We start from the raw sequence: 115343 nt of genomic DNA on the forward strand, positions 1-115343 counted from the left end.
TTCGGTCTTCTGACCGAAATAGGACAGTAACGCTGTCCTATTTCAGGTGCTCTATGCCAGAAACACCCCTACCCCGCAAGGCCATCATGCCAAATAATCACCACCTCATGAAGAAAAATTGCCTGCGCTTCCGGGTGCTTGAAATTAAATTACGGCGCTTCGACGCATTGTTTCCGTTCCTTTCAATTTCAGGAAAATCGGACATTTCAGCCAAATCCGGCGATTGATCGCCGATTTTTCTCCATTATGGTCCCTTCCGGCCCTCATTCGCACTGGAAACCGCATGATTTTCGCTTCCGACAACTGGGCAGGCGCTCATCCCGACATTGCAAGAAGCCTCGTGGACGCCGCCGGCGGCTTCGCTCCCGCCTATGGGACGAGCGACCTCGACAAGCGTGTGGAAAAGACGTTTTCCGAGATTTTCGAGCGCGACGTCGCCGTCTTCTTCGTCGGCACCGGCACGGCAGCCAATTCGCTGGCGCTCGCCAGTTTCAACCGGCCGGGCGGGCAGGTCTTCTGCCACCGCGAGGCGCATGTGAATGTCGACGAGTGCAACGCGCCGGAATTCTTCGCCACCGGCTCCAAGCTGGCCCCTATCGACGGCCCCGCGGGAAAATTCTCGCCGGAGGCCCTCGCCGCCGCCATCGGCCGCTTCCCACCGGATTTCGTGCATGGCGGCCAGCCGATGGCCGTCACCATCACCCAGGCGACGGAAGCCGGCACCGCCTATACGCTGGATGAAATTGCCGCCCTCTCAGCGGTGGCGAAAGAGGCCGGCCTGCCGCTGCACATGGACGGCGCACGCTTCGCAAACGCCCTCGTCCATCTCGGCGCGACACCGGCGGACATGACCTGGAAGCGCGGCGTCGACATCCTCTCCTTCGGCGGCACGAAAAACGGCTGCTGGTGCGCCGAGGCCCTCGTGCTCTTCGATCCGTCGAAGGCGCGGCAGATGCACTACCTGCGCAAGCGCTCCGCCCAGCTCTTCTCCAAGTCCCGCTTCATCGCCGCCCAGTTCGATGCCTATTTCCGGGACGGTCTCTGGCTCGACCTCGCCCGCCATTCCAACGCCATGGCGAGCCGCCTCGCCGAAGGCTTCGCCGCTTCCGGCAAGGCCCGCCTCGCCTGGCCGACCGGCTCGAACGAACTCTTCGCCATACTGCCCGACGCGGCCTTGAAGGCCCTCCGGGAAAAGGGCGCCACCTTCTACGACTGGCACCCCGGCCCCGACCTTCAGGCAACGATGCAAGATGATGAAACGCTGATCCGCCTCGTCACCAGCTTCGCCACGACGCAAGCGGATGTGGACGCCTTCCTTTCGGCGCTTTGACACAACAAAAAAGGCGGCGCCTTGCGGCACCGCCCCCTTCATTCCCGAACGAAACGCTTAGTTGGTCTGCGCTTCGATCTGCTTGGCTTCGCGCCCGATGGCGGCGATCTCGATACGGCGGGGCTTCGCGGCTTCCGGAATCTCGCGAAGAAGATCGATGTGAAGCAGACCGTTCTTCAGCGAAGCGGCGCGCACTTCCACATGATCGGCGAGCTGGAAGCGGCGCTCGAAGGCGCGCTTGGCAATGCCGCGGTAGAGATACTGGCTTTCCTCGGACGCTTCGTCCTTCTTCTCGCCCTTGACCGTCAGCGCATGTTCGCGCGCTTCGATGGACAGTTCGCTTTCGTCGAAACCGGCAACCGCCATGGTGATGCGATAGGTATTTTCGCCGGTGCGCTCGATATTGTAGGGCGGATAGCTCTGGGCCTGGTCAGGCTGGCCGAGGCTGTCGAGCATGGTGAAGAGACGGTCGAAGCCGACGGTGGAACGATAAAGGGGGGAGAAATCGACGTGACGCATGGTGTCCTCCTTCAGAGCAACGGTTGCGATCTTTCAAAGAGCGGCCCCTGATTTCAAAAGGAGCGGCCCGGTTCATCCGGCCTCCGCCCCTTTCTGGCGACGGCAGCCTCGACGGACCCTTGCGGCGCCCGTGACGATGAGATGGGAACGCCATTTGGGCGGTTCAAGCCCGCGCGGCCGAGAAAAATTCCGACATGAACGACAAATGAACGGCCGCTTCGGACAGCGTTCAGCTTGGCCTTGCTAGAACCGCGACATCGGAAGCAACAACTTTCGACGACCGGGGTGCAACGTCCCTTCCGCCACGGTCAAACTGCGCCGGACTGCATGTGAGCCACCCCCGTGCCGCATGCATCCGGCTTTTTTCTTTGACGGCTCCAATGGGAGCGCCTATCCATCGAACATCACCTGTGAGACCGCGCTGTCCGATGGATTCCATCCTCTACGCCACCCCCGACAATCCCGTTCCGGAAAACCATTTCGCCGGCTTCCTGGAAGGCAGCGGCGGCGTGAAGATCCGCTACGCCGTGTTCCGCTCCAGCGAGCGCGAGGCCAAGGGCACGGTGGTGCTGCTGCAGGGCCGCAGCGAGTGCATCGAGAAATATTACGAGACGATCAACGACCTGACGGCACGGGGCCTGTGGGTGGCGACCTTCGACTGGCGCGGGCAGGCCGGCTCCGGCCGCCTGCTGACGGCAAGCCATGCCGGCCATGTCTCCCGCTTTGCCGATTACGAGGCCGACCTTTCTCTCTTTCTCGAAAAGATCGTGCTGCCCGACGCACGCCTGCCCTTCTTCATCGTCGCCCACTCGACGGGCGCGCTCGTCGCCCTCTCGCAGGCGCCGTTCCTGGAGAACCGCATCGAACGCATGGTGCTGGCGGCGCCCTTCGTCGCCCTCGGCGGCCAGTCGATGAGCCAGCGCCGCATCGCCATCATCGCGCGCCTCGCCTCGATGACCGGCCTTGGCAACCGCACCTTCCGCAGGAGCGAGCCGTCCTTCGACTTCGCCAGCAATGTCGTCAGTTCCGACGCGCGCCGCTTCGCCCGCAACGCCGCCATCTATGCGGCGCATCCCGAGCTTTCCATCGGCTGGCCGAGCGCGCGCTGGCTGAACGAGACGCTTCGCGCCATGGCCCGCGTGACGCATCAGGATCACCTGACGCGCATCCGCATTCCCACGCTGCTGCTCTGCCCGACAGCGGATGTGCTGGTGCCGCGCAAGGCCATCGGCGATCTTGCCCGCATCTTCCGCGCTGCCCGCCTCATCGAGATCGACGGCGCGCGCCATGAGCTTTTCCAGGAAGCCGACCGCTACCGCGCGCAGGCGATGGCGGCCATCGACGCCTTCATTCCGGGCAGCGACGCCGAGGACACCGGCCTCGGCGCATAAGCATTCCCGAAGAGCCGCGCGGCTCAGGCCCGGAGCAGCGCCATCGCCTCGTCATAGACCTTGCGGCTGCCGGCCGCGATGATCTCGCCGCCCATTTCCGCCGGCCCGCCGTCCCAGGCGGTGATGATGCCGCCCGCCTGCTCGATGACCGGGATGAGGCCGCCGACATCGTAGGGCTTCAGCCCGCATTCGACGACGAGGTCGACATGGCCGGCCGCCAGCAGCGCATAGGCGTAGCAATCGACGCCGTAGCGGAAGAGCCGCACCTTGTCCTGCACCGCCTCGAAGCGGGTCTTGCGGCTCTCGGTGAAGAGATGCGGCGACGTCGTGAACATGATGGCGTCCGACAGGCCGTTGCACGGCCGCGTCGACAGCACCTTGCCGCCATCCGGCCCGGCATAGCGGGACACATTGCCGTCGGCGAAATAGCGCTCACCCGTGAAGGGCTGGTCGACGAGGCCCATGACGGCCTCGCCGTTGCGGTAAAGGCCGATCAGCGTGCCCCAGACCGGAACGCCGGAGATGAAGGCGCGCGTGCCGTCGATCGGGTCGATCACCCAGACATATTCTCGGTCGAGGCCGACCGAGCCGTGCTCTTCGCCAAGAATGCCGTGTTCGGGGAAATGCCGCTCGATCAGCACGCGGATCGCCGCTTCCGCCGCCCGGTCGCCTTCCGTTACCGGATCGAAGCCGCCGGCCTCCTTGTTGACGACGTCGGCGCCGACGCGGAAGCGCGGCAAGGTTTCCTTCCTCGCCGCATCGGCAAGGAGGTCGAAGAAGGCGCGGTCAGGCAGCATGGCAATCTCTCGGAGGGGTTTTCATCGAAGCCCCTCATACTGCATCGCCGGCCAAAACGGAACCGGATTGAGGGGACTGCCGCGCCGGGAAGCCCCGGACGGACCGCAAATTCATCTCGCACATGCGCTTGACAATTGTGCGATGCAATATTACCTTTTCCTCACAGTCACCTGTGACTGTAAATACCCTCCGTGGGTGTTTCCTCCCTAGACTTGACCGCGCCGCAAGCGCGGTTTTTTTTGACGGGGAGACGGCCTATTCGGCGGCGAGCGCCCGGTCGGCGGCGTATTCTTCCACATAGTCGGAAAAATCCTGCAGGAAGGCGGAAATCGCCGTCTGCATCACCGCGAAATCGGGCCGCTTCACCAGCGTCGCCTCATCGATGTAAAGGCCGCGATTCACCTCGATCTGCAGGGCATGCAGCCCCTTGGCCGGCCGGCCGTAATGCTCGGTGATGAAGCCGCCCGCATAAGGCTTGTTGCGCACGACGGAAAAGCCCATGTCCTCCAGCAGCCGCATGGCGACGCGCGAAAGCTCGCCGGAGGCGCTGGTGCCGTAGCGGTCGCCAATGATGAAATCCGGCCGGATGCCACTCCCCGAAACCCGGATATTGCCCGGCATGGAATGGCAATCGACGAGCACCGCCAGGCCGAAGGCGACATGGGTGCGCACGACAAGCTGGCGCAGGCGCGCATGATAGGGCTTGTAGACCGTCTCGATCCGCTCCAGCGCCGCCTCGACGGGAAGGCGGTGGCGGTAGATTTCCATGTTTTCCGCAACGACGCGCGGAATGGTGCCAAGTCCGCCGGCGACACGAATCGAGCCGATATTGGCGAAGGACGGCAACGGACCGTCGAACATGCGCGGGTCGAGTTCGTAAGGCTCGCGGTTCACATCGAGCCAGGCGCGCGGGAAATGCGCAACCAGCATGGGCGCGCCGAGCGCCGGGGCGACGGAGAAGAGTTCGTCCACATAATGGTCTTCCGACCGGCGGATGCCGAGCGCGTCGAGACGGGAGCCGTCGAGGAAGCCCTGTGGATAACGGCGCCCGCTATGGGGCGAATTGAAGACGAGGGGCACGCTCTGCGAAACCGGCTCCAGCACTTCGAAGTCGCTGTTTTCGCTTGAAGCCTCCGCCATCGCCGTCCTTTACCATGCCTGAAAGTCATTGCGCCTTTCATGTTGCCAGCGGGTTTGGCGCGTGTCCATACTCAGATAAGGAGGGATCGGGGCTTGCCCTCTCCCATTCACCGGATATTTACCGGGATACGCTCTTGTAACAGAACCGCCCGTCCGCGGGCAGACACCCTTCAGCAACGGTTTGCGAATTCCATGACACCCAAGATTCTCCTCGCCGAAGACGACAACGACATGCGCCGCTTCCTGGTGAAGGCGCTCGAAAAGGCGGGCTACCAGGTGCTGTCCTACGACAATGGCGCCAGTGCCTACGACCGGCTTCGCGAAGAACCCTTCTCGCTTCTCCTCACCGACATCGTCATGCCGGAAATGGACGGCATCGAGCTGGCGCGCCGCGCCACCGAGCTCGACCCGGACCTGAAGGTGATGTTCATCACCGGCTTCGCCGCCGTGGCGCTCAACCCGGATTCCAAGGCCCCGAAGGACGCAAAGGTCCTCTCCAAGCCGTTCCACCTGCGCGATCTCGTGGAAGAGGTCAACAAGATGCTGGCCGCCTAAGGCCCGGAAAAGACCGCGAAATCGGCGCGCAAAAAAAGCTGAAAAAGCCTATTGACGCCGCCGGATGTTTTGTGGTCTATGCCCCTCATCGAACGGGCGTGTAGCTCAGCGGGAGAGCACTACGTTGACATCGTAGGGGTCACAGGTTCAATCCCTGTCACGCCCACCATTCGATCCTCAAAGGCCTTTCGGGAAACCGCAAGGCCTTTTGCATTTCCGGGCCGGTCGCCCGCTTACTCCTCCTCCCATATTTCAAGTTTCGGCTCGCCGGTGAGCGCACGCGCCCTGGCAAGGTAGGCCGCCGCGGCGGCGTGATCGCCGAGACGGCGCGCACTTCGGGCAATGGTGATGGCCGGCAGCGGGAAGCCTCGGGCGGAGCACCAGTCGAGCGCCAGCCTAGACACCGCGATGCCACGCTCATAGGCGCCGGCGTCATACAGGGCCGCGCCGAGACCGCTGTTGATCCAATGGTCGATATCGGCGCCGGAAAGATGGGCGTCCGCATGGTCGGATGCGGCCTGCCAGTATGCGACCGCCTCGCCATGCCGTCCGTCCGCCCCGGCCTCTATCCCTTGCCGTGCAAAAGCCAGCGCTTCGGCCTCGCGCGGATTTTCCGTTTGTTTTTCGGACATTGGCCCCTCCCCGGAGCGATTTTCCGGCCTCGCGGACGGTCTTGCGGAAATACACATATGCCGGCGAGGAAACAGTTGACGGCAGCGGGTGTTTTGCGCTCATATGATGTCAGGTACAAGCCGCTCTTTTGGGCTGAGGCCGCTGCCAAGACCGTGAAAAGGCAGAGGAATCCGGCAAGGAGACGGCTGGCGGCGATGTCTCCCCCTCGCACGATTACCCCAAGAATACGTAAAGTGTTTATCGCCTGGCTATGCTTGCAGCGCTCTACCGCAGTGCGAAGGATGGCGCACCCCGTTGGAGGACGGGAACAGGTAAGGTCGACGTGATGGGAGGAGTATCCATGAGCGACATATCCAGTACACATCCGGTGGACGAGAAGCTGCCGGTCGGCAGGCTCGCGACGCTGGGCATTCAGCACGTGCTCGTCATGTATGGCGGCGCCGTGGCGGTGCCGCTGATCGTCGGCCGCGCCCTGCAGCTCAGCCCGCAGGATGTCGCATTCCTGATTTCCGCCGACCTCTTCGTCTGCGGCCTCGTCACCATCATCCAGTCGCTCGGCGTCACCCGCCATGTCGGCATCCGCCTGCCCGTCATGATGGGCGTGACCTTCGCTTCCGTCGGCCCGATGGTCTCCATGGCCACCATGGCGCCCGGACCGGAAGGCGCGCGCATGATCTTCGGCGCCATCATAGGCGCCGGCTTCGTCGCCTTCCTGCTCGCGCCGATCATGGGGCGGCTCCTGCGCTTCTTCCCGCCCGTCGTGACCGGCACCATCATCCTCGTCATCGGCGTGTCGCTGATGCGCGTCGGCATCAACTGGACCTTCGGCAACCCCTTCGGCCCGACGGCGCCCAAGGTAATCGACCCGGCCCATACCGCATGGCTGACGCAGATGAAGGAGCTTGCCGCAAGCGGCGGCCCGGCCGTCCCGCAGGGCCTTGCCCTCGCGCCGACCGTCTCCAACCCGATCTATGCCGAGCCGATCCACATCGCCCTTTCGGCGCTGGTCCTCGTCTCCATCCTGCTCATCGCGCGCTACGGCCGCGGCCTGATCAGCAACATCGCCGTCCTGAGCGGCGTCATCATCGGCTGCCTTGCCGCCTCGATCCTCGGCCTGATGCATTTCGACCGCGTGGCCGATGCCGGCTGGTTCGCCGTCGTCACGCCGCTGCGCTTCGGCATGCCCATCTTCAACCCGATCCTCATCGCCACCATGACGCTTGTCATGATCGTCGTGATGATCGAATCGACCGGCATGTTCCTCGCCCTCGGTGAAATCACCGAAAAGCCGATCGGCCAGCAGCAGCTCACCTCGGGCCTGCGCGTCGATGGCATCGGCACGATGATCGGCGGCCTGTTCAACACCTTCCCCTATACCAGCTTCTCGCAGAATGTCGGTCTCGTCGGCGTCACCGGCGTCAAGAGCCGCTATGTCTGCGTCGCGGCCGGCGTCATCATGATCGTCCTCGGCCTCATCCCGAAGATGGGCGCGCTGGTGGAAGCCGTACCGACCTTCGTTCTCGGCGGCGCGGGCCTCGTGATGTTCGGCATGGTCGCCGCGACGGGTGTGCGCATCCTCGCCACGGTCGACTTCAAGGCCTCGCGCAACAACCTCTTCGTGGTTGCCGTGTCGATCGGCTTCGGCCTCATCCCACTGCTGGCGCCGAACTACCTGATGTGGATGCCGCATGCGATCCACCCGATCATCGAATCGGGCATCGTGCTCGCCTCCATCGCGGCCGTGATCCTCAACGCCTTCTTCAACGGCGTCAGCTACGATCACGCCTCCGCCGTGGACGCCACCCGCATGGCCGACAGCCACTAACCGCAGGCTTCAGCCTTCCGAAAACAAGAAAGCCGGCCCGTTCACCACGGGCCGGCTTTTTACGTGAGCGCCTGCCGGCCACGCCGCCCGGCGGAACGCGAAATGAAAAGCCCGGCGCGAAGCCGGGCTTTCCAGGGACGATCGATGCGGCGCATCACCACTCGGCGACGCTGCCGTCCTCGTGACGCCAGACGGGGTTGCGCCAGCGGTGGCCTTCCTTGGCCCGTTCGATGACATATTGCTCGTCCACTTCCACGCCGAGGCCCGGTCCCTGCGGGATCGAGACGAAGCCGTCCGCGTAGTGGAACACCTCCTTGTTGGAAATGTAGTCGAGGATGTCGTTGGACTTGTTGTAGTGGATGCCGAGGCTCTGCTCCTGGATGAAGGCATTGTAGGAGACGGCGTCGACCTGAAGGCAGGCGGCGAGCGCGATCGGACCCAGCGGGCAATGCGGCGCGAGCGCCACGTCGTAGGCCTCGGCCATCGCCGCGATCTTGCGGCATTCCGTGATGCCGCCGGCATGCGAAAGGTCGGGCTGCAGGATATCGACATAACCATCCGCCAGCACCGACTTGAAATCCCAGCGCGAATAGAGCCGCTCGCCAAGCGCGATCGGCGTGGAGCAATGGTTGGCGATCTCCTTCAGCGCCTCGCGGTTCTCCGACAGCACCGGCTCCTCGATGAACAGGAGATTGTAGGGCTGAAGCTCCCTGGCCAGCACCTTGGCCATCGGCCGATGCACGCGGCCGTGGAAATCGACACCGATGCCGATATGCGGGCCGATGGCCTCGCGGATCGTCGCGATGGTCTCGACCGCCTTTTCCACCTTCTCCCAGGTGTCGACGATCTGCATCTCCTCGCAGCCGTTGAGCTTGATCGCCTTGAAACCGCGGGCGACGACCTCGCGGGCATTGTTGGCGACGTCGGAGGGGCGGTCGCCGCCGATCCAGCTATAGACCTTGATCCTGTCGCGCACCTGCCCGCCGAGCAGGGCATGGACCGGCTGGCCATAGGCCTTGCCCTTGATGTCCCAGAGCGCCTGATCGATGCCGGCGAGCGCCGACATGTGGATGCCGCCGCCGCGATAGAAGCCGGCGCGGTACATGACCTGCCAATGGTCCTCGATCAGCAGCGGGTCCTTGCCGACGAGATAGTCGGAAAGCTCGTGTACCGCCGCCTCCACGGTCAGCGCGCGGCCCTCCACAACCGGCTCGCCCCAGCCGACGATGCCCTCGTCCGTCTCCACCTTCAGGAAAAGCCACCGGGGCGGCACGATATAGGTCGTCAGCTTCGTGATCTTCATGGATTCCATCCCTCGTCGGTTCGTATGGATAGCGGGCAGAGGCCCGCGAAAGTCGTCAGTCCCCGCGCGCACCGTCCATCAGGGCGGAAAGGTCGCGGGCGGCAAGATCGAGAATATTGCGCGAGCAGGCCTCCGCCCGCGCGCCGTCGCGCAGGCGCAGCGCGTCGACCAGCTCGCGGTGAACATCCAGCGCCTCGCCCCGCCGCGCGGCCGCGCGGTTGGAAGCGTGCAGCGCATAGGACAGCGCCGCATGGATGATGGAGGAGAACTGGTGGAAGACCTTGTTGTGGCTCGCCCTCAGCAACGTCTCATGGAAGCGGGCATCGGCGGCGGTGAAGGCTTCGAGGTCCCCTTCCGTCTCGCGCATCTCGTCGCAGGCCCGCTCCAGATCGGCGATCTCCTGCGCCGTCGCGCGCGAGGCCGCGAGGAAGGCGGCGGCCGGCTCCACGGTGCGGCGCGCTTCGAGGATCGAGCCGAGCAGCTCGCTCGACAGCACCTCCGGCCCCATCCATTCGAGGATCTGCGCGTCGAGCACGTTCCATTCCGACCTGTCGCAGACCAGCGTGCCGACACGCGGCCGGCCGCGCACCAGACCATTGGTCTCCAGCACCTTCAGGGATTCGCGGATGACGGTGCGACTGACACCGTAGGTCTCGCAGAGATCGCTTTCGCGCGGCAGCACCGCGCCGGGAGGAAAACGCCCGCCGCAGATATCCGCCCCGATGGCGGCCGTCACGTTATGGCGCACGCGCGGACGGCGCGACGACGGGCGCTGCACCGGCCTCCTTGCCTTGTCCGTCACTCCGCTTCTCCCGCAGTCGCCTCAAATCATCGTACAATTGATAAGTAATAATATGACAAATCAGCAGCGAAGACCATGCCGTTCTCCTGTCCTCGCGCAGATAATTCCAAATATTGACTTTTGCCGGCAAAGTGCATAATGCGCCGACCCATTCGAGGAGCCGCCATGCTTGCCGATCTGCCCGCCGTGCTTGTCCTCAACCCGAAAGACAATGTCGGGGTCGTGCCCGCCAATGTCGATGCCGGCCGCGCGCTGGTGCATGGCGTCACCGCCGGCGAGCGCATTCCGCGCGGGCACAAGGTCGCGCTCGCGCCTATCGCGGAAGGCGCGCCCGTTCTGAAATACGGCCAGATCATCGGCTATGCGACGCGGGCGATCCGCCCCGGCGAGCACGTGCATCTGCAGAACCTCGCCATTCTCGACGTCGCGCTGAAACACGAATTCTGCATCGACAACGCCCCGCCCGTCATGGTGCCGCAGGCCATGCGCCGCACCTTCGAGGGCTACGACCGCGGCAACGGCCGCATCGGCACCCGCAACTATATCGGCATCCTCTCCACCGTGAACTGTTCCGCCACCGTCTCGCGCTACGTGGCCGAGCACTATGCGCGAAAATTCCGCGAGACCGGCCACGACAATATCGACGGCGTGGTAGCGCTGACCTATGGCGGCGGCTGCGCGCTGAACCTCAAGTCCGAGGGTGGGCGCATCCTCACCCGCACCTTCAAGGGCTATGCCCGCAATCCCAATTTCGGCGGCATCCTGATGATCGGCCTCGGCTGCGAGACCTTCCAATACGGCCCGCTCGTCGAGGAAGCCGGGCTGGAGGAAGGAAAAACCTTCCGCACCATGATGATCCAGAACCACGGCGGCACGCGCAAGACCATCGAGGCGGCCTGCGAGATGATCGACGACATGCTGCCCGATGTCGGCCGCATCCGCCGCACCGTGCTGCCGCTCTCCGGCATCAAGCTGGCGCTCGAATGCGGCGGCTCGGACGGCTATTCCGGCATTTCCGCCAACCCCGCCCTCGGCATCGCCTCCGACCTTTTGGTCAAGGAGGGTGCGACGACGGTGCTGTCCGAAACGCCGGAAATCTACGGTGCGGAACACCTCCTCACCCGCCGCGCCGCCCGGCCGGAGGTGGCGGAAAAGCTGCTGTCGCGCATCGACTGGTGGCGGGACTATACGGCGCGGAACGACGCCGAACTCAACAACAACCCCTCGTACGGCAACAAGGCCGGCGGGCTGACGACCATTCTCGAAAAGTCGCTCGGCGCGGTCGCCAAGGGCGGCTCCATGCCGCTCAACGCCGTCTATGAATATGCCGAGGAGGTGACGGAGCCAGGCTTCGTCTTCATGGATACGCCCGGCTACGACCCCGCCGCCGTGACCGGCCAGATCGCCGGCGGCTGCAATCTCGTCGCCTTCACCACCGGCCGCGGCTCGGTCTCCGGCTACAAGCCGGCCCCCTGCATCAAGATCGCCACCAACACCCCCATGTACGAGCACATCCGAGAGGACATGGATATCAATTGCGGCACCATCGTCGACGGCACGGAAACCATCGAAGAGGCCGGCCGCCGTATCTTCGAATTCGTCATCGAGACCGCTTCCGGCCGCAGGACGGCGAGCGAAGCCTTCGACTACGGCGACAACGAATTCGTGCCCTGGCAGGTCGGCGCGATCACCTGATCAGCGCGTGTGCATGACGATATTGACGAGCGTGCCGGCCGGATCGCGCACGAAAAAGCGGCGCACACCCCATGGCTCGTCCACCGGCCCGTATTCGACGGGATAGCCACCTCGCACGACGGCCGCATGAGCCGCCTCCACATCGTCCACCTCGACGGAAAGGCCGGGGACCGGCGTGCCGGACCCGCCTTCCGACGCAAAGCTCACCTGCAGCGGCATGGTGCCGTCGCCGCCATAGGTCGCGATCCAGCCGTGATCCATCAGCAGATCGAGCCCCAGCACGTCCTTGTAGAAACGGCCGACGGCCGCCGGATCGGCCGTCTCGATATTGGCGACGATGCGCTTGACCTTCATGGAGCCTCCTCACCGCGCAACGGGGGTCGCATAGGCCGGCATATCCGGCCGGTGCGCGTCCCGCAGTTCCGCGACGCGCCCGATAACCTTGGGCAGGGATACGGCGATATGGTGGCGCAGCGTCTCCGCCGCCCGCGCGGCATCGTCCACGTCGAGCGCGCGGAAGACGGCCAGATGCTCGGCGATGAACGGCTCGTCGGCGGGCATGCGGTGCGAAACGCCGATAATGTGCTTGCTGACATTGAGCATGAAGCGCGCGCGCCGCAGCGCGATCAACAGTTCCCGGTTCGGGCAGTAGCCGAGGCAGGTGATGTGCAGGTCCGTTTCGAGACCGTCCATCGCCTCTACGGAAAGGACGGGATAGACGGCCAGCGCCTCCTCCAGCCGCTCCGTCATCGCCCGGCGCTCGACGGGCGGAATGAAGGGCGCGGCCTGCGTCAGCGCGATCGGCTCCAGCGCGACGCGGATATCGTGCAGATCGCGCATGCGCTCGGCATCGAGCGGCACCAGCGTCCAGCGCATGCGCTCGTCCTTCTCGACGATGCCGAGCGCTTCGAGCCGGGTCAGCGCATCGCGCGCCACCTGCCGGCCGACGCCGCGGGCGCGCGCCAGTTCCACCTCGTTGATCCGGTAGCGGCCGAAGACGGACAGATGCACCATCTCCCGTTCAAGGCTCTCATAGATCGCTTCCCAGGCCGGCGCCTTGCGCAGGCCCGGCGCTTCCTCACCGAAGCCCAGCATCTCCGCCGTCAGCGCCACGCGCTTCGGCCCGCCGCGCCCCTGCCCCACGAGAAAACCCCGTCCGTCGAACCGGCGGATCGTCCCCGCCGCTTCGAGAAGGGCGAAAGCCTGGCGGACGGGTGTGCGGGTGGAGGCGAAGAGGCCCGCCACCGGCCCTTCGAGCAGCAAGGCGCCCTTCGGCAGCCGGCCCGCGGCGATCGCGTCCGCCAGCACGTCGCGGATGCGCAGGTAGAGCGGTCCGTTGTCGGGCGCGCCCTCCTCCGCCAAAATCTGTCCCCGGTCGATCATGGCGCGGACAATCGCATGAATGCACCCTGCCGACAACGGTCACGACCGCTCCGCACGGGCGGCAAGGAAATTGCGTCGCACCGCCAAAAAATCTCCATTCCTTTCGTGACGCGCGGGGCGTTTTGCGTTAGGGAACCTTGCTGAGGCTCGCAATCCGGCTCTTCGAGGCCCATATGCGAGCCGCGTCCATCTCGAGGAATTGACCATGCCCGCATATCGCTCCCGAACCACCACCCACGGCCGCAACATGGCCGGTGCCCGCGGCCTCTGGCGCGCGACCGGCATGAAGGACTCGGACTTCGGAAAGCCGATTATTGCCGTGGTGAACTCCTTCACCCAGTTCGTGCCCGGCCACGTGCACCTGAAGGACCTCGGCCAGCTCGTCGCGCGCGAGATCGAGGCTGCCGGCGGCGTCGCCAAGGAATTCAACACGATCGCCGTCGACGACGGCATCGCCATGGGCCATGACGGCATGCTCTATTCGCTGCCGAGCCGCGAAATCATCGCCGACAGCGTCGAATACATGGTCAACGCGCACTGCGCCGACGCCATGGTCTGCATCTCGAACTGCGACAAGATCACCCCCGGCATGCTGAATGCCGCCATGCGCCTCAATATCCCCGCCGTCTTCGTTTCCGGCGGCCCGATGGAGGCCGGCAAGGTCGTGCTGCACGGCAAGACCCACGCGCTCGACCTCATCGACGCCATGGTCGCGGCCGCCGACGACAAGATTTCCGACGAGGACGTCAAGGTCATCGAGCGCTCCGCCTGCCCGACCTGCGGCTCCTGCTCCGGCATGTTCACGGCCAATTCGATGAACTGTCTGACCGAGGCCCTCGGCCTGTCGCTGCCGGGCAACGGCTCGACGCTGGCCACCCACGCCGACCGCAAGCGCCTCTTCGTGGAGGCCGGCCACCTGATCGTCGATCTCGCCCGCCGCTACTACGAGCAGGAAGACGAAAGCGTGCTGCCGCGCTCGGTCGCTAACAAGCGCGCCTTCGAAAACGCCATGTCGCTCGACATCGCCATGGGCGGCTCGACCAACACGGTTCTCCATATCCTCGCGGCGGCCTATGAAGGCGGCATCGATTTCGGCATGGACGATATCGACCGCCTGTCGCGCCGCGTGCCCTGCCTTTCCAAGGTCGCGCCGGCCAAGGCCGACGTTCACATGGAAGACGTCCACCGCGCCGGCGGCATCATGCGCATCCTCGGCGAACTCGAGCGCGGCGGCCTCATCCACCGCGACACACCGACCGTGCATGCCGAAACGCTCGGCCACGCCATCGACCGCTGGGACATCACCCGCACCAGCAGCGAGACCGTGCGCACCTTCTTCCGCGCCGCACCGGGCGGCATCCCGACCCAGGTCGCCTTCAGCCAGGAAGCCCGCTGGGACGAACTGGACACGGACGGCGAAAAGGGCGTCATCCGCTCGGTCGAGCATCCCTTCTCAAAGGATGGCGGCCTTGCCGTGCTCTCCGGCAACATCGCGCTCGACGGCTGCATCGTGAAGACCGCCGGCGTCGATGAATCGATCCTGAAGTTCTCCGGCCCGGCCGTCGTCTATGAAAGCCAAGATGCGGCGGTGAAGGGCATTCTCGGCAACGAGGTGAAGGCCGGCGACGTCGTCGTCATCCTCTACGAAGGCCCGAAGGGTGGCCCCGGCATGCAGGAAATGCTCTATCCGACGAGCTACCTGAAGTCGAAGGGCCTCGGCAAGGCTTGCGCGCTCATCACCGACGGCCGCTTCTCCGGCGGCACATCGGGCCTGTCCATCGGCCACGTCTCGCCGGAAGCGGCGCAGGGCGGCGCCATCGGCCTCGTGCGCCAGGGCGACCGGATCGAGATCGACATCCCGAACCGCACCATCAACCTTGCGATTTCGCAAGAGGAATTCGCCGCCCGCCGCGCCGAGCAGGACAAGCTCGGCTGGAAGCCGGGCGCGCCGCGCAAGCGCAACGTCACGACGGCGCTGAAGGCCTATGCCGCCTTCGCCGCCAGCGCCGACAAGGGCGCCGTGCGCATCCTGCCGGAATAAGCAATTACCGGGCGCGAGAGGTTTTCCCGCGCCCGGCCCTTCCTAGAGGTGGCGCGTCACTTCCGGCGTGTTCCACCAGGCATTGTTCCGCCCGTCGAAATACTGGATGGGCAGTTCCGCCAGTTCGCTCTGCTCGATATTGTCGAGGCAAGCGACGTTGATCGAAACATATTCCCCGCCGATCTCCTCCACATAGCCGGTCCCGAAGGCCGAGATGCCGCACGTCTTGCAGAAGCGGTGGTGCCCGCTCATCGTGTTGAACTGGTAATCGCCAAGGTCCGCCTCGTCGCATTGCAGGCGGAAGGCGGCCGGCTTGATCTGCGCACCCCAGTAGCGCTTCTTCGAGCAGATCGAGCAATTGCACCGGCCCGTGCCGGCGGAAAGGTCGATATCGGCCTCGTAGCGGATTTTCCCGCAATGGCAGCTTCCCTTGTAGGTCTTCAGCATCTCATTCTCCTCGCTTGCGCCCGACGGCCAAAAATGACAATGTGTTGTCAAATTCACCCTTGCAGAATGACAGCATGTTGTCAATATGAGCTCCAACCGTACCCCCGCCGGCGATGCCTTCGCCACCTTCGCCATTTCCGTCCTGCGCCTTGCCGGCCATCTCCAGAATGCCGGGGACGCCCTTGCCAGACCCGCCGGCCAGACCAGCGCCCGCTGGCAGGTGCTCGCCGCCGCCGACCATGCGCCGATGTCCGTCGCCGATGCCGGCCGGGCGCTCGGCATGACCCGGCAGGGCGTGCAGCGCGTGGCCGATCTCCTCGAAAAGGACGGCCTCATTGCCTATGCCGACAACCCCGCCCATCAGCGCGCCAAGCTCATGGTGCTGACAGAGGACGGAAAGGCGGCGCTCGAAACGATCAAGGGCCGGCAGGCCGTCTGGGCCGATGCGCTTGGCGCGGCGCTGGGAGAAAAAGAGATCGCGAAGGCAACCCAGACCGTCATTGCCGCGTTACAGGCCGTCGTGAAACAATCCGTGCCGGAGGCGTAAACCGCGCCACGCTTTGACACGGGCAATAAATGTTGATACCAACTTATTTGTCGAAAGCCCGTGAAGGAGGAGTTCCGAGCATGAGACCGAACCACGAAATCGTATCCCGGCAGGAATGGCTGAACGCCCGCAAAGCGCTGCTGTCGCTGGAAAAAGAAGAAACGAAACTGCGCGACAAGGTTCGCGCCGAGCGCCTCGCCCTACCCTGGGTCAGGGTCGAGAAGGCCTATGCATTCGACACACCGCAGGGCCGCAAGACGCTGGCGGACCTGTTCGACGGCCGAAGCCAGCTCATCGTCTACCATTTCATGTACGGGCCAGACTGGGAGGCCGGCTGCCCCGGCTGCTCCTTCATGGCGGACCATATCGACGGCATGCTGCCGCATCTCAACAACCACGACGTCACGATGATCGCCGTTTCCCGCGCGCCGCTGGAAAAGCTGGCGGCCTACGGCAAGCGCATGGGCTGGGCGTTCCCCTGGGTCTCGTCCTTCGGCAGCGATTTCAATTTCGACTATCACGTCTCCTTCACGAAGGAGGAACTGGCCAACGGCAAGGTCATGTACAATTACCGTGAGACCGATGCCGCCGACGCGCATGACGAACTGCCCGGCCTCAGCGCCTTCTTCAAGGACGAGGACGGCGCCGTCTACCATACCTATTCCGACTATGCCCGCGGCGGCGAGGAGGCGCTTGGAACGCTGATGATCCTCGACCGCGCGCCGAAGGGCCGCAACGAGACCGGCACGCTCAGCTTCGTCAGGCGCAAGGACGAATATGCCGACGCGCCGAAGACGCAATCCTGCTGCGATTGAGCCACCCGCACAACAAGAGGAAAGACCAATGCACAAAGACTATGGCAAGTTCTGCTGGTACGAGCTGATCACCCCGGACGTGCCCGCCGCGGCGCGTTTCTATGGATCGGTGGTCGGCTGGTCCACGCGCGATTCCGGCATGCCGGGCATGAATTACACCCTCGCCTATGCCGGCGAACGCCAGGTCGCCGGCCTCATGGAGACCCCGGCCGAGGCGAAAGGCATGCCGCCGCTGTGGATGGGCTACATCTTCACCGACAAGATCGAGGAAACGCTGAAGGACATCACCGCAAACGGCGGCAAGATCCACCGCCAGCCGCAGGATATTCCCGGCGTCGGCCGCTTCGCCATCGCCGCCGATCCGCATGGCGCTGTCTTCTCGCTCTTCACCACCGAGGACGAAAGCCCCGGGCAGCCGGGCATGATGACGCCCGGCCATATCGGCTGGCACGAGCTGATGGCCGGAAAGCTCGACGAGGCCTGGACCTTCTATGAGAAGACCTTCGGCTGGACGAAGGGCATGGCCGTCGACATGTCGGAGAATGACATGGGCGTCTACCAGACCTTCGGCGTGCGCGGCGGCGACATGATCGGCGGCATGATGACCAATCCGCCGGCCTCCCCCGCCCCGCCCTTCTGGGGCTACTATTTCGTGGTCGAAGGCCTCGACGCAGCCGCAAAACGCGTGACGGACGGCGGCGGGCAGGTCGTGATGGGGCCGATGGAGGTTCCCGGCGGCGCCTGGATCGTCAACTGCACCGATCCACAGGGCGCCTTCTTCTCGCTGGTCGCCATGAGCCGCTGATCGGCACGGGCAAGCAAGGCAGGCGGGGCGCGTCATTCCCGCTTGCAATCTCCCTTCGCCTTGCACACACTCCCCTCGATGACGGCGCGAGACCGTCACCGAGGGGAACAGAGAGCGCATGTCGATCAAGGCCGGTATCTACCACCTTACGCACTACAAATACGACAACCCGGTCCGTCTCGGACCCCAGATCATCCGGCTGAAACCGGCGGCGCATTCCAAGACCAAGGTGATCAGCCATTCGCTGAAGGTCTCGCCCGAAAACCATTTCGTGAACCTCCAGCAGGACCCCTACGGCAACTACCTCGCCCGCTACGTCTTCCCCGATCCGGTGACGGAACTGAAGATCGAGGTCGATCTCGTCGCCGACATGACGGTCTACAATCCCTTCGATTTCTTCGTGGAGGAAGAGGCCGAGCACTGGCCCTTCGATTATCCGGCCGATCTCGTCGAGGACCTGAAAATCTACCGCACGCCCGAGCCGCTGACGCCGGCGCTCGAAGCATTCATGAAGACCGTCGATCGCTCGCGCCAGCGCACGGTGGACATGGTGGTTGGCCTTAACGCGCGGCTCCAGCAGGAAATCGGCTACGTCATCCGCATGGAACCCGGCGTGCAATCGCCGGAAGAGACGCTGAGCATCGCCCGCGGTTCCTGCCGCGATTCAAGCTGGCTGCTCGTGCAGATCCTGCGTAATCTCGGCCTCGCCGCCCGCTTCGTCTCCGGCTATCTCATCCAGTTGACGCCCGACCTCAAGGCGCTCGACGGCCCCTCCGGCACGGAGGTGGATTTCACCGACCTCCATGCCTGGTGCGAGGTCTACATCCCCGGTGCCGGCTGGATCGGTCTCGACCCGACCTCGGGCCTTTTGACCGGCGAAAGCCACATCCCGCTCGCCGCAACGCCGCATTACCGCAACGCCGCCCCGATCAGCGGCGGCTATTTCGGCGAGGCGAATACCGAATTCGACTTCGCCATGACGGTGACACGCGTCGCCGAGCATCCGCGCATCACGAAACCCTTCTCCGACGAAAGCTGGGAGGCGCTGAACGCGCTCGGCCGCGAGGTGGACGGCGTGCTCGCCGCCAATGACGTGCGCCTCACCATGGGCGGCGAGCCGACCTTCGTCTCCATCGACGATTTCGAATCCGCCGAATGGAACACCGCCGCCGTCGGCCCCACCAAGCGCGAGAAGGCCGACACGCTCATCCGCCGCCTGCGGGAAAAATTCGCGCCCGGCGGCTTCCTGCACTACGGGCAGGGCAAGTGGTATCCCGGCGAAAGCCTGCCGCGCTGGACCTTCTCGCTCTACTGGCGGCGCGACGGCAAGCCAATCTGGCAGAACCCGGACCTCATTGCCGAGGAAAGCGCGCCGCGCCCCGTCACCGATGACGATGCCGGCCGCCTGCTCACCGCCATTGCCGGCGAACTCGACATTCCGCCCGAAAACGTGGTGCCCGCCTTCGAGGACCCAGCCGAATGGCTGGTCAAGGAAGCGAACCTTCCCAACAACGTGGACCCCTCCAACTCGAAGCTGGAGGACGCCGAGGAGCGCAGCCGCATCGCCCGCGTCTTCGAGCGCGGCCTCACCCGCCCGACCGGCTACGTGCTGCCCGTTCAGGCGTGGAATTCCCGCGCCAGCGGCCGCCGCTGGTCGAGCGAGAAGTGGCAGACCCGCCGCGGCCGCCTCTTCCTCGTGCCCGGCGACAGCCCCGTCGGCTACCGCCTGCCGCTGAATTCGCTGCCCTGGCTCTCGCCCGCCGTCTATCCCTACATAAACCCGATGGACCCCACCATCGAACGCGACGAACTGCCTGATTACGCGGAGGATGCAGGCCGCCCGCTGCAGGCCGCGCATTTCCAGCCCTTCGAGGGCCAGCAGCCGCAGATGCCGCAATCCACCGACGAAATCGGCGGCTATGTGCGCACCGCCATCTCGGTCGAGCCGCGCGACGGCCGGCTCTGCGTCTTCATGCCGCCCACCGTCAGCGTCGAGGAGTATCTCGACCTCATCGCCTCGGCCGAGCGCGCCGCCGCCGCCCTCGGCCTGCCGGTCCATATCGAGGGCTACGCCCCGCCGCATGACGAACGCCTCAACGTGATCCGCGTCGCGCCCGATCCCGGCGTCATCGAAGTCAACATCCACCCGGCCTCCACCTGGGACGACTGCGTCGACATCACCACGGCGATCTACGAGGAAGCCCGCCAGTCCCGTCTCGGCGCGGACAAGTTCATGATCGACGGCCGCCACACCGGCACCGGCGGCGGCAACCATGTGGTCGTCGGCGGCGCGAATCCGAACGACAGCCCGTTCCTGCGCCGTCCCGACCTCCTGAAGAGCCTCGTGCTGCACTGGCAGCGCCACCCCTCGCTCTCCTACCTTTTTTCGGGCCTCTTCATCGGCCCGACCAGTCAGGCCCCGCGCATCGACGAGGCGCGCCACGATTCACTCTACGAGCTGGAAATCGCGCTCTCGCAGGTGCCGCCGCCGGGCGAGGGCCAGCCGCCGCTGCCCTGGCTCGTCGACCGCCTGTTCCGCAACCTCCTGACGGACGTCACCGGCAACACGCACCGCTCGGAAATCTGCATCGACAAGCTCTTCTCGCCGGATGGCCCGACCGGCCGCCTCGGCCTCGTCGAATTCCGCGGCTTCGAGATGCCGCCGAATGCCCGCATGAGCCTTGCCCAGCAGCTCCTCATCCGCGCCCTCATCGCCCGCTTCTGGCAGAACCCGGCGCAGGGCGGCTTCGTGCGCTGGGGCACCACACTGCACGACCGCTTCATGCTGCCGCATTATGTCTGGCAGGATTTTCTCGATGTCCTCGCCGACCTCAAGGCGAACGGCTTCGAACTGCGCCCGGAATGGTTTTCCGCCCAGCTCGAATTCCGCTTCCCCTTCTGCGGCGAGGTAGAATACGAGGGCGCGAACCTCGAACTGCGGCAGGCGCTGGAGCCCTGGCATGTCATGGGCGAACAGGGCGCGATCGGCGGCACGGTGCGTTATGTCGACTCATCCGTCGAGCGCCTGCAGGTGAAGCTGGAAACGGCCAATCCCGAGCGCTACGCCGTCGCCTGCAACGGCAGGCCCATGCCGCTGCGCTCCACGGGCGCCAAGGGCGTCTCGGTCGCCGGCGTGCGCTTCAAGGCATGGCAGCCCGCCTCGGGCCTCCATCCGGTGCTGCCCGTCAACACACCGCTTACTTTCGACATTTATGATACATGGTCGAGAAGAGCCATCGGAGGCTGCATTTACCACGTTGCCCATCCCGGCGGACGCAACTATGACACCTTCCCGGTAAACGGCAACGAGGCCGAGGCGCGCCGGCTGGCGCGGTTCGAGCCCTGGGGGCACAGGGCGGGCGGCTATACGCTGTGGCCGGAAACACCGCCGGCGGAATTCCCGCTGACGCTGGACCTGCGCCGGCCGCCCGGTATCTGAAGCAATTCCGGCAAAAGTGCGCAGCGGTTTTGCATCCGCAATTGCGCGAAACAAAGAGCTGGAGCATTTTCGCGATTCGAAGAGACGCGGACATGCCGCAGCTCCCAGGAGACATGGATTGAAGACCACGACTGCGGAAGCGGAGCGCATCGAGGCCGAGGCGGCGGACGCCTCCGCACGCGCCTATGCGCCCCTTCCCGGCATTGCCGACGAGATGGTCGATACGCAAGGCGCGGTGCGCCCCGTCTGGCGTCCCCTCCTCTCGGCGCTCGAGCGCATGGACGAAACAGACCTTGCCGGACGCTTCGCCCGCGCCGACCGCTACCTGCGCGATGCCGGCGTCTTCTACCGCGCCTATGGCAAGGAGGCGGGAACGGACCGCGCCTGGCCGCTCTCGCACATCCCCGTCCTCATCGACGAGGCGGAATGGGAGCACCTGTCGCGCGGCCTCGTCCAGCGCGCCGAGCTGCTGGAAGCCGTCGTCGCGGATATCTACGGCCGGAACGAGCTGGTCGCGAACGGTCTCCTGCCCCCTGCCCTCGTCGCCTCCAATGACGAATTCCTGCGCCCGCTCGTCGGTGTGCAGCCGGACGGCAAGCATTTCCTGCATTTCGTCTCCTTCGAGATCGGCCGCGGGCCGGACGGCAAGTGGTGGGTGCTTTCCGACCGTACGCAGGCTCCCTCCGGCGCGGGCTTCGCGCTGGAGAACCGCGTGGCGACGACCCGCGCCTTTTCCGACGTCTTCGCCGAAACCCATGTGCATCGCCTCGCCGGCTTCTTCGGCGCTTTCCGCAACACACTGCAGGCCGGCAAAGTGGCCGAGGAGCGCATCGCCGTCCTGACGCCCGGCCTTGCCAACGAAACCTATTTCGAACACGCCTATATCGCCCGCTATCTTGGCTTCATGCTGCTGGAGGGCGAGGACCTGACCGTCGTTGACGGCAAGGTCATGGTGCGCACGGTCGCGGGCCTCAAGCCCATCGGCGTGCTCTGGCGCCGCCTCGACGCCGCCTTTGCCGATCCGCTCGAGCTGAACCAGAACTCCCATATCGGCACGCCCGGGATGGTCGAGGCGCTGCGCTCCGGCTCCGTCACCTTCGTCAACGCGCTCGGCGCGGGCATCGTCGAGACACGCGCCTTCCTCGCCTTCCTGCCGAATATCTGCCGGCACCTGCTCGGCGAGGAGCAGCGCCTTCCCTCCATCGCGACCTGGTGGTGCGGGCAGAAGGACGAGCGCGAGCACGTCACGGCCAATATCGAGCGCATGGTCATCGGCCCGGCCTATTCCACGCGGCCCTTCTTCGACGACAATGCCCAGTCCGTGCTCGGCTCCAGCCTGCGCGACACCGCAAAACAGTCCATCGCCGAATGGCTGGCGAGCGACGGCGCCAAGCTCGTCGGGCAGGAAGCCGTCACGCTCTCCACCACGCCCGCTTTCGTCGGCGGCAAGCTGGTGCCGCGGCCGATGTCGCTGCGCGTCTTCGCCGCCCGCACGCGCGACGGCTGGCAGATCATGCCGGGCGGCTTCGCCCGCATCGGCGCCGGCGACAATGTCGCGGCCATCGCCATGCAGGAAGGCGGCTCGGCGGCCGACGTGTGGATCGTCAGCCGCAAGCCCGTCGAGCGCACCTCGCTGCTGCCGCCGGAGGAAGATTTTACCCGCAACATGCCCGGCAGCCTGCCGAGCCGCGCGGCCGACAACCTCTTCTGGCTCGGCCGCTATATCGAGCGGGCGGAAGGGGCGCTGCGCATCCTGCGCGCCTGGCACAGCCGCTACGCCGAATATGCCGATCCCGAACAGCCGCTGCTGAAGGACGTCAGCACCTATCTCGACGCACTCGACATCGACACCTCCGAGGCCGTGCCGACAAGCCTCATCCGCAACATCGACAGCGCCGTCTTCTCCGCCAGCAATATCCGCGACCGCTTCTCGCCGGACGGCTGGCTGGCGCTCAACGACCTGTCGAAGACCGCCCGCCGCTTCCATGTCAGCATCGAGCCGGGCGACGACGCGACCCGCGCCATGACGGTGCTGCTGCGCAAGCTCGCGGGCTTCGCCGGCCTTGTGCACGAAAACATGTACCGCTTCACCGGCTGGCGGTTCCTCTCCATCGGCCGTTACCTCGAACGCGGCCTGCACATGACGCGCCTGCTCGGCCACATGTCCGGCGAGGATGCGCCCGACGGCGCGCTCGACATGCTGCTGGAAATCGGCGACAGCGTGATGACCCATCGCCGCCGCTACAATGTGGCGACCGCGCGCCTGACCGTCACCGACCTTCTGGCGCTCGACGCGCTCAATCCCCGCTCGATCCTCTACCAGCTCAACGAGATCAAGAACGAGATCGAGCAATTGCCGAATGCCTATTCGAACGGCCAGATGTCGCCCTTCTACCGCGAGGCCATGCGCCTTCACGCGGGGCTGGCGGTGATGACGCCGGAGACGATGACGGACGCCGTCTACAAGCGCCTCGAGACGGAGATGGAAAAGCTCTCCGACATTCTCGCGCAAACCTATCTGAGCTGAGCGAGGGGGAGGCGCCGAACCATGCTCTACGACGTCAACCTCCATATCAGCTATCTCTATGACACGCCGGTTTCCGGCGGCCGGCATATCGTGCGCGTGCTACCGCTCTCCATCGAGGGCCGCCAGCGCCTCGTCGCCGGCACGGTCGGCGTCGCCCCCGATCCCGGCGAGCGGGTCGACCATCACGATTTCTTCGAAAATCCGATGAGCGCGATCCTCTTCCGCAGCCAGCACGAGCGGCTCGATATCCGCATGCAGGCCCGCGTGCAGGTCGATGCGCCCGAGACGACCGCCGACCTCTCGCCCTGCGTTGCCGAACTGCCGGAGGATATCGCCGGCTACTGGTCGCTCGACGCCGGTTCGCCGCACCATTACACCGGCCCGAGCCCGCGGCTGAAGGAATGCCCGGAAATCGCCGAATATGCCCGCGCCATCGCCAAGCCCGGCATGACGGTCCGCGCCATCGCGACGGCGCTCTGCGCCCGCATCCACAAGGATTTCACCTACGATCCCAAGGCGACCAGCGTGGACACGACCCCGCGCGAGGCCTTCAAGCTGAAGAAGGGCGTCTGCCAGGACTTTTCCCATGTGATGATCGTGGCGCTACGCAGCCTCGGCATTCCGGCCGGCTATGTCAGCGGGTTCCTGCGCACCATTCCCCCGCCGGGCAAGGAGCGGCTGGAAGGCGCGGACGCCATGCATGCCTGGGTGCGCTACTGGGGCGGGCGGGTGAACGGCTGGATGGAACTCGACCCGACCAACGACATCCCCGCCGGCACCGACCATATCGTCGTCGCCTATGGCCGCGACTATGCCGATGTCGCCCCCGTCATCGGCGTGCTGAAGGGCTACGGCCAGCACCAGACGAGCCAGGCTGTCGATGTCATTCCGGTGCGGCCGGCACCGTGAATTCCCGTTTGGAAACAGCGGGAAAGCGCGTGTTTTCGGGATGCATGCAATTTTACGAAAACTATACCACGCCGCCGAACCGTTGAATAACACTTCGCTGGTAGCCTTCAGCCACATTATGACGATGGTGGGTGAAGCCTCATGACGAAGATGGCAGAAAAATCGACGCTCGTATCGCGCTTGCTGCGCGACCGCTCGGGCAATTTCGCGATGGTGACCGCCGTCGTCATCCCGGTCATCCTCATGGCCGCCGGCGTCGCGATAGACCTCACCAAGACGGTCCTTGCGAAAGCCGAGCTGCAGGATGCGTCCGACGCCGCCGTTCTCGCCGCCGCGGCGGCGCTGGCGAACGACGGCAAATCCATCGACGAAGCCAGGATCATCGCCCAGGAGCTTTTCACGCTGCAGATGAGCGGGGCGTCCTCCATCGTCAAGGAAGGCGACGCGACGCTGGTCGACACCGCCCCCGTGATCAACATTACGGAAACGGCGATCGGGAGCACCGGCAAGTCGTACAAGGTGGAAATAGACGCCAGTTATTCCGTAAAATACAACGTCCTCACGCGGCAGCTCCTCGGCCACCAGAACGGCACGCTGGAGACGACGAGCATCGCGGAAAGCGGCACGGCCGACTCGAAGAGCGCCTTCTCCATGTATTTCGTGCTCGACAAATCCGGGTCCATGGGCGAAGAAACGAAAAGCACCACGTCCTATCCCTGCCCTACCAAGAAGAAGCCGGACAAGGTCTGCTCGAAGAACCTGACGCGTATCGAGTCGCTGAAGCTTGCGACCGCCAGCCTTCTCACCCAGATCGATATCGCCGACCCCACGGCGACCTATGTGCGTACCGGCGCGGTTTCCTATAACAGCGCGGCCCAGAAAGCGAAGCCTCTCGACTGGGGCACAACAGGCGTTCTCGACTACGTCAACGCCCTGACGGCCGACGGCAACACGAACTCGGCCCCGGCCTTCAAGATCGCCTATGACAGCCTGATGCTCGATACGGAGGCGCAGGCTCACAAGGATAAGCAGGGCAACGGGCAGGTTCCCGCGAAATACATCGTCTTCATGACCGACGGTGACAACAACCAGAGCAACGCGGACAAGGTGACGCTGGAATATTGCGACCTTGCGCGTACCAAGAAGATCGAAGTCTATACGATCGCCTTCATGGCGCCGAGCCGCGGCCAGGCCCTGCTCAGCGCCTGCGCCACCACGCAGAGCCACTACTTCCTCGCAGAGAGCACGGCGGACCTCCTCGCCGCCTTCAAGAGCATCGGCCAGCAGACCTCGAAGACAATCGCCCGCGTCACGAAATAATCCGGGCCGTCCCGATCAGCGAAAGCCAGCCCGCCGCGCTCCCGCGCGGCGGGTTTTTCTACGTCCCGCCACCCGTTTCAGATATGCCGAAAATGCATGCGCCCTTTCTTGAAAAGGCATATTGCAAGCGCTTCGGATAGATGCATAAATTGATTTAAACGTGCTTTTCGCCAAGGCGGAGGCAGGCAATGCGAAGGGAAAAAGCTCACCGATGACGAACCGGGCAACCACCAACGACCTCGCTCCAGCCCCCCGTTCATCGGATAGAGAACAGCTTGCGACAGAGCTTCTGGAACGTCTCAAATATCGTATCGGCAAGGACCCGAAGGTCGCCAAGCCTCATGACTGGCTGACGGCGGCGATCCTCGTCGCGCGCGACCGTGTCACCGACAAGTGGATGGACTCCACGCGCCGCACCTATTCCACCGGCGCCAAGCGCGTCTACTATCTGTCGCTGGAATTCCTCATCGGCCGCCTGATGCGTGACGCGATGACGAATATCGGCATTCTCGACGAGATGCGCCACGCGCTCACCTCGCTCGGCGTCGATCTGGACGTCATCGCGGAACTGGAGCCGGACGCCGCGCTCGGCAATGGCGGTCTCGGCCGCCTCGCCGCCTGTTTCATGGAAAGCATGGCGACGGTGGACGTGCCGGCCTATGGCTACGGCATCCGCTACGTACACGGCCTCTTCCGCCAGCAGATGGCGGACGGCTGGCAGGTCGAGCTGCCCGAAACCTGGCTCGCCCACGGCAATCCTTGGGAATTCGAGCGTCGCGAAAGCTCTTACGAGATCGGCTTCGGCGGCGCCGTCGAGACGATCAATATCGGCGAGGACAAGCAGCGCTTCGTCTGGAAGCCGGCCGAGCGCGTCATCGCCACGGCCTATGACACGCCGGCCGTCGGCTGGCGCGCCAAGCGCGTCAACACGCTGCGCCTGTGGGCCGCCAACCCCATCGACCCGATCCTGCTCGACGCATTCAATGCCGGCGACCATATCGGCGCTCTTCGCGAGAGCAACAAGGCGGAAAGCCTGACGCGCGTGCTCTACCCGGCCGATGCCACGCCCGCCGGTCAGGAACTGCGCCTGCGCCAGGAGTTCTTCTTCTGCTCCGCCTCGCTGCAGGACATCCTGCGCCGCCACCTCCAGCAGTATCCGGACTTCACGTCGCTGCCGGATGCCGTCGCCATCCAGCTCAACGATACCCACCCCGCCGTCTCCGTCGCCGAACTGGTGCGCCTCCTGACGGACGTGCATGGTCTCGACTTCGACATCGCCTGGGATATCGCCCGCCGCACCTTCTCCTACACCAACCACACGCTGCTGCCGGAAGCGCTGGAAAGCTGGCCCGTCCCGCTGTTCGAACGCCTGCTGCCGCGCCACATGCAGATCGTCTACGCGGTCAACGCCAGGATCCTGCTGGAAGCGCGCAAGGACCACGGTCTCGACGACCAGCGCGTCCGCAACATCTCGCTGATCGAGGAGAGCGGCGAACGCCGCGTGCGCATGGGCAACCTCGCCTTCGTCGGCTCGCATTCGATCAACGGCGTGTCGGCCTTGCATACCGAGCTGATGAAGGAAACGGTCTTTGCCGACCTTCACAAGCTCTATCCCGACCGCATCAACAACAAGACCAACGGCATCACCCCGCGCCGCTGGCTGATGCAATGCAACCCCGGCCTGTTCGAGCTGATCCGCGAGTCCATCGGCGACGCCTTCGTCGACGACGCCGAGGCGCTGCCGGCGCTGGACGCCTTCGCCGACAACCGGGATTTCCAGGAACGCTTCGCCGCGATCAAGCGCGAGAACAAGAACCGGCTTTCCAATCTGGTCGGCAGCCGCATGGGCGTGCGCATCGATCCCGCCGCGATGTTCGACATCCAGATCAAGCGCATCCACGAATACAAGCGCCAGCTTCTCAACATCATCGAGGCCGTCGCCCTCTACGACCAGATCCGCTCGCATCCCGAGCTGGACTGGGTCCCGCGTGTAAAGCTCTTCGCGGGCAAGGCGGCGCCGAGCTACCACAATGCCAAGCTGATCATCAAACTCGCCAACGACGTGGCCAAGGTGATCAACAACGACCCGGCCGTGCGCGGCCTGCTGAAGGTCGTCTTTGTGCCGAACTACAATGTCTCGCTCGCCGAGATCATGGTGCCGGCCGCCGACCTGTCCGAGCAGATTTCCACCGCCGGCATGGAAGCCTCCGGCACCGGCAACATGAAGTTCGCGTTGAACGGCGCGCTGACCATCGGCACGCTCGACGGCGCGAATGTCGAGATGCGCGATCATGTCGGCGAGGAGAACATCGTCATCTTCGGCATGACGGCCGAGGAAGTGGCGAAGGTTCGCGCCGAGGGACACAATCCCCGCGCCATCATCGAGCAGTCCCGCGAGTTGTCGCAAGCCCTTCAGGCAATCGCCTCCGGCGTCTTCTCACCCGACGACCGCAACCGCTTCGCCGGCCTCGTCGACGGCATCTACAATCACGACTGGTTCATGGTCGCCGCCGATTTCGACGCCTATGCGAAAGCCCAGCGCGAAGTCGACGCCATCTGGACCGACAAGACGTCCTGGTATTCCAAGACCATCAGGAACACCGCCCGCATGGGCTGGTTCTCCTCCGACCGAACCATTCGCCAATACGCCAAGGACATCTGGAGAGCCTGATGACCGCACCGCCAAACAAGAGCACGACGGAAACCCAGTCAAATCTCTTGGCAGAGCTTCTGGCGAAGGCGGACATCGACGCGATCCTGGAAAGCCGGCACTGGGATCCCTTTGCCGTGCTCGGCCTGCACGCAGCCGGCGACAAGTATGTCGCCCGCTGCTTCCTGCCGGGCGCGGCCGAGGTGACGGCCGAAACGCTTGCCGGCAAGGAGATCGGCGCACTGAAACAACTCCACCCGGACGGCATTTTCGCCGGCGAGGTGGCCCTGAAAAAGCTTCAGCCGATCCGCTACCGCGCCCGTAACGAGGGCGGCGAATGGGTGGTGATCGATCCCTACAGCTTCGGCCCCGTGCTCGGGCCGATGGACGACTACTATATCCGCGAAGGTTCGCACCTGCGCCTCTTCGACAAGATGGGCGCTCACCCGATGACGCTCGACGGCATCGACGGCTTCCACTTCGCCGTCTGGGCGCCGAATGCCAAGCGCGTCTCCGTCGTCGGCAATTTCAACGAATGGGACGGCCGGCGCAACGCCATGCGCCTTCGCCGCGACACCGGCATCTGGGAAATCTTCCTGCCCGGCATCACCCCGGGCCATGCCTATAAATACGAGATCGTCGGCATCAACGGCGAGGTGCTGCCGCTGAAGGCCGACCCCTTCGCCCGCCGCTCGGAACTGCGCCCCAACAACGCCTCGATGACGACCGGCCCGATCGCCCAGAAGTGGGAGGACGAGGCGCATCTGGCCCATTGGGCAGGCACCGACGCCCGCCGCCAGCCGATCTCCATCTACGAAGTACACGCCGCCTCCTGGCAGCGCCATTCCGATGGCGGCATGCTGACATGGGACGAACTGGCCGACCGCCTCATCCCCTACTGCGTCGACATGGGCTTCACCCATATCGAGTTCCTGCCGATCTCCGAATATCCCTTCGATCCGTCCTGGGGCTACCAGACGACCGGCCTCTATTCGCCCACCGCCCGCTTCGGCGAGCCGGAAGGTTTCGCCCGCTTCGTCAACGGCTGCCACAAGGTCGGCATCGGCGTCATCCTCGACTGGGTGCCGGCGCATTTCCCGACCGACGCCCACGGCCTCGGCAAGTTCGACGGCACCGCGCTCTACGAGCATGAGGACCCGCGTCAGGGCTTCCACCCGGACTGGAACACGGCGATCTACAATTTCGGCCGCGCGGAAGTCCTCTCCTACCTCATCAACAACGCGCTCTACTGGGCGGAAAAGTTCCATCTCGACGGTCTGCGCGTCGATGCCGTCGCCTCGATGCTCTACCTCGACTATTCGCGCAAACACGGCGAATGGGTGCCGAACGAATATGGCGGCAACGAGAATCTGGAGGCGGTGCGCTTCCTGCAATCCATGAACAGCCACGTCTATGCCGGCCATCCCGGCATCCTGACGATCGCGGAGGAATCCACCTCCTGGCCGAAGGTCTCCCATCCCGTGCATGAGGGCGGGCTTGGCTTCGGCTTCAAGTGGAACATGGGCTTCATGCACGACACGCTGCAATATCTGTCGCGCGAGCCGGTGCATCGCAAGTTCCACCACAACGACATGACCTTCGGCCTGCTCTATGCCTTCACGGAGAACTTCGTGCTGCCGCTCAGCCACGACGAGGTGGTGCATGGCAAGGGTTCGCTGATCGCCAAGATGACAGGCGACGACTGGCAGAAATTCGCCAACCTGCGTGCCTATTACGGCTTCATGTGGGGCTATCCCGGCAAGAAGCTGCTCTTCATGGGCCAGGAATTCGCCCAGTGGCAGGAGTGGAGCGAGGCGCGCTCGCTCGACTGGAACCTGCTCGAATATCCGCTGCACGAGGGCATGCGCCGCCTTGTGCGCGATCTCAACGGCACCTATCGCTACAAGGCGGCGCTGCATGCACGCGACTGCGAGGGCGACGGCTTCGAATGGCTGATCGCCGACGACCGGGAGAACTCGGTCTTCGCCTGGCTGCGCAAGGCCCCCGGCGAAAAGCCGATTGCCGTCATCACCAACTTCACCCCCGTCCTGCGCGAGGGCTACGGAGTGCCGCTGCCGGTGGAGGGCCGGTGGCGGGAAATCCTCAACACCGACGCCGAAATCTACGGCGGCTCGGGCAAGGGGAACGGCGGGGCCGTCGAGGCCCGCAAGCATGACAATGGAAGGATCGCAGCCGACATCACGCTGCCGCCGCTGGCGACGGTGATGCTCGAACTGGATGCATGAAGCGCAATTCCGGCAAGGCGTGCTGCGGAATTGCACAAAGAACAGGGATAATCGGGAGGACACCATGGAGCAGAAGCGCAATCAACCCCTCGCCCGCGATGCGATGGCCTATGTTCTGGCAGGGGGACGCGGCAGCCGCCTCAAGGAGCTGACCGACCGGCGCGCCAAGCCCGCCGTGCATTTCGGCGGCAAGGCGCGCATCATCGATTTCGCGCTCTCCAATGCGCTGAACTCCGGTATCCGACGCATCGGCGTCGCCACCCAGTACAAGGCCCATTCGCTGATCCGCCACATGCAGCGCGGCTGGAACTTCTTCCGTCCCGAGCGTAACGAGAGCTTCGATATCCTGCCCGCCTCCCAGCGCGTCTCCGAGACCCAGTGGTACGAAGGCACGGCCGACGCCGTCTACCAGAATATCGACATCATCGAGGATTACGGCGTCGAATACATGGTCATCCTGGCCGGCGACCATATCTATAAGATGGACTACGAGCTGATGCTTCAGCAGCACGTGGATTCCGGCGCGCAGGTCACCATCGGCTGCCTCGAAGTGCCGCGCATGGAAGCGACCGGGTTCGGCGTCATGCATGTCGACGAGAAGGACCAGATCATCGCCTTCGTGGAAAAGCCGGCCGATCCGCCGGGCATTCCCGGCAATCCGGAAATGGCGCTCGCCTCCATGGGCATCTACGTCTTCCACACGAAGTTCCTGATGGACCTGCTGCGCCGCGACGCCGCCGACCCGACCTCCAGCCGCGACTTCGGCAAGGACATCATCCCCTATATCGTGCAGCACGGCAAAGCCGTCGCCCACCGCTTCACCGCCTCCTGCGTGCGCTCGGACTTCGAGCGCGAGGCCTACTGGCGCGACGTCGGCACCATCGACGCCTATTGGCAGGCCAATATCGACCTGACCGACGTCACCCCGGAACTCGACATCTACGACGGCTCCTGGCCGATCTGGACCTTCGCCGAGATCAAGCCGCCGGCGAAATTCGTGCATGACGACGAGAACCGCCGCGGCTCGGCGACCTCCTCGCTGATTTCCGGCGACTGCATCATCTCCGGCGCCTCGCTGAACCGCAGCCTGCTGTTCACCGGCGTGCGCGCCAATTCCTATTCCCGCCTCGAAGGGGCCGTCATCCTGCCGAACGTGATGATCGGCCGGCATGCGCAACTCAGGAATGTCGTCATCGACAGCCGGGTCGTCATCCCGGAGGGCCTCGTCGTCGGCGAGGACCCGGAACTCGATGCCAAGCGCTTCCGCCGCTCGGAGAACGGCATATGCCTCATCACGCAGCCGATGATCGACAAGCTGGAGCTATAGCCGCGACATGAAAATCCTTTCGGTGGCATCCGAAGTATTCCCGCTCATCAAGACGGGAGGCCTCGCCGACGTCGCCGGCGCATTGCCGCTCGCGCTCGCCGGACATGGCATGCACATGCGCACGCTCATGCCCGGCTATCCGGCGGTCATGCAGCGGCTGGCGAAGACCGAGGTGGTCGCGACCTTCGACGACCTGCTCGGCGAGCCGGCCCGCATCCTCGCGGCAAAGCACGAGGGCCTCGATATCCTCGTGCTCGACGCACCGGGTTTCTTCGACCGCCCGGGCGGTCCCTACACGGATGCGACCGCCAAGGATTTTCCCGACAACTGGCGGCGCTTCGCCGCCCTTTCGCTGGCCGGCGCGGAAATCGCCCGCGGCCTGCTTTTCGGCTGGCGGCCGGATATCGTCCACGCCCATGACTGGCAGGCGGCAATGACGGCCGTCTACATGCGCTATACCGGCCTCCAGAACATTCCGACCGTGATCACCGTGCACAACCTCGCCTTCCAGGGCCAGTTCGGCCCGGAGATATTCCCCGAGCTCGGCCTGCCGCCGGAGGCGTTCTCCGTCGACGGGCTGGAATATTACGGCGATGTCGGCTTCCTCAAGGGTGGCCTGCGCACGGCCTGGTCGATCACCACGGTCAGTCCCACCTACGCCCAGGAGATCACGACCCCGGAATACGGCATGGGTCTCGAAGGCCTCATCAATGCCCGCGTCGCCGACCTCGACGGCATCGTCAACGGCATCGACACCGCCGTCTGGAACCCCGAGACCGACCCGCATATCGCCCGCCCTTTCGCCGCCGGCTCGCTGAAGAAACGCGCCGTCAACCGACAGGCCCTCGTCGAGCGTTTCAACCTCGATGACGACGACGGCCCGATCTTCTGCATCGTCAGCCGCCTCACCTGGCAGAAGGGCATCGACATCATCGCCGAAGTCGCCGACTGGATCGTGCAGCAGGGCGGCAAGCTCGCCGTGCTCGGCTCCGGCGATCAGGGCCTCGAAGGCGCGCTGCTCGCCGCAGCCTCCCGCCATCGCGGTCGCATCGGCATCGTCATCGGCTATAACGAGCCGCTGTCGCACCTCATGCAGGCCGGCAGCGACGCCATCCTCATTCCGTCGCGCTTCGAGCCCTGCGGCCTCACTCAGCTCTACGGCCTGCGCTACGGCTGCATTCCCGTCGTCGCGCGCACCGGCGGCCTTGCCGATACCGTCATCGACGCCAACGAGGCCGCCCTTTCCGCCCGCGTCGCCACGGGCTTCCAGTTCACCCCCATCAATGCCGATGGCCTGCGCCAGGCGCTGCGCCGGGCCTTCAAGGCCTACGCCGAACCGAAAGTCTGGGCGCGCATCCAGAACCAGGGCATGAAATCGGACGTTTCCTGGGAAAACAGCGCCGCGCGCTATGCCGACCTCTATTCCAGCCTTCTTGCGAAAGTCTAAGCCATGACCATCAAGACCGTCCCGACCACGCCCTATAGCGACCAGAAGCCCGGCACGTCCGGCCTGCGCAAGAAGGTCCCCGTCTTCCAGCAGAAGAACTACGCGGAGAATTTCATCCAGTCGATCTTCGACAGTCTGGAGGGTTTCGAGGGCCAGACGCTGGTGATCGGCGGCGACGGCCGCTTCTACAACCGCGAGGTCATCCAGCTCGCCATCAAGATGGCCGCCGCCAACGGCTTCGGCCGCGTGCTGGTCGGGCGCGGCGGCATCCTGTCCACCCCCGCCGCCTCCAACGTCATCCGCAAGAACAAGGCCTTCGGTGGCATCGTGCTTTCCGCCAGCCACAATCCGGGCGGCCCGACCGAAGACTTCGGCATCAAGTACAATATCGGCAATGGCGGCCCGGCCCCTGAGAAGATCACCGACGCCATCTTCGCCCGCACCAAGTCCATCGACAGCTACAAGATCGCCGATGCCGCCGACGTCAATCTCGACCTCGAAGGCACGCATGAGATCGAGGGCATGACCGTGACGGTCATCGACCCCGTCGCCGATTATGCCGAGCTGATGGAACAGCTCTTCGATTTTCCCGCCATCCGCAAGCTGATCGCCGGCGGCTTCCGCATCGTCTTCGACGCCATGAGCGCCGTCACCGGCCCCTATGCCAAGGAAATCCTCGAAAACCGCCTCGGCGCGGCCAAGGGCTCGGTCCTCAACTTCATGCCGCTGCCCGATTTCGGCGGCCACCACCCGGACCCGAACCTCGTCCACGCCCGCGCCCTCTACGAGACCATGATGGCTGCGGATGCGCCGGACTTCGGCGCGGCCTCGGACGGCGACGGCGACCGCAACCTCATCATCGGCAAGGGCATCTTCGTCACGCCCTCCGACAGCCTCGCCATGCTCGCCGCCAACGCCCATCTCGCCCCCGGCTACGCCAAGGGCCTCGCCGGCATCGCCCGCTCCATGCCGACCTCCGGCGCGGCCGACCGCGTGGCGGCAAAGCTCGGCATCGGCATCTACGAGACGCCGACCGGCTGGAAGTTCTTCGGCAACCTGCTCGACGCGGGTCTTGCCACGATCTGCGGCGAGGAAAGCGCCGGCACCGGCTCCAACCATGTGCGTGAGAAGGACGGCCTCTGGGCGGTCCTCCTCTGGCTCAACATCCTCGCCGTACGCAAGGAAAGCGTGCTCGCCATCGTCGAGCAGCACTGGGCGACCTACGGCCGCAACTACTATTCCCGCCACGACTACGAGGAAGTCGACACGGATGCCGCAAACGGCCTGATGGCCAACCTGCGCGACCAGCTCGCCACCCTCCCCGGCAAGACCTTCGGCGCGCTGACCGTCGAGACATCGGACGACTTCGCCTATAACGACCCGGTCGACCACTCCGTCAGCAAGAACCAGGGCATCCGCATTCTCTTCGTCGGCGGCTCGCGCGTCGTCTTCCGTCTCTCCGGCACCGGCACCTCGGGCGCGACGCTGCGCGTCTATATCGAGCGCTTCGAACCCGACGCCGCCCGCCACGGCATCGACACACAGGAGGCGCTGGCCGATCTCATCGCCGTCGCCGACCAGATCGCCGGCATCAAGGCCCGCACCGGCCGCAACGAGCCGACGGTGATCACGTAACATGACCGTCACCGCCCCCTCCTTCGCACCGGGCGCCACGCTCTCCGGGGACGGGGTGGAATTCGCGGTCTATTCGCGCGATGCCGCCCGCGTCCAGCTCTGCCTGTTCGACAGCGCGGGCGACAAGGAACTCGCCCGCCTCGCCATGGGGCGGGACGAGACCGGCTTCCACCGCGTCTTCGTCGAGGGCGCGGCCGCCGGCACGCGCTACGGCTTCCGCGCCGATGGCGTCTATTCGCCCGACCACGGCCTCTGGTTCGATCCGGCAAAGCTGCTGGTCGATCCCTATGCGAAGGAACTCGACCGCCGCTTCGTGCATGACGGCCGGCTGGCGCTCTTCGGGGCGGAGACGGCGGACATCGCGCCGAAGGCCATCGTCACCCGCGACAATCCGGTCGAGGTGAAGCCCCCGCTTTTCCGCCCCGGCGGCTTCGTCTACGAAGTGGCCGTGCGCGCCTTCACCATGCTGCATCCCGACGTGCCGGAGAAAATGCGCGGCACCGTCGGCGCGCTTGCCCATCCCGCCTTGCTTGCCCACCTCAAGCGCCTCGGCGTCGATGCGGTGGAGCTGATGCCGATCACCGCCTGGATCGACGAACGCCACCTGCCGCCGCTCGGCCTGTTCAATAGCTGGGGCTACAATCCCATCGCCCTGATGGCGCTCGACCCGCGCCTCGTGCCCGGCGGCTGGAGGGAATTGGCCGATACGGTCGCGGCGCTGCGCGCCGAAGGCATCGGCACCATCCTCGACCTCGTCTTCAACCATTCCGGCGAGAGCGACCGCCACGGCGCGACGCTCTCCATGCGCGGCCTCGACAACCTCACCTATTATCGCCATGTGCCGGGCCAGCCGGGCGAACTGATCAACGACACCGGCTGCGGCAACACGATAGCCGGTGAGCATCCCGTCGTGCGCCAGCTCGTGCTCGACAGCCTGCGCCATTTCGTGCGCCATGCCGGCGTCGACGGCTTCCGCTTCGACCTCGCCACCATTCTCGGCCGCGAGGCGGACGGCTTTTCCGCCCGCGCCGCCCTGCTTTCGGAAATCTGCGCGGACCCGCTCCTGAAGGACCGCGTGCTGATCGCCGAACCGTGGGACATCGGCCCCGGCGGCTACCAGCTCGGCAATTTCCCAAAACCCTTCCTCGAATGGAACGACCGCTTCCGCGACGACGCCCGCATGTTCTGGCGCGGCGACAGCCACAGGCTGGGCAGCTTCGTCACCGCCTTCGCCGGCTCGGCGGACATCTTTTCCCGGAACGGCGGCACCGAAACCCGCACCGTCAATTTCCTCGCCGCCCATGACGGCTTCACGCTGGCCGACCTCGTCTCCCATACCGTCAAGCACAACGGCGCGAACGGCGAGGACAACCGCGACGGCCACAACGAGAACCATTCCTGGAACAACGGGGCGGAAGGCGCGACGACCGACGGCGCCGTGCTTGTCGCCCGCAGAGCGGATATCAAGGCGCTGCTCGCGAGCCTCTTCCTCTCCCGCGGCACGATCATGCTGACGGCCGGCGACGAGGGCGGGCGCAGCCAGCAAGGCAACAACAACGCCTATTGCCAGGACAACGCCATTACCTGGATGCATTGGGACCGGCTGGACGACGGCCTGATCGAGCATACGGCCATGCTCTCGGCGATCCGCAAGCGCTTCCCGGCGCTCGGGGAAACGGCCTTCCTCAGCGGCGCGGGCGATGTCGAATGGCTGACGCTCGCCGGCACGCCGATGACGGTCGCGGACTGGGAAGCGCCTTTTGCCGGCACGCTGTTGGCGCTGCTCGTCACGCCGGACCTCCAGCAGAAACGCAGCGTCCGCCTTGCTATTGCCCTTAATCGCACGCATGGCGAACAGGCGCTCGCCCTGCCCGCGCCGGAAACGCGGGAATGGGTGAGCCTCCTGACCGCCAACCACCCGGCGACCGGACTGCTGCGGGCGCGCTCGGTCGAGATTTTTGTCGAAAGCCACTGAAGTTCACTGCCCGGACAGGCGGCCTTTCTAGAAGAGGCCTGACTCGTTCCATGGAAAACCGGATGCCAGCCACTGTTCATTTGAAAGATATTGCTGCAAGCGTCGGATCGGAACTCGGCGTCTCGCGCTGGTTCACCGTCGACCAGACGATGATCGACCGCTTCGCCGACGCGACTGAAGACCACCAGTTCATCCACACCGACCCCGAGCGCGCGGCGGCCGAAACGCCCTTCGGCGGCACCATCGCCCACGGCTTCCTCACGCTCTCGCTGCTCTCGGCAATGAATTACGATTGCATTCCGCGAATCGTCGAGCAGACGATGGGCATCAATTACGGGTTCGACAAGGTCCGCTTCATCACGCCGGTCAAGAGCGGCGCGCGCGTGCGCGGCCGCTTCGTGCTCGATGAAGCCCGCTTTCGTGGCGCGGGCATGCTGACGGTCCGCTACAATGTCACGGTCGAGATCGAGGACGAGCGCAAGCCGGCGCTGACGGCCGAATGGACCACCATCATCCAGTTCGACCCGAAGGATCGGCCGGAGGACGTGTGAGGGTCCGCCTCGCCAGTCAGGAGGACATGACGGCGCTGGCCGCCTGCGACTTCTCCTTCCTCGTCACGAGGGAGGCCGTGCCGCCCTTCGAAGGCGAATGGCTGGCCCATGCCCGCCCCGTCGAACCCTACCCCAAAAGCTACGGCTTCGACGCGGCCGAATTCGCCTCCTGTCTGCAGGACGCAAACAAGGCGCTGTTCGTCATCATCGGAGACGAAACGCCGGTCGGTTACATCGCGCTTTCAACGGGCTGGAACAATCTCGCCTTTGTCGACGACCTCGCCGTCGATGCCGAATGGCGCGGCACGGGCGCTGCCCAGCGCCTGATGCAGCAGGCAATCCAGTGGGCGCGGGAAAAGGACCTGCCCGGCCTGCGGCTCGAAACCCAGACGAACAATGTCGCCGCCTGCCGCTTCTATCTGCGCCAGGGCTTCGTGCTGGGCGGCCACGACCGGCACCTGTACGAAGGGCTGTCCCCCGGCACGCGGGAGACAGCCCTGTTCTTCTACCGTCTGCTCTGAAGGATCAGAGACCGGCGTCTTCCGCGCCTTCCACCAGAAGGCCGAAGGCATAGGGCGAGAACGAGCGCCAGCACTCGACCCGATAGTCCTCCTCACCCGAGCGGAACAGCACGATCTCGATCTTGCCGAGCACCGTGCGCGCCGCAGCGCCGACCGGGAAGACCGCATTGCCGAGATCGAGCGGGCAGCCGCTGGCGATCGCCCCGGCCGCATCCGGGCCGGAGACGATGATCGCAGTGTTGCGGTGGGAAACGTCCGTCGCCGAATGCAGCGCGGAAACGCCGGAGGCGATGCCCATCAGGTCCGCGCCGTTCTCGTCGATCAGCAGCCATTCGTCCGGGCCGAGCCAGAGCGCGTGGCGGCCGCTGACGGAGGCCGAGGTTTTCGGCCGGCGCGGCAATTCGAGGCCGAAGGCGAGCGACAGCGTGCCGATGGCATCCTCGCCGGCACGCAGCGAAAGGCGGGTTGCGGGCGCGGCGGGCGTGACGCGCGCGCCGGCGGAGCCGCCATGGTGACGGCCGAGCGGCGCCTTGCGAAGAGCTTGATCAGCCATTGAGGCGTCCTCCTTCCTTGTCGATAAACACCATGTCGCTGACCTCGACCGCGATGGTGCGGTCGGGCATCGGCACGTAGAGCGTCTGGCCCATGCGGGCCTGACCGCCGGCGACGAGCGCCATGGCGATCGACCGGCCGCAATTTTCCGACCAGTAGGACGAGGTGACATGGCCGAGCATGGTCATCGGCTTCGGCTGGTTCGGATCGGCGACGATCTGCGCGCCCTCCTCCAGCACCACCTTCGGATCCTTCGTCAGAAGGCCGACGAGCTGCTTGCGGCCCTCCTTCACGAGATCCGGGCGCTTGAGGCCGCGGATGCCCACGAAGTCCGCCTTCTTCTTGGAGACGGCCCAGCTGAGGCTCGCATCGTGCGGCGTGACCGTGCCGTCCGTGTCCTGCCCGACGATGATATAGCCTTTCTCGGCGCGCAGCACGTGCATGGTTTCCGTGCCGTAGGCGCAGGCGCCGAGCGGTTCGGCCCGCGCCCAGATGGCTTCCCATACGGCCTGGCCGTAGTCGGCCGGCACGTTGACTTCGTAGCCCGCCTCACCCGTGAAGGACATGCGGAACAGCCGGGTCGGCACGCCGCAGATCTTGCCCTCGCGCACGCTCATATGCGGGAAGGCCTCGTTGGAGATGTCGATGCCTTCGACCAGCGGCTCGAGGATTTCGCGCGCCTTCGGCCCCTGCACGGCGATGACCGCCCACTGTTCCGTGGTCGAGGTCAGCCAGACCTTGAGATGCGGGAATTCCGTCTGGAGATAGTCTTCCATGTGGTGCATGACGCGCGGCGCGCCGCCCGTCGTGGTGGTGACATGGAAGCGGTCCTCCGCCAGACGCCCGACGACGCCGTCGTCATAGACGAAGCCGTCCTCGCGCAGCATGATGCCGTAGCGGCAGCGACCGGGCTTCAGCGTATCCCAGGCGTTGGTATACATGAGGTTCATGAACTCGCCCGCATCCGGGCCGACGACCTCGATCTTGCCGAGCGTCGAGGCATCGAACAGGCCGGCGGCGTTACGCACCGTGCGGCACTCGCGGTTGACCGCGTCATGCATGGTCTCGCCGGAGCGCGGATAGTACCAGGCGCGCTTCCAGTTGCCGACATCCTCGAAGACCGCGCCATGCGCTTCTTCCCAGGCATGGATCGGCGTCTTGCGCGCCGGGTCGAACAGGTCACCGCGCGAATGGCTGATCAGTGCGCCGAAGGTGACGGGCGTATAGGGCGCGCGGAAGGTCGTGAGACCGATCTTCGGGATCTCGCGGTTCAGCACTTCCGAGGCGATGGCAAGGCCATGGATGTTGGACAGCTTGCCCTGGTCCGTCGCCATGCCGTTGGTGGTGAAGCGCTTGATATGCTCGATGGAGTGCATGCCCTCGCGCACGGCAAGGCGGATATCCTTGGCGCAGACATCGTTCTGGAAGTCGACGAAGGCCTTGACGGTCGTATCGACGCCGGCCCCCTCGCCCGCACCGGCCATGCCGCCGGTCCATTCGAAGGCGTTCTCGCCGGAAAGCTCGACCTTGCCGCCGCCCTCGTTGCCGGTGGCGCGCGCCATCAGCTCGCCGGCCGCCAGCGATTCTTCAATGGTCGCCTGAAGGCCGTCCGTGCCGTTGCACGAGCCGACCGAAAGGCAATCCTGCGCATAGGCGCCCGGCAGGAAGCGGCCGGAGGCGGCGTCATAGGCCACCTTGCCGCGCGACTGCGAGAAGAGGTGGACGGACGGCGTCCAACCTGCCGACATCAGCAGCGCATCGACCGGGATCGACCGCGCCGAGCCGCCGCCGTTGCGGGCGACCGACATGGAGGAGACGCGCAGCTTGCCCTTGGTGTCGACGACGGAATGGCCGGTGAGCACCTCGATGCCGAGCTTGCGGGCCTCGGCCAGAACCGCCTCGCCGGGCTTCTCGCGATTGTCCACGATGGCGGCGATGGTGACGCCGGCGCGCTTCAGGTCGAAGGCGGCCTCATAGGCGGAATCGCTCGCCGTGTAGACGCCGACCTTGCGGCCGACGGCGACGCCGAAATGGTTGAGATAGGTGCGCGCCGCCGAGGCCAGCATGATGCCGGGCCGGTCGTTGTTGGCGAACACCATATGCCGCTCGATGGAGCCGGTGGCGAGGATGACGCGCTTGGCGCGGACCTGCCACAGACGCTCGCGCGGCAGCTTCTTGTCGGGACGGGCAAGATGATCCGTCACACGCTCCACGAGGCCGACGAAATTGTGGTTGTAGTAGCCGAAGGCCGTCGTGCGGGTAAGAACGGTGACGTTCTCCATCGCCTTCAGCTTGGCGGTCGCAGCCTGCGCCCATTCATAGCCGTTCTGGCCATCGATCTTCACCGAAATGTCGTAATGCAGCGCGCCGCCGACTTCCGGCTGCTCGTCGACGAGCATGACGCGCGCGCCCGCCTCAGCGGCGGCAAGCGCGGCCGAAAGGCCTGCAACGCCAGCACCCGCGACCAGCACGTCGCAATAGGCGTAGCGGTTGGCGTAGTGGTCCGGGTCCTCTTCCGTCGGCGCGACGCCAAGGCCGGCAGCCTTGCGGATGAAGGGCTCGTAGAGCTTTTCCCAGGCCGCCTTCGGCCACATGAAGGTCTTGTAGTAGAAGCCGGCCGCGAAGAACGGCGACAGCAGGTTGTTGACGCCGCCGATATCGAAGGCGAGCGAGGGCCAGCGGTTCTGCGACGACACCTTCATGCCGTCGAAGACCTCCTGCACCGGCGCGCGCACGTTCGGCTGGCGGCGGGCGGCATCGCGCGACACGTCGATCAGCGCGTTCGGCTCTTCGGGGCCAGCGGAAAGAATGCCGCGCGGACGATGATACTTGAACGAGCGGCCGACGAGATGCACGCCGTTGGCGAGCAGCGCGGAGGCGACGGTGTCGCCTTCCAGCGCATCGAACGTCTTTCCGTCGAAGGTGAAACGCGCCGTCTTGGCGGGCGTCAGGCGGCCCTGGCCGGCAATGCGATTGGCGCCGCTCATTTCGCGGTTCCTTCCGTGGTCTCGTTGGTTGCGGCGGCAGGCGCGGCGCCCGGAATATCGGGCTTCGGCTCACCTGCCTTGTAGCTCATGAAGAACTTGTCGCTCACCGTGTCGCGCGCCGCATTGAAGAAGCGGCCGCAGCCATGGATATGGCGCCAGCGTTCGAAGATCAGGCCCTTCGGGTTATCGCGCAGGAAGAAGTAGTCCTGGAATTCCTCGTCGGTGATATCGGCGATGTTGGTCGGCCGGGCGATGTGCGCATCGCCGCCGTGGCGGAATTCGAGCTCCGAGCGCTCTTCCTCGCAGTAGGGGCAGTAGATCAGCAGCATGGTTCAACTCTTCTCGTCAGGCTCGATATAGAGACCAAAGGCTTTTATATTTCGGTGCATCACGCGCTCGCGCCTTCGACGCCAGCCTTGTGACAAATAACCACCAGTTTCCTTCTCCGGCTCGGCAGCATAATCATCGCGATATCCGGCCGTGTCGTGCATTGGGTGCTTCAGGATGAGCGTTCCAGCCCAAGGCAGGACGCCTCCGAAAACCAGCGAAACGAATGCCACGAGCGGGAAAACTCCAACCAATATCCCCGCAATCTCAGAGCCCGTGTGCTTATGCAGTTGCTCGGCAGCCAGTGCGAGAAGGACCGCACCAGCGCCTCCAAGAAAAAAAAGCTTGTTCGCCCTTCTGGTCATCGGCTTCCACTCAGTGCGCCACGGCCGCCGCCGCTGCCTCGTCGATGAGGCGGCCGGTGCGGAAGCGGTCGAGCGTCAGGCCGGCGGCCAGCTTGTGCGGCTCGCCCCGCGCGATGAGATGGGCGAAGAGATGCGCCGAACCCGGCGTCGCCTTGAAGCCGCCGGTGCCCCAGCCGCAATTGACGAAGAGGTTGGGAACCGGCGTCACGCCCTGGATCGCCGAGCGGTCCGGCGTGTTGTCGGTGATGCCGCCCCACTGGCGCATCATCTTGACGCGGCGGAACATCGGGAAGAGTTCGCAGATGGCGTCGAGCGTATGCGTGATGATCTGCAGGCCGCCGGTCTGGGAGTAGGAATTGTACTGGTCCGTACCCGCGCCGATGACCAGCTCGCCCTTGTCCGACTGCGAGATATAGGCATGAACCGAGTTGGACATGACCACGCAGGGGAAGATCGGCTTCATCGGCTCGGAAACCAGCGCCTGCAGCGGCACGGAATGCAGCGGCAGCTTCACATCGGCCATGGACATGATGACCGAGTTGTGGCCGGAGGCCGAAACCGCGATCTTCTTGGCGCCGATGAAGCCCTTGGAGGTTTCCACGCCCGTCACCGCGCCGTCCGGCCCGCGGCGGATGCCCTTGACCTCGCAGTTCTGGATGACGTGTAGGCCGCGATCGGACGCAGCGCGCGCATAGCCCCAGGCGACGGCGTCGTGGCGGGCAGTGCCGCCGCGGCGCTGGAGGGCCGCGCCGTTGATCGGGTAGCGGGCGGAGGCCGAGATATCGAGAACCGGCACGAAGTCCTTGGCCTGCTGCGGCGTCAGCCATTCGTTGTCGATGCCGTGCAGACGGTTGGCATGGACGTGACGCTGGAAGGACTGCTTGTCGTGGATGTTGTGCGACAGCATCATCACGCCGCGCGGCGAGTACATGACATTGTAGTTGAGGTCCTGGCTGAGGCCCTCCCAGAGCTTCAGCGAGTGCTCGTAGATATCCATGCTCTCGTCATAGAGATAGTTCGAGCGGATGATGGTCGTGTTACGGCCGGTATTGCCGCCGCCGAGCCAGCCCTTCTCGATCACGGCGACATTGGTGATACCGTGTTCCTTGGCGAGATAATAGGCAGCGCCGAGGCCATGGCCGCCGCCGCCGACGATGATCACGTCATATTCCTTGCGCGGCTCGGGCGAGGTCCACTGAGCCTCCCATCCCTTATGGCCACGCATCGCCTCGCGGGCGACGGCGAAAACCGAATATTTGCGCATAACCCAGGTCCTCGATGTCTCGCCGGCCACGCCGGCTGTTTCCTGTTGCAATAGAAAGCAAATCCTGGCGGGGGACGCCGTATCCTTTGCGACGCATTCAGGCGCACCTTGTACCACATGCGACATGACGATATTGGAGCTGCAAGACGGTTTTCCCGGCCTTTCGCGGAAAATCCGGCACATCACGGCGCGGAAGACTGGACTTCCCTCAAACGTTCTGGTATCCGACGCCTCAATCGTCAGCCTTCCGGGCTGCACGAACGTCACTTATTTGCCTGACGAACACAAAGAATCGCCGGGTAACAACGAACAAAGGAACGGGATTCTCGTGCAGGTACTTGTCCGCGACAACAACGTTGATCAGGCTCTCCGCGCTCTCAAGAAGAAGATGCAGCGCGAAGGTATTTTCCGTGAAATGAAGATGCGCGACTACTACGAAAAGCCGTCGCAGAAGCGTGCGCGTGAAAAGGCTGAAGCCGTCCGTCGCGTTCGCAAGCTGGCTCGCAAGCGCGCCCAGCGCGAAGGCCTCATCGGCGGCCGTCCTGGCGCCCGCTAATCGGCCGTCATTTCGACGTTTTCGGATGCAAGACCGGGCGGGGGCGATGATTTCGCCGCCGCCTTTTTTGATGTGACCGGACGATTTTTCACCCTTGTGAAAGGTTTCCGTGCAATTCCGGGTTCGACCGCTACGCAACCTTGCCGGAATTGCTGTGAAAGGCCGTAGCGTTTTCTTCGCGCATGAGGCGGGAAGAAGCCCATTTTGAGGATTCGCACTTGGACATGGCTGCATCTACCGGGTTCCCGACCGATCGTCTCTCTTCCTCGTCCGCCCGCATGCGCCGCCCCCTGATGGCAGCCGTCGCCGCCACGTCGCTCGCCGTGCTCCTCGCCGGCTGCCAGTCGACCACCTCGACGGACGTGCTGAAGGTCGAGCGCGCGCAGGGCTCGCAGGAGAACATCGCCTCGCTCTCCGCCGTGATCGCCGCCAATCCGCAGGATCCGGAAGGCTATAACGTCCGTGGCTCCGCCTATGGCCGCGCGGGCGAATACCGCCGGGCGCTCGACGACTTCAACCGCGCCATCGAGCTGAACCCGCGCTTCTACCAGGCCTATGCCAACCGCGCGCTCATCCAGCGCAGCCTCGGCGACCAGGCACAGGCGGCGGCCGACTACAACACGGCCCTGCAGCTCAATTCGAACTATGACGTCGCCTATATCGGCCGCGGCAATCTCTATCGCCAGGCCGGCCGTCTCGACGAGGCGTTCAGCGACTTCAACCGCGCCATCCAGCTCGATACGACCGATCCGCGCGCCTACCACAATCGCGGCCTGATCTATCAGGCGCGCCGCCAGCACGACAAGGCGATCGAGGACTTCTCGAAGGCCATCTCGCTGTCGCCGAACTCGGCCGAACCCTATAACGGCCGCGGCATCTCCTACGCCGCGAAGGGCGACGACGACAACGCCTTCCAGGACTTCAACACGGCGATCAACCTCAATGGCAAGATCGCCGAATCCTGGGCCAATCAGGCGCTGATCTACGAGCGCCGCGGCGAGATGGCGAAAGCCTCGCGCTCCTATTCGCAGGCGCTCCGCCTCGATCCGAACTACGCCCCGGCCAAGTCCGGCCTCGCCCGCACGCGCGGCGCTGCCGCCGCCGCCAAGCCGGCCTGACCGACGCCGGAACCTGCCGGAAAAAACGGAAAAGCCCGCGAACTTACTCGCGGGCTTTTCTCGTTGATGGCTTTCGCGTCAGGCGGGCCCGACGCCACGCACCGGGCTTTCCCAATCAGCGCAGGACGATAACGCCCAGCACGTTGATGAGGATCAGCAGCAGGAGGCTGGAGAAGAAACCGGCGCTGGTGAAGAAGCCGGCTGCCATGGCGACCAGAAGGGCGACGCAGAACAGCGTGCCGTACTTGGTGGCATTGATGAAGAAATTGTAGGTCTTCTCGTGCTCGGGATAGTCCATCGGCGCGCCGAGTTCGACCGGTCCGTTATGATGTTCAGCCATAGTCACCTTCTCCTAAGCAGCCGCACCCGCCAGTCAATCCCCCGGACGGGCGCCTGAAACAGGCCGGCCCCGAACGGACCGGCGATTCCCTCAAGCGCGAAAACGCGCGTCTTTCTGGCCATACACAATGGATCGGCAAAGCGCAACGGCAAGGCGCGGCGCGCGCCTCGCCCCGCACGCTTTCCATAACGCGGAAGGCCGGTTTCGCCCGAAACCGGCCTTCCCTGCGACAACGGAACGCAAGCCCTATCGGGCATGGACATTGCCCGAGATCTGGATGCGCCGGTGGGATTCGGCAAGGCGCGCGGTGGGGCGCACCGTCAGCGGGCTGAACGGCATGTCCTCGCCGCGGGCAAACAGCATGCGCCGCTCGAAAGGCTCGGACTGGAAGAAGGGGAAGCGTGCATAGAGCGAGGAGCGCACATCCTTGCAGCGCGTCGCCATCAGCATCAGGTCGATGATGAACTTGCCCTGGTTGCTCTTGGGCGAGGCGACGAAGTCGCCGTCGAAAACCCGGCGATAGAAGGCCGCATGCGCCGGCTTGACCATCTGCAGCACGCGGTCGGCATCGAAGTAATCCGCGGCCATCGTCGCAAGGCGCAGCGTCAGATAGGGGATCGCCGGCATCTCGCTCCAGATTTCGGGATCGGCGGCAAGACGGACGGGATCGATCAACGACATGCCCGCATCGAGAAACGCCTTGATCTCGTCGGGGAAAACCTTGCCCGAGGAAGTGACGCGATGATCCGGCGTGACATGATGCAGGCGCACGGTCGAGATCAGCCGCTCATCGTGATAGACGCCGAAGACATAGGCGTGGCTGTCGAAGTCCGCCTCGTCGATGAGAAGGTGGGAATCTTCCGCAAGATGCATCACGCTGCCGGCCTTGTAGGCCTTGTAGCGGATCCGCGCCACGTCCTCCATGTCCTCGCTGGTCTCGACCCGGCGGTACTCCACCCGGTCGAGCAGTCCGAGAAGCTTCTCAGAAAAGCGGCCGCTCGCTAGTTCCACGCCGGTGTCCCCCATATCTCGATCGAAAAGCTGGCCGTATCCCCACAGCCGGCGTCATAATCGCCGATATAGGACAATTTGTGTAAAATACAATTCATTAACCTTAACATATGGTTAATGCTAAATTTGAAGAAGCTGATACATCCTGTCGGATCAAAGGCCTATGGGAATAACGGGGTGTGGATCAGGCGACGCGGCGGCCGCGGCGGCGCGGCTCGTCCGGCTTGTGGCCGAAACCTTCGTAGCGGTCGCGCAGCGCTTCGGGCGACATGGGCGCGGCGAAGACATAGCCCTGCACGAGATCGGCGCACTGATACTTGTTGATCAGCGCGAGCTGCTCCTCCGTCTCGACGCCCTCCACGACGATACGCAGCCCCAGTTCGCGGGAAAGGTTCACCGTGCCGCGCAGCAGCTTGAGGCGGCGGGGGTCCTCGCCGATATTGCGGACAAAGGATCGGTCGATCTTGATGACGTCGAGCGGAAGCTGATCGAGATAACTGAGGCTGGAATAGCCCGTGCCGAAATCGTCGATGGCGACGGTGATGCCGCGGGCGCGCAGTTCCTGCAGGATCGCCTGCACCTTGACCGGCTCCTCCATGAGGCAGCTTTCGGTGACCTCAAGATGCAGCCGGTGCGGCGCAAGCCCGGCCGCATCCAGCGCCGCGGACACGACCTCGATGATGCCGGTGCCGCGCAGGTCCTGGACGGACAGGTTGACCGAGACGCCCATATGCTCGGGCCAGGCGGCGCAGTCGGCGCAGGCCCGGTTGATCATGAACCGCGTGATCTCGGAAACGATGCCCATCTCCTCGGCGATCTGGATGAAGACGGTCGGGGCGACAGGGCCGCGCTCGGGATGCGTCCAGCGCGACAGCGCCTCGCAGCATTCGATGCGCGAGCCATCCGGCACGAACATCGGCTGGTAGGCGACGGAGAGCGCGTTGTTGGCAAGCGCCTCGCGCAGGTCGTCCTTCAGCTTCTGGCGGTCCATGTAGCGCGCGTCCATCTCCTGCTCGAAGAGGGTGAAGCTGCCCTTGGCGCGCGACTTGGTCTCGAACAGCGCCAGATCGGCGCGGATCTGCATTTCCTCCAGGCGGAAGTCGTCGCTCGCCACCGTCACGCTGCCCGCGCTGAAGGACACAAAGAGCGTCATGCCGTCGAATTCGTAATTGCCGCGCAACTGCTCATGGAAGCGCCGCATGCGCGCCTCCAGGTCCCGCCGGTTCGCCTCGTTGGGGAAGAACAGGATGAACTCGTCGCCCATCAGGTGCCCGGCGATCGCCCGGTCGCCGGCAAGGCGGCGCAGCCGCTCGGCGATGGCGCAGAGCAGCCGGTCGCCGGTCACGTGGCCCTTCATGTCGTTGACATGCTTGAAGTCGTCGACGTCGAGCACCATGAAGCCGACCGTGCCGGGCTTCTTGCGCTCGGCCAGCGCGTCCTGCACCAGTTCGGCGAAATAGGTGCGGTTCGGCAGCCCCGTGAGGCTGTCGTAACGGACCATGTGCAGGATCTTCTTCTCCGCCCGCACGCGCGCCGTCACGTCTTCGAAGATCAGCACCGCCCCGCCGTTCTCGCGTGGCGCGGCGGTGAATTCGAGATAAAGGCCGGCCGTCACCTGAACGAGCGCGCGCGAGCGCTCGCCCTTCAGCAGTTCGTCGAGCTGGCGCAGGATCGTCCGGCTCTGCCCGGCATTGAAGAAGGAATTGCGCACACCGAAACGCAGCACCACGTCGAGATGGCAATCCTTCAGCCGCTCCTGGTTGCCGAGATGCAGAAGCTCGCAGGCCCTCCGGTTGGCGACGAGGATGCGGTGCTCCGAATCCAGCATGAACAGGCCGTGCGGCATGTTGTTGAGCGCGGTGTCGAAACGATCTGCGATGGTGGCGAGTTCGCGCGCGGCCAGCACGTTCTCATAGAGGAAGGTGCGCACGCCATTCGCCATCGAGCGCGTCGTCATCGCGAAGGGCAGGACGAGGGAGGCGAGCACCGCATGGTAGAAGTCCCCAAGCCCGAGAAAACCGACCACGATGGGGAAGCAGGCCGAGAAGACCATGTAGTTGACGGCGCGCGGCGAGCCGTAGTTTCGCCCGACCACCGAGACCATGGTGGCGAGCGTCACCGAAATGGTGGCGATTTCCGCAAAGGAATCGCGGCTGACGAGCAGGCTGTAGCCGCAGGCCGTGCCGAGCGCGAGCGTCGTGCCGACGGCGCCGAGATTGTACCAGTTCTCCCAGTAGCGGATGCCGTCCATGTCGAGCGCGGTCTTGTCCGCCCGGTCGAAGCGGCGCATGCCGTGGGCGCGCAGCGCCCAGATGAGCACGACGAGCGCGCTCCAGACGAGGAAGAAGGGGTCGTTGGTCTTGGCGTAGACGAAGGAGAACGTGATGACGTGCGAAATCACGCCCACAAAAAGGGTCTGGCGATTACCGTACAGCGAGCTGACGAACGACAAGTATACATCAGCCGGCAGTGTGTTTTGACCCTTATCCTTCATGGACTCGGCACTCCCTATGACGTTTGAGGGTTACCGGCCAAAATTTAATGAATGATTTCGGGAAATTACCGAATAACGAGGGTATCGTCGAGCATATTTGCACCCCTGCGCAACCAAAGGAAGCCGTACTCAACCGAATATTGCACAAATAGCTATTTCAGTAAAGGCTACACAACCCTTCATAGGCCCACTGCGCAACTTCCTGACTCTTTCGCGACAGAGTATTGCGCCACCGAAGCCCATGGAAAACTTGAGCCGCCCCGGCCGTTTGCAGTTCGTTGGTTAACGACGTACATCCCCCCGCCCCCTCAAAATTGACAGGCGTCAGGCATTCTGTCCGCCGGGCGCCCCGGGGCGCGTCGTCATTTCGCCAGAAAGAAGGAATTGACTGGCGGCGGATTTGATAGCAAATCCTTATTTGGTATTTCTTTTTCCGGAGCCGATCATGTCGAAACCCGTCGTCGCCATTCCCGCCGATATTCGGGAAATCGAAGGCAACGTCTGGCAGGCCACGCCGAACCAGTATGTCCGCGCCGCCGTCAAGGGCGCGGATGTCACGGTCTTCCTTGTGCCGGCGCTGGAGGCGGACAACGATTTCGACGGCATCCTCGACCGCGTCGACGGGCTTCTGGTCAGCGGCTCGCGCACCAATGTCCATCCCTCGCTCTACGGCAAGGAAGGCACCGACGCCGAAGGCCCCTATGACCGGGCGCGCGATGCGACCAGCCTGCCGCTCATCGCGCGGGCGCTGGAACGCGGCATCCCGCTTCTCGCCATCTGCCGCGGCATCCAGGAGCTGAACGTCGTTCTCGGCGGCACGCTCGCCAACGAAATCCAGGAGCAGCCCGGCATCTGGGACCACCGCAAGCCCGACACGCCGGTGCTCGACGTCGCCTATGGCATCCGCCAGAAAGTGCTGGTCAAGGAAGGAAGCTGCCTTGCATCGGTGATCGGCGCGGGCGAGGTGCAGGTGAACTCGCTGCACCGCCAGGCGATCTCCGACAAGGCCCCGCGCCTTGCCGTGGAAGCGGTCGCGGAGGACGGCACCATCGAGGCCGTCTCCGTCATCGGCGCCAAGGCCTTCGCGGTCGGCGTGCAATGGCACCCGGAATATTGGGTCGGCTCGGACCAGCCCTCGAACCGGCTCTTCGCCGCCTTCGGCGAGGCCGTGCGCGAATATGCGGCCGCCAAACAGGGCACCGCCCACCGCACGGCGGCCGAATAGGCCGTCAGTCGGCGGAAACCATCGTGATCATGGCGTCAGCCGGCTCCACGGCCTCGTAGTCGAAGCCGTCACCGTCGACGATCGTCAGGATCGCCTCGCCCTGCGCATCCGCCACGATCACCGTACCATCGCCGTTATTGGTCCAGGTCCGCGCCTTGGAAAGGCCCGGCCAGACAGCCTCGCAATCCGCATCCGCCGTGAAGCGCGCGCTGCGGCTCGAAATCGGGCTGCCCCGCTCGCCAAGGCAGGCCGTGCTCGCCGCGCCGTTGGAGATCGTATAGCTGCGCCCGGCCGCCTGTGTGGGAATGGAGCCGGAGACGATGGGGTCGACCCCCGGCCTTTCCTGCCCCCAATAGCTCCAGAGGCCGAAGGATATGGCACCGATCACAACAGCGAATGTCAGTGTCTTCATGGCGCTCTCCTGCATCGCGATTCGATACGGGAATCATGCGCCGGCAAGCTTGCGGAAAGGTTAACGAAGGCTTTCCAGCCCCTACCCCGTTTTTCGCGTAAAGGGCGTTTCCGGCACCGGCGTCAGGGGGACGCCGCGCCCGAACCAGGCGAGGAGATTGTCCGCCACCAGATCGGCCATCGCATCGCGCGTCGCCACCGAAGCGGAGGCGACATGAGGCAGCAGCGTGGCGTTCGGCAGGTCGAGCAGCGCCTGGGGCACGTTCGGCTCGTCATAGAACACATCGAGGCCCGCAGCCGCGATCGTGCCATCCTTCAACGCGGCGGCCAACGCCTCCTCATCGACGGTCCAGCCGCGCCCGACATTGATCAGCACGCCGTTCGCCCCGAGCGCCTGCAGGATGGAGGCATCGATCGTCCGGTGCGTTTGCGGCGTCTTCGGCACGATGGCGATGAGGATATCGACCGCCCCGGCCAGTTCCGCCAGCGACGGATAATAGGCATAGGGCACGCCCTCGCGCGGCCGGCGCGTGTGATAGGCGATCTCGATGCCGAATCCCTTCAGCCGCTCGGCAATGGCAAGACCGATGCGCCCGAGGCCGTAGATACCGGCCCGGCGGCCGCGCAGGCTGAGCGGCGTCAGCGGAAAAGCGCCCTCGCGCTTCCAGCGCCCCTCGCGCAGCCACGCCTCCGCCTGCGGAAAGCGGCGGATGGTGTTGAGCAGCAGGCCGATGGTCGTATCGGCCACCTCATCGTTCAGCACGTCCGGCGTATTGGTGACGGCGACGCCGCGGGCGGCGGCGGCCAGCGCATCGACGCCGTCATACCCCACGCCGAAGCTTGAAATGATCTCCAACGCCGGCAGATGCTCGATCATCGCCGCACCGAAGCTGCCGGAGACCGCGACGCCCGCGATGCTCGCCGCCTCGGAGCGGGCGAGAAGGGCGGGATCCGCCCTTTCGATGCGCACGATGTCGAAGGTCTCTTTCAGGCGGTCGAGCACCCGCTCGCGGATCGTTCCGGGTACGAGAATGCGTGTCCTGGCCGCCATGCCAACTCCTGTTCAGCTCTCCGAATGCGCCTTCAGCGGTCCGGTCGATTGCCGGATACGCATTTCCGGCTTGATGAGGTGGATGCCGTCCGGCTCGTGGCTGCCGGAGAGCTTGTCCAGGAGCGCGCGGGCGGCGTTGCGCCCGACTTCCGACTGGCCGTTCCAGACGGTGGTGAGCGCCGGCGTGGCGATGGCCGCCTCTTCCAGATCGTCGTAGCCGGTAACGGAGACATCGCGGCCGGGCACGAGGCCGGCGCGGGCGATGCCGTTCATCAGGCCGATGGCGACGAGGTCGTTCCAGCAGACGGCGGCGGTCGGTTTCTGCGGCAGCGAGAGGAAATGCACCGCCGCCTCGAAACCGCCCTGCTTGGTGCGGGGGCCGGGAATGCGAAGGCCGGGATCGACCTCGATATTGGCCTTGCGCAGCGCGTTGACATAGCCCTGATAGCGGTCGCGGCCGGTCGATGTCTGGTCCGTGCCGCCCACCATGGCGATGGTGCGGTGGCCGAGGCCGATCAGGTGGTTGGTGGCCAGCGAGATGCCGTAGCTGTCGTCGCCGCGGAAGATCGGCACGTCGAGACCGTCGATGGAACGCGCGATGAGAATTGCCGGCATGCCGTTGTCCTCGGCAAGCTGGATATCCTCCGGCGGCGTGCCGATGGCCGGCGACATGATCACCCCGTCGCCGCCGAGCTGTAGCAGCGTCTCGACGAAGTTGCGCTGCTTCTCGACCGAGTCGTAGTGGTTGGAGAGGATGAAGGTCTGCCGGTCGCGGTCCAGCTCGCTCTCGATGGCTTTCAGGATTTCCGCATAGAACGGGTTCATGATGTCGTGTACGACGACGCCGATGATGCCCGAGCGGGAGGTGCGAAGGCTCGCCGCGCGCCGGTTGTAGATATAGCCGAGCGCCCGCGCCTGTTCCTTGATCCGCTCGCGCGTGGACGCCGCCACGAGCGGGCTATCCCTGAGCGCAAGCGATACCGTCGCCGTGGAAACGCCGAGCGTTTCCGCGATGGTGGAAAGCTTGATTTTCTGAGCCACGACCCCTCCCCGAAGAACACGCAGCAACGCGGCTTTAAAACCGTTTATTTAAACAGTTTAAATGTCGTCGGCAACAGGCTTTTCGTGCTGGCGCGACGTATCGGGCAGGCCGGCATGCAGGTTCTCGTCCATGGCGCGCAGAAGCTTCAGCAGATTGCGCATGTCCTTCTCGCTGAAGCCTTCGGCGGCCTGCTGCTCGCTGAGGCGGGCAGCCTCGGTGATGTGGTTGACGGAGGCGCGGCCCGCCTCGGTGAGATGCACGACGGTCAGCCGCCCGTCCGCCTCGTCGGACCTGCGTGCGACGAAACCCTGCGCCTCCAGCCGGCCGATGGTGCGCGTCATGGTCGGGGCCTTCACCCCGAGCCGAGCGGCAAGCGCCCCGGCCGTCAGTCCACCGGCTTCCGACAGCGCGAGGATCACGCCGTCCTGCCCGGCATAGAGACCCGTCGCCAGGAGATTGCGCGAAAGCACCGTGCGCATGGAGCGCGCGGCACTGACGACCGCGGCGGCAAGGCCCGCGCCCGAGACTGCCTCGTGCGACTTCTTCTTCTTGGCCTTCTTGCCGTCCTTGCCGTCCTTGTGCTTCTTGCCCATGCATCGCCTCCTGCACCGCCGCCCTTGCATCGCGGGCGCGGCCTTGTATGACAGAGGAGTAAGGCTGGCGGCAAGTAAGGATCGGAGTGACGCCATGGCGCATCCCAAGATGCGATGGAGCGAGAACGACCCCATGCTGGCGCCGGAAGACCGGGCGGGCTGGATCGCCGTCCTGCCGCTCGGCGCCCATGAGGGCCACGGGCCCCACCTGCCGCTGGAAACCGACACGCTGATCGCCGAGGGCATCGCCGCCCGGCTGACAGCCGTGCTGCCGCCGCACCTACCCGTCACCATCCTGCCGGCCGAGCCGGTCGGCTATTCGCCGGAACATCTCGACGTGCCAGGCACCCGCTCGCTCGGCTATGGCGAGGCGATCGAGCGCTGGCTGCGCATCGCCGAAGACCTTCACCGCCTCGGCGTCCGCAAGCTCGTGCTGCTCAATGCCCATGGCGGCAATTCGCCTTTGATGACCATCGTGGCGACCGAGGCGCGCATCCGGCTGAACATGCTCGTCGTCGCCACCGCCTGGACGCGCTTCGGCCAGCCGGAGGGCTGGATCGCGCCGGAGGACAAGGCCATCGACATCCACGGCGGCGATATCGAGACCTCCGTCATGCTCGCCCTTCACCCCGAGCGGGTGCGCATGGACAAAGCCGAGCGCTTCGGCTCCCGGCAGGCGGCCTTCGCCGCCCGCTTCGCGCATCTGCGCGCCTACGGCCCGCACGCCTTCGGCTGGAAGATGTCCGACCTCAACCCGAAGGGCGTCGCGGGCGACGCGAGCGCGGCGACGGCGGAAAAGGGCGAGGCGCTGATCGCCCATGCCCTCCGCGGCCTCGTCGCGCTGCTGGAGGACGTCGCGGCCTTCGACGCGGATACGCTCCGCTAGAGCATTCCCCGCCGAACCGGAATCGCCTCGGCCTCGGACAATGCGGCAAAACAGGCAGCCGGAGCATTTGCGCTGGCCCCTTCGATCTCCTATATCAGTCGCCAACCGGACATCCTTGTGTCCCCGCACCCGCCCGAGGTTCCCATGACCGAAACAGCCCTCCCCAAGCCCATTCCCGTCACCGTGCTCACCGGCTATCTCGGCGCCGGCAAGACGACGCTGCTCAACCGCATCCTCACCGAGAACCACGGCCGGAAATACGCCGTCATCGTCAACGAGTTCGGCGAGATCGGCATCGACAACGACCTGATCGTCGAGTCGGACGAGGAAATCTACGAGATGAACAACGGCTGCATCTGCTGCACCGTGCGCGGCGACCTGATCCGCGTGGTGGAAGGCCTGATGCGCCGCCCCGGCCGCTTCGACGCCATCATCGTCGAGACCACCGGCCTTGCCGATCCGGTGCCGGTCGCCCAGACCTTCTTCATGGACGACGACGTGCGCCAGAAGACCGAGCTGGATGCCGTGGTCGCGCTGGTCGACGCCAAGCACCTGCCGCTGCGCCTGAAGGATAGCCGCGAGGCCGAGGACCAGATCGCCTTCGCCGACGTCGTGCTCATCAACAAGACCGACCTCGTCAGCCCGGAAGAACTCGCCCGCATCGAGGCGACGGTGCGCGTGATCAACCCGTCCGCCCGCATCCATCGCACGACCCGCTCGCAGATCGATCTTTCCAAGGTTCTCGACCAGGGCGCGTTCGATCTGGAGCGCGCGCTGGAAAACGATCCGCATTTCCTCGATCACGACCACCCGGACCATGTCTGCGGCCCCGATTGCGGCCACGACCATCATCACGATCATGACCATCATCACGATCACGACCACCACCATGACCATGACCACCATCACGACCATGATCATCACCACGATCACGGCCATGGCCACCACCATCATCACGACCACGGCGCTTCGCCGATCCATGACGTGACGGTGCAGTCCATCTCGCTGCGCGGCGGCGAGATGAACCCGGACCGCTTCTTCCCCTGGATTCAGAAGATTACCCAGACGGACGGCCCGAACATCCTGCGCCTCAAGGGCATCATCGCCTTTGCCGGCGACGAGGAGCGCTACGTGGTGCAGGGCGTGCACATGATCGTCGAGGGCGATCATCAGCGCGCCTGGAAGGACGGCGAGAAACGCGAAAGCCGCCTCGTCTTCATCGGCCGCGACCTCGACCGCGAGAAGATCGAGCGCACGTTCAAGGCTTGTGAGGCACAGGCATGATGCCGAAAAGTGTGAAGCGGGTTTCGGCCAACATCATGCGCATGGAAAAGACCAGCTAATGCCCACGGTTGCCCCTCTCGATCTCGACGGCCACGTCATCGCGGCCGCCTTCCTCGGCGACGTGCCGTTCTTCGCCACCGCCTCCGGCGCCATCCATCGCCTCGATCATGGCCAGAAGGTCACCGAGGCGCATGACGGCCTGCTGGCCTGCGTGCGCGACGAGGCGAACGACACGCTGATTACCGGCGGCGAGGACGGCAAGGTGCAGCGCATCGCCGCCGACGGCACTGTCACGCTTCTGGCCGAAGTGCCGCGCAAGTGGATTTCCGTCGTCGCCGCCGGCCCGCAGGGCGCGGTCGGCTTCGCGGAGGGCCGCACGGCCCGCGTGCGGCTTGCCGACGGCACGATCAAGGAATTCGCCGAGACCCGTTCGGTCGAGGGCATCGCATTTGCGCCGAAGGGCCTGCGCCTCGGCGTCGCGCGCTATAACGGCGTGTCGCTGCACTGGGTCGCCATGGCCGCCCAGCCGGTCGACCTCGAATGGAAGGGCGCGCATAACGGCGTCACCTTCTCGCCCGACGGCCGCTTTGTCGTCACCAGCATGCAGGAAAACGCCCTGCACGGCTGGAAGCTCGACACCAAGCCCGGCGCGGAAACGCGCCACATGCGCATGACCGGCTATCCGGCCAAGGTGAAGTCGCTCTCCTGGTCCGTCAAGGGCAAGTGGCTCGCCTCCTCCGGCGCGCCGGCCGCCATCGTCTGGCCCTTCTCGGCCAAGGATGGCCCGATGGGCAAGCCGCCGCTCGAACTCGGCACGCGCGCCGACGTCATGGTCACCGCCGTCGCCTGCCATCCCGCCGAGGAGGTCGTCGCCATCGGCTATTCGGATGGCATGGTGCTTGCCGCCCGCTTCGCCGACAGCCGCGAGGTGCTGCTGCGCCGTCCCGGCAAGGGCGCCGTCACCTCCATGGCCTGGAGCCGCAACGGCAAGCTCCTCGCCTTTTCCAGCGAGGCCGGCGACTGCGGCGTCATCGACCTCGCCGGCTAAAGCGATTCCGGGAAAAGACCGCCGATGCCAAGGATCGGCGGTCCCGGTCACTTACCATTCGAGTTCGAGATGCGGACGCCCGTTCGAGGTCTTCTCGACGGTCCGCCCCGTCTCGTCGATGGTGCAGCTCACGCGCTGGCGGAAGGCCGAGAAGCTTTCGAAAGTGACCACATCCACCGGCTCGTCGAAATGCAGCGTCATGCGGTAACGGCCGGGCTGGCTGGTGATCGCCTGTATGCCCAGAACCTCCGCATCGAACGGCTGGCCGAGATAGTGGCCGCGCACCCGCGAGCCGAGCATCCACGGATCGAACGGCGGCCGGTTGCCGACGGCGGCGTGCAGCGTGTTCCAGTCGCGGAAACCGTATTGCGCGGCGATGAGTTCAAGCGCGCGGGAATGGGAAATGTCCTGCCCCTCGGAGGAAAAGCGCGCGCGCAGCCGCTTCGCCTGGTCCTTCAGGGCGTCGAGGGATGGTAGTGGCGTCGATGATGGACGCATGTCGGAACTCCAGTCATGGCATGCGTCATTTCGGAGGGAGCCCGCATTGCCACCGGTTCGCATGCGTGATGCTGGGAGACCGATCGTTTCAGGAGAGACTTCACCAAAGCTTGCGCTCGCGGACGGCAGGGGTCTCTCGCCCTGCCGTCCCGATACCGCAATAGGCTGGCGAAGTCAAACCGGCGACGGGTCAGGCCGCCTTGCGCCGCTCCGCCGAAAGGCGGCGGCCGCTGGCGACGAGCACGCCCGCAGCGCCGTCCAGCCAGCCCTCCTTCAGCTCCAGCGCCAGGAAGCGGCGACGCTCGAAGGGGCCGGGCATGACGAGGTGCTGCACCTCGTCGGCGAAGAAGCCGAAGCGCTCGTAATATTCCGGATCGCCGACGAGCAGCACCGCGCCATGGCCCCGGTCGCGCGCCTCGGTGATCGCCGCGCGCATCAGCGCGCCGCCGATGCCCTTGCCCTCATGCGCGCAATCGACGGCGAGCGGACCGAGCAGCAAGGCCGGCACGGCGTTGCCATCGGCATCCACACCCGCCTCGACATTCCACAGGAGCACGGTGCCGATGACATGACCGTCCGCATCGCGCGCGACAAGCGCAAGACCTTCGGCCGGCAGGCGGTTGCGGCGCAGCTTTTCCGAAGACTTGCGGAAGCGGGCCTCGCCCATCACGTGGTCGAGCAGACGCTCGCGCGCAACGATATCGCCGGCGTTTTCCTGGTCGATGGTGAAGGCGGCATGCGCGAAGAACGCGCGCACAGAATCAAGAACAGTGGCCATCTTGGCCTCCCGCACTCAAAACCGATTCAAACGGTATCGAAAACTGATTGTGAAGCTGGCGCTCCCGCAGGGACGGGAGCGCCCGGTCGTCAGATGACGTAGGCCCTGAGCGGCTCGAAGCCGTTGAAGGCGACGGCCGAGTAGGTCGTCGTATAGGCACCGGTGCCTTCGATCAGAACCTCGTCGCCGATCGAAAGGGTGACCGGCAGCGGGTACATGTTCTTCTCGTACATCACGTCGGCCGAATCGCAGGTCGGGCCGGCAAGCACGCAGGGCTCCATCGCGTCCGCATCGCGCACGGTGCGGATCGGGTAGCGGATCGCCTCGTCCATGGTTTCGGCAAGGCCGCCGAACTTGCCGATGTCGAGGAAGACCCAGCGGTGGTTGTCGTTGTCCGACTTCTTCGAGACGAGGACGACTTCCGCCTTGATCACGCCCGCATTGCCGACCATGCCGCGGCCCGGCTCGATGATGGTTTCCGGGATCTGGTTGCCGAAATGCTTCTTCAGCGCACCGAAGATCGCCTTGCCATAGGCTTCGGCCGAGGGCACGTCGCGCAGGTACTTCGTCGGGAAGCCGCCGCCCATATTGACCATCTTCAGCTCGATGCCCTGCTTGGCAAGCTGCACGAAGACGCGCTTGGCATCGGCAAGGGCCGAATCCCAGGCGTCGAGCTTCGTCATCTGCGAGCCGACATGGAACGAGACGCCGTAGGAGGTAAGGCCGAGCTGGTGCGCATAGACGAGCACGTCGACGGCCATCTGCGGTACGCACCCGAACTTGCGCGACAGCGGCCATTCGGCGCCTTCGCCATCCGTCAGGACGCGGCAGAACACGCGGGCGCCGGGAGCGGCGCGCGCGATCTTCTCGACTTCCTCATGGCTGTCGACGGCGAAGAGCGAGACGCCGAGCGCGTGCGCCTTGGCGACGTCGCGTTCCTTCTTGATCGTGTTACCGAAAGAGACGCGCGAAGCGGTCGCGCCGGCGTCGAGCGCCATTTCGATTTCGGCGACGGACGCGCAATCGAAGTTGGAGCCCATGCTGGCGAGCAGGCGCAGGATTTCCGGCGCCGGATTGGCCTTCACGGCATAGTAGATCGCGCTGTCGGGCAGCGCGTGGCGGAAGGCCTTGAAGTTGTCGCGCACGACATCGAGATCGACCACGAGGCACGGGCCGTCGGGACGTCGGGTGTTCAGAAAGTCGATAATACGTGCAGAAGCCATCTCGGTATTCCCCATATCCAGGTTGCTCCAGGGAAACCCCAGAGGACAAAGGGCAGATGCGGCAACGCTCTGGAACCAGCCGGTGGAGACCCCGGAACCAAGCATGCGCAAATGCGCGAACGGTGAACCGAAGCCCGCCTAGGCTTCAATTCGCTTTGTCTGCCATGGATTGGTGGGAAACCCGACCGCACTTCCGGCAATGAAGGTGTGCCTCTTCAGTAACCCCGGCTGATGGAAAGCCGGCAGACACCAGAAAGGCCCGCACCGTCGTTGCTTCAAGATGTCCTCGCATTTCCCGGTTGGCCGGAATAGCGACTGGAGCGGTTAGTTCCAGGTACCTTACCGATGATCCTCACCAAATCGAGGGTCGGCGGACACCCACAGGCACGTGCGACTTTGGGCAAGCGCGGAGATAAGAAGAATCGCTGTCGTAATCAAGAGGTTTTTTGAATTTGACTATTGAAAATATTCCGTGAGCCACGACATTCGCGGAACTGGTTTCGACACATCTCTTTGCACGGCGACCCAAGCGCCGAACGCGCGCCGCCCCTGACGGCGCCACTCAAGTGGGGACATATGGATACACTGACCCGAATCCGGGCCTTCATCGACGTGGTCGATGCCGAAGGCTTTTCCGCAGCTTCGCGCAAGACCGGGCGGTCCAAGGCGCTGCTGTCCAAATATGTGCGCGAGCTGGAGGACGAGCTGGGCACGCTGCTGCTCAACCGCACCACCCGCCAGTTCTCCATGACCGAGCCGGGCCACACCTATTACCGCACCGCCTCCGATATCCTGAAGGAGATCGACAATCTCGCCGATCTCGTGCGCGAGAAGAACACGGACCTGCGCGGCAAGCTGAAGGTCTCCGCCCCGCGCACCTTCGTCGATGCCGATATCGGCCAGTCGCTCATCGACTTCGGCAAGGAGCATCCCGAGCTTTCGCTGGAGATCGTCTCGGACGACCGCTTCGTCGATCTGGTCGAGGAAGGTTTCGATGTGGCGATCCGCATCACGCGGCTGGAGGATTCCGCCCTCATCGCCCGCAAGCTCGGCGATTTCTATCTCAAGATCTGTGTGACGCAGGACTTCCTCGAGCGCGTCGGCCCGATCGACCATCCGAGCGACCTCGCCCGCCTTCCCTGCATCATAGACACCAACGGCAAGTCGCACAGCAACTGGCGCTTCGTCGACGAGAAGGGCGCGGGCTTTTCGGTGCCGGTCGGCGGCCATATCGAGGTCAACAGCCCGACGGCCGCCGTGCGCGCCGCGGCAAGCGGCCTCGGCGTCGCGCAGGTTCCGGCCTTCATCGCCCGGTCCTGCCTGGAATCGGGCAGGATCGTCTCGATCCTCGAAGATTACCTGCCGACCGACCGCGGCATCTACGCGATCTACCCGCATCGCCGCTACCTGCCCGCGAAAGTGCGCACCTTCGTCGATTTCCTGCATGCATGGTTCCGCCGCCATCCCGGCATCGAAGCCTGACACGGTCCCAATTCCGGCCTATTTGCCGTACATTCAGACCGCTGATTCACGCCGCCCGAGAGGATCGAAATCCATGCGCTTCCTGCCCTGCCTGATTGCCGGAGCGGCCCTCCTCGCCCCGGCCGCGGCCTTCGCCCATCCGCATATCTTCGCGCAGGCCCGGCTGGAAGTGGTGGCGGGCGAGGACGGCACGATCAGCGAATTGCGCAATGTCTGGCGCTTCGACGAGATGTTCTCGGCCAGCGTCGTCATGGATTTCGACAAGAACAGCAACGCCCAGCTCGACCCGGACGAGCTTGCCGAAGTGGGCAAGACCGTACTCGAATCGCTGGAGGAGTTCAGCTACTACACGACGATCACCGAGGACGGGAAAACCGTGAAGGTCGGCAAGCCCGACGCGATCAATGTCGACTTCAAGGACGGCCAGCTCCTGATGTTCTTCACGGTCAAGCCCGGCGAGACCATGCCGCTCAAGGGCAAGCTCACCTTCGGCGTCTATGATCCCACCATGTATGCGGCGATGGATTTCGCCTCCGACGACGACCTCGTCGCCATCGGCGACAAGCTCGCCGCCTGCAAGCGCGCGGTGGTCCGGCCCGATCCGGACGAGGTGCTGGCGCAGAACCAGGACAGCCTGACGGAAGCCTTCTTCAACGACCCGGCGGGCACCGACATGTCGAAGCTCTTCGCGACGCGGCTGGAGCTGACATGCTGACCCGCGAGCGCGCCTTCACCCTGATCGCTCTGACGCTTGCCGCCGCCTCCATTGCAACATTCGCCCATGCCCAGTCCCCTCTCGGCATCGGCTCGGCCGAACCCGGCTTCAACACGACCGGCACCTTCGGCGGCCTCTTTGCCTGGATCAACGCGCAGCAGCAGGGCTTCTACCGCCTGATGACCGGCGCGCTGAAGGACATGCGCGAGACCCCGTGGGCGGCCTCGACGCTCGTCGGCCTCTCCTTCGCCTATGGCGTCTTCCACGCCGCCGGCCCCGGCCATGGCAAGGCCGTCATCTCCTCCTACATGCTGGCGAACGAGCTGGAGCTGAAGCGCGGCGTGCTGCTTTCCTTCCTCTCCTCGATCCTGCAGGGCCTCGTCGCCATCCTGCTCGTCGGCGCGGCCTATCTTTTCCTGCGCGGCACCACGGTTTCCATGACCGACGCCACAAGGGCGCTCGAAATCGGCAGCTACGCGCTCATCGCCCTGTTCGGCGCATGGCTGCTCTACAAGAAGCTGCGGCCGGCCCCGGTGCGGCCCGCCTCCACGCTCGGCATCTCGGCCGTCGAGGTTCACGGGCATCAGCACCATGCCGGCGAGGTCTGCGCGACCTGCGGCCACGCCCATGCGCCGGACCCGTCGCTGCTGAAGGGCGACCGTTTCGCACTCCGCGAGGCGTGGTCCGCCATCGTCGCCGTGGGGCTACGCCCCTGCTCGGGCGCGCTGATCGTCCTGAGCTTCGCCCTGCTGAACGGGCTTTATCTCGGCGGCATGCTCGCGGTCCTCGCCATGTCCATCGGCACGGCCATCACCGTCTCCATCCTCGCCACGCTCGCCGTCACCGCCAAGGGCGCGGCGGTACGCTTTGCCGGCAATGGCTCGGCGGCGCAACGCGTCGGCACCGCCATCGAGATCGGCGGGGCGGCGCTGGTGATGGTTCTCGGATTGCTATTGCTGGGCGCGGCGCTACAGGCCTAGCCTTCCCGGTTCCGCTGGTAACGCGCCCGCAGCCAGAACAACAGGAAGAAGCCGAGCACCAGCAGCGTGCCGAACACGCCCGCCAGCCAGGGCGAGACGTCGCCGAGCGCGATCATGACACGCGGCAGGAAATAGAACACGACGCCCGTGCCGAGCAGGATCACGAGTGCGGCAATCGCCGCCGACTTACCCTTGCCGTCCTCGCTCATGCCGTCCCCGCCAGTTCCGCGCGAATATCCTCGAGCCTGCACTTCTGGTTGCCCTCGGCATCGAAATTGCCGGGCGAGAGCCAGGCGGCGAAGGCCTTGTCGAGAGCCGGCCATTCGCTGTCGATGATCGAGAACCAGGCGGTGTCGCGATTCTCGCCCTTGGAAAGCATGTGCTGGCGGAAGACACCCTCGAAGGTGAAGCCGAGGCGGGCGGCCGTGCGCTTGCTGGCCGCGTTGTCGTTGTGGCACTTCCATTCGTAGCGGCGGTAGCCGAGGTCTTCGAAGACATGCTTGGCGAGCAGATACTGCGCCTCGGTGGAGAGCGGCGAGCGCGACATGCCGCCGCCATGGGCGATGCCGCCGATCTCGACGACGCCGTTGGCCGGGTCCGGCCGCATGTAATGCGCCATGCCGACCGGCTTGCCGCTTGCCTTGTCGACGATCACCTCACGCACCCAGCCCGATTTGATCGCGCCTTCGGACCACGTATCGAAGCCCTCGATGCCGGTGAAATCGGCCTGCGCGAAATAGCGCAGCAGCGGATTGATCTCCATGCCGCCGAAGGCGTCCCAGAGGGGCTGGAGATGCTTTGCGCGATCATAGGGTTCGATGCGCACATAACGGCCTTCGAGCGCCACGGGCGCCGGCGGCGGGCAACCCTTCCAGTCCTTGAGATCGCGCATGAAAATCCTCCTTCGGTCTTGCCGAAGGGATAGAGCAGCCGGCGAGCCGAAGCAATCGGCAAAGCGGGGAGCGGCGTTCGGCCGCTCCCTGACGATCGTCAAACCTTGGCTGCGGAAACCGTCGCCTCGATATGATCGACCAGCGCATCGGCAAGGCCGAGGCGGCCGGCGAGCAGGTCGAGATAACCCCGCTCGGCGCGCGTTTCCGGCTCGATGGCAAGGCGCGAAGCGGTATAGAGCTCGACACGCTGCTCCTCGGTCGCCGCGGCAGCGACGATTGCGTCGAGATCGACGGGGTTGGCAAGTTCCTGTTCGAGGAACTGCGCGGCATCCGCGCCGAGACCGGAGACCTTGAGCTTGTCCATGATGCGGGCGCGCTCCGTATCGTCGATATGGCCGTCGGCGCGGGAGGCCGCGATCATGGCGCGCACGAGGATAAGGGCGAAATCGGTGCTGACGGCTTCGGGATGGAAACCGGAATCGGCCGGCGGCGGCAGGAGCTCGGGCGTGCCGGCCTGTGTGGTCTCGGCCGGGTTCTGGCCGTCGCGGTAATTCTTGTAGGCCTGGTAGCCGAGACCGGCGATGGCGGCGAGGCTGCCGATCTTCAGCGCCGAGCCGGCGACCTTGCGCCCGCTGTCCGTGCCCAGCAGCACGCCGGCAATGGCGATGCTGGCAAGCGGATTGTCCTTGGCAAGCTGGGTGACCTGACCGGCGCGGTCGCGCACGGTTCCGCCCGCGCCGGGCACCTGCGAACCGAGGAACTGGTCGAGCAACTTCTTGGCGTCAAACATGGGCGTCTCCGTTTTCTCCTCGCGCGGCAGGGGCCGGCTGCAAGGCAAGATAGGAACGCGCATGCCGAATTACAAACGCATAACGGGCGACCGAAGGCCGCCCGTCTGCAATTGCGTTGAACCATCTCAGCCCTTGAGGGCGGCGGCCTCGGCGGCGAGCTTCTCGATGCCCGCCCAGTCGCCCCTGGCGACAAGCTCCTTCGGCGCGACCCACGAGCCGCCGACGCACACGACGTTCGGCAGCGAGAGATAGTCGCGCGCATTGGCAAGCGAGATGCCGCCCGTCGGGCAGAACAGCGTGCCGGCAAGCGGCGAGGACAGCGACTTGAGGTAAGCCGCGCCGCCGGCCTGCTCGGCCGGGAAGAACTTCAGGACCTGATAGCCCTCTTCGCGAAGACCCATGACCTCGCTGGCGGTGGCCGCGCCGGGCAGCAGCGGGATTTCGCTGTCGGCCGCCGCGTCGATCAGCTCCTGCGTCGTGCCGGGGCTGACGATGAACTGCGAGCCGGCCTCGACCGCCGCCTCGAACTGCGCGGCATTGAGAATGGTGCCGGCGCCGGCGACGGCGCCCTCGACCTCATTGGCAACCGCGCGGATCGCCTCCAGCGCCGCCGTGGTGCGCAGGGTGATCTCGATCGCCTTCAGGCCGCCCGCCACCAGCGCGCGCGCCAGCGGAACCGCCGTCTTGACATCGTCGATGACGAGCACCGGAACGACCGGCTGCAGCTTCAGGACCGAAAGGAGCTTGGCGTTCTTCTCACGCATGGCATGACCTTTTAAAACGATTGAATTGAGAGGGGAATACCGCGTCCGCGACGTTCTGTCGAGACTGATACGCGATTCATGACCTTGTCATGACACACTTATCGTGTAGTGTGCCCCTCGCCCAAGCCCATCTCCAACAGCGAAAGCATGCCGATGGCAAAAGAGATCGAGCGGAAGTTTCTGGTGTCGGGCCAGCGGTGGCGCACCTTCGCGGACGAAGGGATCGCCATACGGCAGGCCTATGTCGTGGCACAGGACGACCGGTCTCTCAGGGTTCGCATCTATGGCGACGGGCGCGCGCGCATCACCCTCAAGGTCGGTCATACCGCGCTCGTGCGCGACGAATACGAATTCGATATCGACCGCGACGAGGCCGAGGACATGCTGCGCCATGCCATCGGCAACGTGATCGAGAAGGTGCGCTACAAGGTGGCGCACGAGGATCATGTCTGGGAGATCGACGTCTATGACGGCGTCCATCGCGGCCTCGTGATCGCCGAGGTCGAGCTGTCCTCCATCCATGACGAACCGGAAATGCCGAACTGGGTGGGCCGGGAAGTGACGGGCGAGAGCCAGTATTCCAACCAGTCCATGGCGCTCGGCTTCAGCAACGGCGCGAGCCTGCGCCAGCTCGCCTGAGCTGCTACGCCGCATTGCCTGAAATGCGCCGAAGCTGTATGTGGCGGCCATGACAAACACGTTCTCCACGCCCGACGAGACCGACGGCTTCCTGGTCGCCGCGCTCTATCATTTCGTTTCGGTTCCGCATTTTGCGGAGCTGCGCGCGCCCCTGCAGTCGCTCTGCGAGGAATATGACGTACGCGGCACGCTGCTGCTGGCCCATGAGGGCATCAACGGCACGATTGCGGGACCGGCGGACGGCATCCGCACCGTGCTTTCCTTCCTGCGCCGCCAGCCGGAATTTGCCACGCTGGAGCACAAGGAAAGCTGGGCGAGCGAGATGCCCTTCCTGCGCATGAAGGTGCGGCTGAAGAAGGAGATCGTCACCATGGGCGTCGAGGATATCGACCCCAACCGCTCCGTCGGCACCTATGTGGCGCCCGAGGACTGGAACGCGCTGATCACCGATCCGGGCACCATCCTCATCGACACGCGCAACGACTATGAGACGGCCATCGGCATGTTCAAGGGCGCGGTCGATCCAAACACCAAGACCTTCCGCGAGTTCCCCGACTGGGTGCGCCAGAACACCGGCCTACACAACAAGCCGAAGATCGCCATGTATTGCACCGGCGGCATCCGCTGCGAGAAGGCGACCGCCTTCATGAAGGAGCAGGGTTTCGACGAGGTCTACCACCTCAAGGGCGGCATCCTGAAATATCTGGAGGAAGTGCCGCCGGAGGAAAGCCTGTGGGAAGGCGCCTGCTTCGTCTTCGACGAGCGCGTCTCCGTGCTGCATGGGCTGGAGGAAGGCGAGCACAAGCTCTGCCGCGCCTGCCGCCATCCGCTGACCGCCGAGGAAATCACCTCCCCGCTCTACGAGGCCGGCGTCTCCTGCCCGCATTGCCACGGCGAGCGCAGCGAGGAAGACCGCATGCGCTTCCGCCAGCGGCAGAAGCAGATGGACCTTGCCCGGGAGCGCGGCGAGCGGCATCTCGGGAAGTAAGGGGCGGAAAGCTGCCCCTCATCCCGCTGCCGCGACCTTCTCCCCGCAAGCGGGGAGAAGGGGAACGCCGTACCGGTTTCCCGTAAATTCAGCCGATAGAAGGAAGGGGCGGCATCGCCCCAAGTCCCTTCTCCCCGCTTGCGGGGAGAAGGTGCCGGCAGGCGGATGAGGGGCCGACGCAGGCTCAGCCCGCGCGGTGGTTCCCCTTCGGGAACGCACCCGCCAGCGCGCCATACCAATGGCCGCTCTTCTTCACCGTGCGCACCTGCGTCTCGTAATCGACATGCACGATGCCGAAGCGCATGCGGTAGCCTTCCGCCCATTCGAAATTGTCCATGAGGCTCCAGGCGAAGTAACCGCGCATCGGATAGCCTTCGCCGATGAGGTCCGCCGTCACGCCGAGATGCTCGGCGATGTAGTCGAGGCGCGGCTGGTCGTCCACCGTGCCGTTCTCCACGCCCATATTGTAGCAGGCGCCGTTTTCCGTGATGTAGCAATCCGGCAGCCTATAGTCGGCATTGAGCTTGCGGATGAGATCGCCGAGCGCGGGGGCATAGACCTCCCAGCCGATATCCGTCTTGATATCGGCAACCGGCGGGGCCGGCACGGTCGCCGGGAACTCCGCGCCTTCGGTCGGATCGTCGGCGACGCGCATGGGCGTGTAATAGTTGAGGCCCCACCAGTCGAGCGGCTGGGCGATCGTCTCCATGTCGCCGGGTTCGATTGCCGGCATGCGGTGGCCGAGGGCGGAGAGGAAGCTTTCCGGATACTCGCCCTTGAAGACCGGGCCGAAGAAGACCCCATTGTGGAAATCGAAGGCGCGGTCGGCGGCGGCCTTGTCCGCCGGGCTGTCGCTGCCCGGATAGACCGAATGGGCATTCAGCACGAGGCCGACGGGAAGGTCCGGGCGCTCGGCGCGGATCGCCGAAACGCCGAGGCCATGGGCGAGATTGGTGAAATGGAGGGCATGCAGCGCCGCATCCATGTTGCGCTCGCCAGGCGCGTGGATGCCGTAGAGGTGGCTGAGCCAGACGGAGCACCACGGCTCGTTGAAGGTCGCCACCGCATCCAGCCGGTCGCCGAGCCGGGCGATGGCGGTCTTGGCGTAGCGCTGGAAGGCATAGGCCGTCTGCCGCGCCGTCCAGCCCCCCTCGCCCGCCAGCATCAGCGGCAGGTCCCAATGGTAGAGCGTGGCATAGGCCTTGATGCCGCGGGCCTTCAGGCCGTCGACGAGACGGTCGTAGAAATCCAGCCCCTTCTCGTTCACCGGCCCGGTGCCCTCGGGCACGATGCGCGGCCAGGCGATGGAGAAGCGATAGGCCTCGACGCCGAGCGACTGGATGAGGTCGAGGTCTTCCTCCAGCCGGTTGTAGTGATCGCAGGCGACATCGCCATTGTGCCGGCCGTAGACGCGACCCGGCATGTTGGAAAAGGCATCCCAGATCGACGGCTTGCGCCCATCCATCTTCGCCGCGCCCTCGATCTGAAACGCGGCGGTCGCCACGCCGAAGAGGAAATCGCCGGGAAAGCGGTCGGCAAGGGTCTTGGGATCGATCATCGGTCTTCTCTGCCTTGGAGGGATTTCGCCGCAAAGCGGCACCTGCAACGTTGCAGTAACGCCATTTCGGGAAAAGTCAATCAGCCGGCACCGAATCCGCCATGCCTGCGGCATCGCCCGCCCAACGCAAAGAGGCCAGCCGCAGGGCTGGCCTCTCTTCATACCAATGCCGGCGATCCTACACCTTCACCCAGGCCCCATTCTTTTTCGACGACTGCACGCAGGCATCGACGAACAGCATGCCCTTGAGACCGTCATCGACGGTCGGATAGGTCACGGCGGGATCGACCTTCGCACCGCTGCGCTTGGCATGGATAGCGCGGGCGGCTTCGGAATAGATGTTGGCGAAGCCTTCGAGATACCCTTCCGGGTGGCCGGAAGGAATACGGCTGACGCGGGCAGCAGCAGGGCTGGAGCCGGCGCCGCCCCGGGTGATGAGCCGCTTCGGCTCGCCGAAGGGCGTGTACCAGAGATAGTTCGGATCGGCCTGCACCCATTCGAGGCCGCCCTTGGTGCCGTAGACGCGCACCTTCAGGCCGTTCTCATGGCCGGGCGCGACCTGGCTGCACCAGAGCGTGCCCTTGGCGCGCACGCCGTCCTTTTCCCTGAAGCGCATCATGACATGGGCGTTGTCATCCAGCCGGCGGCCCGGCACGAAGCTGTCCAGGTCGGCGGACAGCTCCTCCAGTTCGAGGCCGGAGACGAAGCAGCCGAGATTGTAGGCATGGGTGCCGATATCGCCGGTGGAGCCGCCCGCGCCCGATTTCGTGGGGTCGGTGCGCCAGGCGGCCTGCTTCTGGCCGCTCGATTCGATATCCTCCGTCAGCCAGTCCTGAGGATATTCCATCTGGACGAGGCGGATCGCGCCGAGGTCGCCACTGGCGACCATTTCGCGGGCCTGCCGGACCATCGGGTAGCCGGTGTAATTGTGCGTCAGCACGAAGAGGGCGTCGCTCTCCTCCGTCAGCTTCTTCAGCTTGCGGGCATCGGCCAGCGTGGAGGTCAGCGGCTTGTCGCAGATGACATGGATGCCGCGCTTCAGGAATTCCTTGGCCGCCCCGTAATGCACATGGTTGGGCGTGACGATCGCCACGGCCTCGATGCCGTTCTTCAGCTTGGCCTCGCGGATCGCCATCTCCTTGAAGCTGCCATAGCTGCGCGAGGGGTCGAGCCCGAGTTCGCGGGCCGACTGCTCGGCCTTTTCCGGCGAGGACGAGAGCGCGCCCGCGACGAGCTCATAGTGATCGTCGAGCCGGGCGGCGATGCGGTGCACCGCGCCGATGAACGCGCCAGAGCCGCCACCCACCATGCCGAGCCGGATGCGGCGCTCGCGCGCCTCGCTAGCGCTTCCTTCGATTGCCATCCTGTGTTCCTCCTTAACGTTTCTCGCGGGGCAAAAGCCCCTCATCCGGCCTGCCGGCCACCTTCTCCCCGCAAGCGGGGAGAAGGAGATATGCCGCACCGGTTTCCTCAAACAATTCCCGCTCGTGGGGCACGTCCCCTCTCCCCGCTTGCGGGGAGAGGGCTAGGGTGAGGGGCAATCCTCAGAGCCCGAGCATACGCCGGTTGGCCGCCTGATCCGTGCCGCCATCGGCAAAGTCGTCGAAGGCCTTTTCCGTCACGCGGATGATATGCGCCTTGACGAATTCGGCCCCTTCGCAGGCCCCGTCCTCGGGATGCTTCAGCGCGCATTCCCATTCGACCACGGCCCAGCCGGCAAAATCGTTGGCGGCCATCTTGGAGAAGACGGCGCCGAAATCGACCTGACCGTCACCGAGCGAGCGGAAGCGGCCGGCGCGGTTGACCCAGCCCTGATAGCCGCCATAGACGCCCTGCCGGCCCGTCGAGTTGAACTCGGCATCCTTCACATGGAACATGCGGATGCGGTCCTTGTAGATGTCGATATTGTCGAGATAGTCGAGGCACTGCAGGACATAGTGCGAGGGGTCGTAGAGCATGCAGGCGCGGGCATGGTTGCCGGTGCGCTCCAGGAACATCTCGTAGGTGATGCCGTCGTGCAGGTCCTCGCCCGGATGGATTTCGTAGCAGATGTCGACGCCGTTATCCTCGGCATGGTCGAGGATCGGCTTCCAGCGCCTGGCGAGTTCATCGAAGGCGGTCTCGACGAGGCCGGCGGGACGCTGCGGCCAGGGATAGACGAAGGGCCAGGCGAGCGCGCCGGAGAAGCTGGCCATGGCATTGAGGCCAAGATGCCTGGAGGCCGTCAGGGCCATCTTCACCTGCTCGACGGCCCAAGCCTGCCGGGCCTTCGGATTGCCGCGCACTTCGGGCGCCGCAAAGCCGTCGAAGGCCTCGTCATAGGCGGGATGCACGGCGACGAGCTGGCCCTGCAGATGGGTGGAAAGCTCGGTGACCTCGACGCCGTTCTCGCGCGCCTTGCCGGCGAACTCGTCGCAATAGGTCTTGGATTCCGCCGCCTTCTTCAAATCGATGAAACGGGCGTCCCAGCTCGGCACCTGCACGCCCTTATAGCCGATATCGGCCGCCCATTTGGTGATCGCATCCCAGGAATTGAACGGCGCGGCATCGCCCGCGAACTGCGCGAGAAACAGGCCGGGGCCCTTGATCGTCTTCATTTTCGGCGTCCTCCCATGGGGCTGACCGATCACGCGGCCAGTCGATGATGTTTTTGCGGTACGTACCGCAGCGCGTGGAAAGCTATCGGCCTTTGCAGGCCCCGGCAACGTGAAATGCCGGCTTCAAACAGAAACCGCCCGGGCGAGGACGCCCGGGCGGCACGTATTCTCAGATCAGAACGGGGAATCCGGGAAGTAGAAGTCCTCCGCGTTGTCCTTCGTCACCAGCGTGGCGTCGATGGTGTAGACGCCGCGGACCGGAACCTGGCTATAGAAGTTGGCGGCGGTCATTTCGAGCGCGGTGCCGATCATCGCCGGCGGATAGAGCACGTCGACCGGGATCATCTTGTCGCCGTCCATGACCTTCTTGATCATGTCCTTCGAGCCGGCGCCGGCCACGACATACTGGATGTCCGTGCGGCCGGCCTGCTCGATGGCCTGGAGAACGCCGACAGCCATGTCGTCGTCCTGGGTCCAGACCACGTCGATCTTCGGGTACTTGGTCAGGTAGTCCTGCATGACCTTGAAGGCGTCGTCGCGGTTCCAGTTGCCGTACTGGCGGTCCAGAATCTTGATGCCCGAGCCTTCGATGCCCTTGTCGAAGCCGTCCTGGCGTTCCTGGTCGATCGGGATCGCCATGCCGCGAATGACGACGACTTCGGCGTTCGGCGTCGTGGTCTTGATATATTCGCCGGCCGTCTGGCCGAGGGCGAAGTTGTTGCCGGCGACGTAGAGGTCACGCACGGAATTGTCGTTGGTGCTCGGCGCACGGTCGACGAGCGCGACGAAGGTGCCCTTGCCCTTGACTTCCTTGATGGCGTTGACCAGCGGATCCGGGTCGGTCGGCAGGATGACGAGCGCGTCGATGCCCTGCGTTTCAAGGTCCTGCACGGCATTCGCCTGGCTTGCCGGATCCGGCGAGGTCTTGACGATGACGTTGAGGCCCGGATTGCGCTCCATCAGGAGCTTGGCGACGCGCTCGGCGTGATAGACCACGCCGGAGGTCCAGCCATGGTCGGCCGCCGGGATCGACACGCCGATCGTCACCTTCTTGTCTTCCGCATGGACGGCGCCGGCGATGAGCGCCATGGCAGCGACCGTCAGGCCCAAAAGTTTCTTGCGCATGAGTTTCCTCCCAAAAGCAGGTCTATTTCCGTGACCGGGCGACCCGTTGACCCGGTTAGTCCTACGACTTCCGCACCAGCGAACGCTGGACGAGCATCGCAATGATGATGATCGCGCCCTGGATGGCCCCGATCAGATATTCGCTGATGAAGTTGGAGAGCAGCATGATGTTGCCGACCAGTTCGAGAATGAAGGCGCCGCAGATCGTGCCCCAGACGCGGCCCGCCCCGCCCTTCAGCGCCGTACCGCCGACGACGACCGCCGTGATGGCCTGCAACTCCCAAAGGATGCCGGTGGTGGCGGAGGTGGAGCCGAGGCGCGGCACGTAGAGCAGCACGGCGATGGCGACGCACAGGCCCTGGATGACGAAGGCGATGGTGCGCACGCGGTTGACCGGAATGCCGGAATAGCGCGCGACATCGCTGTTCGAGCCGACCGCCACGACATGGCGGCCGTAGCGCGTGCGATAGAGGATGAAAGCAGCAATGGCGGTGACGACGAGGATAACGACGATCGGCACCGGCACGCCGAGGATGTAGCCGAAATAGGCCGGGCGATACATCGCCTGCAATTCCGGCTCGCGCAGCGTGATCGCGCCGCCCTGCGACAGCCAGGTGGTGAGGCCGCGATAGATACCCATCGTGCCAAGCGTGGCGATGAAGGGCTCGATCTTGCCGACGGTGGTGATGAGGCCGTTGGCAAGGCCGCAGGCCCCGCCGATGACAATAGTGAGCACCACGGCGGCCGCAAGCATCAGGCCGGGATCGGCGATGACGCCCGAATTCATGAAGAGGATCATGATCGAGGCGACGAAGGCGACCATGGAGCCGACCGACAGGTCAAGGTCACCCGACGAGATGACGAAGGTCGCGCCGACCGCGATGATCGCGATGAAGGCGCTGCGCGTGGCGACATTGGCGAGGTTGTTGAGCCCGATGAAATTGGGGTTCACCAGCGCGCCGACGATGAGGAGCAGGAGGAGCGCGGCGAAGGGCGCGACGGCCCTCAGGTCCACATCCCGCCAGCTTCGGCCCCGCGGCTTCGTTTCGACTGCGTCTTCCGTCATGTTCGTCCCCGACGTGAATTTGTTGTGCTGGCGGCGGTCAGGCCGCGGTCTTCTTCTTGAGGCCGGCCGAATAGCGCATGATCTCCTGCTCGGAGATTTCCTCGCCTTCGAGAATGCCGACGATCCGCCCTTCCCGCATGACGGCGACGCGCGTGCACAGACCGATGATCTCCGGCATCTCCGAGGAGACGACGATGATCGACTTGCCGTCGCGGGCGAGCGCCGAGATGAAATGGTAGATCTGCTGCTTGGTGCCCACATCGATGCCGCGCGTCGGCTCGTCGATGATGATGACGTCCGGCTCGGTCTCCATGACCTTGGCGAGCAGCAGCTTCTGCTGGTTGCCGCCCGACATGCGGCCGGCGACGACACGCCCGTCGCGCACGCGGATATCGAAGCGGCGGCGGGCGCGCTCCAGTGCGGTCGCCTCGCTCTTCGGGCTGAGATAACCGTAGCTGCCGTGCTTCTCCAGCGATTGCAGCGTGAGGTTCGCCGTCATGCGCGAGTTCAGCAGCAGGCCCTTGTGCTTGCGGTCCTTGGTCATATAGGCGATGCCGACGCGGTTGGCGGCATGGACATCGCCGCCCGGCACGTTCTCGCCGCGCACGGAAACCTCACCGGCCGAACGCGCCCGAAGGCCCGCGACGGCTTCCATCAGCTCCGTGCGGCCGGAGCCGATGAGGCCGGAAAAGCCGAGGATCTCGCCCTTGCGGACCTCGAAGCTCGCATCCTTGACATAGCCCGTCGACAGCCCTTCGACGGCGAGCGCGACCTCCTCGTCGATGCTCGGCTCCTGCTTGGCCGGATAGAGGCTGGACAGCTCGCGGCCGACCATGAGCTGGGCGATGGATTCACCGTCGAGCATGCTGGTCGGCGCGGTCTTCACCCATTGCCCGTCACGCAGCACCGTCACGCGGTCGGTCAGTTCCATCACCTCGTCCAGCTTGTGCGAGACGAAGACGAAGGACGTGCCCTTCTCGCGCAGCTTGCGTACCTGGCGGAAGAGGTAGTTGGTCTCCTCACGGGAAAGAACGGCGGTCGGCTCATCCATGAAGATGATGCGCGCGTCGCGGCTGATGGCCTTGGCGATCTCCACCATCTGCTTGTCGGCGATGGAGAGCGAACTGATCTGGGCGTTCTCGTCGACGTGGGAGCCGAGCTGATCGAGCACGCGGCGCGTCTCGGCGCGCATGAACTTGCGGTCGAGCACGCCGAAGCGCGTCACCTCACGGCCGAGAAACAGGCTCTCGGTGACGGTAAGATGTTCGGCGAGGTTGAATTCCTGGTGGATGATGACGATGCCGAGCGCCTCGGCCTGCCCGTTCGGCGGCAACTTCACCGGCTGGCCGTCCAACAAGATCTCGCCGGATGTCGGCTGCTCGAAACCGGAAAGGATCTTCACCAGCGTCGACTTGCCGGCGCCGTTCTCGCCCATGAGGGCATGGATCTCGCCGGCGCGAAGTTCGAAATTGACGCTGAACAACACCTGCACGCCATTGAAGGACTTGGCTATGCGGCGTGCAGCAAGAACGACGGGAGCCCCGTCGGCAGCGTCCGGATTCATCGATTTCCTCCCTGCGGCTCCTCGACCGCTTGAGCATGATGTAAACCTTTACACCGATCATGTAAAGGTTTACATCATGGGATATCAGGAATTTTCACCAAGCGCCGTTTGACCCTTGGAGCAGTCTGTGTAGTGTCCCCCGCACTTCGTTTGTTCGACGCAGTTCCGGGCCGCTTTCCGGACCTGCCACCGCTAAGTGAGAGCCAGTTTGTCGTCGTCCAGCCCTGCCACGATCGAGGATGTCGCGCGGATCGCGCAGGTCTCGATCGCGACTGTCTCGCGGGCGATCCACACCCCGGAAAAGGTGGCGAACTCGACGCGGCTGAAGGTCAACCAGGCGATCGCCATCACCGGCTACACGACCAATGCGATGGCGCGGAGTCTCCGCCTCGGCCGGTCGAACATGATCCTGGTCGTGGCGCCCGATATCGGCGACCCGAACTTCTCCAATATCCTCGTCGGCCTGGAAAACGAGGCGCGGGCGCATGGCTACGGCATCCTGATCGGTCATACGCAGAACGATCCGCAGCGCGGGCTGGAATATCTGAAGTTCCTGAATTCAAGCCAGGCGGCCGGGCTGATCCTCTTCACCGGCATCCTGCCCTTCGGCCACCAGAGCATGACGGCGCGCCTGCCGCCCAGCGTCGGCGTCTTCGAGCCGGTCTATAACGGCGGCATCCCCTATGTCGGCGTCGACGATATCGAGGGCGCGCGCAAGGCCGTCGACCTGCTGATCGCCGAAGGACACCGCAAGATCGCCTTCATCGGCGATTCGCGCACACGCCTTGCCTATAGCCGCCGCCGGCAGGGTTACGACGAGGGGCTGGACGCCGCCGGCGTGCCGGTCGGCGAGCGCATCGTGCTGGAAGGGGACGGCACCATCGAGAGCGGGCGCCTTGCGCTCGAACAGCTCTTCATGCGCGACACGCTGCCGAGCGCCTTCATGTGCGTGAACGACCAGACCGCCATCGGCGTGATGATCGGCCTCGGCGCGCGCGGCTACGATATTCCGACGGACTTTTCCGTGACGGGCTTCGACGATGTGCCGCAGGCAACCTTCATGACGCCCTCGCTCACCACGATCCGCCAGCCACGCACCGCCATCGGCAAGCGCTCGATGGCGCTGTTGCTGGAGCTGCTTTCGGGGAGCGCGCCGCCGGAAGCGGAAATATTGCTGAGGCCGGACCTGATCGTGCGCAATTCGGTGTCGATGCCAGCGCGGCGGTTTTTGAAAAAGTAGCGGGGCGCTGCCTGCGGGCGACGCTTGCGCCTGTTTCCGCCCCTCATCCGGCCTGCCGGCCATCTTCTTCCCGAAAGCGGGGAGAAGGAGATATGCCGCAACGGTTTCCCCAAACAATAACCATGCGTGGGGCAAGTTCCCTCTCCCCGCTTGCGGGGAGAGGGTGAGGGTGAGCGGCAGGCCTCACATTGGCAACGTCACCCGTACCGCCGCTGCGCCGGTCTTGCCGCCGGCTGGCTGCGCCCAGCCGACACCGTGAAGCGATCCACCAGCCCCTTCAGCGTCGTGCTGATCTTCATCAGATTGTGCGTGGCGGCGTTGGTCTGCTCGACCATCGCGGCATTCTGCTGGGTCATCTGATCCATGCTGCCGACGGCGGTATTGATCTCTGCGATGCCGGCCGACTGTTCCCGAGCGGAGCTGGCGATGGCGTCGATATGGCCGTTGATATGCACGACCTGCTCGCCGATATGGTGCAGCGCCTCGCCCGTCTGGTGGACCAGCGACACGCCGAGCTGCACATCCGCGAAGGATTTGTCGATCAGCGCTTTGATCTCCTTGGCGGCTTCGGCGGATTTCTGCGCGAGTTCCCGCACTTCCTGCGCGACGACCGCAAAGCCCTTGCCGGCCTCGCCCGCCCGCGCCGCCTCGACGCCGGCATTGAGCGCAAGGAGGTTGGTCTGGAAGGAAATCTGGTCGATGACGCCGATGATCTGCGTGATCTTGCCGGAGGATTCCTGGATGGCGCCCATGGCGGTGACCGCCTGCTCGACGACGGCACCGGAGCGCTTGGCCTCCTCCGTCGCGCTGCCGACGACGCGGCGCGCCTCTTCGGCGCGTTGCGCCGCCTCGCGGGAAATGGTGGTGATCTCCTCGACGGCGGCCGCCGTCTCTTCCAGCGACGCCGCCTGCTGCTCGGTGCGCTTGGCCATGTCGTCGGTGGCATGGACGAGTTCGCCGGAATTGCCCGCCGCATCGTCCGCCGCCGTCACGATGGCGCCCAGCGTGTCGTCCAGCTTCTCGATGGCGGCGTTGAAATTGGAGCGCAGGCGCTCGAACTGCGGAGCGAGCGGCTTGGCGATGGAGGCGGTGAGGTCGCCGCCGGCAAGGCGGTTGAGCGAGGTGTCGATCGCGCCGAGCGCCTCTTCCTGCTGGGCGTTCAAAGCCTGCCGCTCGGCCTCGGATTTCTCGCGCTCCTCCTGGAGGGCGTCGAGATAGACGGAGATTGCATAGTCCATGTCGACCAGCGCCGCCTTGACGATGGCGGTGATCTCCTCGCCCAGCGCCTCCGCCTTCTTGCGGTAGAGGAACCCTTCGAGATGCTTCTTGATGACGCTGTCGACGATGGCTTCGAGGATCAGCGCGTAGCCGCCGATATACCAGCGCGGCTCAAGGCCGAGGCGGGCATGGGTCTTGCCGATGGTGGTGACGGCGTCGACATAGTGCGTATCGAACTTCGCCGAGCCGATCACTTCCCAGTGCTTGACCTGCCGGCCCTTGGCGCTCTGGATATGCGCCTCGTTGGCGAAGAAGCGGGCGGTTTCCGGCGTGGCGCGGGCCTTGCCGTAGAAGATATCCAGCGCGCCGTCGAGCGACGCGGAAATGGTGGGCAGCGCCCGCTTCAACGCCTCGCGCTGGCCAGCGTCGAAATCGACGAACTGGAGACGCTCGTTCAGTTGCTGGGTCTTGGCATCCTGCGCCGACATCGGGCGATTCCTCTGCTGTTGGGTTGGCGACTGACGCAAGTCCCGAATCAGGATCCCAGCCTTCGGTCTGTAGCGATTTTTTGCAGGAGACGGTAAACAAACACTGTAAATTGACGGACGATACTTCGCAGAAAATTGACGAAGGGTAATTTTTGCTCAGATTTATATGGTAAGTATTGCTTATTGATATCGACCATACCAATCAATACCAAAAGAGCCGGATGTATTGGGCGCAATGAAAAGTATATCCTGCCTTACGTAAGGTGATGCACTTCATCGCAACAACGAAAAGGGGCGCCTCGAAAGGCGCCCCTGATACTTGCACCGGGATGCAGGCGGATCAGACGTAGCGGTTGACCACGTTTTCCAGGAATTCCTGCCGGCCGGAGCGCGGCTGCGGGTTGACGTTGCCGCTGAGGACATAGCTTTCCAGCGCTTCAAGCGAGGAGCCGCCGGAAAGGATCTTCTGCGCCTCGGGCTTCTGCCAGCCGGCATAACGCTCGGCGAGCGGGCCGGAGAGCGCCTTGTCCTCGATCATCTTCGCCGCCGCCTTCACGCCGCGCGCGCAGCAATCCATGCCGCCGATATGGCCGATCAGCAGGTCCGCCGGATCGATGGACTGGCGGCGCAGCTTGGCGTCGAAATTGGTGCCGCCCGTTGTGAAGCCGCCGCCGGCGAGGACCTGATAATAGGCCAGCGCCATTTCCGGCACATTGTTGGGGAACTGGTCGGTATCCCAGCCGGACTGGTAGTCGTTGCGGTTCATGTCGATGGAGCCGAAAATGCCGAGCGCATTGGCGAGCGCCAGCTCGTGCTCGAAGGAATGGCCGGCAAGGATCGCGTGGCCCTGCTCAATATTGAGCTTCACCTCGTTTTCCAGGCCGTACTTCTTCAGGAAGCCGTAGACCGTGGCGACATCGTAGTCGTACTGGTGCTTGGTCGGCTCCTGCGGCTTCGGCTCGATGAGGATCGCACCCGTAAAGCCAATCTTGTGCTTGTACTCCACCACCATGTTGACGAAGCGGCCGAGCTGGTCCAGCTCCTGGCCGAGATTGGTGTTGAGCAAGGTCTCGTAGCCTTCACGGCCGCCCCACAGCACATAGTTGTCGCCGCCGAGGCGGTGCGTGGCGTCGATGCAGGTCTTCACCGTGGCGGCGGCAAAGGCGAAGACGTCAGGGTCCGGATTGGTCGCCGCGCCGCCCATATAGCGGCGGTTGGAGAAGAGGTTGGCGGTGCCCCAGAGCAGCTTCACGCCCGTCGCGGCCTGCTTTTCGGCAAAGTAGTCGACGATCTCGTTGAGGTTCTTCGTGTTCTCGACGAAGTCCTTGCCTTCCGGGCGCACGTCCGCGTCGTGGAAGCAGTAGAAGGGAACGCCGAGAAGCTGGAAGAATTCGAAGGCGACGTCCGCCTTCAGCTTGGCGGCCTTCATGCTGTCTTCGAACCACGGGCGCTCGAAGGTCTGGCCGCCGAAGGGGTCGCCGCCCGGCCAGACGAAGGTGTGCCAGTAGGCGACGGCGAAGCGCAGGTGATCCTCCATGCGCTTGCCCATGACGATCTCGTCAGGATTGTAGTGGCGGAAGGCGAGCGGATTGGTGCTCTCGGGACCTTCGTATTGGATTTTGGCGATATCGCCGAAGAAGCCGGTGGCCATGGGTGTCTCCTCTTGAATGGTCGTTGATCAGTAGGCGGCGCGGATCGCCGGATAGAGGCGGCGGTAGCGCTGATAGGCATCCTCATAGGCGGCGGTGAGCGCCGTCTCGGGTTCGATGGTTTCGGCGGTGGCAGGCGCGGTCAGCACATCCACCGGGTTCGCGCCGGTCGCGGCGATGAGGCCGAGGCGGGCGGCGCCGAAGGCCGCGCCGAAATCGCCGTCGGCCGGCAGGTCGACGGGAAGGTTCAGGGCTGTGGCGATGGATTTCAGCCAGTAGCGCGAGCGCGAGCCGCCGCCGATGGCGGTGACGCGCGACAGGCGCGTGCCGGCGGATTTCAGGGCCTCGAGATTGTCGCGCAGCGCGAAGGACACGCCCTCCAGCACCGCCTGCGTCAGAACCGGGCGCCCGCTCTCATGGCCGAGGCCGAGAAAGGCACCACGGATGGCGGCGTCGTTATGCGGCGTGCGCTCGCCGGAGAGATAGGGCAGGAAAGTCACGCTGGAGGGAGCCTTCAGCGCATCGCCCAGTTCCTGCGTAAGGTCCGCGGCGGAAGCGCCGGTGACGCGGGAATGCCAGTTGAGCGCGTCGGTGGCCGAGAGGATGACGCCCATCTGGTGCCAGGTGCCGGGCAGCGCATGGCAGAAGGCATGCACGGCGCTTTCCGGGTTCGGCAGATAGCTGGCGTTCGCCGCGAAGAGCACGCCCGAGGTGCCGAGCGAAACGAAGGCCGTGCCCTCACGCACCGTCCCCATGCCGCAGGCCGAGGCCGCATTGTCCCCTGCCCCGCCGGCAATCACAATGCCTGCGCCGAGGCCCCATTTCGCGGCAAGCTCGGCCCGCAGGACGCCGGCCGGCTCGGTGCCCTCGACGAGGCCCGGCATCTGCCGCTCGTCGAGATCGGTCGCGGCGAGCAGTTCGGCGGACCATTTGCGCGCGCTGGTGTCGAGCCAGGAGGTGCCGGCCGAATCCGACATTTCCGAGAGATGCTCGCCGGCAAGCCAAAGGCGGAGATAGTCCTTGGGCAGCAGCACCCGGCGAACCTTCGCGAAGGTCTCGGGTTCGTTGTTCTTGACCCAGGCGAGCTTGGGCGCAGTAAAGCCGGGGAAGACGATATTGCCGGTGATGCTGCGAAAACGCGGATCGGCGTCGAGCGCGGCGGCTTCCCTGTGGCTGCGCGTATCGTTCCACATGATGCAGGGCCGCAGCACCCTGTCTTCCGCATCGATCAGCGTCGCGCCGTGCATATGGCCGGAAAGGCCGATGCCGCGCACGGCGGAAAATTCGGCGGGATGGGCGGCGCGAAGGGCGGCGACCGCCTCCTCCGTCGCACGGATCCAGTCGGCCGGGTCCTGTTCCGACCAGCCGGCATGGGGGCGCGCGGTCTCGACATCCCTGCCGGAGGCCGAGCCGATGACCCGCTGGTCCGCATCGATCAGCATAGCTTTCACGCCCGACGTGCCGAGGTCGATCCCGAGATACATGTCTGCCTCCTAGTTTTCCTCGTCCGGGCCGGCCGGGAGGTTGTCCTTGATGAAGATATCGAGGCGGATGCGCTCCTGCCCGGCATTCACCGGCAGGCCATCCGCCTTGGCGCGCAGCACGCGGATGGCGCTGCGCACCTCATGGCCGGCATCCTGGTTGAGCACGACATCGATGAGCCCCTCCTGCAGCGCCGCGCGGGTCTCGGCGGTGAGTTCGTGCACGATCACGCAGAGATCGCCCCGGCCTCCGGCAGAAAGCGCCTCGATGAGGCCGCGATTGCCCGCGCCGAGGCTGTAGATGCCGGCAAGGTCCGGCACATTGGCAAGGCAATCGGCGATCAGCGCGTGGGAGCGGCCCGGATCGTCCTGGCCTTCCAGCACAGGCAGCACGGCGCGCGCTTGCGGCATCGCCGACATGGCGGCGAGGAAGCCTTCGAGGCGTTCGCCATGGTCGCGCACGCGCATGGAGCCGGCCAGCACGGCGACGGGACCGGGCCTTGCGCCGAGGAAACGTCCCATCAGGCTGCCGGCGGTGCGGCCGGCGGCGATATTGTCGACGCCGACGAAATGATCGCGGCCGGAGCCGGCAAGATCGGAAACGAGAGTGACGAAGGGAATGCCCGCCTCCTGCACCCGGGCGATGGCGGCGGAGACCTCCGGCGCATCCACCGCGACGGCCGCGATGCCCGCGACACCCCCGGCGATGGCCGCGTCGATCGCCCCCACCAGCGCCGCACCGTCGAAGGCGGGCACCGTCGTCACGGAAAGCCGGGTGCGCTCGGCGGCCGAATGCAGGCCCGCCCGGCGCACCTCCGCCTCCAGCCCGCGCATGAAGGGGTTGTCGCCCTCCGGCAAGATGAAGACGAGCGGATAGACACGGCTCTTGGCAAGGTTCGCCGCCGCCACGTCGCGCACATAACCGAGCGCGGCGATGGCCGCCTCCACCTTCGCGCGGGTCACGGCCCGCACACCCGGCCGGTCGTTCAGGACGCGGTCGACCGTGGCAAGGCTGACGCCCGCCTTGGCGGCAATATCGTGCACCGTGGGTCTCATCGTTCCTCCGTGGCGAGACCCTTAGAGGAATTTTTGATGTACGTAAATCAGAATTTTGAATCGCGCTCCCGAAGCCCGTTCCACCGGCCTAGAAACGCTTGCTGAAAGCGTGGGTAAAGGCCAGGCCGTCCGGGTTCCCGCCGGCTTTCGCAAGGGCGACATCCATGAACGTATCGGTGACGCGCACCAGCGCGAACCCGCCCATGAAGGCGGCGACGGGCTTGAAGATATCGTAGCCCTCATGGCTGTAGATCATCGGCGTGGGGTGCTCGTGGCCATGGAAGATGCCGACGATATTGTAGCCCTTGAGCGCGGCCAGCAGACCGGCGCGCTCCTCCTCGCTCCACCAGTGCGCCGGGCCGGCGCCGGTGGGATCGAAGGTGCTTGCCGCCGGGTCCCAATGTTCGGTGGAAAAGCCGTCCCAGCCGTAATGCTGGAAGAGCACGACGGGGCGGCCGTCGGCGGCATAGGTAGCGAGGTCCTGCCTCAGCCATGGCAGGCCGCTGATCGCGCCGCGGGTATCGTCGCCGCCGTAGCGCTGAAGCTGGATGAGATGCAGCCCGCCCCAGTCCCAGGAATAGTTGTCCGAGTCGAGGTCGTAATTCGTCACCGGCACCGGCGCCTTGTAGAACACGGTGGAGCGATGGTTCAGCTCGACATAATCGCGCAGCTCGCGGCGATACCAGTCGACATGCGGCGCGACGCCGTCCTGATCGAGGTCATGATTGCCGAGGCCGTTATAGACCGGATAATGCACGCGGTCCGGGCCGACGCCCTGCTGGTAGCGGCTGGCGAACTGCTGGAGCTGCCGCCCCTCGCCCGGCACGCGTACCTGCCCGCCGCCGTCATCCGTCATGTCCCCTCCGAGCACCAGGCCGAGCGGGGTCGCGATGGGCTTGCCGGCGCTTGCAAGCCCGGTCGGCCTTCCGTCGATCTGCGCCGGCCAGAGGCGGCCGCCGACGCCGTTCAGCGCCGCGACATGGCGCAGCAGCGCCGCATCCGTCTTGCCCTCGTCGGCGCAATTCGGGCTGAGGCCGTCCGCCGAGACGAGGCAGGCATGCACGTCGCAGGAAAAGAGGAAGGTCGCGTCCGTCGCGGGGCGCTGCGCCCGCGCGATGCCCCGGAAGGGCGAAACGGCCAGCGACAGCCCCACTCCGCCGGCAGCGGTCAGGAAACGGCGGCGGGTGGAACTAAACGGCATGCGGGCCTCCGGGCATCGGTCACGCGTCCATTCTGCGGACGGACCGGGGCCGGGGCAAGAGGCCCTGGCGGCGGCTCAGTGCCCGCCGCCCCCGCCGACGCCCGACTGCGGCTTTCTGATCGCAAAGGCGCAGACAACAAGGGTCGAGAAAAGCGCCGTCAGCAGCAGGAAGATATCGATGAAGGACAGGACATAGGCCTGCTGCTGCACCATGCCGGCCATCTGCTTGATGGCGATGGTCGAGCCGTCGAGGCCATGGGCGTCGAAGTTCGAGGCCATGTTGCGCAACTGCTCGACGGCAGCCGGATTGCCCCACTGAACATGCTCGGAAAGGCGCAGGTAATGTTCCTGCGAGCGCTGGGTGAGCAGGGTGTTGATGACCGCAAGGCCCACGGCCCCGCCGAGATTGCGCATCAGGTTGAAGAGGCCCGACGCATTGCGGATGCGATCCGGCGGCAGCGTGCCGAGCGCCACGTTGTTGATCGGCACCATGCAGATCATCAGCGAGACGCCGCGCAGGATCTGCGGCGCGAGCAGCTCGTAGAAGTCCCAGTCGGCGGTAAGCTGCGTCATCAGCCAGGTGCCGAGCGCAAAGCCGGCGAAACCCATCATCATCATGACGCGCGGATCGAGCCTGGACGACATCATGCCCGCAATCGGCGCGGTAAAGAACATGGCGAGACCCGAGACGAACATGGTCTCGCCGATCATCAGCGAATCGTAGCCACGGATATGCGCGAGATAGAGCGGATAGAGGTAGGTGAGACCGTAAAGGCCGATCCCCATGACGAAGGAGAAGATCGAGCCGAAGGCGAAGTTGCGGTTGGAGAAGGCGCGCAGGTCCACCACGGGGAACGGCACCTTGAAGGCCCGCCAGAAGAACACCGTCGCGCCGATCACGATGGCGACGGTGCCCATGACGATGTGCTCGTCGTTGAACCAGTCCTTGTTGTTGCCCTCTTCCAGCACGTATTCGAGCGAGCCGAGGAAGACCGCCATGGAGGCGAGGCCCCACCAGTCGAAACGCTTCATCAGGCCGAATTCCGGCTTGTCGAAGTCGATCAGGTTGAAGGTGAGCACCGTGACGATGATGCCGGGGATGACGTTGACGAGGAACAGCCAGTGCCAGGAGAAGGCATGGCTGAGATAGCCGCCGACCGTGGGGCCGATGGTGGGCGCGAGCGTGGCGACGAGGCCGATCATCGGCGAGACGACGGAGCGCTTCGACGGCGGGAAGATGGTGAAGGCGGCCGCGAAGACCGAGGGGATCATGCCGCCGCCGATGAAGCCCTGGATGGCGCGGTAGACGATCATCTGGTCGATGTTCGTCGCCGTCGCGGCAAGGGCGCTGGCGATGGTGAAGCCGGCGGCCGAGAAGCTGAACAGGATGCGCGTCGACACGATGCGCGCCAGCGTACCCGACAGCGGGATCATGATCACTTCGGCGATCAGATAGGAGGTCTGCACCCAGGCGATCTCGTCCGCGCCCGCGCCGAGGCCGGCCTGGATCTCCGACAGCGAGGCCGAGACGATCTGGATGTCGAGGATCGACATGAACATGCCGAACACCATCGCGAAGAACGCGACGACGCGGCGAACGGGAACCTTGTCGGACGGCGCGGCGACCATCAGGCCGCCGGCTGTCGGTTGAGCGGTCGCGGCCATGGCCCGCGCTCCTTTACTGGAGAACCTTACTGCGCGGGCGCCGTGCGGCTGTCGACCTCGACGACGACGCTGAGGCCGGCGCGCAGCTTGCCGCTGTCCAGAGCTTCCTGCGGCAGGGCGATACGGACGGGCACGCGCTGCGTGACCTTGGTGAAGTTGCCCGTGGCGTTTTCCGCCGGCAGCAGCGAGAAGACCGAGCCGGAAGCCGGCGCGATGGACTGCACCGTGCCGAGGATATCGTCGTCCTTGTAGGCATCGACATGCAGATGGACCTTCGAGCCGGGCACGAGATGGGCGATCTGCGTTTCCTTGAAGTTCGCCTCGACATAAAGCTCGGTCACCGGCACCAGCGCGGCAAGGCGCTGGCCGGCGGAAACGAGGTCGCCGACCTGTACGGAAACATTGCCGACGACGCCGTCATAGGGCGCTTTCAGCACGGTGAAGCCGAGGTCGCGCACGGCCTTGTCGCGGGCAAGCTCCAGCGTGCGCACGGCGCTTTCGGATTCGGCGCGCTGGGCCTGGAGAACCGCGATATTCGCCTTGGCCGAAACGATATTGGCATCCGCGCCGACAAGATTGGCCCGGGCCTGATCGAGCGCCACGCTGGCGCTGTCGAGCGAGGCGGCCGTGCCGACGGCCTTCGCGTTCAATTCCTTCGCGCGCTTCTCGGCCACTTCCGCACCGCCGAGGGCGGCCTGATAGGCGGCCTTCTGGGCTTCGGCCTGGGCAAGGCTGGCCTTCGCGCCTTCGATCTGCGCGTCGATGCGACCGAGCGCGAGCTTCTGCGTGGCGATCTGGGCCTCGGCCTGTTCATGGGCGAGGCGGTAATCGCCATCGTCCAGCGTGACGAGCGGATCGCCGGCCTTGACCGTCTGGTTGGCGACGACATTCACGGCCGCGACGTAACCGGAAACCTTGGGCGAGATGGAGGCGATGTCGCCCTCGATATAGGCGTCGTCCGTCGAGATCATGAAGCGGCCATGGGTCCACCACTGGTAGCCATACCAGCCGGCGGCGGCGAGCAGCACCGCGCCCACCACCGGCAGCATCAGGCGGCGGCCGCCCTTCTTCTTCTCAGGCGGGGCGACGGCTGCGGCAGGCACCGCTTCCGCGGGCTGCGCCTCGGCGGTCTCGGCTGCGAAATCATCATTAACCGGACGAACCTTCGCCTTGCCGGCGCCGTGGGAAGTCGACATACGCATGCCACCATTCTCTGAGGTAGATTTTCGAACTGAACCGTTCGGTTCGATTTGACATAGACCCATTTCTCCCGCATATCAAGAGTAAATCGAACCAGCCGGTTCGAAATGGTTCACGCGAGGTTTCGAACGCGAAAATGGAAATGCCGACGACCGAAGACCCGATGGCCAGCCCGCAGACGGGCCGGCGCGCCGCCGGGGAGGACCCCGCAAAGCGCGAGCAGATCCTCGACGGGGCGAAACGCGTGTTCATGGAACAGGGCTTCGAGGCCGCCAGCATGAACGACATCACGCGTGCGGCGGGCGTCTCCAAGGGCACCATCTACGTCTATTTCGAGAACAAGGAAGACCTCTTCGGCTACATGATCGAGCGCGAGCGCCGCCGTATCACCGAGACGGTGCGCCATGCCCTCGACGGCAACAAGCCGATCGGCGAGACGCTGCACGGCTTCGGCACGCTCTTCGCCACGCACATGACGGCCGACCAGACGATCCGCGCCATGCGCATGGTGATCGCCGCCAACCATCGCCTGCCGAGCCTCTGCAAGCGCTTCTTCTCCGCCACGCCGATCAACCCCGTCTCGGTGCTGCAGGACTATCTCGACCGGCAGATTACGGCCGGCATCATCGTCTGCGACGACACGGAACAGGCCGCCAAGCAGTTCATCGAACTCACCACCGTCGGCCTCTTCAAGCCGCGCATGTTCGGCGCCATGGAGGAGGTTCCCTCCCCCGCCGTCATCGAGAAGAACATCGTCTCCGCCATCCGCGTCTTCCTTGCCGCCTATGGCGCAAAGCCCTAAACGCGCAACCGCGATCAAGTGACGGGCCTCGGGCGGCGCCATAAGATGGCTGTCCATGAGGAGCGAAAAGCCGTGCATCCCGTCGCCAAGGCCATCTGGTACATCGAAAGCCATTTCGGGCGGGCGATCACGCTCGCCGAAATCGCCGGCAATTCGGGCATGTCGCGCCACCATCTTTCGCGGCGTTTCAGCGAGATGACCGGCCAGAACCTGAACCGCTACCTGCGCGCCCGGCGTCTTGCCGAGGCGGCCCGGCAGATCGCCGGCGGTGCGGAGAACATCCTGAAGGTGGCGCTCGATGCCGGCTACGGCTCCCATGAGGCATTCACCCGCGCCTTCCGCGAGGAATTCGGCCTGACGCCGGAAACCCTGCGGGCCCGGCGCGACCTTTCCGGCCTCACGCTTCAGGAGCCCATCCGCATGTCCGCCATCGAGAAAAGCACCCTGCCCTCGCCCCGCATCGAAACGCTCGATGCCTTCCTCATCACCGGCCTCGGCACCCATTTCGAGCCCGGCACGGCCGCCGGCATTCCGGCGCTCTGGCAGCGGTTCAACGATTATTTCGGCCATATCCCCGGCCAGAACGGCAACACCGCCTTCGGCCTGTGCAGCATGGTGCCCGGAAAGCCGGGTTTCCGCTACTTTGCCGGCGTTCGCGTGCCGCGAAGCGACGACCTGCCGGCGGAACTCGAGACGATCCATGTGCCGGCGCAAAGCTGGGCGATGTTCCAGCACGAGGGCCATGTCAACGGCATTGCCGGAACGGTGAACGCGGTCTTCCGCGAATGGCTGCCGGCTTCGGGCCGAACGGTCGCGTCGTTCCCGGACGTGCTGGAATTCTACGGCGAGGATTTCGACCCTGAAACCGGCCTTGGCCGCATCGAGATCTGGCTGCCGCTCGCCGATCAGATGACGAAATCGTGATATGAGCCTCAAGGGCGGCCGGTCCGCTTGCCAGCAGCCGATTTCTGCATAAATACGGAAGTCCATTCTCCGCCGTATTCATGAAGGGAAAGACCGGATGGACAGCATTCTTGCACTCATGCAAGACCCGGCCGCCTGGATCGCGCTCGTCACGCTCGTCGTGATGGAAGTCGTTCTCGGTATCGACAACCTCATCTTCATCTCGATCCTGACCAACAAGCTGCCACCCGAGCATCGGGTACAGGCCCGCCGCATCGGCATCGGCCTGGCGCTCATCATGCGCCTCGCGCTGCTCGGCACCATCGCCTGGATCGTCAAGCTCACCAATCCGGTCTTCGAGCTTTTCGGCCACGGCTTCTCCTGGAAGGACATGATCCTGATCGCCGGCGGTCTCTTCCTCGTCTGGAAGGCGACCAAGGAAATCCACCACAATGTCGATCCGGTCGACCACAAGGAAGACATGGTGGGCGGCGCGGCCCTGACGTCCTTCTCCGCCGCCATCGGCCAGATCCTGATCCTCGACCTCGTCTTCTCCATCGACAGCATCATCACCGCCGTCGGCATGACGCCACACCTGCCGATCATGGTCGTCGCGGTCCTTGCCGCCGTCACGGTCATGCTGCTGGCGGCGACCCCGCTCGCCAACTTCATCGAGAAGAACCCGACGATCGTCATGCTGGCGCTCGCCTTCCTCCTGATGATCGGCACGACGCTGATCGCCGAAGGCATGGGCTTCCATGTGCCGAAGGGCTACATCTACGCCGCCATGGCCTTCTCGGCGCTGGTCGAGGTGCTGAACATGGTGTCGCGAAACGCGCGGCAGAAGAACAAGGGCGCAGGCCACTGAAACCGGAACCGGCGGGGCCTTCACCCCGCCGGTTTTGTTCTGGAAACTGCCGAAGACGGGCCGGACGGGTGGGGAGCTCGCCTGCCGTTTCGTTGGCCACGGGGAGAAACCGGAAAAATCCCCGCATTCTCCATCTCCGTCGCGTCCGGTTGACACGGCCCGCCTTCTCTTGGCAAACCTTTGGGCGGGTGGATTGTTCCGTGAAAGTTTTGGGGGTTGCGCCGCGCGCGGCGGAACCGGCAGGGCCTCAAGGGCATTCATGCCGAGCATAGCCCCGCCGCATGGACCGACATATGACCCTTGAGCAGACCTCCGCCTTCATCGTCATCGGGTTGATGATGGCGGCGTTCATCTGGGGAAGGTTCCGCTACGATCTCGTCGCCTGCTGTTCGCTGCTTCTGGCGCTCGCCGTCGGCATCGTGCCCTTCGACAGGGCGTTTTCCGGCTTTTCCGACGATATCGTCATCATCGTCGGCAGCGCCCTGATGGTGAGCGCGGCGGTCGCCCGCTCCGGCATCGTCAATCTCGCGGTCAAGCGCTTCTTCCCCAACCTCACTTCCGGGCGCAGCCAGCTCGCGCTGCTGCTGGTCTCTGTCGCGGTGCTCTCGGCCTTCATCAAGAATATCGGCGCGCTGGCCATCATGATGCCGCTCGCCTTCCAGTTCGCCCGCAAATCCGGCACGCCCGCCTCGAAATTCCTGATGCCGATGGCCTTCGCCGCCCTTCTCGGCGGCCTGATGACCCAGATCGGCACCTCGCCGAACATCGTCGTCTCGCGGCTTCGCCAGGAAATCACCGGCGAGAGCTTCACCATGTTCGACTTCACGCCCGTCGGCGCGACGCTGACGGTGTGCGGCATCCTCTTCCTGCTGCTGTTCAACCGCATCGTGCCGGAGCGCACCAACAAGAACGCCAGTATCGAGGAATCGCTGGAAGCCGCCGCCTATTCCTCCGACGCGACGGTGGAGGAAGGCTCGCCCTCGGTCGGAAAATCGCTCAACGAGGTCCTGCGCAACGGCGACGGCGACGTCATCGCGACCTCCATCATCCGCGGCCATGTGCATCTGACGCCGCTGCCGGACGTGCGCCTGCTGGCGGGCGACACAATCCTGATGGAAGGCACGGCAAGCGCACTCGACAAGGTCGTCTCCGCAGCGGGCCTCACGCTCTCCGGCCAGCCGATCCGCGCCGGGCGCGGCGAGGCCGGCGAAATCAGCGCCATCGAGGTCGTCGTCGGCAACGAGTCCCGCCTCATCGACATTTCCGCCCGCTCCATCGCGCTGTTCCATTCCTACGGCATCAACCTGCTCGCCGTCAGCCGGCAGGGCCAGCGCCTGCGCGAAAAGCTCTCGGAAGTCCGCCTCCGCCCCGGCGACGTGATCGTGGTGCAGGGCAACAACCGCACGCTGCCGACGCTGCTGCCGGAACTCGGCCTTCTTCCCCTCGCCCAGCGCGAAATCCTGCTCGGCGCGCCGCGCAAGGCGATCATCCCCGTTCTGGTGCTGATCGCCGCCATGACCTCCACCGCGCTCGGCCTCGTGCCGGTCGCCACCGGCTTTTTCGCCGCCGCCGTCGCCATGGTGCTGTTCCGCGCCGTGCCGCTGCGCGAGGCCTATGCGGCGCTCGACGGGCCGATCCTCGTCATGCTCGCCGCCCTCATCCCCGTTTCCGACAGCCTGCGAACGACGGGCGCGAGCGAACTCATCGCCGGCTGGCTCGGCGCCATCGCCGTACACCTGCCGCCCTTCGGCGCGCTCGCGCTCATCCTGCTGACCGCGATGGCCGTGACGCCCTTCCTCAACAATGCCGCGACGGTGCTTGTCATGGCGCCCATCGCCGCGAGTTTCGCAAGCGCGCTGCACTACAAGCCCGAGGCCTTCCTGATGGCCGTCGCCATCGGCGCGGGCTGCGACTTCCTCACCCCCGTCGGCCACCAGTGCAACACGCTGGTCATGGGTCCGGGCGGCTACAAATTCGCCGACTATCCGCGCGTCGGCCTGCCGCTTTCCTTCCTCATCGTCATCGTCAGCGTGCCGACGCTGCTCGCCGTCTGGCCGGTGCAATAGACGGAGCCTGAGTTTTTCTTGACGCGCCGGGCTGAATATGGTCTCACCCAGCCCAATGGAAAGCCTTTTGCCGCCGCTCGAAACGGCGAGAAACCCGGCCTTCCCCTCCTGAAATGTCAAGACAGGCCCAACCCATGAGCACTTCCGGCGTTCGCGTCCGCATCGCACCCTCTCCGACCGGCGAGCCGCATGTCGGCACCGCCTATATCGCGCTGTTCAACTACCTCTTTGCGAAAAAGAACAACGGCACCTTCATCCTGCGCATCGAGGACACGGACGCCACGCGTTCGACCCCGGAATTCGAGCAGAAGGTGCTGGACGCGCTGAAATGGTGCGGCCTCGAATGGTCGGAAGGCCCGGATATCGGCGGTCCCTACGGTCCCTACCGCCAGTCCGACCGCAAGGACATCTACCGCCCTTACGTCGACAAGATCGTCGCCAACGGCCACGGCTTCAAGTGTTTCTGCACGCCCGAGCGGCTTGAGCAGATGCGCGAGGCGCAGCGCGCCGCCGGCAAGCCGCCGAAATACGACGGCCTCTGCCTCCACCTTTCCGCCGAGGAAGTGACGAAGCGCGTCGACGCCGGCGAGCCGCATGTCGTGCGCATGAAGATCCCGACCGAGGGTTCGTGCAAGTTCGTCGACGGTGTCTACGGCCCGGTCGAGATTCCGTGGGAAGCCGTCGACATGCAGGTCCTTCTGAAGGCCGACGGCATGCCGACCTACCACATGGCCAATGTGGTCGACGACCACATGATGAAGATCACCCATGTGGCGCGCGGCGAGGAATGGCTCGCCTCGGTGCCCAAGCACATCCTCATCTATCAATATCTCGGCCTCGAGCCGCCGGTCTTCATGCACCTGTCGCTGATGCGCAATCACGACAAGTCGAAGCTCTCGAAGCGCAAGAACCCGACCTCGATCTCCTATTACTCGGCGCTCGGCTACCTGCCGGAAGCGCTGATGAACTTCCTCGGCCTCTTCTTCATCCAGATCGCGGAAGGCGAAGAACTGCTGACCATGGATCAGCTCGCCGAAAAGTTCGACCCGGAGAACCTCTCCAAGGCCGGCGCGATCTTCGACATCCAGAAGCTCGACTGGCTGAACGGCCGCTGGCTGCGCGAGCAGCTCACCGAAGAAGACTTCATGCAGCGCGTTCTAGAATGGGCGATGGAGAACAACCGCATCCGCGACGGCCTGAAGCTGTCGCAGTCGCGCATCTCCAAGTTCGGCGAGCTGCCGGACCTTGCCGGCTTCCTCTTGAAGTCGGACCTCGGCCTGACGCCGGAAGCCTTCGCCAAGGTGAAGTCGACGCCGGAAGAAATCCTCGAAGTGCTGAACCAGGTGCAGCCGGACCTCGAAAAGATGCCGGAATGGACCATCGAGAGCATCGAGGCGGAACTGCGCGCCAGCGCCGACCGGCTCGGCAAGAAGCTCAAGGTCGTGGTGGCCCCGCTCTTCGTCGCCATTTCCGGCTCGTCGCGCTCGCTGCCGCTCTTCGACTCGATGGCCATCCTCGGCCGCTCCGTCGTGCGCCAGCGCCTGAAGGTCGCCGCGCAGGTGGTGGCCTCCATGGTCGGCAGCGGAAAGTAAGGAACGAACAAGAATGAACGACAAGACAGAAACCGCCCTCTCCTCCGATCCGACGGAAGTCCGCCGCCAGAAGCTCGCCCAGCTGCGCGAGACGATCGGCGACGTCTATCCGGCGCATTTCCACCGCACGATGACCAATGCGGAGCTTGCGGAAAAGTATGAAGGCCTGGAGCTCGACACGGAGAGCGGCGACATCGTGACCGTCGCCGGCCGCGTCTATTCCTCGCGCAATTCCGGCATGTTCATGGATATCCATGACGCCTCGGGCAAGATCCAGATCTTCAGCCACAAGGACACGACGCCGGAGGAAGCCCGCAACCTGCTGCCGATGATCGACCTCGGCGACATCATCGGCGTGACGGGCGCGGTACGCCGCACCAAGCGCGGCGAACTCACGATCAACGCGCAGCAGATCGTCATGCTGACGAAGTCGCTCCTTCCCATGCCGGAGAAGTGGAATGGCATTGCCGACATCGAGATTCGCTATCGCAAGCGCCATCTCGATATCATGAGCAACGAGGAGTCGAAGCTCCGCTTCCAGCAGCGCTCGAAGATCGTGTCCGGCATCCGCCGCTTCATGGAGAACGACGGCTTCATGGAAGTCGAGACGCCCATGCTGCATTCGGTCTATGGCGGCGCGACGGCCGAGCCCTTCAAGACGCACCACAACACGCTGAAGCTCGACATGTTCCTGCGCATCGCGCCGGAACTGTTCCTCAAGCGCACGCTGGTCTCCGGCCTCACCGACAAGGTGTTCGAGATCAACCGCAACTTCCGTAACGAGGGCGTGTCGACCCGGCACAATCCCGAATTCACGATGATGGAGTGCTACTGGGCCTATGCCGACTACGAGGACATCATGGACCTCGTGGAACGCCTCTTCGCCGAGCTTGCGGTAAAAATCCACGGTTCGACCGAATTCGCCTATGGCGACAAGGAAATCTCCTTCAAGGGTCCGTTCAAGCGCGTGCCGATGCCCGATGCCGTGAAGGAAGCGACCGGCATCGACTTCCTCGCCATCAAGACGGACGAGGAAGCCCGCGCCGCCGCCAAGGCTGCCGGCTTCGAGATCGAGAAGGACTGGACCTGGGGCGAGTGCCTCGCCTTCATCTTCGAGGAGAAGGTCGAGCCGACGCTGATCCAGCCGAGCCACGTCACGCATTTCCCGAAGGACATCTCGCCCTTCGCCAAGGAAGTGCCGGGCGAACCGCGCCTCGTCGAGCGTTTCGAGACCTATTGCAACACCTGGGAACTCGGCAACGCCTTCTCCGAGCTGAACGACCCGGAAGAGCAGCGCGCCCGCATGGTCGAGCAGCTCGAGCAGGCCCATGCCCGCGGCGAGAAGGCCAAGCAGCTCGACGATGAATTCCTCGACGCCATCGACCAGGGCATGCCGCCCGCCGGCGGCCTCGGCATCGGCGTCGATCGCCTGATCATGCTGCTGACCAACGCCCCGTCGATCCGCGACGTCATCCTCTTCCCGGCGCGCCGGGCGAAGGCGGACTGAGGGTTTCCCCTTCCGCTCGAAACATCGAAGCCCCCGTTACCGGCCGGTAGCGGGGGCTTTTCCATTCAGGCCTCGATCTGCACGTCGCCGATGGGCCGCGAGCAGCAGGCGAGGATGTAGCCTTCCTCGATCTCGTCGTCGAGGATGCCGCCATTGTGGCGCATGTCCACCTCGCCCGAGACCTTCATCACCCGGCAGGTGCCGCACAGGCCGCCCTCGCAGGCCGCGCCGATGCGCACGCCCGCCGCACGCGCCGTCTGCAGGATGGTCTGGCCGGGCGGGCACTTGGCCTCCTTGCCGGCCATGGTGAAGGTGACGGTCGAGACGGCGTCGGCCTCCTGCTCGCCCGCCCCCGCGCGGATGGCGATCTCCTCCGGCGCGGGTGCGGCGGCAGGCTGGAAGCTTTCCTCGTGGTAGCGCTCCATGTCGAAGCCGCAGACTTTCAGCATGTCGCGCACGCCGCGCATGAACGGCTCGGGGCCGCAGCAGAAGACGGTGCGCTCGCGGAAATCGGGCGCGAGCAGCGAGAGGCGGGCAGCATCGATACGGCCGGTAAGGCCATGCCAGCCGTCACGCGGATTGTGCCCCTCGACGACGAAGCCGAGCGCGAGGTTCGGCATATGGGCGGCGAGGCATTCGAGTTCGGCCTTGAACAGCAGGTCCTCGGGCTTGCGGGCGCAGGTGACGAAGGCGACGCTGGATTGCGGCGCGCAGTCCGCCATCCAGCGCGTCATCGACATCATCGGCGTGACGCCGGAGCCGGCCGAGATGAACAGGTACTTCTCCGCCGGATAGCGCACGAAGGAGAAGTCGCCGAGCGGACCGAACGCCTTCAGCTTCACGCCGGGGCGCAGGTTCTCGAACATCCAGCGCGTGCCGACCGAATTCTTCTGCGCCTTCACCGTCACGGAGACGGCGAAGGGGCGCGAGGGCGTGGAGGAGAGCGTATAGGTGCGCATGACGGGCTCGTCCGCAGAGACCGGCAGTTCCAGCGTGACGAACTGCCCCGGCAGATAGCGGAACCAGTTCTTCTGGTCGGAGCGGAACGTGAAGGTCATCACGTCCGCAGTCTCCACCGTGGCGGCGATGCATTCCAGCAGGTTGTGCCGGTCGTGCCAGGGGTGGAGTTCGTCGAAATGGTGGAAGTGACCTGCCGCCGTCATGTCAGGCCACCTTGACGAGCGGCTTCTTCGCGCCGTCCAGCCGCTCGATCATGAAGTTCGCATACCATTCCACGAACTGCATGACGCCGCCCTCGTCCTCCAGCGAATAGGGGCCGGGCTGGTAGGCCGGCGAGCGGATGCCAAAGGCATTTTCCTCGACGATGCGGCGGTCCTGGTCGTTGGTCTCGGTCCAGACATGGGTAAGCTCGTCGAGACGGTAGTCGACGCCTTCCACCGCATCCTTGTTGACGAGCCACTTGGTCGTGACCTGCGTCAGTTCCGGGCCGAGCGGCAGGACGCGGAAGGTGACGGCATGGTCGCCGAGCACATGGTTCCACGTCGTCGGATAGTGGAAGAGCAGCAGCGTGCCGATGCCGCTTTCCAGGACATCGCCGGACAGCGGGCGGCTGACGGCGCGCGCGCCGGACATGGTGTAGCTCTCCGCGTCCTCGATCAGCGGCATGCGGGCGGCACGGAACTGGCCGGTCGGCGACAGGCGGAATTCGCTCGGCAGGCCGGCGGCCTCGCACTTTTCCCAATGCGCGGCGATGACCGGGTCGTCCTTGGCGCCCTGCACGCCGGCAACGCTCGGCGCTTCGGGGAAGGTGCGGCAAAGCTCGGGGTGATTGGCCGCGCAGTGATAGCACTCGCGATTGTTCTCCCAGACGAGCTTCCAGTTGCCCTTCTCGACGATGGTGCTTTCGAAGGCGACCTTGGTTTCGCCGAGGCGATGGCGGGCGAGATAGGGTTCCGCCAGCGCGCGGAACGGCGCGAAATCGGGCGCCTCGTCGGCAAGACAGATGAAGATGTAACCGCCGACGGTCTCGCAATGGACCTGCTTCAGGCCATGCTGCGTCCTGTCGAAATCCTCGGCCATGTGGCGGGCGAAGAGCAGCGAGCCGTCGAGTTCGTAGGTCCACTGGTGATAGGGACAGACGAGCTTGGCCGAACTGCCCTTGTGCTGCGTGCAGACGCGCGAGCCGCGATGGCGGCAGGAATTGTGCAGGGCGCGGATGGTGCCGGAGCGGTCGCGCGTGATGACGACGGGATAATCGCCGACCTGCACGGTGAAATAATTGCCGGCCTTCGGCACCTCGCAGTCATGGCCGATGAACAGCCAGTCGCGATACCAGATCGTTTCCAGGTCCAGCTTGTAGTGATCGGGATCGATATAGAAGGCCTGCTCGAGGCTGTAGCCGTCGCGGCGGTTCTTGAGCTTGCGGAGCACGTCGTTGCGAATGTCCATGGCGGTTCCTCAGTAAATTTGCCGAGGCGCGCGAAAGGAGACGGTATCCGGGCATGAAATGCCCGGAAATACACGTTTCCCGGCCGCCCGCCGCAGCCAGTCACAATCGTTCTCCAGGCTGGTTTCCGGGCTGAGGAGCGTCCCATGGGACGGGCAGCGCCTTCCCGGACAACCGTCCAGTGGCCTTCTGCTGCACCTTGACTCCAACACCGTTGCGGGGGCAGCACCGGATTTCAACCGGCTTCCCAATTATCCGCCACCATCGGCAACGGCACCTTGAGCGTCCCCATCTAAGCGCAGGATTTTCCACATCACATGCCAGAAAGCGACACGCCATCATGATTTGACGACAGTCAAATACAAGCATCTTGCGGATTCAACCCATGATTTTATCCATATATATCAATCCGATATATGGCCTTCCGCCGCCGCACACCCAATCTGCCGCGGAAAGGCGCGCGCACCGGCTCCCCTTGTCATATTGCGACCATTGCGGCCTGTCGGAGAAATGGGGGGCGAACCGAAAGGAATGATTAACGACGTTTCCATAAGCTTTCGGGCGATCCGGGCGCGAGGATGGAGTGCCGAGGCGTGCAGCAGCAGACGAAATTCCGATACTACGACGCCGTCGCCTTCAAGCGCGCCAATCCGCCGAAAGCGGCGGCCCATACCGAATTCCTGCGCACCGGCCGCATCGAGCGCGCCGTTTCGTGGAGTCCCAGCGAGAAACGCTATCTCAGCTATCAGGAGGTCGCGGAGCGCACGGGGCGCAGGCTGGAGCAGGCGGGCAACGTCACCCACGAGCGCATCAACGGCTTCCACCGCTCTATCCAGTTTCCCAAGCTCGTCTTCCACCGCACGCTCGCCGAGACGCCGCATCTCGGCTATTGCCATATCACGGTGGCCAATTCGCGCTTCGCCGAGTTCGAGAATGTGCAATGGGCCTTCTACATGGCCAATTTCCTCGCCGAGATCGGCGATGAGGAGCAGTTCTTCGCGGGCATTTCCCGCAAGCCAGGCCGCATGTATTTCGCCATCGCCATCGCGCCGACGGAAGAAGAAGGCCGCCTCAAGATCGACCGCACGGTACGCGGCAACGGCGTGATCTTCCGCACGGACGATCCCAAACTCGCCATGAAGAACGTGCTGATGCTCGGCACCCGCAACGAGGCGCTGCGCAAGGTCATCCGCACACTGTAGCCGGCCTCACGCCCGGTAGAGCATCCATTCCCGGCCGGCTGGCACTTCGTCACCACGGCCGTAGACCACGACCTGATCGCCGCCGGCACCCTTGGCCTCCGCCAGCGCACGCTCGCAGGCCGAGGCGAGATCGAGGGCGCTATCGGCACGGTCCGCCATGCAGACGCCGGCCGACAGGGTGAGATGGCCGAGATTGCGGCCGGTGCGCGGATCGCGCAGCACCATCGTCTGGAAGGTCGCACGCAGGAGGTCGATCAGCCGCGTCACCTCCCCCTCGTCGGAAGTGTTGAACAGGAAGCCGAAGCGCAGCCCGTCGAAACGCACCGCAAGGTCGCTCGACGGGAAGGCCTGGCGAATGAGGCCGCCATAGAACGAGACGAGGTGATCCGACAGCGCTTCCACCTGACCCGGCGTGAAACGGCGCTCGGCATCGATCTCGGCGACGGCGACGCCGCAGAGCACCGGCAGTTCCGGATTGGCATAGACGCGGGCCAGCGCCTTGTTGAAGGCGCGGCGATTGCCGAGCTTCGTGACCGGATCGGTGAACTTCATCGCCTCGAAATCGGCCATCTCCTTCTGGATACCCTCCACGGCGGCGGATTGCGCGGCGACCTTCTGCGCCATTTCCGCCGTGTGGGTGACGCGCGCCTCGGTCGCCCGCTGCAGGGCTTCAAGCGAGCTGCCTAGCGTGCCGCCGGCATCGCGGATGACCTGCGAGGCCTCGCCGATCAGGCGGCCATAGTCGTTGAGCGAGGAGCGCTCCTGGCTCAGGAGATCCATGAAATTGCTCATCTCGTTGCTGATCGCGCCCGCCGAGCGCTGCAACACGCTCGCCTCGTGCTGGTGCGGCAGGTATTTGCGGCCAAGCTCGTCGAGGGCGGCCTGCGTCTTGAACTTGCCGAGGGCGATGAAATCACGCACCAGATCCGGGTTGCCGCCGGCATAGGCCTCGTAGACCAGCTCGTAATTGCGCGGCAGGCCGTCGATGCCCATCTGTTTCATCGCCATCGCGATGCGCAGGGTTATATCGGTCGTGGAGGATTTCTTGTAAGCCATCGGTACGGACCTGTTTGCACGATTTCACCCCTTGTAGCAGGCCGCTCTTTCGGCCGGTCTAATCCGGTCGTTCAAATTTTAGATATCTTGGCATTTGCCGGCAAAGCCCTGTAAAGGAAGCCAAAAGCGACGGAAGGACGACATGGCCGATATCGTGGATGCGCGCACGGATGCGAGGGCCGCGCTGGCGCGCGCCTGCGAAACCCTCGGCCGCGGCGTGCCCGTCGCCATCCCCACCGAGACCGTCTACGGCCTTGCCGCCGACGCCACCGATCCGCTCGCCATCACCCGCATCTACGAGATGAAGGGCCGCCCGCGCTTCAATCCGCTGATCTGCCATATGGCCGATCTCGCCATGGCCGAGCGGCACGCCGTCTTCGATCCTCTTTCCCGCCGCATCGCCGAGGCCTTCTGGCCCGGCCCGCTGACACTCGTCCTGCCCATCCGGCCGGAAAGCGCCATCCATCCCCTGGCGCGCGCCGGGCTGGATACGGTCGGCATCCGCGTGCCGACCGGCATCGCCAGCCGCCTGCTCGCCGCCTTCGGCCGCCCGCTCGCCGCCCCGAGCGCCAATACCTCCGGCCGCGTCAGCCCGACCACCGCCCGGCACGTCGCCGACGATTTCGGCGCGAAGCTGGAACTGGTGCTCGACGGCGGGCCGGCGACGGTCGGCCTCGAATCCACCATCCTCAAGGTCGAGGGCGAGACGATCCGGCTGCTGCGCCCCGGCGGTCTCGACGCCGCCGAGGTCGAGCGCGTGATCGGCCGCCCGGTCCTGCGCAATGAAAAAGCCGGCGCGGCCATCGAGGCCCCCGGCATGCTCGCCTCGCATTATGCGCCCGATGCGCCCGTGCGGCTCGACGCCGCTGACGTCCGCCCCGGCGAGGCGCTGATCCGCTTCGGCGGCAAGGCGCTGCCCGGCGAGGCGGAAGCCGCACTGGTGCTGGATCTCAGCCCCGAGGGCAATCTCGCGGAAGCCGCCGCCAATCTCTTCGGCTACATGAAGCAGGCCGATGCCGCCGGCGCACGCTCCATCGCCTTCTCGCCGATCCCGGCGACCGGCCTCGGGGAGGCGATCAACGACCGGCTGCAACGCGCCGCCGCACCGCGCGGCTAGGAGACGAGATGGCTCAGGCAACGCTTTCCCCCGACCTTATCGCCCGCTTTGCGGCGATCACCGGCCCCGCCCATGCCCTGACCGCAAGCGGCGACATCGCCCCCTACCTCGTCGAAAGCCGCGGGCTTTATCACGGCGCCTCGCCGCTGGTCCTTCGGCCCGGCTCGGTGGAGGAGGTCTCCAAAATCCTGGCGCTCGCCACCGAGACGCACACCGCCATCGTGCCGCAGGGCGGCAATACCGGCCATGTCGGCGGCAGCGTGCCGCGCGAGGGAACGTCCGACGTCGTGCTCTCTCTCTCCCGCCTCAACCGCATCCGCGATGTCGACCCCGTCGGCAATGTGATCGTGGCGGATGGCGGCACGGTGCTGGCGGACATCCACAAGGCAGCCGAAGCGGTCGACCGGCTCTTCCCGCTGTCGCTGGGTTCGGAAGGCTCCTGCCAGATCGGCGGCAACCTCTCCACCAATGCCGGCGGCACGGCGGTTCTCGCCTATGGCAACATGCGCCAGCTCTGCCTCGGCCTCGAAGTGGTGCTGCCGACCGGCGAGATCTGGAACGGCCTGCGCCGGCTGAAGAAGGACAATACGGGTTATGACCTGCGCGACCTCTTCATCGGCGCGGAAGGCTCGCTCGGCATCATCACCGGCGCGGTGCTGAAGCTCTTTCCCCGGCCGCTCGGCCATGAGGTCGCCTTCGCCGGCCTTCGCTCGGTGAAGGACGCGCTCGCTTTCTTCGAGCGCGCCTCAAGCCGTTGCGGCGCGGCGCTGACGGGCTTCGAGCTGATGCCGCGCCTCGGCGTCGATTTCACCACACGGCACATTCCGGGCGTGCGCGATCCGCTTCCCACCCGGCACGACTGGTACGTGCTGATCGACATCTCCACCTCCGACGCCGCCGAGACGGCGACGCGCATGATGGAGGCGCTGCTTGCCGAGGGCGTCGAAAGCGGGCTGGTCGAGGATGCGGCGGTCGCCGCCAGCGAGGAGCAGCGCAGGGCGCTGTGGCACATGCGCGAGAGCATGTCGCCCGCGCAGAAGCCGGAGGGCGGCTCGATCAAGCACGACGTCTCCGTGCCCGTCTCGGCCATCCCGGATTTCATGGCGGAAGCCGACGCGGCCGTGCTGGCAGCCATTCCCGGCGCGCGCCTCTGCTCCTTCGGCCATATGGGCGACGGCAATATCCACTACAACATCTCGCAGCCCCTCGGCGCGGACAAGGATGCCTTCCTTGGCCGCTGGCGCGAGATCAACCACCTCGTCCACGGCATCGTGCTCAAATATAACGGCTCGATTTCCGCCGAGCATGGCATCGGCCAGTTGAAGCGCGACGAGCTTGCCGCCGTGCGCGCGCCGATCGAGATGGACCTGATGCGGCGGGTCAAGCACGCCTTCGACCCTGCCGGCATCATGAATCCCGGCAAGGTGATCGCCGCCTGATCAGCGGCCGCCCGTGCGCAACTGCGCCAGCGACATCATGAGATCGGCGCTGATGCCGGCCGAGCCGGAACCGCTCAGCACGGACAGCGCGGGATCGGTGGTCGTCTGGTTGTCGAGGTCGTAGAGGACCGAGAACTTGACGATCATCTTCTGCACCTTCTCCGGGTCCTGCAGGTCCTTCATCTCCAGATAGCGCTCGACCATGCTGGCCTGCGCATCGACATCCGCACTGCCGATTTCGTCCGGGAGCTGGTAGAGCACCTTGAAGACCTCGAAGAGCGCATCGTCGGCGAGGATATCGTAGGGTCCGGTGATGGTTTCCGCCTTGCGCTGGAAATAGAGCGCGAGGCGCACGCCGGCATTCTCGTTTCCGGCATCCTCCTCCAGCTTCTGCTGGACGTGGCTGTCTATGGTCTCGTAGATGCCGCGCCGCGACTGGATCTTCGCGTCTTCCGAGCGATCGACAAGGCCATCGGCATTGAAATTGAACGAGGCGACGATCTTGCGATAGGAGCGGTCGGCCTGCTGGTTGGCGAAGCTCTTGGGATCGTCGAGATCCGAGGTGAAGATCTTCTGCATGAAGGCGGCATCGACGCTTTCCGGGTCGATACCGTTCGCCTCCAGCACGAAGTTGACGAGGCGCTCGTCCGCCAGCAGCTCCTTTACGGACTCCACCTTCTGCATCTGGGCGGCGTAATATTTCGCCTCCTCTTCCGCCTTCTTCTTGTCATCCTCCGTGCCGAAACGGGATTTCGCCGTCACATAGGCGCGCGAGACGACAAGAATCTCGGATTGAGACTGGGCGAGTTTCGGCGCGGTGATATTGCCGTCCGATCCGAAATTGAACGCCTTGGCCAGTTCCACGAAACGCTCGTCCTTGAGCTGGTACACATAGCTCTTCGGATCGTTGAGGTCGCTCTTCAGCACATTCTTGATGGTCAGCGTGGAGACCTTGGCCGGATCGAGGCCGAACGCCTTCAACGCGAAGTCGTAGACGCTCGCCTCGCCGATGAAGTCCTGCACGGTGTTGACCGCGCCGATCTGGTTCTTGAAGCGCTTGATGGCGAGCGCGTCGGCCTCGTCGTCCTTGTCGTTGTAATGGTTCATGTAGCCGCTGGAGGTGGCCGCGGTCTGCGCGGCGGTCTGCACATCGTCGCCGCCGGCCAGCGTGCCGTCTTCCTGGAAATTGAAGGCCGCACGCAGCGCGACATAGGCTTCCTTGTCCTCCCCGGCGAAACGGTTGATGTAGCTGTCCGGATTGTCGGGGTCCGGGTCGCTCGTCAGGATGTTGGAGATGGTGGAACTGACGACGGACAGCTTGTCGAGGCCGAAGGCGACCTTGACGTAATTCAGCAGGCGGGGATCGGCGACAAGCTCGCCGACCGTCGAGACATTGCCGATATTGGCCTCGAAATAGTCCTTGCTGATCAGCGCGGCCGCCGACGTCACACGCGGATTGGAGAGCGTATACAGCTCGTTCGTGCTGGCCTTGTGCTCGGCGGTCTGCACGATCCCGGCGACGGCCGAGCCGTCGCTTGCGAAATTGAAGGCAGCGGCGAGCGTGGCGTATTTCTCCGCCGCGCTGATGACGGACTGCTGGCGCGATATCTGCGCCTTCAATTCGGCGATGCGCGCCTTGTTGGCGTCGGTGACGGGAAGCGTCGCAAGCTCGTCGTTCGCCGCCTCTATCGACGCCTCGGCGGCCGCCACCTTCGGGCCGAACTCGGTGTTGTAGTAGCTTGTCGGATCGTCGAGGTCGCTCGACAGCGAACCGCACACGACCTGCCGCGAATAGGTGTCGGGGTCGATGCCGAAGGCCGTGAAGACGTAGTTGCGCATGCGGTCGTTGTTGAGGAGCTGGTCGACGCTCGTCACCGTGTCGATCACGATATTGTAGTAGCGCGTTTCCTCCTGGATCGCCGCGCCGGCATTGGCGGCGGTGGCGGAATAAAGGCCGATGACCTCGTCGAGCTGCGCCTCGGTCTGCGCCGTCGCGGTCGAGGCGGTGAAGCTGAAGGCGCTGGCAAAGCCCCGGTAGCGCTCGTCGGTCAGCTTGTTGGCGAAGCTGTTGGCGTCGGAAAGATCGCTTTCCAGCACCTTTCGCATGAAGGCCTTGGCATAGAGCATGTCCTCGAGGCCATAGGCCTTCATGGCATAGGAAAAGAGCCGGTAATCGTCGAGAAACGCATCGACCGAAGAGACCTTGCCGATGTTTTCCTTATAGTACGCCGCCTCGCGCGCATTGGTCGTCTCGCCCGCCGTGCGGTTCAGCGACTTCAGCATATCCTTCGCGATGAGGTTGTAGCTCGTATAGGTCGACAGCATCGGGAACCCGTTCCTTCCAGTCCTCGACCCGGTCGTCGACAGGCCGATCGGCTCCATTGTCGCGCGTGAGGCTTGTCCCGGCCTTTCGGGCGACGCGGTCGAATGCGGGCGGCGGCGTTCACCTCCCCTAAACCCTGACCCGTGCGGTTTTGCTAACCATCAGGAACTGCAAAGTTTTCTTAACCGCGATTTTTAAGCGCCATGGAAGGGGGGCCGCCTATTCTCGCCCTCAGAGGACGCAAAGTCCCGACGAGATGACCGGAACCGGCTCTCAAGGAAAACAAGGGCGAAAGACATGCTGAATACCGTTTCCAAGCCGGCCTGGGCCGGCACCACGCTCCGGCTCGATCCCAAGCGCTTTCCGCAGCAGGTGACGTTCACGCTCAGGACGGAAGGAACCGACGCCACCATCACCCTCGACGAGCGCGGCGCGGTCCTGCGCAAGGTGCTGCCGTCGAGCGGCCTGCCGCTGTCCATCGCGCTGCCGGCCCGCGCCTTCAAGGGCGTCGCCGCCCGCGCCATCGACCATGGCGACGGCGATGTGACCGTGACGCTGGAACTGCATCACGACGATCCCGATCTCTGCATTCCCCTGCTGGTGGCGCACGACCTCTGCGACATCGCCGCCGACTGGCGTAGCTGGGCGGATGCCTATCGCATTCCCATGCTCATGGTTGAAGCCGACGGCATCGCCCGCCCGCTCGACGACAACCTGAGCGTCGGCAGCCGCCCCACCAAGCCGCGCCGCCGCCACTCCTATTTTGCAGAACGCCGCCCGCGCTTCCTCGTGCGCCGCTCGACCGGCAAGCTCGGCGTTCAGATGAAGATCGACGGCCGGGAGATCATCGCCCGCCGTTGAGCATGCCGTGCCGAAATGACCTCCGGAAAGCCGGCCGTCCCTGCGGCCGGCTTTTTCGTGTCTCAGGCGAAGGGAATGGCGACCGCAAGGGCGAGGAAGATGGCGAAGCCGACGATGTGGTTGGCCTTGAACAGCGCAAGGCATTGCACCGGATCGTCAATATCCAGCGTCCTCACCTGCCAGCCGAGCATGAGCGCGGCGGCGGCAAGGCCGAGCCAGGCGACGAGCCCGACGCCGGCAAGCCAGAAAGAAAGCGCGATGAGCGCGACCGTCAACCCGTAGAGGCCGACGAGCCATTGCGCGGTCCTGTCCCCGAATAGCCGCGCGGTGGAACGCACGCCGATCAGCGCATCGTCCTCCTTGTCCTGGTGGGCGTAGATCGTGTCATAACCGATCGTCCAGGCGATGGCGGCGATGTAGAGCGCGACGGGCGCGAGCGAAAGCGAGCCGAAAGCCGCCGCCCAGCCCATCAGCGCGCCCCAGGAAAAGGCCATGCCGAGGAAGAACTGCGGCCAGTCGGTGAAGCGCTTGGCGAAGGGATAGACAGCAACGATCAGCAGCGAGGCGACGCCGAGGACGATGGAAAAGAGATTGAACTGCAGCAGCACGAGGAGGCCAACCAGCGCCTGCAGCACGATGAAGACCTTGGCCTGCCGGCGCGTGACGCGGCCGGACGGCAGCGGGCGCGAGCGGGTGCGGGCGACCGCCTGGTCGATCTCGTGGTCGACCAGATCGTTATAGGTGCAGCCCGCGCCGCGCATGGCGACCGCGCCGACGAAGAACAGGAAGAGGTGGGAGAGGAACCGCAGCCAGTCGAACGCGCCGGCCGCCGCCGCGACATTGGCCGCGAGCGCCGCCGACCAGAGGCAGGGCCACAGCAGGAGCTGCCAGCCGATCGGCCGGTCCCAGCGCGCGAGCTGGGCATAGGGCCAGGCCCCGCGCGGCAGGGCGCGGTAGACCCAGTTGTCGGAGGGCGCATCGGCGACGCGGCCGGAATCGGGGGAGGATGTGATCATGCGCCTAGATCGCAAGCCGCTCCCCGCCGGTCAAGCCGGCACGTCGCCGCAAGGCGGCTCAGGGCAGCGTGAAATCGAAGCGATAGGTGGCCGAGACGCCGACCAGGAACTGGTCGCGGTCGCCGCGCTGCCGCACGAGGCTCGAATCCCCCGCCGGGCCGACGAGGCGCTTGTATTCGGCAAAGGCGCTGGTCTCGATCTTCTCGTTGACCTGCCAGGTGATCGCCGCGCCCGCGCCGACCGAATGGACACCGCCGGACGGATCGTAGGCGTCGAGGCCGGAAGCGGCCGACTGGCCCGGCGTCACGCCGTAATAGGCCTGCATATAATCCTTCGAGGCCAGCGAAAGGCGCGGGCCGGCCGAAACGCGCACATCCGGCCGCACGTCCACGAAGGCATCCGCCGCCACATCCGCCACGACGCCGTGGTGGCTGCGGATGCCGTGCCGGATTTCGCCGCGCACGCGCAGCCAGTCCGTCGGGTAGACTTCCGCAAAGCCGCCAAGCTCGCCACCGAGCTTGATGGGCGTCAGGCCCTTGAGATCGTCGGAATCGCCCTCGTCGCGCGGCATGATCAGCTTGCCGGTGGCGCCGGCCCGGAACGCGCCGTTATCGATGAGCGCGAAGGAGGGATTGTCGTTGCGCGAGGAGAAGCGCACGGTGCTGCCGGCCTTGCCGAGCGAGATCATGGGCGTGACCTGGAAAAGGTAGCTCTTCGCGCCCTCGTAGCGCGGCGCGGCGAAGCCCGCGGCCCCCACCTTTAGATACCAGTCGCCGGACCAGAAATGGCCGCCCTCGCCGGCCAGAGCCGAAACGGGCGCAAGAAGAAGCGCGGCCGCAGTCATTGCGGTCGATACACGGATACTCAAAACACAATCCTCGCTATTATGGCCTCGCTATTGCGGCCTCGTCCTACCGGAGGCAGCCGAAACCCTCGATTGCGTGAACATTAGCCGCGTTTCATTACCGTTTCGCTAACCATCGCCGGCCTGCGGCGCGCGGAACGATTCGGCCCCTGCCGGCGTTTCCCCGCGAACGACAGAAGGAGTTTCCCGATGACTGTCAGCACGATGGAACTGAAGCTTCAGGCGATCCGCGACGATACCGGCCTTTCCCGCAAGGAGAAGATCGCAAAGCTCGAAAGACTGCGCAACGAAGCCCGCGCCCTCCAGCGCGCTGCCACCGAAAGCGCCATGGTGGAGGACGACGGCTGGTTCGAGGACGTACATCTGATCGATACGGAGCTGGAAAATCTCGGCCGCACCGTGGAGGAAAAGGGCGCCGCGACGCTCTGACATCCTGCGGCCCTTGACCTTTCGCCCCCGCCCCCTTAACCCGCCAGCATCGAAGGACGGATCGAGGATGCGGGCATGAAGGTTCTGTTGATCGGATCGGGCGGACGCGAGCACGCCCTTGCCTGGAAACTGGCGCAGTCTCCCCTTCTCACCCGGCTCTATGCCGCGCCCGGCAATCCCGGCATCGCCGAATGCGCGACGCTGGTCGCCCTCGATATCGAGGACCATGCCGCCGTCGCGGCCTTCTGCAAGGAAAACGGCGTGAGCTTCGTCGTGGTCGGCCCGGAGGCCCCGCTGGTCGCCGGCATGGCCGATGTGCTGCGGGCGCACGGCATCGACGTCTTCGGCCCCTCGGCCGCCGCCGCCCAGCTCGAAGGCTCCAAGGGTTTCACCAAGGACCTCTGCGCCAAGTACGACATCCCCACCGGCGCCTATAAGCGCTTCACCGATGCGGCATCCGCGAAAGCCTATATCGAGGCGGAGGGTGCGCCCATCGTCATCAAGGCCGACGGGCTTGCCGCCGGCAAGGGCGTGACCGTCGCCATGACGCTTGCCGAGGCGCTCGCCGCCGTGGACGACTGCTTCGACGGCGCTTTCGGCGCGGCCGGCGCGGAAGTGGTCGTGGAGGCCTTCCTCGACGGCGAGGAAGCGAGCTTCTTCTGCCTGTGCGACGGGGTGAACGCGCTGCCGCTCGCCTCTGCGCAGGACCACAAGCGCGTCGGCGACGGCGATACCGGCCCGAACACCGGCGGCATGGGCGCTTACTCGCCCGCTCCGGTGATGACGCCCGCCATGGTCGAGCGCACCATGAAGGAAATCATCGAGCCGACGATCCGCGGCATGGCGGCCGATGGCCATCCCTTCCAGGGCGTGCTCTTCGCCGGGCTGATGATCACCGCGAAAGGCCCCGAACTCATCGAATACAATGTGCGTTTCGGCGACCCGGAATGCCAGGTGCTGATGATGCGCCTCGACAGCGACCTGTTGCCGATCCTGCATGCCGCCGCCATCGGCCGGCTCGACAGGGTTTCCGCCGAATGGCGCGACGCCCCGGCGCTTACCGTCGTGATGGCCTCCAGGGGCTATCCCGCCGCTTACGAGAAGAACACGCCGATCCTCTCGCTGCCGGCCGACGACGCCGCAAGCAAGGTGTTCCATGCCGGCACGGCGCTGAAGGACGGCAAGCTGGTGGCGACGGGCGGACGCGTTCTGAACGTCACCGCCGTCGCGCCGACCGTCGGCGAGGCGCAGAAGGCGGCCTATGAAATGCTGGACCGCGTGGAGTGGGAAAACGGCTTCTGCCGCCGCGACATCGGCTGGCGCGCCGTCGCCCGCGAGCAGGCGAAGTAATTCAAATTTTACCATTTCCCCTGACCGGACCGTAACCGACAGGCGCTATTCTCCCTGCAACCATGAGGGAGAACCTTCGATGCGCATCCTGCTGCCGACCCTTGCCTTCGCGCTTCTTGCCGCCCCCGCTTTCGCCGGCTCCATCGAGCCTGCGGCCGACACGACCACCGCGGGCAGCATCAAGACGATCAGTTGCCCGAGCTGCCCGGCGCTCAAGCCCAAGCTCAAGGCAAGCACCTACCATGTCGACGCCATCGCGCCCGGCACGCAGAAGGTGGAGATCCGCGAGGTGAACGGCGAGCGCAAGATCTTCCGCACGGAAGCCTGGATGGGCGGCTCGCCCGTGCTCTTCGTCAACAAGGCCCCGGCCGAAACGGTCGCAGAGGTGGAAAAGCCGGCCGGCGCGAACGCCGTGGACACCGGCACGCAGACGGGCGCGCTCGATTCCGGTGCAGCAGGCCAGGCCGCGACCGCGTCCATGGCGACCTCACAGGAGTTTGATCCGTCGAAATTTGAACTTCGGCTCAATTAGGCCCATACTCTCCGGACCCTGCCTCTCGGTCCCTCCAGACTGAAGGAATCCGCGAAAGCGGACGTCTGCGCCCCTGACCTCAAGCAGGGGCGCATGCGTGTCAGGCGCCCTCGCCCAACGCCGCGACAAGCCGGTCGACCTCCCGGTCGGAATAGACGGCGATGCCGTTGCGCCTGAGCAGCGCCGCCGTCACCCCCTGCCCCGCATGGCGGCTGCCCGAAAACGTACCGTCATAGACGAAGCCGGAACCGCAGGACGGGCTGCCATCGATGAGCAGCGCGTGGCGGCAGCCATTCTGCCGCGCCACATCCAGCGCGATGCGCGCGCCGTCGACATAGGCGGCGGATACATCCCCGCCGGAAATCTCCAGCACCCGCGCCCGTCCGTCGAGCACGTCGTCGCCGTTCATCCCATTCTCGATTTCCGCCGGCGGGCGCGGCACCTGAAAGCCGCCCGCCAACTCCGGACACAGCGTCACCAGCCGCCCCTGCACCCTCCAGCGCTCGACGGCCGCATGGACAAGCGTCTTCGCCGCCCCGTCGTAACGGACCGGCAAACCGGCAAGGCAGGCGCTGATGAGGATCTTGCCTGTCATCAGCGCCCGTCCCTTACCCCGTGATCTTGGAGAAATCCGCAACCGTGCCGGTCGCCGCGCGGATGGCGGAGAGCAGGGCAAGGCGGTTGGCGCGGATGGCCGGGTCCTCGTCGTTGACGAGGACGTCGGTGAAGAACTGGTCGACCGGGGCGCGGAGCGTGGAGAGCGCCTCCATGGCGGAGCGGAAGTCTTCCTTCGCAACGGCGGCGGCCGCGTCCTTCGAGGCTGTCACGACGGCGGCGTGAAGCGCCTTTTCGGCGTCCAGCTTCAGGAGGTCCGCCGAGACGGCGTTCCCGACGACGGTGCCCTTCTTTTCCTCGGCGGCCAGAAGCTGCGTCGCACGCTTGGTGCCGGCGAGAAGGTTCAGGCCGTCTTCCGAGGTGATGAAGGCCGTCAGCGCCTCGACGCGGCGGGCGACCGTCAAGAGATCGTCGGCCTCCGGCGTCAGCACGGCGTCGATGAGGTCGTGGCGTGCGCCCATGTCGCGGAGATAAACCTTCACGCGATCATGGAAGAAGGCGAGCAGGTCCGCGCATTTGTCGTCATAGGCTCGGCGCTCCAGGACGCTGCTCTGCGTGCCACCGCCATAACGCCTGGAGATCAGCACCCCGCCATCCTGCGCCTGCGCATCCGCCCAGGAAGAGAAGGCAAGGCCGAGCGGAAGGCGCAGCCCGCCCTCCAGCAACATGCGAACGATGCCAAGCGCGGCACGGCGCAGCGCATAGGGGTCCTTCGAGCCGGTCGGCTTCTCGTCGATGGCCCAGAAGCCGATCAGCGTATCGAGCTTGTCGGCGAGCGCCACGGTGAGGCCTACCTTGTCGGAGGGCACACGGTCGGACGGACCCTGCGGCTTGTAATGGTCTTCGATGGCTTCTGCGACGGCGGCGTCCTCGCCCTGCAGCAGCGCATATTTACGGCCCATGATGCCCTGCAGTTCCGGGAATTCGCCAACGGCTTCCGTGCGCAGGTCCGCCTTCGCCAGCACCACCGCGCGATCGACGAGAGCCGCATCGGCGCCCGTGACCTTCGCGAGTTCGGCAGCGAGTTTGCGGATGCGCGCAACGCGTTCACCCTGCGTGCCGAGCTTGGCATGGAACGTGACGTTCAGCGCGTCGAGCTTGGCCATGCGCTGGTCGAGCGGCTTCTTGAGATCAAGGCCGAATTTTGCGGCCGAGGTCTTCAGCGTATCGAGGTCGGGCAGGTCGTGCTGGTCGCGCAGCCAGAAATGCTTGGCGTCCGAAAGGCGCGCGCGCACCACCTTGCCGTTGCCATGCACGATCTCCTTGCCGCCGTCCTTCGCCTCGATGTTCGAGATGAGGATGAAGTGGTTGGAAAGCGTATCGGCGCCCGGCTTGCGGGTGACGAAGCATTTCTGGTTGGTCTTGATGGTGAGGCGGATGATTTCCGAGGGGATCGCCAGGAACTCCTCGTCGAACGTGCCCATCAGAACCTGCGGCCACTCGACGAGGCCGCAGACCTCTTCCAGAAGGCCCTCGTCCTCGACCAGTTCGAGACCGCTCGCAAAGGCGATATTGTTGGCGTCCGTCGCGATGATCTGCTTGCGGCGCTCGGCATCGAGCACGACCTTCGCCTTTTCCAGACTGGAAACATAGTCCTCGAAGCGGCGCACGGTGATGGCGTCCGGCGCATGGAAGCGGTGGCCGTAGGTGACATTGCCGGCAACGAGCCCGTCGACCTCGAAGGGCACGACGCGCGTCTCTTCCGTCTCCGAGCCGAAGGTGCAGACGATGGATTGCAGCGGGCGCACCCAGCGCATCGCGCCGGGCTTTGCGGAGGCAGCGCCGGACCGCATCGACTTCGGCCAGGGGAAATTGCGGATGATGCCGGGCATCACCTCGGCGATGATCTCGTCCGCCGCACGGCCGGGCTTGACGATATGGGTGACATAGAAATCGCCCTTCTTCGGGTCCGAATGGACATGGGCCTCGGAAATCGAGGCAAGGCCCGCCTTGCGCAGGAAGCCCTGGATCGCCTGTTCGGGGGCGGAGGTCGCCGGGCCCTTGATCTCCTCGCGGACATCGCTCGAACGGGCGTTGAGGCCGCGGATATCGAGCGTCAGGCGGCGGGGCGTCCAGTATTCGCGCGCGCCCTCATAGGTGAGGCCGGCATCGACGAGCGCGTCGGTGACGAGCTTCTTCAGGTCGCCGGCCGCCTTGCGCTGCATGCGGGCGGGAATTTCCTCGGAGCGGAGTTCAAGCAGAAGATCGGGCATGTCAGTTCTTCCTCACCCTCTCCATGCGGAAAGGGGCGGCACACCGTGCCGTTTCGGGGTGGAAATCGTGTGCTTCTGCTAGCAAAGTTGGGCGGTGCTGTACAACGGCAAATGTGCCGCGCGGCCCATGGAAACGCCGTCAGTGCTCGCTGGCGGCGACTTCGTGGGAGCCTTCGGCAGCTTCAGCGCTCGCGTGCTCGCCTTCGGCCGGGGCCTCGTGGCCGCCCGCTTCCTTCTTCGCCTCACCATGACCGCCACCCTCGCCCGCTTCCGCGACTGCGTTCGGATCGACGCAATCCTCCCGCTCCTTCATCGCGGTGACGATGGTCTTGATCTCGTCGAGGGAGAGTTCCTTGCGCTCGCCGTAGAACTCGCCGTTCGCGGCGGGCGTGCCGTCCGTATAGCGGGCGACGAAGGGCGCGGTCATGCCGGGAATGGCCGAGGGATCGCGCGAGAAGAGCACTTCGGCGCCGATGGCGCGGCCGCGCATGTCCGCGCGGTAGGTGGGGCCGGCGGCGTCGAGCAGGACGACCTGATAGAGATCCGCCTCCTCGCTGTTGGAGACGGCGCCGGCGACACGCAGCGCCGTCTTGATGCGCACGTCGCCGTCCTTGGCGTCGGAACGCACATAGCGGCGCAGCCATTGCTGGCCGTCGCGATCGACGCGGACGGTGGAGACGATGGTGCAGGCGACGCCCGATACCTCCTCGGCCGGCGGGCCGAGCAGCGCATCGCGTCCGACGAAGATCGCGGCCGCGCCCGACGCGCCCGTCAGCACGGTGACACCGGCAAGGATGATCAGCAGCTTCCGGGACAGGCGGAACGAGGTCGGAAGGAACTTCACGGGCGACGAACTTCTCTTTGAACGCAGAACACGAACGCGCCGAGAGCGCGCGAACTGCACCCACCCTACAACGAGGGCGTTTCTGAAGTTTTAAGCGATGCGTGCAATTTCGGGGCACTGTTGCGAATGATTTGCAATTGCGTTGACAGGCCCGGAAACCGCTCTATAGTTTATTGCAACTCATTCGCAAAAGCAGCTCAGGACAACCGATGCTCCGCCGCTCATTCAATGCCCTTCTTCTCAGCCTGCCGCTTCTTGCCGCCGCGCCCGCTTTCTCGCAGGAAAAGCCGAAGGTGGTGACGACCTTCACCATTATCGCGGACATCGCGGCGAATGTGGCGGGCGATGCGGCCACGGTGGAATCCATCACCAAGCCGGGCGCGGAGATTCACAATTACCAGCCGACGCCGCGCGATATTCTCAAGGCGCAGGACGCAAAGCTGGTTCTGTGGAACGGCCTCAATCTCGAACTCTGGTTCCAGAAATTCCTCGCCAATCTCGGCGACGTGCCGCACGTCACCGTCAGCGACGGGATCGAACCGATGAGCATCGTGGAAGGCCCCTATCAGGGCAAGCCGAACCCGCATGCCTGGATGTCGCCGGACAATGCGCTGATCTATGTCGAGAACATCCGCAAGGCACTCGGCGCGCTCGATCCGGCCAATGCCGCGACCTACGACGCCAATGCGAAAGCCTATGGCGAGAAGATCAAGGCGCTCGGCGAGGAAATGAAGGCGAAGATCGGCGCGCTGCCGGAGGAAAAGCGCTGGCTCGTCACCAGCGAAGGCGCGTTTTCCTATCTCGCCCGCGATTTCGGCCTGAAGGAACTCTTCCTCTGGCCGATCAATGCCGACCAGCAGGGCACGCCCAAGCAGGTCAAGGCGGTGATCGACGCCGTGCGCGAGCACAATATCCATGTCGTCTTCAGCGAAAGCACCGTTTCCGCCGATCCCGCAAAGCAGGTCGCCGCCGAAACCGGCGCGACCTATGGCGGCATTCTCTATGTCGACTCGCTGAGCGAGGCGGACGGCCCTGTGCCGACCTATCTCGACCTCCTGCGCGTGACCTCGGAGACCATCGTGAAGGGCCTCTCGCAATGATGATGGGCGGCAAACCGAAGAAGGTGGACGGCATCGTCGCGGAAGACGTGACCGTCACCTATCGCAACGGCCACACGGCGCTGACCCATGCCAGCTTCTCCGTGCCGCGGGGCACGATCACCGCGCTGGTCGGCGTCAACGGCGCGGGCAAGTCCACGCTCTTCAAGGCGATCATGGGCTTCGTGCCCGTCGCTGCCGGCAAGGTGACGATCCTCGGTCTTTCCGTGCGCGAGGCGCTGAAGCAGAACCTCGTCGCCTATGTGCCGCAGGCCGAAGAGGTGGACTGGACCTTCCCCGTGCTCGTCGAGGACGTGGTGATGATGGGCCGCTACGGCCACATGAACTGGCTGCGCATACCGACGAAGCGCGACCACGAGATGGTCGAGGAAGCGCTGGCGCGGGTCAACATGACCGCTTACCGCAAGCGCCAGATCGGCGAGCTTTCCGGCGGGCAGAGGAAGCGCGTCTTCCTCGCCCGGGCGCTGGCGCAGGAAGGCCAGGTGATCCTGCTCGACGAACCCTTCACCGGCGTCGACGTGACCACCGAGGAACAGATCATCGACCTGCTCGGCAAGCTGCGCGACGAAGGCCGCGTCATGCTCGTCTCCACCCACAATCTCGGCAGCGTGCCGGATTTCTGCGACCGCACGGTCTTCGTCAAGGGCACCGTCATCGCCTCCGGCCCGACGGCCGAGACCTTCACCGAGGCCAATCTGGAACGCGCCTTCGGCGGCGTGCTGCGCCACTTCATCCTCGGCGGCCACGACCTGCACGACGACGAGGACAGGCGCACCGTCAAGGTCATCACCGACGACGAGCGCCCCTTCGTCATCTATGGCGAGGAGGAGAAGCGGTGATCGACACGCTGCTGGAACCCTTCGGCTACGGCTACATGGTCAATGCCATGTGGGTAAGCGCGCTGGTCGGCTGCATCTGCGGCTTCCTTTCGGCCTATCTTATGCTCAAGGGCTGGTCGCTGATCGGCGACGCGCTCTCGCATTCCATCGTGCCCGGCGTCGCCGGGGCCTATATGCTGGGCCTGCCCTTCGCGGCGGGCGCCTTCCTGTCCGGCGGGCTTGCCGCCGCCGCCATGCTCTTCCTCAACCGGCAGACGCAACTCAAGGAGGACGCGATCATCGGCATGATCTTCTCCTCCTTCTTCGGCCTCGGCCTCTTCATGGTGTCGCTCTCGCCGACGCCGGTGAACATCCAGACCATCGTGCTCGGCAATATCCTCGCCGTGACGCCGGAGGACACGATCCAGCTCGCCATCATCGGCGCGGTGACGCTCGTCGTCCTCCTGTTCAAATGGAAGGACCTGATGGTCGCCTTCTTCGACGAGAACCACGCCCGCTCCATCGGCCTCAACCCGACGGGCCTGAAAATCCTGTTCTTCACCCTGCTCAGCGCTTCCACGGTCGCGGCCATGCAGACGGTCGGGGCCTTCCTCGTCATCGCCATGGTGGTGACGCCCGGCGCGACCGCCTATCTGCTCACCGACCGCTTCCAGCGCCTCATCGTCATCGCCGCCGCGCTCGGCGCGGGCACCAGCATCGTCGGGGCCTACCTTTCCTATTTCCTCGACGGGGCGACCGGCGGCATCATTGTCGTGCTGCAGACGGCGATCTTCCTCCTCGCCTTCCTCTTCGCCCCCAAGCACGGCCTCATCGCCGCCCGCCGCAGGAGCCGGCTGGCGCTTGAAACCCCGGGAGGCGTCCAGCCATGAACGAAACGCTCGAACTCGCGCTCCTGCCCTTCCAGCTCGCCTTCATGCAGAACGCCTTCCTGGTGACGCTGATGATCGCGGTGCCCATGGCGCTGCTCTCCTGCTACCTCGTGCTGAAGGGCTGGTCGCTAATGGGCGACGCGGTCTCGCATGCGGTGCTGCCCGGCGTCGTCATCGCCTATGTCGTCGGCCTGCCCTTTGCGGCCGGAGCCTTCGTCGCGGGCCTCTTCTGCGCCCTTGCCGCCGGCTATCTCAAGGACAACAGCCGGGTGAAGGAGGACACCATCCTCGGCATCGTCTTTTCCGGCATGTTCGCGCTCGGCCTCGTGCTTTATGTGAAGATCCAGCCGGATATCCATCTCGACCATATCTTCTTCGGCGACATGCTCGGCATCGCGGCCTCCGACCTCGTGGAGACGGCGGCCATCGCCAGCGCCGCGACGGCCTTCATCCTCATCTTCCGCAAGGACCTGCTGGTGCAGGCCTTCGACCGGCAGCACGCCTCGGCCATCGGCCTGCCG

At 65.0% G+C, this 115343-nt stretch carries 100 protein-coding genes, 1 tRNA gene and 1 riboswitch (1 of these 102 cut by a window edge); of the genes, 51 read left to right on the plus strand and 50 right to left on the minus strand.

From position 1 onward, the window contains the following. Positions 1-283: 283 nt before the first annotated feature. On the plus strand, positions 284-1330 hold the full coding sequence (locus K8M09_RS13790; protein WP_160785241.1) for a threonine aldolase family protein: 1047 nt from the start codon (positions 284-286) through the stop codon (positions 1328-1330). Between the two features lie 57 nt (positions 1331-1387). On the opposite strand, the gene K8M09_RS13795 is transcribed toward K8M09_RS13790, so the two are convergent. Continuing rightward, on the minus strand, positions 1388-1849 hold the full coding sequence (locus K8M09_RS13795) for an Hsp20 family protein (protein WP_160785240.1): 462 nt from the start codon (positions 1847-1849) through the stop codon (positions 1388-1390). Between the two features lie 428 nt (positions 1850-2277). Here K8M09_RS13795 and K8M09_RS13800 point away from each other — a divergent pair, with 428 nt between their 5' ends. Continuing rightward, positions 2278-3240, plus strand: a complete 963-nt coding sequence (locus K8M09_RS13800) for an alpha/beta fold hydrolase (RefSeq protein ID WP_160785239.1) — start codon at positions 2278-2280, stop codon at positions 3238-3240. A 23-nt stretch (positions 3241-3263) separates the two neighbouring features. Here K8M09_RS13800 and hisN read toward each other — a convergent pair whose 3' ends face one another. Further along, the gene (gene hisN, locus K8M09_RS13805) at positions 3264-4037 is read right to left on the minus strand and encodes a histidinol-phosphatase (RefSeq protein ID WP_160785238.1); all 774 of its coding nucleotides are present in this window, start codon (positions 4035-4037) and stop codon (positions 3264-3266) included. Positions 4038-4293: 256 nt separating this feature from the next. Then, the gene (locus tag K8M09_RS13810) at positions 4294-5178 is read right to left on the minus strand and encodes an N-formylglutamate amidohydrolase (protein WP_160785237.1); all 885 of its coding nucleotides are present in this window, start codon (positions 5176-5178) and stop codon (positions 4294-4296) included. Positions 5179-5370: 192 nt separating this feature from the next. Here K8M09_RS13810 and cpdR1 point away from each other — a divergent pair, with 192 nt between their 5' ends. Together cpdR1 and K8M09_RS13820 are read left to right on the plus strand one after the other, a co-directional pair. After that, a complete protein-coding gene (cpdR1, locus tag K8M09_RS13815) occupies positions 5371-5733 on the plus strand; it encodes a response regulator CpdR1 (protein ID WP_023512679.1) in 363 nt (120 codons plus the stop codon). A 94-nt stretch (positions 5734-5827) separates the two neighbouring features. Beyond that, positions 5828-5902, plus strand: a tRNA-Val gene (locus tag K8M09_RS13820). Positions 5903-5966: 64 nt separating this feature from the next. On the opposite strand, the gene K8M09_RS13825 is transcribed toward K8M09_RS13820, so the two are convergent. Beyond that, on the minus strand, positions 5967-6365 hold the full coding sequence (locus K8M09_RS13825; RefSeq protein WP_160785236.1) for a hypothetical protein: 399 nt from the start codon (positions 6363-6365) through the stop codon (positions 5967-5969). A 341-nt stretch (positions 6366-6706) separates the two neighbouring features. Between K8M09_RS13825 and K8M09_RS13830 the strand changes: the two genes are divergently transcribed. After that, positions 6707-8191: a nucleobase:cation symporter-2 family protein gene (locus K8M09_RS13830; RefSeq protein WP_160785235.1), complete on the plus strand. Its 1485-nt coding sequence runs from the start codon at positions 6707-6709 to the stop codon at positions 8189-8191. Positions 8192-8345: 154 nt separating this feature from the next. On the opposite strand, the gene dgoD is transcribed toward K8M09_RS13830, so the two are convergent. Both dgoD and K8M09_RS13840 read right to left on the minus strand, forming a co-directional pair. Continuing rightward, positions 8346-9494: a galactonate dehydratase gene (gene dgoD / locus K8M09_RS13835; protein WP_160785234.1), complete on the minus strand. Its 1149-nt coding sequence runs from the start codon at positions 9492-9494 to the stop codon at positions 8346-8348. A gap of 55 nt (positions 9495-9549) precedes the next feature. After that, a complete protein-coding gene (locus K8M09_RS13840) occupies positions 9550-10296 on the minus strand; it encodes a FadR/GntR family transcriptional regulator (protein WP_160785233.1) in 747 nt (248 codons plus the stop codon). Positions 10297-10461: 165 nt separating this feature from the next. Here K8M09_RS13840 and K8M09_RS13845 point away from each other — a divergent pair, with 165 nt between their 5' ends. After that, on the plus strand, positions 10462-11991 hold the full coding sequence (locus tag K8M09_RS13845; RefSeq protein ID WP_160785232.1) for a UxaA family hydrolase: 1530 nt from the start codon (positions 10462-10464) through the stop codon (positions 11989-11991). On the opposite strand, the gene K8M09_RS13850 is transcribed toward K8M09_RS13845, so the two are convergent. Both K8M09_RS13850 and K8M09_RS13855 read right to left on the minus strand, forming a co-directional pair. Then, on the minus strand, positions 11992-12345 hold the full coding sequence (locus K8M09_RS13850; RefSeq protein ID WP_160785231.1) for a VOC family protein: 354 nt from the start codon (positions 12343-12345) through the stop codon (positions 11992-11994). 9 nt (positions 12346-12354) lie between these two features. Beyond that, positions 12355-13374 (minus strand): GntR family transcriptional regulator, encoded by a 1020-nt coding sequence (locus K8M09_RS13855; RefSeq protein ID WP_160785230.1) that lies wholly within the window; start codon positions 13372-13374, stop codon positions 12355-12357. A gap of 205 nt (positions 13375-13579) precedes the next feature. Here K8M09_RS13855 and ilvD point away from each other — a divergent pair, with 205 nt between their 5' ends. Continuing rightward, positions 13580-15415: a dihydroxy-acid dehydratase gene (gene ilvD, locus K8M09_RS13860; RefSeq protein ID WP_160785229.1), complete on the plus strand. Its 1836-nt coding sequence runs from the start codon at positions 13580-13582 to the stop codon at positions 15413-15415. Positions 15416-15457: 42 nt separating this feature from the next. Here ilvD and K8M09_RS13865 read toward each other — a convergent pair whose 3' ends face one another. Continuing rightward, a complete protein-coding gene (locus K8M09_RS13865; RefSeq protein WP_160785228.1) occupies positions 15458-15862 on the minus strand; it encodes a GFA family protein in 405 nt (134 codons plus the stop codon). Positions 15863-15947: 85 nt separating this feature from the next. On the opposite strand from K8M09_RS13865, the gene K8M09_RS13870 reads away from it, so the two are divergent. From K8M09_RS13870 to K8M09_RS13940, 15 genes are all read left to right on the plus strand, one after another. Next, positions 15948-16409, plus strand: a complete 462-nt coding sequence (locus K8M09_RS13870; RefSeq protein WP_160785227.1) for a MarR family winged helix-turn-helix transcriptional regulator — start codon at positions 15948-15950, stop codon at positions 16407-16409. 80 nt (positions 16410-16489) lie between these two features. Next, entirely contained in the window at positions 16490-17224 is a 735-nt protein-coding gene (locus K8M09_RS13875) for a DUF899 domain-containing protein (RefSeq protein WP_160785226.1), read from the plus strand. A 28-nt stretch (positions 17225-17252) separates the two neighbouring features. Continuing rightward, a complete protein-coding gene (locus K8M09_RS13880) occupies positions 17253-18029 on the plus strand; it encodes a VOC family protein (protein WP_160785225.1) in 777 nt (258 codons plus the stop codon). A 118-nt stretch (positions 18030-18147) separates the two neighbouring features. Continuing rightward, on the plus strand, positions 18148-21468 hold the full coding sequence (locus K8M09_RS13885; RefSeq protein WP_160785224.1) for a transglutaminase family protein: 3321 nt from the start codon (positions 18148-18150) through the stop codon (positions 21466-21468). 148 nt (positions 21469-21616) lie between these two features. After that, positions 21617-23995, plus strand: coding sequence for a circularly permuted type 2 ATP-grasp protein (locus tag K8M09_RS13890; protein ID WP_229342377.1), 2379 nt, complete (start codon positions 21617-21619; stop codon positions 23993-23995). A 21-nt stretch (positions 23996-24016) separates the two neighbouring features. After that, a complete protein-coding gene (locus K8M09_RS13895) occupies positions 24017-24904 on the plus strand; it encodes a transglutaminase family protein (RefSeq protein ID WP_160785223.1) in 888 nt (295 codons plus the stop codon). 141 nt (positions 24905-25045) lie between these two features. Then, complete coding sequence (locus K8M09_RS13900) at positions 25046-26224, plus strand: vWA domain-containing protein (protein ID WP_160785222.1); 1179 nt, start codon at positions 25046-25048, stop codon at positions 26222-26224. A 211-nt stretch (positions 26225-26435) separates the two neighbouring features. Next, a complete protein-coding gene (locus tag K8M09_RS13905; protein ID WP_160785221.1) occupies positions 26436-28895 on the plus strand; it encodes a glycogen/starch/alpha-glucan phosphorylase in 2460 nt (819 codons plus the stop codon). Then, positions 28895-31120 carry a 1,4-alpha-glucan branching protein GlgB gene (gene glgB / locus K8M09_RS13910; RefSeq protein WP_160785220.1) on the plus strand — a complete coding sequence of 742 codons (2226 nt, stop codon included), beginning with the start codon at positions 28895-28897 and terminating at the stop codon, positions 31118-31120. The genes K8M09_RS13905 and glgB overlap by 1 nt, the downstream gene beginning before the upstream one ends. 64 nt (positions 31121-31184) lie before the next feature. Further along, a complete protein-coding gene (gene glgC / locus K8M09_RS13915; RefSeq protein ID WP_160785219.1) occupies positions 31185-32447 on the plus strand; it encodes a glucose-1-phosphate adenylyltransferase in 1263 nt (420 codons plus the stop codon). Positions 32448-32454: 7 nt separating this feature from the next. Next, positions 32455-33894 (plus strand): glycogen synthase GlgA, encoded by a 1440-nt coding sequence (glgA, locus tag K8M09_RS13920; protein ID WP_160785218.1) that lies wholly within the window; start codon positions 32455-32457, stop codon positions 33892-33894. 3 nt (positions 33895-33897) lie between these two features. Beyond that, on the plus strand, positions 33898-35529 hold the full coding sequence (locus K8M09_RS13925; protein ID WP_160785217.1) for an alpha-D-glucose phosphate-specific phosphoglucomutase: 1632 nt from the start codon (positions 33898-33900) through the stop codon (positions 35527-35529). Between the two features lies 1 nt (position 35530). Continuing rightward, entirely contained in the window at positions 35531-37504 is a 1974-nt protein-coding gene (gene glgX, locus K8M09_RS13930) for a glycogen debranching protein GlgX (protein ID WP_160785216.1), read from the plus strand. 62 nt (positions 37505-37566) lie between these two features. Further along, positions 37567-38055 (plus strand): MaoC family dehydratase, encoded by a 489-nt coding sequence (locus K8M09_RS13935; protein WP_160785215.1) that lies wholly within the window; start codon positions 37567-37569, stop codon positions 38053-38055. Continuing rightward, positions 38052-38576 (plus strand): GNAT family N-acetyltransferase, encoded by a 525-nt coding sequence (locus tag K8M09_RS13940; RefSeq protein WP_206366653.1) that lies wholly within the window; start codon positions 38052-38054, stop codon positions 38574-38576. The genes K8M09_RS13935 and K8M09_RS13940 overlap by 4 nt, the downstream gene beginning before the upstream one ends. A 4-nt stretch (positions 38577-38580) precedes the next feature. Here K8M09_RS13940 and K8M09_RS13945 read toward each other — a convergent pair whose 3' ends face one another. Genes K8M09_RS13945 through K8M09_RS13965 form a run of 5 tightly spaced genes read right to left on the minus strand, consistent with a single transcriptional unit; the run spans position 38581 to position 44071 of the window. Continuing rightward, positions 38581-39129: a sarcosine oxidase subunit gamma gene (locus tag K8M09_RS13945; protein WP_160785213.1), complete on the minus strand. Its 549-nt coding sequence runs from the start codon at positions 39127-39129 to the stop codon at positions 38581-38583. Further along, positions 39122-42115, minus strand: a complete 2994-nt coding sequence (locus K8M09_RS13950; protein ID WP_160785212.1) for a sarcosine oxidase subunit alpha — start codon at positions 42113-42115, stop codon at positions 39122-39124. Before K8M09_RS13950 ends, K8M09_RS13945 begins: the two co-directional genes overlap by 8 nt. Further along, positions 42112-42444: a sarcosine oxidase subunit delta gene (locus tag K8M09_RS13955; protein WP_160785211.1), complete on the minus strand. Its 333-nt coding sequence runs from the start codon at positions 42442-42444 to the stop codon at positions 42112-42114. The genes K8M09_RS13950 and K8M09_RS13955 overlap by 4 nt, the downstream gene beginning before the upstream one ends. Before the next feature lie 3 nt (positions 42445-42447). Further along, positions 42448-42807, minus strand: a complete 360-nt coding sequence (locus K8M09_RS13960; RefSeq protein ID WP_160785210.1) for a hypothetical protein — start codon at positions 42805-42807, stop codon at positions 42448-42450. 10 nt (positions 42808-42817) lie between these two features. Then, on the minus strand, positions 42818-44071 hold the full coding sequence (locus tag K8M09_RS13965; RefSeq protein ID WP_160785209.1) for a sarcosine oxidase subunit beta family protein: 1254 nt from the start codon (positions 44069-44071) through the stop codon (positions 42818-42820). 328 nt (positions 44072-44399) lie between these two features. On the opposite strand from K8M09_RS13965, the gene rpsU reads away from it, so the two are divergent. Continuing rightward, positions 44400-44627: a 30S ribosomal protein S21 gene (rpsU, locus tag K8M09_RS13970; RefSeq protein ID WP_119256642.1), complete on the plus strand. Its 228-nt coding sequence runs from the start codon at positions 44400-44402 to the stop codon at positions 44625-44627. 224 nt (positions 44628-44851) lie between these two features. Then, a complete protein-coding gene (locus K8M09_RS13975) occupies positions 44852-45745 on the plus strand; it encodes a tetratricopeptide repeat protein (protein WP_160785208.1) in 894 nt (297 codons plus the stop codon). Between the two features lie 115 nt (positions 45746-45860). Here K8M09_RS13975 and K8M09_RS13980 read toward each other — a convergent pair whose 3' ends face one another. The 3 genes from K8M09_RS13980 to K8M09_RS13990 all read right to left on the minus strand — a co-directional run bounded on the left by K8M09_RS13980 (position 45861) and on the right by K8M09_RS13990 (position 49590). Continuing rightward, positions 45861-46085 carry an aa3-type cytochrome c oxidase subunit IV gene (locus K8M09_RS13980; protein WP_160785207.1) on the minus strand — a complete coding sequence of 75 codons (225 nt, stop codon included), beginning with the start codon at positions 46083-46085 and terminating at the stop codon, positions 45861-45863. Positions 46086-46331: 246 nt separating this feature from the next. Continuing rightward, positions 46332-47111, minus strand: a complete 780-nt coding sequence (locus K8M09_RS13985; protein ID WP_160785206.1) for an N-acyl amino acid synthase FeeM domain-containing protein — start codon at positions 47109-47111, stop codon at positions 46332-46334. A gap of 169 nt (positions 47112-47280) precedes the next feature. Beyond that, positions 47281-49590, minus strand: a complete 2310-nt coding sequence (locus K8M09_RS13990; RefSeq protein ID WP_160785205.1) for a putative bifunctional diguanylate cyclase/phosphodiesterase — start codon at positions 49588-49590, stop codon at positions 47281-47283. Between the two features lie 445 nt (positions 49591-50035). On the opposite strand from K8M09_RS13990, the gene K8M09_RS13995 reads away from it, so the two are divergent. Beyond that, on the plus strand, positions 50036-50815 hold the full coding sequence (locus K8M09_RS13995) for a gamma-glutamyl-gamma-aminobutyrate hydrolase family protein (RefSeq protein ID WP_160785204.1): 780 nt from the start codon (positions 50036-50038) through the stop codon (positions 50813-50815). Between the two features lie 4 nt (positions 50816-50819). Here the strand turns inward: K8M09_RS13995 and K8M09_RS14000 are convergent, their stop codons facing one another. The 4 genes from K8M09_RS14000 to K8M09_RS14015 all read right to left on the minus strand — a co-directional run bounded on the left by K8M09_RS14000 (position 50820) and on the right by K8M09_RS14015 (position 53912). Next, positions 50820-51227: a hypothetical protein gene (locus K8M09_RS14000; protein ID WP_160785203.1), complete on the minus strand. Its 408-nt coding sequence runs from the start codon at positions 51225-51227 to the stop codon at positions 50820-50822. A gap of 81 nt (positions 51228-51308) precedes the next feature. Further along, entirely contained in the window at positions 51309-52277 is a 969-nt protein-coding gene (locus tag K8M09_RS14005; RefSeq protein ID WP_160785202.1) for a 2-hydroxyacid dehydrogenase, read from the minus strand. Positions 52278-52289: 12 nt separating this feature from the next. Beyond that, positions 52290-53318 carry a LacI family DNA-binding transcriptional regulator gene (locus K8M09_RS14010; protein WP_160785201.1) on the minus strand — a complete coding sequence of 343 codons (1029 nt, stop codon included), beginning with the start codon at positions 53316-53318 and terminating at the stop codon, positions 52290-52292. Between the two features lie 57 nt (positions 53319-53375). Beyond that, a complete protein-coding gene (locus K8M09_RS14015) occupies positions 53376-53912 on the minus strand; it encodes a MarR family winged helix-turn-helix transcriptional regulator (protein WP_160785200.1) in 537 nt (178 codons plus the stop codon). Between the two features lie 94 nt (positions 53913-54006). On the opposite strand from K8M09_RS14015, the gene K8M09_RS14020 reads away from it, so the two are divergent. From K8M09_RS14020 to K8M09_RS14030, 3 genes are all read left to right on the plus strand, one after another. Then, the gene (locus tag K8M09_RS14020) at positions 54007-54798 is read left to right on the plus strand and encodes a creatininase family protein (protein ID WP_160785199.1); all 792 of its coding nucleotides are present in this window, start codon (positions 54007-54009) and stop codon (positions 54796-54798) included. A 144-nt stretch (positions 54799-54942) separates the two neighbouring features. Further along, entirely contained in the window at positions 54943-56082 is a 1140-nt protein-coding gene (locus tag K8M09_RS14025; protein WP_160785198.1) for a CobW family GTP-binding protein, read from the plus strand. 58 nt (positions 56083-56140) lie between these two features. Further along, positions 56141-57130, plus strand: a complete 990-nt coding sequence (locus K8M09_RS14030) for a WD40 repeat domain-containing protein (RefSeq protein ID WP_160785197.1) — start codon at positions 56141-56143, stop codon at positions 57128-57130. Between the two features lie 51 nt (positions 57131-57181). Here the strand turns inward: K8M09_RS14030 and K8M09_RS14035 are convergent, their stop codons facing one another. The 3 genes from K8M09_RS14035 to odc2 form a co-directional block, all read right to left on the minus strand. Next, positions 57182-57628, minus strand: a complete 447-nt coding sequence (locus tag K8M09_RS14035; RefSeq protein WP_160785196.1) for a glyoxalase superfamily protein — start codon at positions 57626-57628, stop codon at positions 57182-57184. 190 nt (positions 57629-57818) lie between these two features. Continuing rightward, on the minus strand, positions 57819-58406 hold the full coding sequence (locus K8M09_RS14040; protein WP_160785195.1) for a GNAT family N-acetyltransferase: 588 nt from the start codon (positions 58404-58406) through the stop codon (positions 57819-57821). 89 nt (positions 58407-58495) lie between these two features. Further along, positions 58496-59629 carry an ornithine/lysine decarboxylase gene (odc2, locus tag K8M09_RS14045; RefSeq protein WP_160785194.1) on the minus strand — a complete coding sequence of 378 codons (1134 nt, stop codon included), beginning with the start codon at positions 59627-59629 and terminating at the stop codon, positions 58496-58498. Positions 59630-60205: 576 nt separating this feature from the next. Here odc2 and K8M09_RS14050 point away from each other — a divergent pair. From K8M09_RS14050 to K8M09_RS14060, 3 genes are all read left to right on the plus strand, one after another. After that, entirely contained in the window at positions 60206-61111 is a 906-nt protein-coding gene (locus tag K8M09_RS14050) for a LysR family transcriptional regulator (protein WP_160785193.1), read from the plus strand. 73 nt (positions 61112-61184) lie between these two features. Then, positions 61185-61826 (plus strand): DUF1007 family protein, encoded by a 642-nt coding sequence (locus K8M09_RS14055; protein ID WP_160785192.1) that lies wholly within the window; start codon positions 61185-61187, stop codon positions 61824-61826. Next, positions 61820-62806, plus strand: a complete 987-nt coding sequence (locus K8M09_RS14060) for a nickel/cobalt transporter (RefSeq protein WP_160785191.1) — start codon at positions 61820-61822, stop codon at positions 62804-62806. The genes K8M09_RS14055 and K8M09_RS14060 overlap by 7 nt, the downstream gene beginning before the upstream one ends. On the opposite strand, the gene K8M09_RS14065 is transcribed toward K8M09_RS14060, so the two are convergent. The 4 genes from K8M09_RS14065 to K8M09_RS14080 form a co-directional block, all read right to left on the minus strand. Then, complete coding sequence (locus tag K8M09_RS14065; protein ID WP_160785190.1) at positions 62803-63015, minus strand: hypothetical protein; 213 nt, start codon at positions 63013-63015, stop codon at positions 62803-62805. The genes K8M09_RS14060 and K8M09_RS14065 overlap by 4 nt on opposite strands. Continuing rightward, positions 63012-63698 carry a GNAT family N-acetyltransferase gene (locus K8M09_RS14070; RefSeq protein WP_160785189.1) on the minus strand — a complete coding sequence of 229 codons (687 nt, stop codon included), beginning with the start codon at positions 63696-63698 and terminating at the stop codon, positions 63012-63014. Before K8M09_RS14070 ends, K8M09_RS14065 begins: the two co-directional genes overlap by 4 nt. 98 nt (positions 63699-63796) lie before the next feature. Then, the gene (locus tag K8M09_RS14075; protein WP_160785188.1) at positions 63797-64489 is read right to left on the minus strand and encodes a tellurite resistance TerB family protein; all 693 of its coding nucleotides are present in this window, start codon (positions 64487-64489) and stop codon (positions 63797-63799) included. A 126-nt stretch (positions 64490-64615) separates the two neighbouring features. Then, positions 64616-65254, minus strand: coding sequence for a 2-dehydro-3-deoxy-phosphogluconate aldolase (locus K8M09_RS14080; RefSeq protein WP_160785187.1), 639 nt, complete (start codon positions 65252-65254; stop codon positions 64616-64618). A 153-nt stretch (positions 65255-65407) separates the two neighbouring features. Here K8M09_RS14080 and K8M09_RS14085 point away from each other — a divergent pair, with 153 nt between their 5' ends. Together K8M09_RS14085 and trhO are read left to right on the plus strand one after the other, a co-directional pair. Continuing rightward, entirely contained in the window at positions 65408-65893 is a 486-nt protein-coding gene (locus tag K8M09_RS14085; RefSeq protein ID WP_160785186.1) for a CYTH domain-containing protein, read from the plus strand. A 49-nt stretch (positions 65894-65942) separates the two neighbouring features. Further along, a complete protein-coding gene (gene trhO, locus K8M09_RS14090) occupies positions 65943-66881 on the plus strand; it encodes an oxygen-dependent tRNA uridine(34) hydroxylase TrhO (RefSeq protein ID WP_160785346.1) in 939 nt (312 codons plus the stop codon). A 184-nt stretch (positions 66882-67065) separates the two neighbouring features. On the opposite strand, the gene K8M09_RS14095 is transcribed toward trhO, so the two are convergent. The 6 genes from K8M09_RS14095 to K8M09_RS14120 all read right to left on the minus strand — a co-directional run bounded on the left by K8M09_RS14095 (position 67066) and on the right by K8M09_RS14120 (position 74791). Continuing rightward, the gene (locus tag K8M09_RS14095; protein ID WP_160785185.1) at positions 67066-68439 is read right to left on the minus strand and encodes a GH1 family beta-glucosidase; all 1374 of its coding nucleotides are present in this window, start codon (positions 68437-68439) and stop codon (positions 67066-67068) included. Positions 68440-68617: 178 nt separating this feature from the next. Then, positions 68618-69802 carry a Gfo/Idh/MocA family protein gene (locus K8M09_RS14100; protein WP_160785184.1) on the minus strand — a complete coding sequence of 395 codons (1185 nt, stop codon included), beginning with the start codon at positions 69800-69802 and terminating at the stop codon, positions 68618-68620. A gap of 181 nt (positions 69803-69983) precedes the next feature. Continuing rightward, positions 69984-71036 carry a sugar phosphate isomerase/epimerase family protein gene (locus tag K8M09_RS14105; protein ID WP_160785183.1) on the minus strand — a complete coding sequence of 351 codons (1053 nt, stop codon included), beginning with the start codon at positions 71034-71036 and terminating at the stop codon, positions 69984-69986. A gap of 174 nt (positions 71037-71210) precedes the next feature. After that, the gene (locus tag K8M09_RS14110) at positions 71211-72161 is read right to left on the minus strand and encodes a substrate-binding domain-containing protein (RefSeq protein ID WP_160785182.1); all 951 of its coding nucleotides are present in this window, start codon (positions 72159-72161) and stop codon (positions 71211-71213) included. A gap of 61 nt (positions 72162-72222) precedes the next feature. Further along, the gene (locus K8M09_RS14115) at positions 72223-73227 is read right to left on the minus strand and encodes an ABC transporter permease (protein ID WP_160785181.1); all 1005 of its coding nucleotides are present in this window, start codon (positions 73225-73227) and stop codon (positions 72223-72225) included. Between the two features lie 37 nt (positions 73228-73264). Continuing rightward, entirely contained in the window at positions 73265-74791 is a 1527-nt protein-coding gene (locus K8M09_RS14120) for a sugar ABC transporter ATP-binding protein (protein ID WP_160785180.1), read from the minus strand. Between the two features lie 208 nt (positions 74792-74999). On the opposite strand from K8M09_RS14120, the gene K8M09_RS14125 reads away from it, so the two are divergent. Continuing rightward, positions 75000-76031, plus strand: coding sequence for a LacI family DNA-binding transcriptional regulator (locus K8M09_RS14125; RefSeq protein ID WP_160785179.1), 1032 nt, complete (start codon positions 75000-75002; stop codon positions 76029-76031). 197 nt (positions 76032-76228) lie between these two features. Here the strand turns inward: K8M09_RS14125 and K8M09_RS14130 are convergent, their stop codons facing one another. The 7 genes from K8M09_RS14130 to K8M09_RS14160 all read right to left on the minus strand — a co-directional run bounded on the left by K8M09_RS14130 (position 76229) and on the right by K8M09_RS14160 (position 85985). Then, entirely contained in the window at positions 76229-77737 is a 1509-nt protein-coding gene (locus tag K8M09_RS14130) for a methyl-accepting chemotaxis protein (protein WP_160785178.1), read from the minus strand. A gap of 340 nt (positions 77738-78077) precedes the next feature. Next, positions 78078-79388: a xylose isomerase gene (gene xylA / locus K8M09_RS14135; protein ID WP_160785177.1), complete on the minus strand. Its 1311-nt coding sequence runs from the start codon at positions 79386-79388 to the stop codon at positions 78078-78080. A 27-nt stretch (positions 79389-79415) separates the two neighbouring features. Continuing rightward, complete coding sequence (gene xylB, locus K8M09_RS14140) at positions 79416-80870, minus strand: xylulokinase (RefSeq protein WP_160785176.1); 1455 nt, start codon at positions 80868-80870, stop codon at positions 79416-79418. A 9-nt stretch (positions 80871-80879) separates the two neighbouring features. Then, positions 80880-81923 carry a LacI family DNA-binding transcriptional regulator gene (locus tag K8M09_RS14145; protein WP_160785175.1) on the minus strand — a complete coding sequence of 348 codons (1044 nt, stop codon included), beginning with the start codon at positions 81921-81923 and terminating at the stop codon, positions 80880-80882. A gap of 88 nt (positions 81924-82011) precedes the next feature. Further along, a complete protein-coding gene (locus K8M09_RS14150) occupies positions 82012-83094 on the minus strand; it encodes a metallophosphoesterase (protein WP_160785345.1) in 1083 nt (360 codons plus the stop codon). 105 nt (positions 83095-83199) lie between these two features. Next, positions 83200-84789, minus strand: coding sequence for a DHA2 family efflux MFS transporter permease subunit (locus tag K8M09_RS14155; RefSeq protein ID WP_160785174.1), 1590 nt, complete (start codon positions 84787-84789; stop codon positions 83200-83202). Between the two features lie 26 nt (positions 84790-84815). Then, positions 84816-85985 (minus strand): HlyD family secretion protein, encoded by a 1170-nt coding sequence (locus K8M09_RS14160; protein WP_160785344.1) that lies wholly within the window; start codon positions 85983-85985, stop codon positions 84816-84818. A gap of 146 nt (positions 85986-86131) precedes the next feature. On the opposite strand from K8M09_RS14160, the gene K8M09_RS14165 reads away from it, so the two are divergent. The 6 genes from K8M09_RS14165 to lysS all read left to right on the plus strand — a co-directional run bounded on the left by K8M09_RS14165 (position 86132) and on the right by lysS (position 93727). Then, on the plus strand, positions 86132-86791 hold the full coding sequence (locus tag K8M09_RS14165) for a TetR/AcrR family transcriptional regulator (protein ID WP_229341900.1): 660 nt from the start codon (positions 86132-86134) through the stop codon (positions 86789-86791). 45 nt (positions 86792-86836) lie between these two features. Continuing rightward, positions 86837-87715, plus strand: a complete 879-nt coding sequence (locus tag K8M09_RS14170; protein ID WP_170299419.1) for an AraC family transcriptional regulator — start codon at positions 86837-86839, stop codon at positions 87713-87715. A 97-nt stretch (positions 87716-87812) separates the two neighbouring features. Continuing rightward, a complete protein-coding gene (locus tag K8M09_RS14175) occupies positions 87813-88562 on the plus strand; it encodes a TerC family protein (RefSeq protein ID WP_160785172.1) in 750 nt (249 codons plus the stop codon). A gap of 293 nt (positions 88563-88855) precedes the next feature. Beyond that, the gene (locus K8M09_RS14180; RefSeq protein WP_160785171.1) at positions 88856-90628 is read left to right on the plus strand and encodes an SLC13 family permease; all 1773 of its coding nucleotides are present in this window, start codon (positions 88856-88858) and stop codon (positions 90626-90628) included. 134 nt (positions 90629-90762) lie between these two features. Then, positions 90763-92220 carry a glutamate--tRNA ligase gene (gene gltX / locus K8M09_RS14185; protein ID WP_160785170.1) on the plus strand — a complete coding sequence of 486 codons (1458 nt, stop codon included), beginning with the start codon at positions 90763-90765 and terminating at the stop codon, positions 92218-92220. Positions 92221-92233: 13 nt separating this feature from the next. Continuing rightward, positions 92234-93727 (plus strand): lysine--tRNA ligase, encoded by a 1494-nt coding sequence (gene lysS / locus K8M09_RS14190; protein WP_160785169.1) that lies wholly within the window; start codon positions 92234-92236, stop codon positions 93725-93727. Positions 93728-93792: 65 nt separating this feature from the next. On the opposite strand, the gene K8M09_RS14195 is transcribed toward lysS, so the two are convergent. After that, on the minus strand, positions 93793-94890 hold the full coding sequence (locus tag K8M09_RS14195; RefSeq protein WP_160785168.1) for a hybrid-cluster NAD(P)-dependent oxidoreductase: 1098 nt from the start codon (positions 94888-94890) through the stop codon (positions 93793-93795). Position 94891: 1 nt separating this feature from the next. After that, a complete protein-coding gene (locus K8M09_RS14200; protein ID WP_160785167.1) occupies positions 94892-96136 on the minus strand; it encodes an aromatic ring-hydroxylating oxygenase subunit alpha in 1245 nt (414 codons plus the stop codon). A gap of 99 nt (positions 96137-96235) precedes the next feature. Further along, positions 96236-96430: riboswitch (cobalamin riboswitch) on the minus strand. Positions 96431-96727: 297 nt separating this feature from the next. Between K8M09_RS14200 and K8M09_RS14205 the strand changes: the two genes are divergently transcribed. Further along, positions 96728-97336, plus strand: a complete 609-nt coding sequence (locus K8M09_RS14205; RefSeq protein WP_229341902.1) for a DUF6656 family protein — start codon at positions 96728-96730, stop codon at positions 97334-97336. A gap of 6 nt (positions 97337-97342) precedes the next feature. Here K8M09_RS14205 and K8M09_RS14210 read toward each other — a convergent pair whose 3' ends face one another. Continuing rightward, on the minus strand, positions 97343-98392 hold the full coding sequence (locus K8M09_RS14210; RefSeq protein WP_160785165.1) for a diguanylate cyclase domain-containing protein: 1050 nt from the start codon (positions 98390-98392) through the stop codon (positions 97343-97345). Positions 98393-98534: 142 nt separating this feature from the next. On the opposite strand from K8M09_RS14210, the gene K8M09_RS14215 reads away from it, so the two are divergent. Both K8M09_RS14215 and K8M09_RS14220 read left to right on the plus strand, forming a co-directional pair. After that, the gene (locus tag K8M09_RS14215) at positions 98535-99509 is read left to right on the plus strand and encodes an L-threonylcarbamoyladenylate synthase (RefSeq protein WP_160785164.1); all 975 of its coding nucleotides are present in this window, start codon (positions 98535-98537) and stop codon (positions 99507-99509) included. A gap of 8 nt (positions 99510-99517) precedes the next feature. After that, positions 99518-100948 (plus strand): FAD-binding oxidoreductase, encoded by a 1431-nt coding sequence (locus K8M09_RS14220; RefSeq protein ID WP_160785163.1) that lies wholly within the window; start codon positions 99518-99520, stop codon positions 100946-100948. Here the strand turns inward: K8M09_RS14220 and K8M09_RS14225 are convergent, their stop codons facing one another. Then, positions 100949-103273: a DUF1217 domain-containing protein gene (locus K8M09_RS14225; RefSeq protein WP_160785162.1), complete on the minus strand. Its 2325-nt coding sequence runs from the start codon at positions 103271-103273 to the stop codon at positions 100949-100951. 295 nt (positions 103274-103568) lie between these two features. On the opposite strand from K8M09_RS14225, the gene K8M09_RS14230 reads away from it, so the two are divergent. Further along, a complete protein-coding gene (locus K8M09_RS14230) occupies positions 103569-104132 on the plus strand; it encodes a DUF6101 family protein (RefSeq protein ID WP_160785161.1) in 564 nt (187 codons plus the stop codon). 62 nt (positions 104133-104194) lie between these two features. Here K8M09_RS14230 and ubiA read toward each other — a convergent pair whose 3' ends face one another. Then, positions 104195-105148 carry a 4-hydroxybenzoate octaprenyltransferase gene (gene ubiA / locus K8M09_RS14235; RefSeq protein WP_160785160.1) on the minus strand — a complete coding sequence of 318 codons (954 nt, stop codon included), beginning with the start codon at positions 105146-105148 and terminating at the stop codon, positions 104195-104197. Positions 105149-105206: 58 nt separating this feature from the next. Continuing rightward, a complete protein-coding gene (locus K8M09_RS14240) occupies positions 105207-105992 on the minus strand; it encodes a MipA/OmpV family protein (protein WP_160785342.1) in 786 nt (261 codons plus the stop codon). A gap of 210 nt (positions 105993-106202) precedes the next feature. On the opposite strand from K8M09_RS14240, the gene K8M09_RS14245 reads away from it, so the two are divergent. The 3 genes from K8M09_RS14245 to K8M09_RS14255 all read left to right on the plus strand — a co-directional run bounded on the left by K8M09_RS14245 (position 106203) and on the right by K8M09_RS14255 (position 108324). Further along, positions 106203-106442, plus strand: coding sequence for a hypothetical protein (locus tag K8M09_RS14245; protein ID WP_160785159.1), 240 nt, complete (start codon positions 106203-106205; stop codon positions 106440-106442). A 75-nt stretch (positions 106443-106517) separates the two neighbouring features. After that, on the plus strand, positions 106518-107792 hold the full coding sequence (gene purD, locus K8M09_RS14250) for a phosphoribosylamine--glycine ligase (RefSeq protein WP_160785158.1): 1275 nt from the start codon (positions 106518-106520) through the stop codon (positions 107790-107792). Between the two features lie 79 nt (positions 107793-107871). Beyond that, entirely contained in the window at positions 107872-108324 is a 453-nt protein-coding gene (locus tag K8M09_RS14255) for a plant virulence effector HPE1-like domain-containing protein (RefSeq protein WP_160785157.1), read from the plus strand. Positions 108325-108424: 100 nt separating this feature from the next. Here the strand turns inward: K8M09_RS14255 and K8M09_RS14260 are convergent, their stop codons facing one another. The 3 genes from K8M09_RS14260 to K8M09_RS14270 all read right to left on the minus strand — a co-directional run bounded on the left by K8M09_RS14260 (position 108425) and on the right by K8M09_RS14270 (position 111996). After that, complete coding sequence (locus K8M09_RS14260; RefSeq protein WP_160785156.1) at positions 108425-108919, minus strand: DUF523 domain-containing protein; 495 nt, start codon at positions 108917-108919, stop codon at positions 108425-108427. 13 nt (positions 108920-108932) lie between these two features. After that, positions 108933-111152, minus strand: coding sequence for a glycine--tRNA ligase subunit beta (gene glyS, locus K8M09_RS14265; protein WP_160785155.1), 2220 nt, complete (start codon positions 111150-111152; stop codon positions 108933-108935). Positions 111153-111291: 139 nt separating this feature from the next. Next, positions 111292-111996: a hypothetical protein gene (locus K8M09_RS14270; RefSeq protein WP_160785154.1), complete on the minus strand. Its 705-nt coding sequence runs from the start codon at positions 111994-111996 to the stop codon at positions 111292-111294. Between the two features lie 209 nt (positions 111997-112205). On the opposite strand from K8M09_RS14270, the gene K8M09_RS14275 reads away from it, so the two are divergent. The 4 genes in view from K8M09_RS14275 to K8M09_RS14290 are tightly spaced (each overlapping or abutting the next) and all read left to right on the plus strand, a layout consistent with a single transcriptional unit that may run on beyond the window. Further along, a complete protein-coding gene (locus tag K8M09_RS14275) occupies positions 112206-113096 on the plus strand; it encodes a metal ABC transporter substrate-binding protein (protein WP_160785153.1) in 891 nt (296 codons plus the stop codon). Continuing rightward, a complete protein-coding gene (locus K8M09_RS14280; RefSeq protein WP_324256098.1) occupies positions 113093-113953 on the plus strand; it encodes a manganese/iron ABC transporter ATP-binding protein in 861 nt (286 codons plus the stop codon). Before K8M09_RS14275 ends, K8M09_RS14280 begins: the two co-directional genes overlap by 4 nt. Further along, positions 113950-114822 (plus strand): metal ABC transporter permease, encoded by an 873-nt coding sequence (locus tag K8M09_RS14285; RefSeq protein ID WP_324256099.1) that lies wholly within the window; start codon positions 113950-113952, stop codon positions 114820-114822. The genes K8M09_RS14280 and K8M09_RS14285 overlap by 4 nt, the downstream gene beginning before the upstream one ends. After that, positions 114819-115343 carry the 5' portion of a metal ABC transporter permease gene (locus K8M09_RS14290; RefSeq protein WP_160785152.1) on the plus strand. Its footprint extends 318 nt past the window's final position, so the window shows 525 of its 843 coding nt (coding positions 1-525); it begins with the start codon at positions 114819-114821; its stop codon lies off the right edge, out of view. Before K8M09_RS14285 ends, K8M09_RS14290 begins: the two co-directional genes overlap by 4 nt.

The organism is Shinella zoogloeoides (genome assembly GCF_020883495.1).
GTDB classification, from domain to species: Bacteria; Pseudomonadota; Alphaproteobacteria; order Rhizobiales; family Rhizobiaceae; genus Shinella; species Shinella zoogloeoides.

What these genes read in the sequence shown, in the direction of transcription:
- K8M09_RS14110 (WP_160785182.1), bottom strand. Translation starts at nt 72,161, where the DNA reads ATGCGCAAGAAACTTTTGGGCCTGACGGTCGCTGCCATGGCGCTCATC.
- xylA (WP_160785177.1), bottom strand. Translation starts at nt 79,388, where the DNA reads ATGGCCACCGGCTTCTTCGGCGATATCGCCAAAATCCAATACGAAGGT.
- K8M09_RS14180 (WP_160785171.1), top strand. Translation starts at nt 88,856, where the DNA reads ATGACCCTTGAGCAGACCTCCGCCTTCATCGTCATCGGGTTGATGATG.
- odc2 (WP_160785194.1), bottom strand. Translation starts at nt 59,629, where the DNA reads ATGGCTTCTGCACGTATTATCGACTTTCTGAACACCCGACGTCCCGAC.
- K8M09_RS13795 (WP_160785240.1), bottom strand. Translation starts at nt 1,849, where the DNA reads ATGCGTCACGTCGATTTCTCCCCCCTTTATCGTTCCACCGTCGGCTTC.
- K8M09_RS14165 (WP_229341900.1), top strand. Translation starts at nt 86,132, where the DNA reads ATGCCGACGACCGAAGACCCGATGGCCAGCCCGCAGACGGGCCGGCGC.
- K8M09_RS13990 (WP_160785205.1), bottom strand. Translation starts at nt 49,590, where the DNA reads ATGAAGGATAAGGGTCAAAACACACTGCCGGCTGATGTATACTTGTCG.
- K8M09_RS13875 (WP_160785226.1), top strand. Translation starts at nt 16,490, where the DNA reads ATGAGACCGAACCACGAAATCGTATCCCGGCAGGAATGGCTGAACGCC.
- K8M09_RS14035 (WP_160785196.1), bottom strand. Translation starts at nt 57,628, where the DNA reads ATGCGTCCATCATCGACGCCACTACCATCCCTCGACGCCCTGAAGGAC.
- purD (WP_160785158.1), top strand. Translation starts at nt 106,518, where the DNA reads ATGAAGGTTCTGTTGATCGGATCGGGCGGACGCGAGCACGCCCTTGCC.
- K8M09_RS14075 (WP_160785188.1), bottom strand. Translation starts at nt 64,489, where the DNA reads ATGTTTGACGCCAAGAAGTTGCTCGACCAGTTCCTCGGTTCGCAGGTG.
- K8M09_RS14070 (WP_160785189.1), bottom strand. Translation starts at nt 63,698, where the DNA reads ATGCGCGATCTCAAGGACTGGAAGGGTTGCCCGCCGCCGGCGCCCGTG.
- K8M09_RS13925 (WP_160785217.1), top strand. Translation starts at nt 33,898, where the DNA reads ATGACCATCAAGACCGTCCCGACCACGCCCTATAGCGACCAGAAGCCC.
- glgX (WP_160785216.1), top strand. Translation starts at nt 35,531, where the DNA reads ATGACCGTCACCGCCCCCTCCTTCGCACCGGGCGCCACGCTCTCCGGG.
- K8M09_RS13830 (WP_160785235.1), top strand. Translation starts at nt 6,707, where the DNA reads ATGAGCGACATATCCAGTACACATCCGGTGGACGAGAAGCTGCCGGTC.
- K8M09_RS14245 (WP_160785159.1), top strand. Translation starts at nt 106,203, where the DNA reads ATGACTGTCAGCACGATGGAACTGAAGCTTCAGGCGATCCGCGACGAT.
- K8M09_RS14050 (WP_160785193.1), top strand. Translation starts at nt 60,206, where the DNA reads ATGGATACACTGACCCGAATCCGGGCCTTCATCGACGTGGTCGATGCC.
- K8M09_RS14030 (WP_160785197.1), top strand. Translation starts at nt 56,141, where the DNA reads ATGCCCACGGTTGCCCCTCTCGATCTCGACGGCCACGTCATCGCGGCC.
- glgA (WP_160785218.1), top strand. Translation starts at nt 32,455, where the DNA reads ATGAAAATCCTTTCGGTGGCATCCGAAGTATTCCCGCTCATCAAGACG.
- K8M09_RS14275 (WP_160785153.1), top strand. Translation starts at nt 112,206, where the DNA reads ATGCTCCGCCGCTCATTCAATGCCCTTCTTCTCAGCCTGCCGCTTCTT.
- K8M09_RS14115 (WP_160785181.1), bottom strand. Translation starts at nt 73,227, where the DNA reads ATGACGGAAGACGCAGTCGAAACGAAGCCGCGGGGCCGAAGCTGGCGG.
- ubiA (WP_160785160.1), bottom strand. Translation starts at nt 105,148, where the DNA reads ATGATCACATCCTCCCCCGATTCCGGCCGCGTCGCCGATGCGCCCTCC.
- K8M09_RS14120 (WP_160785180.1), bottom strand. Translation starts at nt 74,791, where the DNA reads ATGAATCCGGACGCTGCCGACGGGGCTCCCGTCGTTCTTGCTGCACGC.
- K8M09_RS13995 (WP_160785204.1), top strand. Translation starts at nt 50,036, where the DNA reads ATGTCGAAACCCGTCGTCGCCATTCCCGCCGATATTCGGGAAATCGAA.
- K8M09_RS13885 (WP_160785224.1), top strand. Translation starts at nt 18,148, where the DNA reads ATGTCGATCAAGGCCGGTATCTACCACCTTACGCACTACAAATACGAC.
- K8M09_RS13950 (WP_160785212.1), bottom strand. Translation starts at nt 42,115, where the DNA reads ATGAGCGGCGCCAATCGCATTGCCGGCCAGGGCCGCCTGACGCCCGCC.
- cpdR1 (WP_023512679.1), top strand. Translation starts at nt 5,371, where the DNA reads ATGACACCCAAGATTCTCCTCGCCGAAGACGACAACGACATGCGCCGC.
- ilvD (WP_160785229.1), top strand. Translation starts at nt 13,580, where the DNA reads ATGCCCGCATATCGCTCCCGAACCACCACCCACGGCCGCAACATGGCC.
- K8M09_RS13980 (WP_160785207.1), bottom strand. Translation starts at nt 46,085, where the DNA reads ATGGCTGAACATCATAACGGACCGGTCGAACTCGGCGCGCCGATGGAC.
- K8M09_RS13870 (WP_160785227.1), top strand. Translation starts at nt 15,948, where the DNA reads ATGAGCTCCAACCGTACCCCCGCCGGCGATGCCTTCGCCACCTTCGCC.
- K8M09_RS13945 (WP_160785213.1), bottom strand. Translation starts at nt 39,129, where the DNA reads ATGGCTGATCAAGCTCTTCGCAAGGCGCCGCTCGGCCGTCACCATGGC.
- K8M09_RS14200 (WP_160785167.1), bottom strand. Translation starts at nt 96,136, where the DNA reads ATGGACATTCGCAACGACGTGCTCCGCAAGCTCAAGAACCGCCGCGAC.
- K8M09_RS14240 (WP_160785342.1), bottom strand. Translation starts at nt 105,992, where the DNA reads ATGACTGCGGCCGCGCTTCTTCTTGCGCCCGTTTCGGCTCTGGCCGGC.
- K8M09_RS14040 (WP_160785195.1), bottom strand. Translation starts at nt 58,406, where the DNA reads ATGGCCACTGTTCTTGATTCTGTGCGCGCGTTCTTCGCGCATGCCGCC.
- K8M09_RS14055 (WP_160785192.1), top strand. Translation starts at nt 61,185, where the DNA reads ATGCGCTTCCTGCCCTGCCTGATTGCCGGAGCGGCCCTCCTCGCCCCG.
- hisN (WP_160785238.1), bottom strand. Translation starts at nt 4,037, where the DNA reads ATGCTGCCTGACCGCGCCTTCTTCGACCTCCTTGCCGATGCGGCGAGG.
- K8M09_RS13900 (WP_160785222.1), top strand. Translation starts at nt 25,046, where the DNA reads ATGACGAAGATGGCAGAAAAATCGACGCTCGTATCGCGCTTGCTGCGC.
- K8M09_RS13850 (WP_160785231.1), bottom strand. Translation starts at nt 12,345, where the DNA reads ATGAAGGTCAAGCGCATCGTCGCCAATATCGAGACGGCCGATCCGGCG.
- K8M09_RS13965 (WP_160785209.1), bottom strand. Translation starts at nt 44,071, where the DNA reads ATGCGCAAATATTCGGTTTTCGCCGTCGCCCGCGAGGCGATGCGTGGC.
- K8M09_RS14195 (WP_160785168.1), bottom strand. Translation starts at nt 94,890, where the DNA reads ATGACGGCGGCAGGTCACTTCCACCATTTCGACGAACTCCACCCCTGG.
- K8M09_RS14085 (WP_160785186.1), top strand. Translation starts at nt 65,408, where the DNA reads ATGGCAAAAGAGATCGAGCGGAAGTTTCTGGTGTCGGGCCAGCGGTGG.
- K8M09_RS13790 (WP_160785241.1), top strand. Translation starts at nt 284, where the DNA reads ATGATTTTCGCTTCCGACAACTGGGCAGGCGCTCATCCCGACATTGCA.
- K8M09_RS14130 (WP_160785178.1), bottom strand. Translation starts at nt 77,737, where the DNA reads ATGTCGGCGCAGGATGCCAAGACCCAGCAACTGAACGAGCGTCTCCAG.
- gltX (WP_160785170.1), top strand. Translation starts at nt 90,763, where the DNA reads ATGAGCACTTCCGGCGTTCGCGTCCGCATCGCACCCTCTCCGACCGGC.
- K8M09_RS13880 (WP_160785225.1), top strand. Translation starts at nt 17,253, where the DNA reads ATGCACAAAGACTATGGCAAGTTCTGCTGGTACGAGCTGATCACCCCG.
- K8M09_RS14260 (WP_160785156.1), bottom strand. Translation starts at nt 108,919, where the DNA reads ATGACAGGCAAGATCCTCATCAGCGCCTGCCTTGCCGGTTTGCCGGTC.
- glgB (WP_160785220.1), top strand. Translation starts at nt 28,895, where the DNA reads ATGACCGCACCGCCAAACAAGAGCACGACGGAAACCCAGTCAAATCTC.
- dgoD (WP_160785234.1), bottom strand. Translation starts at nt 9,494, where the DNA reads ATGAAGATCACGAAGCTGACGACCTATATCGTGCCGCCCCGGTGGCTT.
- K8M09_RS14060 (WP_160785191.1), top strand. Translation starts at nt 61,820, where the DNA reads ATGCTGACCCGCGAGCGCGCCTTCACCCTGATCGCTCTGACGCTTGCC.
- K8M09_RS14000 (WP_160785203.1), bottom strand. Translation starts at nt 51,227, where the DNA reads ATGAAGACACTGACATTCGCTGTTGTGATCGGTGCCATATCCTTCGGC.
- K8M09_RS13865 (WP_160785228.1), bottom strand. Translation starts at nt 15,862, where the DNA reads ATGCTGAAGACCTACAAGGGAAGCTGCCATTGCGGGAAAATCCGCTAC.
- K8M09_RS14210 (WP_160785165.1), bottom strand. Translation starts at nt 98,392, where the DNA reads ATGGCTTACAAGAAATCCTCCACGACCGATATAACCCTGCGCATCGCG.
- K8M09_RS14230 (WP_160785161.1), top strand. Translation starts at nt 103,569, where the DNA reads ATGCTGAATACCGTTTCCAAGCCGGCCTGGGCCGGCACCACGCTCCGG.
- K8M09_RS14105 (WP_160785183.1), bottom strand. Translation starts at nt 71,036, where the DNA reads ATGAAGACGATCAAGGGCCCCGGCCTGTTTCTCGCGCAGTTCGCGGGC.
- K8M09_RS13985 (WP_160785206.1), bottom strand. Translation starts at nt 47,111, where the DNA reads ATGGGGGACACCGGCGTGGAACTAGCGAGCGGCCGCTTTTCTGAGAAG.
- K8M09_RS14225 (WP_160785162.1), bottom strand. Translation starts at nt 103,273, where the DNA reads ATGCTGTCGACCTATACGAGCTACAACCTCATCGCGAAGGATATGCTG.
- K8M09_RS13855 (WP_160785230.1), bottom strand. Translation starts at nt 13,374, where the DNA reads ATGATCGACCGGGGACAGATTTTGGCGGAGGAGGGCGCGCCCGACAAC.
- K8M09_RS14025 (WP_160785198.1), top strand. Translation starts at nt 54,943, where the DNA reads ATGACCGAAACAGCCCTCCCCAAGCCCATTCCCGTCACCGTGCTCACC.
- trhO (WP_160785346.1), top strand. Translation starts at nt 65,943, where the DNA reads ATGACAAACACGTTCTCCACGCCCGACGAGACCGACGGCTTCCTGGTC.
- K8M09_RS13895 (WP_160785223.1), top strand. Translation starts at nt 24,017, where the DNA reads ATGCTCTACGACGTCAACCTCCATATCAGCTATCTCTATGACACGCCG.
- xylB (WP_160785176.1), bottom strand. Translation starts at nt 80,870, where the DNA reads ATGTATCTCGGGATCGACCTCGGCACGTCGGGCGTGAAAGCTATGCTG.
- K8M09_RS14220 (WP_160785163.1), top strand. Translation starts at nt 99,518, where the DNA reads ATGGCTCAGGCAACGCTTTCCCCCGACCTTATCGCCCGCTTTGCGGCG.
- glgC (WP_160785219.1), top strand. Translation starts at nt 31,185, where the DNA reads ATGGAGCAGAAGCGCAATCAACCCCTCGCCCGCGATGCGATGGCCTAT.
- K8M09_RS14215 (WP_160785164.1), top strand. Translation starts at nt 98,535, where the DNA reads ATGGCCGATATCGTGGATGCGCGCACGGATGCGAGGGCCGCGCTGGCG.
- K8M09_RS14015 (WP_160785200.1), bottom strand. Translation starts at nt 53,912, where the DNA reads ATGGGCAAGAAGCACAAGGACGGCAAGGACGGCAAGAAGGCCAAGAAG.
- K8M09_RS14170 (WP_170299419.1), top strand. Translation starts at nt 86,837, where the DNA reads ATGGCTGTCCATGAGGAGCGAAAAGCCGTGCATCCCGTCGCCAAGGCC.
- K8M09_RS13810 (WP_160785237.1), bottom strand. Translation starts at nt 5,178, where the DNA reads ATGGCGGAGGCTTCAAGCGAAAACAGCGACTTCGAAGTGCTGGAGCCG.
- K8M09_RS13825 (WP_160785236.1), bottom strand. Translation starts at nt 6,365, where the DNA reads ATGTCCGAAAAACAAACGGAAAATCCGCGCGAGGCCGAAGCGCTGGCT.
- K8M09_RS14175 (WP_160785172.1), top strand. Translation starts at nt 87,813, where the DNA reads ATGGACAGCATTCTTGCACTCATGCAAGACCCGGCCGCCTGGATCGCG.
- K8M09_RS13960 (WP_160785210.1), bottom strand. Translation starts at nt 42,807, where the DNA reads ATGACCAGAAGGGCGAACAAGCTTTTTTTTCTTGGAGGCGCTGGTGCG.
- K8M09_RS14145 (WP_160785175.1), bottom strand. Translation starts at nt 81,923, where the DNA reads ATGAGACCCACGGTGCACGATATTGCCGCCAAGGCGGGCGTCAGCCTT.
- glyS (WP_160785155.1), bottom strand. Translation starts at nt 111,152, where the DNA reads ATGCCCGATCTTCTGCTTGAACTCCGCTCCGAGGAAATTCCCGCCCGC.
- K8M09_RS13935 (WP_160785215.1), top strand. Translation starts at nt 37,567, where the DNA reads ATGCCAGCCACTGTTCATTTGAAAGATATTGCTGCAAGCGTCGGATCG.
- K8M09_RS14155 (WP_160785174.1), bottom strand. Translation starts at nt 84,789, where the DNA reads ATGGCCGCGACCGCTCAACCGACAGCCGGCGGCCTGATGGTCGCCGCG.
- lysS (WP_160785169.1), top strand. Translation starts at nt 92,234, where the DNA reads ATGAACGACAAGACAGAAACCGCCCTCTCCTCCGATCCGACGGAAGTC.
- K8M09_RS14160 (WP_160785344.1), bottom strand. Translation starts at nt 85,985, where the DNA reads ATGTCGACTTCCCACGGCGCCGGCAAGGCGAAGGTTCGTCCGGTTAAT.
- K8M09_RS13955 (WP_160785211.1), bottom strand. Translation starts at nt 42,444, where the DNA reads ATGCTGCTGATCTACTGCCCCTACTGCGAGGAAGAGCGCTCGGAGCTC.
- K8M09_RS14280 (WP_324256098.1), top strand. Translation starts at nt 113,093, where the DNA reads ATGATGATGGGCGGCAAACCGAAGAAGGTGGACGGCATCGTCGCGGAA.
- K8M09_RS14080 (WP_160785187.1), bottom strand. Translation starts at nt 65,254, where the DNA reads ATGCGTGAGAAGAACGCCAAGCTCCTTTCGGTCCTGAAGCTGCAGCCG.
- K8M09_RS14020 (WP_160785199.1), top strand. Translation starts at nt 54,007, where the DNA reads ATGGCGCATCCCAAGATGCGATGGAGCGAGAACGACCCCATGCTGGCG.
- K8M09_RS13975 (WP_160785208.1), top strand. Translation starts at nt 44,852, where the DNA reads ATGGCTGCATCTACCGGGTTCCCGACCGATCGTCTCTCTTCCTCGTCC.
- K8M09_RS14095 (WP_160785185.1), bottom strand. Translation starts at nt 68,439, where the DNA reads ATGATCGATCCCAAGACCCTTGCCGACCGCTTTCCCGGCGATTTCCTC.
- K8M09_RS13845 (WP_160785232.1), top strand. Translation starts at nt 10,462, where the DNA reads ATGCTTGCCGATCTGCCCGCCGTGCTTGTCCTCAACCCGAAAGACAAT.
- K8M09_RS13905 (WP_160785221.1), top strand. Translation starts at nt 26,436, where the DNA reads ATGACGAACCGGGCAACCACCAACGACCTCGCTCCAGCCCCCCGTTCA.
- K8M09_RS14255 (WP_160785157.1), top strand. Translation starts at nt 107,872, where the DNA reads ATGCGCATCCTGCTGCCGACCCTTGCCTTCGCGCTTCTTGCCGCCCCC.
- K8M09_RS14100 (WP_160785184.1), bottom strand. Translation starts at nt 69,802, where the DNA reads ATGGCAATCGAAGGAAGCGCTAGCGAGGCGCGCGAGCGCCGCATCCGG.
- K8M09_RS13800 (WP_160785239.1), top strand. Translation starts at nt 2,278, where the DNA reads ATGGATTCCATCCTCTACGCCACCCCCGACAATCCCGTTCCGGAAAAC.
- K8M09_RS14005 (WP_160785202.1), bottom strand. Translation starts at nt 52,277, where the DNA reads ATGGCGGCCAGGACACGCATTCTCGTACCCGGAACGATCCGCGAGCGG.
- K8M09_RS14065 (WP_160785190.1), bottom strand. Translation starts at nt 63,015, where the DNA reads ATGAGCGAGGACGGCAAGGGTAAGTCGGCGGCGATTGCCGCACTCGTG.